Origin of the sequence: Citrifermentans bremense, assembly GCF_014218275.1 — a bacterium.
In the GTDB taxonomy this organism is placed as follows: Bacteria; Desulfobacterota; Desulfuromonadia; order Geobacterales; family Geobacteraceae; genus Geomonas; species Geomonas pelophila.
This window is the reverse complement of the sequence record NZ_AP023213.1, coordinates 57,672-173,014: the sequence shown is the minus strand read 5'-3', so window position 1 is coordinate 173,014 and position 115,343 is coordinate 57,672. Positions and strand designations below refer to the sequence as shown.

Here is a 115,343-nt window from a genome sequence, read left to right as displayed (position 1 = left end):
GCTCCAGGCGAGGCAGAGAAAGCCCCCGCGAAGAAAAAGCGCAGGAGAAGGAGGCGGAGGAAGCCCTCCCCCATGCCCGCGGAATAGTCAGAACTGTCCAAAACGAAGCCCCCTCATGCGCCAGTCGCGAGGGGGCTTTTTGTTGTCAATTGTCCATCGTCAATTGTCAATTGCTTCTCGGGTTTGCGTCAATTGCTTTTCAGGATTTCCTTGACCTCCAGCCGCTTGATCTTGTCCCTCAGCTCCGCCGCACGCTCGAATTCCTGGGCCTTCGCCGCCGCCAGCATCTCCTTTCTCAGCCTCTTCAGCGTCTTCTCCAGCTCCTTGACGCTCACGAACTCCTCGGCCGAGGCCGGCACCGTGACCCAGTCCTTCTCCTCGGGGGCCTGCAGCACGTTCCCGATCAGCCGCCGCACGCTCTCAGGTGTTATGCCGTGCTCCTCGTTGTAGGCGGTCTGGAGCGCTCGCCTTCTCAGGGTCTCGTCGATCGCCGCCTGCATGGAGCCGGTCACCTTGTCCGCGTACATGAGCACGCGCCCCGACACGTTCCTCGCCGCGCGCCCGCAGGTCTGGATCAGCGACCTGGTGGAACGCAGGAAACCTTCCTTGTCCGCATCGAGGATCGCCACCAGCGAGACCTCGGGGAGGTCGAGCCCTTCCCTGAGCAGGTTGATCCCGACCAGGAGGTCGAACTCACCGAGTCTTAAGTCCCTGAGGATCTCCATGCGCTGGAAGGTGTCGATGTCGGAGTGCAGGTAACGGACGCGGATCCCGAGCTCGCGGTAGTAGTCGGTGAGCTCCTCGGCCATGCGCTTGGTGAGGGTGGTGACCAGCACCCTTTCTCCCCTGGCCGCCGTCTCGCGCGCCTCGTGCAGCAGGTCGTCCACCTGCCCTGCGGCAGGGCGCACCTCGATGGCCGGGTCGATGAGGCCGGTGGGGCGGATCAGCTGCTCGACCACCACCCCTTCAGCCTGCTTCAACTCGTAGTCCGCCGGGGTTGCGGAAACGTAGATGGTCTGGTGCAGCTTCTTCTGGAACTCCTGGAAGGTGAGCGGGCGGTTGTCGAGGGCGGAGGGGAGCCTGAAGCCGTAGTTCACCAGGGTCTCCTTGCGGCTGCGGTCGCCGCGGTACATCCCCCCCACCTGGGAAACCGTGATGTGGGACTCGTCGATCACCAGCAGGAAGTCCTTGGGAAAGTAGTCGATCAGCGTGTAGGGGGGCTCTCCAGCGGCACGGCCGTCGAAGTGGCGCGAGTAGTTCTCGATCCCCTGGCAAAATCCCATCTCTTCCATCATCTCGATGTCGAAGAAGGTCCGCTGCTCGATGCGCTGCGCCTCCAGGAGCATGTTCTGCGACTTGAAGTAGCGGATCCGCTCCTCCAGCTCGACCCGGATCTGCTCCACGGCCCGCTCCAGGGTCTGCCGGCTGGCGACGTAGTGGGAGGCGGGGTAGATGGCGCAGCGGGAAAGCTTCTGCAGCTGCACCCCGCGCAGGGGGTCTATCTCGGAGATGGCGTCGACCGTGTCCCCGAAGAATTCGATCCTTAGCGCGCGCTCGTCGTCGTGTGCGGGAAAGACCTCGACCGTGTCCCCCCTGACCCGGAAGGAGCCACGGTGGAAATCGACGTCGTTTCTTTGGTACTGGATCGCCACCAGCCGCTGCAAAAGCTCGTCGCGCCCCACCTCGTCCCCTTCCCGGAAGCGGATCTGCATCTCCTGGTACGATTCAGGCGAGCCTATGCCGTAGATGCAGGAAACCGAGGCGACGATGATTACGTCGCGGCGGGTCAAGAGGCTCCTGGTGGCGGAGTGGCGGAACTTGTCGATCTCGTCGTTGATCGAGGAGTCCTTCTCGATGAAGGTGTCGGAGGAGGGGATATAGGCTTCAGGCTGGTAGTAGTCGTAGTAGGAGACGAAATATTCGACGGCGTTGTTCGGGAAGAGTTCCTTGAACTCGCCGTAGAGCTGGGCGGCCAGCGTCTTGTTGGGCGCAAGCACCAGGGTTGGGCAGTTGCAGCGCGCGATGACCTGGGCCATGGTGAAGGTCTTGCCCGACCCGGTGACACCTAGAAGCACCTGGTGCTGGTCGCCCCTCAGCACCCCGTCGGCCAGTTCTCCAATCGCCCTGGGCTGGTCGCCGCGGGGCTCGAAGTTCGTTACCAGTTCGAATTTGTCCATGCCGGGGATATTAGCAGGCCTCGGCGCGGCTTGGCAACAGGGTGATCAGGCGGTCGCGCAATTTCTCTGGGGCGGGAGCTGGTTGACGCTCAACCAGTAGTTCATCACCTGCTTCATGTTGTCGCAGAACTGGCCGTAGTCGACGGGTTTCCGGATGTAGCTGTTGGCCCCCAGGCGGTAGCTGTCCAGTATGTCCTGTTCCTCGGTGGAGGAGGTGAAGACGATGACGGGGATGGAGCGGGTCCTGCCGTCCTCGCGCATGCGCCTGAGCACCTCCAGGCCGTTCACCTTGGGGAGCTTGAGATCGAGGAGCACGAGGAGCGGGTTTGCCAGGGTATCCCTCTCGGAGTGGCCGCCGGTTGCGAAGAGGTAATCGAGCGCCTCTGCGCCGTCGCGCGCAACCACGATGCCGTGCGGCATGTGCTTTCGCACCGCCCGCAGGGTCAGAGCCTCGTCGTCAGGGTTGTCTTCGACCAGCAGGATCGTCTTATTCATCGGGGTTCTCCTTACTTACAGCATTAACAGCAATAAGCATATAACAAAGTAAATATATTAACGCAATATTTTTAATAATCTTTCTCTAAACTTGATTTTAATCCTGCCTTGATTTTTTGAGGCGCCGATGCCATACTGCAGCATCTTCAGCTATCTGAAAGGGAGGAAGCCTATGTTTGGATTCGGCATGCCGGAGCTCATAATAATATTGGTGATCGTGCTGGTCGTCTTCGGTGCCGGACGTCTCCCGGAAATCGGAGGGGCGCTGGGCAAGAGCATCAGGAACTTCAAGAAGGCTTCAAGTGGCAAGGAAGAGATCGAGATTAAAGCCGGACGCCCCGAGGACGACAAGAAGCCAAACTGACCTCGGAGCCACTGGCGACGATCGAAGGTCCCCGCAGCACAGGGGGACCTTTTTCTATTTTCAGCTGCACGGCAAGCCACACTGCAGCATCGAATAAATCAGCCAAGGGGCGCTCTCAGCGCCGGCTGCGACTGACAGACCGTCGTAGTGCAGGCCAAGGAGGTGCTTGTGAGGGCTGAACGATCTTGGGAAGCTGTTCCTCTTGAAGTGCATGGATGAGGTGTACCGGGAGAAGGGGCTAAAGGGAGCACCAGGCAAGAATGACCGCACTAGCGAAACTGAAGCTCCCCTGCAGATATATGAGCAGCTAAACTTCCTATTGCCTGGGGTTCAGCCCCAGGTCTTCCGATAACCAGAACCTAAGGATATCAGGGTTCAACGGTTTCGGGAGCACCGCCAGCACCCCTAGATTTCTGCACTCCTCCAGATCTTTCGGGTCTTCCGAGGAGGAGAGGGCGAAGACCTTCAGCCTCTTGGTCCGCTCGTCACTACGGATCCTCTGCAGCACGCCGACACCATCGATCTTGGGCAGCTTCATGTCGAGAAGCACGAAATCAGGCTCGTTATGCGTGTTTCCCTCCGTGGCCTCTCCCAACAGGATACCTAGCGCCTCAGCACCGTCGCGCGCGACAGCGACGTTGCTGTACCCCGCTTTCCTCAAGGCACGCAGTGCAAGTTCTTCGCAATTGCTGTTATCCTCTACGAGCAAAATCTCAGCGTCTTGCATAAGGGCCTCCACAAACTGCGGTTCTCGGTCTCACTGTCTGGCTGCACCTGAAGGAACTCTGCCATCCGCTTTGCTGCAAATGTCTGGACGACTCAGCAACCGGGTTGTGTCTGTCATAGCGCTTTTCTTTCTCTCTAAAGGACAGAAGGCTCTGTCACGAATCAGCAGTTACCCGAGTTCTTGGGAGCTGTTTGTCACTGATAGGTAACGATCTCCTGAGTACGCGATAATTTTATAACATACATTAACGTATACACAAGCATTCTTTTTAACTGTCATAAAAAAAGGCGGCAGCGCACCGGAGAGCTTTCCTTCCCGGTGCGCTGCCGCCTCTTTAGCTGTATTTTGTCCCCTACCCCTCTACCGGGGCTCCCCGGGAGGACTTGCGACCCTCCCGCTTGTTTCTTTGGAACTGCAGCGCGATCTCGTGCTGCTGCTCTTTCCCCAGTGCCTTTCTGGCCAGCTTGAACACCTCGCGCTCTTCTTCCTGCATGTGATGCTCGACGATCTCGTTCAGGACCTGCAGCTTCGCCGTCCAGCGCTCGTCATCGACTGCGAGCGCCTGGAAGGTGCCGAGCATGGTCTTTGCGACCTGGTGCTCCTCGAACGCCTGCAGCACCTTGTCGCGCATCTCCTCGTTCTGCTCCAGCACGCTGTAGAAGAAACGCTCCTCGCCTTCCATGTGAATTTCCAGTTCCTCTTCCAACTGGGCGAACAGCTTCTGCAGCGTGGAGATTTCCTTGCGGCCGGCTTTTTGCACCTTGTCGAACAGGTAACGGGCCTTCTCATGATCCTGCTTCAGCACGTCGAAGATGGTAAGTTCCGCCGATTTGCCGTGCGATTCGCTGCTTGATTTGCTAGTTGGCATCTCCTTTCCTCCTGTTTTTGCCTAAGCCGCCCGCTTTCCTCCCGCGCCTGATGGAGCCTCACCTTCCCTGGCGACGGTCCCCGCCGCTCGCGAGGAGGGACGCGAAGCGGGTTCAGGGCATGGCGTCAGGCGCTCCCCCTCGGCTTGGGCTTGTCGGAGCTCGCAAAATCTGCCTTTGCCTCTCCTTCGGAGCCGATGTCGCCTGCGCCGGTCTGCCTGAGGATGTCCATGGCCCGTTTTTTCCAGTCGGCGTTGTCGCAGTGTACCGAGAGGAGGATGCCCCCTTCCTTGACCCGCCCCTCGTAGCGCTTCGCCTCGTACTCGGGGATCCCCATCCCCACGAGCGCACCGGCAATGCCGCCGATCACGCCGCCTGCACCGACGCCGGCGAGCGCTGCCACAATCGGGCCCGCCGCGATGAAGGGGCCTACGCCGGGGATCGCCAAGGCGCCGATGCCGGTGAGCCAGCCGAGAGCGCCGCCGATGACCGCGCCGGTCCCAGCCCCTGCACTCGACCCCTCGGGGACCTTGGTGTGCTTTTCGTGGGCGAAATCCTTGGTGCCGACGTTCTCGGAGAAAAGGACAGAGATGTCGGTGTTGCGGAAATCTGCCGCCCTAAGCGCGTCGACGGCGTTCTCCACGCTCTCCCTGCTGTGATAGATACCGAATACTGCAATGTTTTTTGCCATGACAGCCTCCTTTTTAGCTTTCCTTCCGGTTATGGTGCCTGGCTACTTCTTCTTCGGAGGTTCCGGCACCTTGGCCCCTTTTTCGCGTGCCTCCGACAGGCCAATTGCCACGGCCTGCTTGCGGTCGGTCACCTTCTTGCCGCTGCCGCTTTTCAATTCGCCCTTTTTGTATTTGTCCATCACTTCATGCACCGTTTCTTGTGCTTTCTTCCCGTACTTAGGCATGTGGCCTCCCCGTATCCCGTAGTTCCCGCGCCAGACGGCCGCGGCTAGATCCGCTCCATGAAAACCAGCAGCAGCAGAACCACCAGCACCACTCCGAGGCCGCCGCTCGGGAAGTACCCCCATCCCTCGCTGTAGGGCCAGGCAGGGAGTGCCGCGATGACCAGCAGGATCAGAATCAGCAGCAAGACGTTTCTCATAGCCACCTCCTTTACCTTTGCGGCGTCCTTATCTAGCGCTTTTTACCGAGCGCCGTAACATCCCTCTCGAAGGTGGGGAGGATCGCTTTGAAGAAGGCGTTGCGCACAAGCTGCACCACGATCTGCCAGGTGCTGGTCTGCGGGTTTTTCAGAGGGCCGGAGATGTCGGCCTTGGTCGCCACCTGCTCCCGCGGCTTGTTTTCCAGAAGCTTCGCTATCCCCCCGATCAGGATCTCCTTCACCTGCTTGAAGAACCCCTTGTTCTTGTCCTGGCGCCGGTCGTAGACTTTCATGTCCTTGAAAAAGGGCTTGATGTACCCGTCCACCCTCTCGTTTTTCACATGCAGCTCGGTCACCAGCGAAAAAGTCCCGGCGGTGACGTCGAAATCCCCGTAGCTTCGGAGCAGGTCGTTCAGGGAGGTGAGCTGCGTGTTGGAGATCTTCAAGTAGAGGTCGAAGTCCGGCCCGTTCTTCTCGGGGCGGAAGTCCCCGGAGGCTTCTGTCGCGCCGCTTCCCATGAACTTGCCGGTCAGTTTCGCCTTCGCGGGACCGCGCGAGAACTGGTTGGAGAAGTTGCTCAGGCTGAAATCGGTGTCGGCCACGAAGATCCGGAACTTCTTGCCGCCGGCGTTGTACAACATCCCGAGGTCGGAGCGGACCAGGTCGAACCGGTCGATGCTCAGCACCAGGTTCGGCTTGTTGCTCACCTCCTTGGCCGCCTCTTTCACCTTTTCCGCCCTTCTTTTCTCCACCGCCGCCGTCTCTTCCGAGTGGAGATAGGTCATGGTGACCCCGCTGATCACCAGCTTCTTCAGGCGCGCGGTCTGCACCTTCCGCCCGTACTCGATGTCCCCGTTGCCGCTCAAAACGCCGCCTTTGACCGACATGTTGTAGCGGGCCAGCACCGGCTGAAAGTAGTCGAGGGGCACCTTTTCCAGCTTGAGGTCGGCCTTCACCGCCGGGGTCGGCTCGGCGAGGAAATTCGCCTTCCCGTCGACGGTCCCGTGGCCGGTTTTGAAGATGTCGGTCTCGAGGTGGAAGGATGAGGGGTAGACCTTGTCAGGGAGGTGGATGTTGCGGATGTTGTTCGCCTCAAGGTCCAGGTTGCTCAGCACGAGGGGGTGCTTGGGGTCCTGATCGATATAGGTGATGCTGGCGTCGTTGATCTTCAAGAGGTTGATCTTCAAGGGGTAGATCGCCTCCACCGCCTGCTGCCACCCCTTTTCCTTGATGGGAACCTTGCTCTGTGCCTCGGCTTTCAGCTGGGTCAGGTTGATGTGGATCTTCGGTTCGTCGAGCCTCATCTCGCCGACGAGCTTCCCGGCGAGTATCTCGCGCCAGTGGACGCTGGCCCGCAGGTACGGGAACTCCGCCACCGGCGGCTCAGGGTGCGCCTGCTGAGAAACGGTGAGCCCCTTGAGCGTGATTGAGAGCCCGATCAGGCTGAAATGGAGCTTGGGAAGACGGACAGAATACCCCTTGAGGCTCTGGTTCATCTTCTTCTCGGTGATGCGCCGCAGCGGTTCGTCGATGAAAAAGCTGGCGATGAACACGACGACGATGAGTGCGACGATGACGTCCGCTATCATGAGCAGCGGCTTCGCGCTCAACAGCTTTCTACCGGCGCCGGGCGCTTTGTTCCCGCTTTCTTCAGCCATGTCTATCTCCAGGGCCCGCGCCGCTCCCTGTCACCTCAAGATTAAATGCCGCTAACAAATGTAGGCGGTCGCTTTGCTTTGTCAATGCTCGCGGGCGCTTTTACTGCCGATCCCGACGGCAGAAAAATGTGGCCGGCATTGAACTTTGTGCAATGCCCTTTGCGAATGCTTCATGAATAGCGCTGCCCAGGCAGAAGAGCAGGCAAGCAGAGGGCGAAGCGCCTCATTCATGGTAAAATTCCCCCTGTTTCTGCTAATTCGTCAAATGAGAACCTGCGCCGTCCCCAGGCTGGGAAAGTACGGCGAGGTGAGGAGGTGAAACATGAGGGCGATGTGGTCAGGTTCAATCAGCTTCGGGCTGGTGAACATACCGGTGAAGCTTTACAGCGGCTCCCAGAGCAACACTCTCGATCTGGACATGTTGCGCAAGAGTGATCTCTGCCCCATCAAGTACCTGAGGGTCTGCAAGAACGACAACCAGGAGGTCCCCTACGAGGAGATCGTGAAGGGGTATGAGTACAGCGACGGCGAGTACATCGTCTTGACCGACCAGGACTTCGAGAACGCGAGCCTTGAAAAGACGCACCTCATCGACATCGTCGACTTCATCGACGAGCGGGAGATCGACACCAGGTTCTTCGAGAAGCCGTACTACCTGGAGCCCGAGAAGACCGGTCCCAAGGCGTATGCCCTTTTGAGAGAGGCGCTGAAGCGCTCAGGGAAGGTGGGAGTGGCGCATTACGTGCTGAGGAACAGGGGGAGCATCGGGATTCTGAGGCCCCTGGACAAGGTGCTGGTGCTGAACCAGATCAGGTACGCCGAAGAGGTGCGGGACGCGGCCGACCTGAAACTCCCCGGGGACGAGAACCTGCGCGAGCAGGAGGTGGCGCTGGCGCTTTCCCTCATCGACCAGCTGACGGTGAAATTCGACCCGGAAAAATACAAGGACCAGTACGTGGACGACCTGAAACGTATCATCGAGGAAAAGGCCCAGGGAAGGACGCCCGCGCCCCAGGCGAAACAGCCTCCTCCGCCGAAGGTCGCCGACATGATGGCGCTTTTGAAGGAGAGCATAAAACAGAAAAGGAAGGAGGCGGCCTAGAGCCGCCAAAAGGGGACGGGCCACTCTTCCAGAACCGGCCCGTCCCTTTTGTCACAGCTTCTCCCGCGTCCCGACGATCCCACCCCCATTCTTCCCCGTCCAAAATCCCCCAACTCTATTGCAATCCAAAGTCGCTGTGTTAGCTTATTTGAATTCTTAAAAGCCACTAATAAAAAGCAGCACTACTGCTTCTAAGGAGGATTAGCATGGAAACCAGCACAACTGAGCAAGGCCGCGCTTACCGCGGCCAGGCACACACGAGAGTTAACGTGGGGCCGGCGGAGCGCAAGGCATCGCTTGCAGGAGGCGCGGCCCTGGCGCTCTCCGGACTTTGGAGCGTAGGGAGGAGAAACTACCTCTCCGGCCTGGCCATGATCGCGAGCGGAGGGATGCTCCTTTACCGGGGGCAAACCGGGCACTGCGGCCTGTACGAAGCTATAGGGGTTGACACCGTGCACACACAAGAGTCGGGACTGCGCATAGAGAAGGTGGTGACCATAGGCCTGCCGCCGCACCAGGTCTACGAGTTCTGGCGCCGCCTGGAGAACCTGCCGCGTTTCATGAAGCACCTCGCGTCGGTGCAGGTCACCGGCGAGCGGACCTCACACTGGAAAGCGGTTGGCCCCGGCGGACTCAGCACGGAATGGGACGCGGAGATGATGGAGGACACCCCGGGACAACAGATCAGCTGGCACTCGGTGGGAAGCGCCGACATCCCGAACAAGGGGACGGTGGAGTTCAAGGAGGCCCCCGGCAACCGCGGCACCGAGGTGCGGGTGATCATCGACTACTACCCCCCCGGCGGCACTGCCGGAAGGGCCGCAGCCAGGATCGCCCACGGCCTAAACGCCCAGCAACTGGAGGAGGATCTCAAGCGCCTGAAGCAGATCCTCGAGGTGGGCGAGGAGACTACCGCCAGGCGCACCGTTGAGTAACTCAGGGCCGGGCGCCCCGGAACCTGGGCGCGACAAGGAGGAGATATGAGGGCAGTATGCTGGCATGGCAAGCAGGACGTGCGGGTGGACACGGTGCCAGACCCGGAGATCGTGCAGAAGGGGGACGTCATCGTCAAGGTCGCCCTCACCTGCATCTGCGGTTCCGACCTGCACCTTTACAACGGCTACGTCCCGACCATGAAGAAGGGTGACATCCTGGGGCACGAGTTCGTGGGCGAGATCGTCGCCGCGGGTCCCGCCGTCACCCGCTTCAGGGTCGGCGACCGCGTGATAGTCCCCTTTCCCATCAGCTGCGGCGCGTGCTGGTACTGCAAGCATGAGCTCTGGTCGCTTTGCGACAACTCGAACCCCAATTCCTGGATGATGGAGCATATCTACGGCGACACCGGCGGCGGGATCTTCGGTTACTCCCATCTCTACGGGGGGTACGCGGGCGGCCAGGCCGAGTATGTCCGGGTTCCCTTCGCCGACGTGGGGCTCGAGAAGATACCGGACGGGATACCGTACGAGCAGGTGGTGCTGTTAACGGACATCATGCCCACCGGCTACCAGGCCGCGGTCTACTGCAACATCAATCCGGGCGACACAGTCGCCGTCTGGGGGTGCGGACCGGTTGGGCTTTTGGCCATGAAATCGGCCAAGCTTCTCGGGGCCGAGCGGGTGATCGGCATCGATCGCTTCCCCGACCGCCTGCAGATGGCGCACAGCCAGTGCCAGGCGGAGGTGCTCAACTACGAGGAAGTGGACGTGGCCGAGCAGCTGCAGAACATGACCGGCGGCCGCGGCCCCGACTCCTGCATCGACGCGGTGGGGCTCGAAGCACGCGGCACCGGCATCGAGGACGTCTACGATCTGGTGAAGCAGACGCTGCACCTGGAGACCGACCGGGCCTCGGCGCTGCGCCAGCTGGTGAAGGCTTGCCGCAAGGGGGGGACCCTTTCCATCACCGGGGTCTACAGCGGGTTCATCGACAAGTTCCCGATGGGAGCCATCTTCGCCAAGGGGCTCACGCTCCGGGGAGGGCAGGCCCACGTGCACAAGTACCTCCCGCACCTGGTAAAGCTGGTCGCCGAGCAGCAGATCGATCCCTCATCCATCATCACCCACAGGATGTCGCTCGAGGACGCGCCGGAGGGGTACCGCACCTTCGTGAAGAAGCAGGATTCCTGCATCAAGATCGCGCTTAAACCGGAGCACGCCGCCCAGAAGAGCGAACCGGCCTCCGCGTGACCCGACCGCAGTCCAAAGGAGATACCAGATGCCGACCGAGGAAGAAAAGAAGTTCCCGCCGCAGCGCCAGGCGCAACCGGGAAAAGAAGCCGAGATGACACCCAGGCCGCAAAGCGGCGAGTTCGAATACCGTGGGTCCGGGAAGCTGCAGGGGAAAACCGCCCTCATCACCGGCGGCGACAGCGGCATCGGCCGGGCCGTCGCCATCGCTTTCGCCCGCGAGGGGGCCAACATCGCCTTCTGCTACCTGGAGGAAGACCAGGACGCGAAAGAGACCCGCGACATCGTGGAGCGCGAGGGGGTACGCTGCCTCGCTTTCAGGGGGGACGTGGGGCAGGAGCAGTTCTGCCTCGACATAGTCAACAAAACTGTGGGGGCGTTCGGCAAGCTGGACCTGCTGGTGAACAACGCGGCCGAGCAGCATTACTGCCAGGGGATCGAAGAGATTTCCTCAGAGCAATTGGAGCGGACCTTCAGGACCAATATCTTCGCGCAGTTCTACCTGGTTAAGGCCGCGCTGAAGCACCTGCAGGAGGGCTCCCGGATCATCAACACCACCTCGGTCACCGCCTACAAGGGAAACCCCAACCTTATCGACTACTCCTCCACCAAAGGAGCCATCGTCGCCTTCACCCGCTCGCTCGCCCTGTCGCTCGCCGAAAAGGGGATCCTGGTGAACGCCGTGGCGCCCGGTCCAATCTGGACCCCGCTCATCCCCGGGACCTTCCCGGAGGAGAAGACCGAGCAGTTCGGCGGCAACGTGCTTTTGAAGCGGGCGGGGCAGCCGGTGGAAGTGGCCCACAGCTACGTCTTCCTCGCCTCCGAAGGTGGCTCCTACATGACCGGCCAAGTTTTGCATCCAAACGGCGGGACCATCGTAGGAGGGTAGCTAACCCTTGCCCCGCAAGGTGGCAGGGTGACCTCATCAAGGAGTCGACCATGATCTCACTGCGCAGATACTTCAAGCTGGGCGACACGAGCTACAAGGAATTGGCAAAAAGGGCCTACAAGAAGTTCTCCGAGGAGGACTGCCCCGAGCACGCCGCCGCCATGGCCTACTACTTCCTGTTCGCCTCCTTTCCCTTCCTCCTCTTCCTGACCACGCTGATCGCGTACCTGCCGGTCCCGCACCTGCTGGAGTACGTGCTGGACAACGCGTCCAGGTTCCTTCCCGGCGAAACCTTCGCGCTGATCAAGGACAACATCCAGGCCCTTTTCACCAACAAGAAGCAAGGACTCCTCTCGACCGGGATCGTGCTCGCGCTCTGGGCCTCATCCAACGCCATCGTCTCCGTCATGGACGCCATGAACAACCTCTATGACGTCAAGGAAGGGCGCCCCTTCTGGAAGGTGCGCCTGATCGCCATCGGGCTGGTCGTCGGCCTCTCGTTGCTGTTCCTGCTGGCGATGGCGGCGCTCATGTTCGGCAACCAGATCGGCGACTACGTGGCAGGACTGATCAACTTCGGCGGCGCCTTCAAGGTGGTCTGGTTCGCAGCCCTGGTACCGGTCACCCTGTTCGTCCTCATACTCGCCATCGCCGTCATTTACTATTTCACCCCCGACGTGGAGCACCAGTGGGTCTGGATCAGCCCCGGCGCCGTGATCGCCATCCCGAGCTGGATCGTGATGTCACTCGCTTTCTCCTACTACATCAACAACTTTGGCTCCTACGACAAGACCTACGGCAGCATCGGTGCCGTCATCGTGCTGCTGCTCTGGCTTTACCTGACCGGGCTCATCATCCTGGCCGGCGCGGTGATCAACTCCGTCATCGAGCACAGCTCCGCGGAGGGGAAGAAGCCGGGCGAGAAGGTGGCGGGAGAGGTGAGCGCGCCCCGCGAGGACGTGAACGAGGAGATGAAGGAAGAAAAAGACGAGAAGCGCAGTTAAAAAAGTAAAAAGGGAAGTGGCTTCATCGGCTATGCAGGAGCGGAAAGATCCTGCGTGCACCGGCGGCTAAAGGCTTCCCTCCCCCGGATGGGGAGGGTCAGGGAGGGGGAAGTCCATCGCAGATCGCTCAATCGGTCCGGTCGGAGCTGAGATAGGCCCGGGCCTTGGGTAGGCTCTCCGGGAAGGTGTCCAGCATGAAATGAAGCAGCTTCTCCCGCACCTCACAGCGCAGGTCCCAGACGGAAGGGGCATCGGACGCGCTCATCAGGGCTCGCAGCTCAATGCTCCTCTCCGTAGCGTTCGTCACCTGCAGGCTCCAGACCCGCCCATCCCACTTCTTGGATGCCAACAGTATCTCGTGCAGTTGCTGCCGCACCCGCTCCACCGGAAGCGAGAAGTCCGCCTGGAAGAAGACCGTCCCCAAAAGTTCCGAGGAGCGCCGGGTCCAGTTCTGGAACGGCTTCTCCAGGAAGTAGGTCACCGGAACCAGGAGCCTGCGCTGGTCCCAGATCTTAACCACCACGTAGGTCAGCGTTATCTCCTCGATGTTTCCGTACTCCCCCTCAACCAGCACCACGTCGTTGATCCGGATCGGCTGGGTGACCGCGATCTGCAGCCCCGCGAAAAGGGTCGCGATGCTGCGCTGGGCGGCAAACCCGACCGTGATGCCGACGATTCCCGCCGAGGCCAGGATGCTCATGCCAAGGCTGCGGATGGCGGCGAAGGTCATCAGCATCGCCGCGAGCGCCACCACGACGACGAGTACCACCACGATCCGGACTGCCACGGTGAGCTGGGTTTCCAGGGCGCGGGCCTTGTAATCGTCGCTGCCGTTGTTGCCGTAACGGGTGAGGAGGTAATCCCGAGAGGCCAGGATGACGCCGGTGGCGAGCCAGGCTAGCGCGGCGATGAAGACCAGGGTGAGCAGGTGCTCCGCACTCGCCTGGGCAACAGCCGCGAGATTGAGGGAGGGAAGGACCAGGATGAGCGCCAAAAGTGGAACCAGCAGGCGGGACGGCAGACGCAGGCGATCGACGAGGAAAAGGGCCAGGGGGTGCCCCGTCCTGCGGGCTAAACCGGCGGCCAAGTGGAAAAAGAGCCTGTTCAGCACCACGGCCGTCAAAAGCGTCGCCAGCAGCACCGCGCCTGCTGTGACGACGGCCTCCCACCCGTTCAAATGCGGCAAGGAGAAGCTAGGTTGCATCAACACCCCCGCGCCTCTCCATCATTGCCCCTCCTGCCTCGGAACGCTCTTATCCGACGCCAGCAGGTTCATTATCCCCCGCAGCGGGATCGAGACCCAGTCCGGGCGGTTGTTCAGCTCGTACCCCAGCTCGTAGACCGCCTTGTCCAGCATGAAGCAGCGCAGCATGGTCTCCACGTCCTGCGGGTTATCGGGCATGAAGCAGGATCCTTCCACCCCCTTCTGGTAGGAGGCAAGGAAAATAGAGGAGTTGTACCGGCACCAGGCCTGGATCCACGGCTGCAGGAAGGCCACGTCCTCGTCCCGGACCTGGGGCCTCTGCATGAGCACCGCGTGACCCGCGTATTCGAAGGAGCGGACCATCCCCGCCACGTCCCGAAGCGGCGACTGCTTGATCCTTCGCTCCCCCAGGGATTTCACCGGTTCCCCTTCGAAGTCCATGATCAGGAAGTCGTCCCCGGTGTAGAGGAGCTGCCCCAGGTGGTAGTCGCCGTGCACCCGCGTCTTCATGGCGGAGAACTTGCTGACGGTGAACTTCTGCAGGGCCGCCTGCACCTCCGGCTCCAGCCCCAGGAGCGCCTCGGCCTCCTGCACAAGTTCCTCCGGGATCCGGCCCAGGTTCCGGCGTAAGAGGTCGAAGACCTTCCTGGTGCGGCTGCGCATCGACTGGTACACCGAGCGCTGGTACAGAAACGCAAAGGGCTCCGGCGCGAAGGAGGGGTCGTCGCTGCGGGAGGAAAGGGCCAGGTGCAGTTCCGCCGTGCGTTTCCCGATCAGGGCCACCATCTCCGGGTACAAACCCTGGATCAGGTCGAGGAGCACCGCGGAGAAGCCGGCGGACGCCGTGTCCGGCTGGGTGACTGCGGGACTCCCTGATTCCTTCGCCTCCTCGCGATGGGCCAGCACGCGGTCGACGAACTGCCCCGCCTCCCCGAGAGTGAAAGCCCAGGCGTCCCCCTGGTTGGGGACGAAGGCCTGCAGCATCCCGATGGCAACCGGCTCCTGCCCGGAGCGCCGGTAATCGATGGTCCCGGCCAGGGGCGCCACGTACTGGAAATGGATCCGCTCCGAGAGGAACCTCCCGATCTCGACCTCCGGATGCGCCCCCTCTTCCAGGCGCCGGTACAGCTTCAAGAAGAAGTGCTTGTCGAAGAGCACCGAGGTGTTGCTCTGTTCCGATTTCCCCACCTGGGAGACGAAGGGAGGCTCCTTCCCTTCCATGAGGGCTCCCATCCCGGAGGCGGCTCGCCCGGAGAGCCTGCCGCTGTCGGTGCGGATCGCCTTGCGGCGCCAGATCATCTCGAACAGGGTCCAGCGGAAATGGGAGTTGTAGGTACCGTCGTAGAGGACCCCGACCTTCTCTCCGATGCGCAGCTTGCAGACGGCGGCGGCCGGCGCCTCCGTGAGGATCGTCTCGCCTCCCCCGTCCATGGGGGCGAAGTGCAGCGGCAGCAGGTAGACCTCCGGCGCCCCCTCGCTGTAGCTCACCTCCAAAAGGGTGAGGATCACGGAGGAGCTGTTGACCGGCACTGGAATCTTCTCGATCACGGAGAAGCGGACGATGATCCGGCTCTTCCCCTGGAACCAGCGGGACCGCTTCAGGTAGTCGGGGAGAACCGACTGCTCCAGCTGCCTCAGCCCCGCCGACCTTAGGACGTTCTCCCAGCTGCCGGCAACCGCCACCTCCTCCAGCACTCCCTCTTCCCTGGGCTTTACCTCTTCGCGCCCGTCCTTCATGAGCAGAAGGTGGTAGTCGTAAGGACCGAGGATGACCCCGTAGGGCGAGTCCTTGATCACCGGGAACCGGTTGCGGCTGAACATCTCCTCGGGGTAAAAGCCGACGAATCGCGGCTGGTTCACCTGGACGAACTGGGTGGCGCGGGAGAGGTTGATCAGCACCACAATCGCCTGGTCCTCGTACTTCCTGACCATAGCCAGCACCTTCGAGTTCTCCAGCGGCATGAACTCGACGCTCCCCCAGCCGAAGGCCTTGAAGCGCTTCCTGAGATCGATCATCCGCTTCATCCACCAAAGGAGCGAGGAGGGGTTTTTCGCCTGGTTCTCGACGTTGCGCGCCTCGTAGTGATACTCCGGATCGATGATTGCCGGGAGGTAGAGCTTTTGCGGGTTCACCGCAGAGAAACCGGCGTTTCGGTCCGGGCTCCACTGCATCGGCGTGCGCACGCCGTTCCGGTCGCCGAGATAGTAGTTGTCCCCCATGCCGATCTCGTCGCCGTAGTAGATGATCGGGGTGCCAGGGAGGCAGAAGAGGAGCACGTTCATCAGCTCGATCTTGCGCCGGTCGTCCCCCATGAGCGGCGCCAGCCGGCGCCGGATTCCCAGGTTGATGCGCGCCCTGGGGTCCCGGGCGTAGATGCGGTACATGTAGTCCCGTTCCTCGTCGGTCACCATCTCCAGGGTGAGCTCGTCGTGGTTTCTCAGGAAGAGCGCCCACTGGCACTGCTGCGGGATGACTGGGGTCTGCTGCAGGATGTTGATGATGGGGAAGGAGTCCTCCATCTGCAGCGCCATGAACATGCGGGGCATAAGCGGAAAGTGGAAGCACATCTGGCAGGCTTCGCCCTCCCCGAAATAGGAGGCGGCGTCTTCCGGCCACTGGTTGGCCTCCGCCAGAAGCATCCGGCCAGGATACTTGGCGTCGATGTAGGCGCGCAGCTTCTTCAGGAACTCGTAGGTCTCAGGGAGGTTCTCGCAGTTTGTCCCCTCCCGCTCGTACAGGTAGGGGACGGCGTCGAGCCTCAAGCCGTCCACCCCCATCCCGAGCCAGAAGTCGATGACCCGGAACATAGCCTCGTGCACTCGTGGGTTGTCGTAGTTGAGGTCGGGCTGGTGCGAATAAAACCGGTGCCAGAAGTAGCTCTTGGCGACGGGATCGCGGGTCCAGTTGGAGACCTCGAAATCCTTGAAGATGATGCGGGCGTCCAGATACTTGTCGGGGGTGTCGGACCAGACGTAAAAGTCGCGCCAGGGGGAGCCGGGCTTCGAGGCGCGGGACTTCTGGAACCAGGGATGCTGGTCCGAGGTGTGGTTTAAGACCAGCTCGGTGATGACCCGCATGCCTAGGGCGTGGGCACCCTTGAGGAAATCCTGGAAGTCCCTGAGGGTGCCGTATTCGGGGTGGACGCTGCGGTAGTCGGCTATGTCGTAGCCGTCGTCCTTCAACGGCGAGGGATAGAACGGGAGCACCCAGACCGCCGTGATCCCCAGGTCGCGCAGGTAGGGGAGCTTTTGCAAGAGGCCTCGGAAATCCCCGATGCCGTCCCCGTTGCTGTCGCAAAAACTCCTGATGTGCACCTCGTAGATGATGGCGTCCTTGAACCAGAGCGGGTTTTTGTCGCTGCGGTGTGGCATGGCATACCTCGTTTCTGTTACCAGGAAGGGCGGTGGTGAAGCCGCCCGCCGATGAAATGGCGCCTACCCCCACCCCCCTGCCCCCTCCCGCAGGGGGAGGGGGAATAGTTGTTAAGTCGAAGCAAGGCACCCTCCTTGTCCGACTGCGGGAGACGACGCTGTCGCCGGCTAGAAGTAGTAATCGAAATCGGATTCTCTGCGGAGCCAGGTGCTGAGGCGGAAGATGCAGGCGGGCCCTATTTGCGGGTCTAGGATCACACTGGCCCACTCCCCCTGCCAGATCGACCGCTCCCCCCCCAGCAGATCGTGCAACAGGTAGGACTGCCCAGGGAGGACGCCGAGAAGCCCCAGCGGCATGCGCAGTTTCACGTTGCGGACCCGGAAGGGGTCGAGGTTCACGGCGACGAGGAGCGAGTCCCCCTGCTTCTTTGCTGTCTTCACGAAGAAGAGGACACTGTCGCTGTCGGACTCCAGGAACTGCACGTTGTTCGTCTCCTGCAGCGCCGCATGCTCGCGCCGGATCCGGTTCAGCTTCACGATCAGCTCCCTGATGTTGCCGGCGCCGTTGCGGTCCCAGGGGCGGATCTCGTACTTCTCGGCGTCCTTGTACTCCTCAGATCCGGGGGCTTCTGCCGTCGGGACGCAGAGCTCGTAAGCGGGGCCGTAGATGCCGAAGTTGGAGGAAAGGGTCGCAGCCAGCGTCACCCTGATCATGAAAGCGGCACGACCGCCGTACTGCAGGTACTCGGTAAGGATGTCCGGGGTGTTGGGCCAGAAGTTGGGGCGCATGAATTCTTTCGCGTCGCTTCGGGTCAACTCGGTAAGGTAATCGGTCAGTTCCCGTTTGCTGTTTCGCCAGGCGAAATAGCTGTAGGACTGCGAGAAGCCGAGCTTCGCCAGCCGGTACATGATCTTCTGTCTGGTGAACGCCTCGGCCAGGAAGATGACGTCGGGGTCTTTCTCCCTCGCCTGCGCGATGATCCATTCCCACATGGGAAAGGGCTTCGTGTGCGGGTTGTCCACCCGGAAGATGCGCACCCCGCGGTCTATCCAGAAGAAGAAGATGCTCTTCAGCTCCTCCCAGAGCTCCTGCCACTGCGGGGTCTCAAAGTTGAACGGGACGATGTCCTGGTACTTCTTGGGAGGGTTCTCCGCGTACTGGACCGTGCCGTCCGGCCTCCAAAGGAACCACTCCGGATGCTCCTTCAGGTAGGGGTGGTCCGGCGAGCACTGGAAGGCGATGTCGAGTGCGATCTCGATGCCGTGCCGCTCCGCCTCGCGGACCAGGTCCTCGAAGTCCTCCAGGGTCCCCAGTTCCGGGTGGATCGACTTGTGCCCCCCCTCCGGCGACCCTATGGCCCAAGGGCTCCCCGGATCCCCAGGCTGGGCCTCGACCCGGTTCGCCTTCCCTTTCCTCTTGCTGCTGCCTATGGGGTGTATGGGAGGGAGGTAGAGCACGTCGAAACCGAGTTCAGCAATGTCCGGGAGGATCTCGACACAGTCCTTGAGCGTGCCGTGCCTTCCCTCCGTCCCTCCCAGGGAACGGGGAAAGAGTTCGTACCAGCTGCTGAAGAGCGCCTTCTTCCGGTCCACCCGGACTACGAGGTCCTTGTGGTAGCGGGTGGCGAGGCCGCGGGCGCAGCAGGTGCTGACCAGGTCGCCAAGCCGGGGGTCGAGTCCGAGCGCCACCGCCCCTTCATGCTCCGGTTCCTGGTTGAGCGCCTCCACCGCCTGGCGCAGCTTCGCCGCATCCTCCTCGTTGGCCTCTTTAGCCGCTTTAGCGAGGATGCTGCTGCCGATTTTCAGGTCCACCGAAACGTCCTGCCCCGCCTCGAACCTTTTTTGGAGGTCGCGCTGCCATGTACGGAAATGGTCCACCCAGCCGAGCAGGCTGTACTCGTAGAACCCGGGGTCCCCCAGCCTGAAGCTCCCCTGCCAGCGGTCGTTCTCCAGGCGCTGCATCTGGGTCTCCTGCCAGATTTCATCCCCCTGCCGGCGGTAGAGCAGCACGGCCACCACCTCGTCGTGGCCGTCGCTGAAGATGTCGGCCTGCACCACCATCTCGTCGCCCATCACCCGCTGCACCGCGAACCTGCCGCAGTCGATCTGCGGGTGGACCGCCTCGATAGCTATCCGCGCTCTGCCTTCCATAAGTTCTCCTGATGATGAAGAGGAGGGGTTCCGCCTGTCTCCCCTCGCCCTCTGGGACAGGGGCGGGGATGACGCCTGTCCACCGTAGCTTTACGCGGAGGTGGAGGTGGATTCCAGCAGCGCCACGCTCACCTCTCCGAAGAGCTGCGAAAGCCTGATCACCTTTTCCCCCTCATGCTCCTGCGCTTCCAGTTCCTCGCCATTGATGACGTTCCTGAACCTGCCGCCGCACCCTTCCGGAAGCGCCAGTACCGTGTCCTGCCAGGCCTCCTCCCCCAGCGGCAGGCTTACTTCCGCCGGCACCAGGGTCGCCACCAGGCGCGCCGCAACAGCTATCACGGTCTTGTCCTTTCCCTTCCTGGCAAAGGCGCAAACGTGGCGCTGCCGAGCTCCCTTTGCCTCCAGCGGCAGGTACTCCCCCCCCTCGAAGGGGCCGCGGTTGTTCCTGCGGTAATTCAAGACTCGGTAGATGAGGTAGAGCTTGATCCTCCCGTCCTCAGCCTTTTCCATAAGCTCGCGCCAGAGCGCTTGCGGCCCCACCTCCGCCTCTCGCGCCTTAAGCCCTGCCAGCGCTTCCATTCTCTTTCCGTAGTCGACCTGGCGACGGTTGTCGGGGTCGACCAGGGTGAATTCGAAAAGCTCGGTCCCCTGGTAGAAGTCGGGAACCCCGGGGGAGACCATCTTCAGGAAGGTCTGGGAAAGGGAACTGAAGATGCCGCAGCGCGCCAGCCGCCTTTGCAGCGGCAGGAACTCGCGCAAAAAGACGTTTCCCGGCCCCGGTTCCAGGACCCGGTCCACGAATGAGGTCACCCCCTCCTCGTGGGCGCTGTTCGGGCTCACCCAACTGGTGTTGACCTTCGCCTCCCGGATCGCCTTGACCATGTAGTCCCGGACCCGTCCCTTGAGGCCCTCGTATGCCTCCTGGTCCATCTCGCCAGCCGGCCATACCCCCAAGAGGATCTGGTACAGCAGGTACTCCTCGTTGCGGTCGGGCACCGGCTGATTCTCGATGGTCGTGGTCTTCCCCTTGTTGAACCGGTTCCACCTGACCACGGCCTTCTGCCAGAGCTCCGGGATCTCGGAGAGCGCGTCTATCCTGGTGCGCACGTCCTCGCCGCGTTTGGAATCGTGGGTCGCGGTGGCGATCATGGCGTGGGGGAAGGTCTTGTTGCGGTCGAGGTTCTGCCCGTGGAAGGCTTCCAGGGTGGTGCCGAACTTCCCCGGCATCCCCCCGACGTCGTTCAACGAGACCAGCCGGTTGTAGACGTAGAAGGCCGTGTCTTCGAGCCCCTTGGCCATGACCGGCCCGGTTATCTGCTGGAAGCGCATGGCGAAGTAGAACCAGGCGCGGCGGTCGTCCTCGCTGGCCCGCTCCGGGGATTTCAAGAGCAGCACGTCCCTCACGAAGTCGAACACGGAGCCGCTGATGGCGGGATTGCGCCGCTTGGCCTTGGAGACGGCCGCCTCGATGTACTGCACGTCCTTGTCGCGCACCGAGGCGGAGTTCGCGTAGGTGCGGTACACAGGGAAGCAGGCGATCACCTCGCTGATGGCTCGGGCCAGGCTGTTCAGGGTGAAGTCGCGGGTGAGCCGGTCTTGCTCGGCGATGTTGTTCAACTGGTGCGCCAGCATGTTCCCCTCTCCGGAGAGCGATACCTGCATTACCAGCTTCTTCTTCTCGTAGACCAGGTCCGGGAAATCTCCCCCCCACTTGACGAAGCGGTCGTAGAGCCGGTCCATCTGCTTCGACTTTTCCGTGTCAACAAAGATGCCGTTCACGCTGTTCAAAAAGTCGTACCCCGTGGTCCCGAAGACCGGCCACTGATCAGGGAGGAGCTCCCCCTTCATCAGGATCTTCTCGACCACGGCGTAAAAGGGCTTGTAGCAAGGGTCCGTCTCCAGGATCGCGTTATATTCCTTCTCGAGCGCCTCTTTCTGCTCTTCCCCGTTGTTCGAGGGAATCGGCTCATCTGCCTGACGCAGCTGGAAGTAGCTGCTTTTCTGGAGGTTCTGCAGGTAGGAGACGGGGTCGTAAAGCCCGTCCACGTGGTCGATCCTGACGCCGGTGACCTTCCCCTCCCGGATCAGCCGGAACAAAAGGGTGTGGGTCAGGTCGTACACCGCCTGGTCTTCCATCCTGATGGCGGCAAGGCCGTTGATGTCGAAGAAGCGCCGGTAGTTGATCTCCTCCGTCGCCACCCGCCAGTAAGAGAGGCGGTACACCTGGTCCCGCAGGAGTTTGTCCATGAGGTCGAAGCTGCGCGGGTCGCCCTTACTGCCGTTGAAGCTCTTCACGTTGTCCGCGATGAACGCCGCCACCTCTGGCGACTCCTGGCAGAGCTGCCAAAGCCTCTTCTTGATGATCTCCTTTTCGCGGTGCCGCTCCCCCATCTTCTCCGGGTCCTGCTCGGTCGCAAGCGGCAGGTGCTGCAGCGCCGTCTCGATGCTCAAGAGCTCTTCGAGGGGTGCGGCCTCGGGCGGGAATTTCTCCTTCAGGGCGTCCAGGCGGTGCTGGAGGAGCTGCAGGTAGCTCCCAGGTTCCAGCGGTATCTGCAGCGCGTAAACCTGTACGTAGAAGGCTCCCTCCTTGAAAAAGAGCTGCAGGCCGCCTCCTTCCAGCACCTTGCCGTACTGGTCCCCGAGAAGCGGCAACAGCACCTTCCCGGTCAGTTCCTTTTTCACCGGCTCCCAGTCGATGTCGAAAAACCTCGCGTAGGGGGAGCTCATCCCGTTTTCCAGGACGTCCATCCACCAGAGGTTCTCGCCGCTTTCGATGCACATGTGGTTTGGGACGAAGTCCAGAATGTGCCCCATCCCGTGCCGCTTCAGCTCCTCCACCATGGTGAGGTAGCTCTCTTCGTCCCCCACCTCCCTGTTCAGCACGGTCTGGTTCACCACGTCGTAGCCGTGAACGCTCCCTTCCTTCGCGGCGAGGTACGAGGAGGCGTAGACGTCGCTGATGCCGAGATCGTCCAGGTAGCCGATGATCCTGGTGGCGTCGGCGAAGGTAAAGCCGTAGTTGAACTGCAGCCGGTAGGTCGCTGTCGGGATCCTCGCAGCCGGCTTATGATTCTCTGCCATGCTCCCCCCTGGCTACCCCTGCGGCAGCACCGCGCCGAGATTGAAGCGGAAAGTTTCGCCGAGCTTCTGGAACGCCTCGATCCAGGCGCCCGCCCCCTCCTCCTTGGCCGCCTTTGCGGCGTAGTCGGAGTAGACGCTCTTGGCCAGGATGTAGTAGTCGTTTTGCATCTGCCAGAGCACCAGGTTGATGGGGATCTCGTTCAGGAGGTTCATGTACTTCAGCATCCTCCCCATGAGCTTCACGTCCTCCGGAGTCTCCATAAGTTGCGCCGACATCACCTCCATGTGCCGCCGCATGAAATACTCGGTGTCCCCGCCGTCTATACCCACCTGCCACTTCTTGATCTGGCCGATGATGCGGTGCACCGCCTCGTCGTCGATCTCCTCCTCGCTCATCGCCTTTTTCAGGGCCTGGTTCAGAGCGGGCTCGGCCGCGGCCAGGAAGATGTGCGGCACCGGGACCCGGGTCTCCTTGACGAACTCCATCAGCGGGCGGCTGCGCTCGAACATCTCCTGGTAACTGGAGATGCTCTCCTCCATGTTCTGGTTGATGATGACGTTGATGATCTTGCGCTGCTCGTCGGCGAAGAGGTTCAAAAGCGAGAAGCTGTGGGTGCCGAAGTGCTTGTCCATCAAGGTGACGAGCTCCGTGTAGAGCCCCTTGTCGAAGGTGGCGCTCATCTCCTCGCGCATGGCCACATACGCCTGCGCGTCGCAGCTTTCGATCACCCCCCCCTTGAAGTCGTGGCTCCCAAGGCGCATGACGCAGAAGGTGAGGCAGGCGTTTTCCTCGGTGATCTCGCTGGCGACGTGGATGCGCCCCATGGCGATCACCGCGTCCGGGGTGGAGATCTTGCTGTACTCCTCCTTGGCGATGGCGTAGCAGTAGATCTGGGAATGGTCCTCGTACTCCTCGTAGAGGGAGCTGAAGGCGTAGTGGGCGCCGACCTTCACCAGGTCGAGCCGGATGGAAAGCACGAAGTTCTGGTAGATCCAAAGGCCGTCCTGGTGCGCGGGGATGTTGCTCTTCGCCTCCTTGAGGCGGTCCAGAAACGCCTTTTCCACGCCCTGTTCCACGATCCCGTCGGAAAGCTGCAGAGCGCGGCTCGCGTAATCGATCACCTGCACCGTTTCGAGCCCCGAAAGCTCGTCAAAGAACCAGCCGCAGCTCGTGTACATCAGCATGGCGTGGCGCTGCATCTCCAAAAGCTTAAGCGCGGTGATCTTCCCGGCGGCGTCCAACTCCTTCTTCACATGCTGGGCCAGGAAGCTCTCGGCCCGCTCCATGTCCCGGTTCAGGATGACCTCGATGTACGCGTCCCGCGCCTGCCACGGGTCCTTGAAGAGCTCGGCCCCTTTGCGCGAGAACCCCTGGGCCAGGCGGTCGCGCAGCCAGTCGAGCGAGGCGCGCAGCGGGCGGCGCCATTGCTGGTTCCATCCCGGGACCCCGCCGGAGCAACCGCAGTCGCTGTTCCAGCGCTCGACGCCGTGGGCGCAGCTCCAGGAGGTGCGCTCGTGGATCTTCGCCTCCATGATCGGGGGGCAGAGCTCCAGATACTCGCCGTAATTGGTGAGCCGCGCCAGGTTGTTCTGCTCGATGTGGTTCAGGGCCGCGGCGAGCGCCATGTCGCCGAACTTCTGGTGGTGGCCGTAGGTCTCGCCGTCGGTGGCGATGTGCATCAGCTGCTCCCAGTCGCGGTCCTCGGTGAAACCTCCGACCAGCCGGTTGGCGAGCGCCTCGCCGCTGTCCAGGAGGTTTTCGAAGGCGACGGCGCGGGAGATTGGGCCGTCGTAGAAGAAGAGGCTGATCTCGCGCCCGGATGGAAGCTTGCAAAGGTAGGCGCGGGTGGGGTCGATCTCGGTCTCGGTCCACTCCTCTGCGCCGAGCTCGCGGTACCCCGCCGCCTGGTGCGGCGCGAGGATGGTGTACTTGATCCCGTACTCCGCCAGGAGATCCAGGCTCTCAAGGTCCACGGCGGTCTCGGCGAGCCACATCCCCTCGGGGAAGCGCTGGAACCTCTGCTCGAAGTCCTTGATCCCCCAGACGATCTGGGTCCGCTTGTCACGGGAGTTGGCCAGCGGCATGATCATGTGGTTGAAGACCTGGGCGATGGCCGAGCCGTGCCCGGAGCGCCACTGCATGCTCAGCTTGTCCGCCTCCAGGATCGCCTGATAGATCTTCGGCGCTGCCGCCTCCATCCAGGAGAGGACGGTGGGGCCGAAGTTGAAGTTGATCTTGGCGTAGTTGCTGGTGATGTCCATGACCCGCTGGTCGCCGTCGAGAATACGAGACGCCGAGTTGGAAGCGTAGCACTCGGCGGTGATGCGCTCGTTCCAGTCATGGTAGGGGAAGGCGGAATCCTGGATCTCGACCGCCTCGAGCCAGGGGTTCTCGCGCGGCGGCTGGTAGAAATGGCCGTGAATGCAGACGAACCGGTTAGCTTGCTCCATGTGCTCCTCCTGTCAGGTCGGCGGCGTAAACCACCACGCTGAATGGGTTGATCGACACCGGAATATCCCCCGGCTCTCCTGTCACCTCGATCTTCGTCGGTGATTCGTCCCCCGGGCCGCGCCAGTGCTGGGATGACGAGTCGAGCAGCTTCTCCCACTTCCCTTCCGTAAGCCGCAGGGAGATCTCTTGCTGCATGTTGTTGAAGCTGAACAGGCAAAGGACTGAGTTCTCGCCGGACCACCTCCTGAAGCAGAGGACCCTCTCATGGTTGAGCCCAAAGACCTCCATCTGCTCGCGCTGGAACACCTGCAATGCGGGAAGGGTGCTGCGCAGGGAGAAGAGTTTCTTGTAGAACTCCAGGATGACCGCCTGCTCCCCCACCTTTTCGCTGACGAGATCTATCTTCGACTCAAGGAAAGTCTCCTCCGCCGCCGGGTCGGGAATCTCTCCCTCGCAGATGCCGGATGCGTGTTCCTCGTGCTTCCCCTTCCGGACCAGCTCGATCAGTTCCGGGTCGCTGTGGTCGATGAAGTAGTGGAAGGGGGCCTTCTCTCCGTACTCCTCTCCCATGAACAGCAGCGGGATGTAGGGGGAAAGGATCACCACCCCGGCGACCAGAAGGAGCTGTCCCAACGGGAGGCTTGCGCTCAGCCGGTCCCCGCATTTCCTGTTCCCCACCTGGTCGTGGTTCTGCGAGAAGACCACGAACTGCGAGGTCGGGCGGTCCTTGGCCGATCCCCCCTGGCGGCGCTTGCGGTACGCAGAATATTCGCCGGTGAAGACGAAGGCCTCCTCGAAGCTCTTCACCATCTGGCCGAACTGGCCGTAGTCCTCGTAGTAGCCTGTGGTCTCCCTGGTGAGCATCGTACGCAACGCGTGGTGGAAGTTATCCAGCCATTGTGCATCGAGGCCGAAACCGCAGAGCTCCGGCGGCTTGATCAGCCGGGCGTCGTTGGTGTCGTTCTCGGCGAAAAGGAAGATTTCCCGCCCCAGCCGTTTCCTGTGCAGGTGCACCTCCTCGGCCAGACGCTGCAAGAGGGGCTTCGGGGTCTGATCGAAGATCCAGTCGACCGCATCCAGCCGCAGTCCATCGAAGCGGAACTCGTTGATCCAGTACCCGGCGTTCAGCAGGAAGAACTCGAGCACCGAGTCACTGTAGGCACCGTCCAGGTTCATGGCCCGTCCCCAGGGGGTGCGGTACTTGTCGGTGAAGTAGTGGCCGAAATCCCAGAGGTAGTTCCCTTCGGGACCGAAGTGGTTGTAGACCACGTCCAGGAGCACCGCGAGCCCCTTTTTATGACAGGCGTTCACCAGCCTTTTCAACCCGCCCGGCCCGCCGAAGCTGTTCTGCGGAGCGAAGTGAAAGACGCCGTCGTAACCCCAGTTGCGCTTGCCCGGGCACTGCGATACCGGCATGATTTCGACGGCGGTAATGCCGAGATCCACCAGGTAATCGAGAAAGGGGATCGCCGCCTGGAAGGTCCCTTCCCTGGTGAAGGTCCCCACGTGGATCTCGTAGATCCGGTACTGCTCCAGCGGGATGCCGGCCCACCCTTCGTCCCCCCACTCGAAGAGATCGGGGTCCACCACCTGGGAAGGCTCGTGCACCCCGTCCGGTTGGTAGCGGGATACCGGGTCCGGGAAGGTCTTGCCGTTGTCGAGCTGATAGAGATAGCGGTCCCCGTCGCCCACCCCCGGCACGGTAACCGAGTAGTAGCCCATTTCCTCCTGCTGCATGGGTACCGCTCCGGCCGCCTTGCCGGACAGGATGAGGAGGTTCACCGATTGCGACTTTGGCGCCCAGACACGGAAGCGGGTTCCCCCTTCCTTGAACACGGTCGCCCCCAAGTCGAATTTCCATGCAGCAGCTACCATAGGACATCTCCAGCACGCATTGGTTTAACATTTGATTGCTTAACGGAAAGATTTATTAAAGATACTTTAGACTTTTCTCCTGTCAATGCCCGTAAATGGCGGCAGTGCGTTTGAGTAAAAAAAACCCCGTATGCCACTCATTAACAAAAAGAGCCCGGAATCGTCGCTGATCCGGGCCCTTGGAGGCAGGCGCCAAGCACCTGCCTGTTTCGTCAATCGTCAATTGTCAACTGTCCATCGTCAATTACCTTTCACCTATTTCAGCGTCGATATCGCCTCGCGGATGAAGGAGAGGTGGCGTTGTTCGTCGGCGTAATTGGCGCGGACTATGGCCGAGATGTCCACCGGGAAGTCGAGCTTCGATGCTTCTTCGTAGCGGCTGGTGGTCAGGCGCTCGTTGGTCTCCATCGCCTCCAGCGCGCCTTTCGAGCCGGTGAGGCTGCGCAGGGCGGTGAAGCCCGAGATCAGGAACCCTTTGAAGTCGGAGGTAAGCTCAGGCGGGGTCCCACCCAACTCCAGCATTTTCGCAGAGAGGAGGTCGATGTGCTTTCTGTGGTCGGCCTGCAACTGGATCAGCTTGTCCTTGATGACCACCTCGTTCACGTTCCTGATCGCCTGGTCGTAGGCATGGGTGGCATCCACGTCGAGCTGGATCAGTTTTTCCAAGTGGTCGAGTATGTCGTCTCTGTTCATTCGGTTACCTCCTCCGGATTGTCATGTTCCTGTTGGTCCCGGGCAGCGTGCGCCGGGAGTGTTGATTCACCTTTTAGGCGGCTGCTCCTCTCTCATCTTCTCCAGCACGATCCACTCGTGGCCGGTCTGCCTGCCGTGGTTCTCGCCCACCTCGCGGGCCATTTCCCTGCTGTTCAGCCAGTCGGTGATGGCGCCGCATCCGTCCTTGCACTCGGGAAGGTATTCGTATTCGGTGTAGTCAAAGTCCATCTCGGCGCCTCCTCCATCGACCTCGTGTCATCACTGCCGTCGTCGGGATTTTGCTGCGGCGGTCACCTCAGTTGCAGTCCTCTGCCCACAGGCATTCCCGCTGGCCGCATTTTCCCGACTGCCCGGAATCGAAGCACTCAGAATTCCCCTCGGTTTTTTGTATCACCCTGATCAATTCGCCTTTCTTCAGTTTTGATGTGGGGATAGCCAACATCTGGGCTATCTCCCGAATCTCCTGGACTTTCATGCTTCTTTCTCCTTTCCTGCGCCCTCTCTGGGCTTTCATTTGATTCGGCTTCGAGCCGTGTTCCGTAACCCGGTCCAGCGCCCCTCGACCGCGATGGTCAAAGGGGAAGGACCCAGAATTTACAACGTCTAACAATCTAGCCGCTGTCGACGCGTTGTCAATTAGCAATAGCTAATCTGTCATTGTGATAAACTCATGACCTGGAAAACGGGAGGTTCTCATGGGACTGGAAGAGTATCAGCGCAAACGTGATCTGGGCACGACACCCGAGCCGCCGGCCAGAGCTGGAAAGTCGGCAAAGTCCTTGCGGTTCGTGGTGCACAAGCACTCGGCCTCGCACCTGCATTACGACTTCAGGCTTGAGCTGGATGGCGTTTTGAAGAGCTGGGCCATCCCCAAGGGCCCCTCGCTGGACCCGTCCGTGAAAAGGCTCGCCATGATGGTGGAAGACCACCCGTACGACTACGGCGACTTCGAGGGGGTGATCCCCAAGGGGAACTACGGGGCAGGCGAGGTGATTATCTGGGACGCCGGAACCTATGCGGCAGTCGGAGCGGCCGACCCGGAGCTGGGTGAGCGGCAGCTGAGGGAGGGGCTGAGGAAGGGGGACCTGAAGTTCGTGCTCTCCGGCACGAAGCTCAACGGCGAGTACGCACTGGTGCGCATCAAGGGGGACAAGGACAACACCTGGCTCTTGATCAAGAAAAAGGACCAGTTCTCTTCGGCCGTGGACGTGACGCTGCAGGACCGTTCCGTGGTCAGCAACCTGAGCATCGAAGAGGTGAGGGCGGGACAGATTCCGCGGCTTGCGCCGGCTGCCGCGGCAGAGGCCGCGGAACCTGTCGGACCTGTCGGCCCCGACCCCGACCCGATGCCCCACCGGATCACCCCGATGCTGGCCGGTTCCGTGGCCGAGCCCTTCGACGATCCGGGCTGGCTCTTCGAGATAAAACTCGACGGCTACCGCGCCATCGCCGAGATCGAGAACGGGCAGGTGCAGCTCTACTCCCGCAACAACCTCTCCTTCAACAAGCGCTTTCCCGCCATCGTCAGCTCACTGGCCTCCCTGCCGGTGACGGCGGTTCTCGACGGCGAGGTGGTTGCCCTGGACGAAAAGGGAAGGTCCTACTTCCAGCTCTTGCAGAACAGCCAGCGCACCGGCGAGCCAAACATCTACTACTTCGCCTTCGACCTCCTCTACCTGGACGGCAAGGACCTGCGCGCCGAACCGCTCCTGGCGCGCAAGGAGAGGCTGCGTTCCATGCTTCCCGAAATTCCCTGGGTCCGCTTCAGCGACCATATCACGGAATACGGCAAGCAGTTCTTCGAGCTCGCCCGCGAGAACAACCTGGAGGGGATCCTCGCGAAAAGGGCCGACAGCCTGTATTTCGCGGGGAGAAGAAGCGGCGACTGGCTGAAGATCAAAATCCGGTTGCAACAGGAGGCTGTGATCTGCGGGTTCACCCAGCCCCGGGGGAGCAGGAAAGGTCTGGGCTCTCTGGTGCTGGGGGTCTACGAAAACGAAGAGCTGGTCTACATCGGGCTTGCCGGGGGGGGATTCGACGAAGCCGGGTTGAAGGAGATGTACGCCGCGCTGCAGCCGCTCGTCCAGCCGGAATCACCTTTCCGGCAGCAGGTTAAGACGAGCATGCCGGTCACCTGGGTCAAGCCGGTTTTGGTCTGCGAGGTCGAGTTCGCCGAGTGGACCGACGAGAACGTCATGCGCCAGCCCATCTTCCTGGGGCTGCGAGAGGACAAGGACCCACGGTCGGTTGTGCGGGAGATCTTTCCAGCCGAGGTGCAGTCCCAGGCCCGCCATGAGCAAAGCACGGACCTTGATGCGGATGCTGGCGAGCCGGCTGCAGAGAAGACCGCTGCAGCTGAGACTTCCTCGAAAAAAGGGGGCACGAAAAAAGGTGAGGAGAGCGTCGTCATCGACGGGCAGAAGCTCACCCTGACCAACCTGGACAAGGTCTTCTGGCCGGAGGAGGGGTACACCAAGGGGGACGTCGTCGACTACTACCGCAAGATGGCGCCGGTGATACTCCCCTACCTGGCGGACCGCCCGGAGTCGATGTACCGCACCCCGCACGGCATCACTGAGGGAGGGTTCTACCAGAAGGAGGCCGGCGACCTGCTACCCCCTTGGATCACGGCGAAGGAGATCTACTCCAAGCACGTGGACAAGAACATCAGGTTCCTGGTCTGCCAGGACGAAGCGACGCTCGTCTACATGGCCAACCTTGGCTGCATCGAGATCAACCCCTGGCTGTCGCGGCTGCAGCAGCTCGATTACCCGGATTACCTGGTGATCGACCTGGACCCCGAGGACATCCCCTTCGAGAAGGTGGTCGAGACAGCCATCGCCGTGCGCGAGGTACTGGAGAGCGCGGGGGCGGAAAGCTTCCCGAAGACCTCCGGGGCCACCGGCATCCACATCTACGTCCCCCTGGGAGCCCGCTACGACTACGAAACGGCCGGCGGCTTCGCGAAGCTGGTGGCGACCCTCGCGCACCACAAGGTCCCCGGCTTCACCAGCCTCTTGCGCAGCCCGAAAGAGCGCCAGAAAAAGGTGTACCTCGACTTCCTGCAGAACAAACCGGGCCAGACGCTTGCCGCCCCCTACAGCATCCGCCCCCGCCCCGGGGCCACCGTCTCAACGCCGCTTAAGTGGGAGGAGGTGAAGCCGGGCCTGGACCCGCGCCAGTTCACCATCAGGAGCATCGGAGAGCGGCTGGAGCGGGTCGGCGACCTGTTCCAGGGCGTTCTCGGTCCCGGCATCGACATTGAGCGCTGCCTGGACCGGCTGCAAAATGGTTAGTTTGCCGGGCTCCAGCGCTCATGTGCCCGCCACCTGTCTCTTTCCAACCTTCAAAAATTGGAAAATTACAAGCTTTTAAACCCTTTTTGGCCCATGCTATACTTTGTTTAAGGAAGTTAATGAAAGTGCAGGGAGGTGAGATGTCATGTTACGTTGGGCCCTCATTTTCTTCATTATCGCCATTATCGCCGCGGTATTCGGATTCGGCGGTATCGCCACAGCAGCGGCCGGGATAGCCAAGATCCTGTTCTACCTGTTCCTGGTGGTCGCAGTCGTCATGCTGGTATCGGCTCTTCTCGCGGGCCGGAACATCACACGATAGATACAGTTGCCATGCAACTATCGAATCAGGCGGCGCAAGCCGCCTTTTTCATGTCTGCTCCTTCTCCGGCTTTGCCAGTTCCTTCCGTATCTCCTGCAGTTCCTTGCGTCGCTCCTCGGTGGTCTCGGGATACTCCATCTTCAACTCCTCCAAGAGGTTCAAAAGTACTTGGGCGACGATCAAGCGCGCGTTCTTCTTGTCGTCGGCCGGGACGATGTACCAGGGGGCGTTTTTGCGGCTGGTCGCCCCCAGGCATTCCTGGTACGCCTCCATGTACTGCTTCCAGAGCTTCCGCTCCTCCACGTCCGCCTTGTCGAACTTCCAGTTCTTCTCCGGGTTGTCGATCCGCTCCAGGAAACGCTTGCGCTGCTCCTCCTTGGAGAGGTGCAGGAAGAACTTGACGATGCGGGTACCGTTTCTGTGCAGGTGCTCCTCCAGGTTGACCATCGACTCGAACCGGTCCCGCCAGACATGGCCGTTGACCAGCTGCCCCGGGAGCCCCTCGCCTGCAAGGATCTCCGGGTGCACCCGCACTATCAGCACCTCCTCGTAGTAGGAACGGTTGAAGATCCCGATGCGTCCCCGTTCCGGGAGCCGCCGCACGCTGCGCCACAGGAAATCGTGGTCCAGCTCTTCGGCGCTTGGATGCTTGAAGGAATAGACCTCGCACCCCTGCGGGTTAATCCCGGAAAGCACGTGCTTTATTACTCCGTCCTTCCCGGCGGCATCCATCGCCTGGAAGATCAACAGCACCGCGTAGCTGTTATTGGCATAGAGCAGCCCCTGAAGGGCGCTCAACCTCTCGATCTGCTCGGTGAGACATTCCTGGTACTGTTCCTTCGAGTGGTAAAAGGGGGGGACATCGGTGGGGCGCTTCTTCAGTGACACCTTCTCCTTGGCCTTAACCAAAAACTGCTCCACGTCTATCTTCATTGCCGCCTCCTTTTGACTGACAGAGTTTCAGGCTAACGCAATTTGAGCCTCCGTCAACGCAAGTCGACCTTCTAGTCTCTGTCTTGACAAGTACGCTTAGCCTGTTAAACAATCTTAATGTTTTTTCGCCCGGCCTCTCATTGAAGCCGCTGACCGCCGGGGTCCCGGAACTAACCGAGGTCGAGCTTCTGGATCCTCTCACCACCCGCGTCGAAATGCTGGGGAGGCTCGCTGCCCTGGAAAGTGCCAGCGAGCACCCGCTGGCGCAAGCGGTGATTTCAGCTGCGGCCGCCTGCCGGGTGGCGCCGGGGAGGGCGGCGCAGGTCGAGGTTCGGCTTGGGAGCGGCATCAGCGGCACGGTGACCTGGAAAGGTGCCGCCGCCAAGGTGCGGGCGGGAAACGCCGCATTCGCCGGTGAGCATGAGGGGGGTGAGGATCCGGGGGGAGAGGGTGCGGTGGTCTACGTCGGCTGGGACGGGAGGTTGCGGGGAAAACTTCATTTCGCCGACGCGCTCCGCGGCGATGCCGCATCGTCTCTGGACGCGCTGCACCGTATGGGGCTGTCGAGCGTGCTCCTGTCGGGGGACCGGCTTTCCTCCGCGCAGGCCGCGGCAAGGAGGCTTAAGATGCACCGGGTTGAGGCGCCCTGCGCGCCCGCCCGCAAACTGGAGTTCATCGCCGGCGCCATCGCCCGGGGGAAGAAGGTAGCCATGGTGGGGGACGGGGTGAACGACGCGCCCGCCCTCGCCGCGGCCCATACCGGAATGGCGCTGGGGACCGGGATGGAACTGGCCCGGATGGCGGGAAACGTGGTGATCCTCTCGGGGCGGCTGTCGCAGATCCCCTGGCTCATCGAGCTCAGCCGGCGCGCCGGGAAGATCATCCGCGCGAACCTCGCCTTGAGCTTCGCCTACAACGCGGTAGCGCTCGCGGCCGCGGCTGCGGGCCTGCTCCACCCGCTTCTGGCAGCCGTCGCCATGGCGGTCTCCAGCCTCACCGTGCTGGGGAATTCGCTGCGCATAGGGGCCTTTCCCGACCCGTCACTCCCGTCCCCCGAAGAAGGGGAAACCGGGCCGGCCTAGCCTAAGAAGGTGCCCCCGGCGCTGCCGCTCCACCCCCCGCGGTAGCGTTGCCGTGCTGATGCAGGTGGTTTTCCGGCGTGAAGAACTGCTCGACGGTTTCCGCCGTCACCGGGCGCGACACCAGGAACCCCTGGATCTCGTGGCAACCCTGATCCTTGAGCTTCTCCAGTTGGTCCACCGTCTCCACCCCCTCCGCGACGATCTGCATGTTCAGGCTCTTGGCCATGGCGATGATGGCGGTCACGATCGCCTGGTCCTCGGAGCTCTTCATCATGTTCAGGATGAAGGTCCGGTCTATCTTCAGCGTGTTGATGGGGAACCGGTGCAGGTAGCTAAGCGAGGAGTAGCCGGTACCGAAATCGTCCACCGAGATGGTCATACCCAGTCCCCTCAGCTCCCGCAAAAGCTCGCAGGTGTACTCGTCGTTTTGCATCAGCGCCGATTCCGTGATCTCGATCTCGAGGAGCGCAGGTTCGAGCCCGGTCGCGTCCAGCACCGAGAAAATCGCCTCCTTCACGTCCTGGCGCTGGAAGTGGTAGGGAGAGAGGTTGACCGCCACCCGCACCGAGCCCAGGTTTTGCTCCTGCCACTTCTTGGCCTGGGTGCAGGCGGTACGCAGGACCCAGTCGGTCAAATCCGCGATGAGCCCGCTCTCCTCGCTCAGCCGGATGAACTTGTCCGGCGCCAGCATCCCAAGCCTCGGGTGCATCCAGCGCACCAGGGCCTCCACCGAGGTGACGTTTCCCGTTAGGAGGTCCACCTTGGGCTGGTAGTGGAGCACGAATTCCTCGCGCTCCAGCGCAAGCCTCAGGTCCGACAAAAGCGTCACCCTCTCGTTGGCGTGCTCGTTCATCTTCTTGTCGAAGAGCTTGTAGACGTTCTTGCCGCAGGCTTTCGCGTGGTACATGGCGATGTCGGCATTCATCAGCAGTTCGTCCACCGTCTTGCCGTCGTGCGGGAACAGGGTCACCCCGATGCTCGCCGTGACGTAGATCTCGCTTTCGCCCAGCTGGAAGGGCTTGGCGAAGAGCGCGTTCAGTTTTCCCGCGACGATGGCCGCGTTGTCTGCGTTCATGACATTCTGGGTGAAGATGGTGAACTCGTCCCCCCCAAGCCTGGCCACGGTGTCGCAACTGCGCACCACGGACGAAAGGCGGCTCGCCACGTCGATCAGCAACAGGTCCCCGGTGCGGTGCCCGAGGGTGTCGTTGATGTCCTTGAAGTGGTCCAGGTCGATGAAGATCACGCTCAGCACCTGCCTGCTCCGCTCGGCCTGGTACAGGGCCTGGGCCAGCCGGTCGTAGAACAGGGTCCGGTTGGGGAGCCGGGTGAGGGGATCGTAGTGGGCCAGCTGCTGCAGGTGCGCCTGGCGCTGCCTTAGGATCTGGTTGCGCTCCTCGATCTCGGAGAGCATCTCGTTGAAGCCGTCGTAGAGAAGCCCGATCTCGTCGTCGGAGGGCTTCGCCACGCGGATGGCGAAATTCTTGCTGGCCGAGACGTCCTTCATGGAGGAGAGAAGGTCCAAAAGCGGCCCGGAGATCATCCGCTGCAGCCTCGCGGAGAAGAAATAGGCCGCGATGACAGTAGCCAGCATGAACAACAGGGTCACCATCACGGTCCAGCGCAGGTTCTTCTGGAACTCGGCGGTGTCGGCATGGATGACGACGGTCCCAACGCGCTCATAGTCGAAATAGACCGGCTGCACCAGACAGTCGAATCCGGAGAAAAGCGAGCTCCCCTGGGAGCCTCTTCTTATCTGTTCCACGGCCGCGAGCACGGCGTCCGGCGTGGCGGAGGGACCCAGGCGCTCCAGCGGGAGTTCCGCGTTCCCCGCCTCCGGCGCCACGTGGCGCGCGAAGATCTGCCCCTCGCCGGTCAGGACGTAGACGGCCAGGATGGAGCGTTTGGCCGCAAGGGGAGTGATGGTGCGCTGCGCGGACTCCGGGTCGTCGAAGACGAGCGCCGAGGCTGTGTTGGCGCCGATGATCTCCGCCAGCGAGACCAGGTCTTCACGCTGCGCGCGGTACAACCCCTTGGCCTCCCTGGCGAGGAAGAAAACGGACGCCGCCAGCAAGGTGCCGCAGCAGCTGAGCATGATGATCAGCATCAGCTTGCGCTGCAGCGGCAGGTTCTTCACGAAACAAAATCCCCGGCGGCTCATTGGTCACCCTCTCTTATCACGCGGGCGAGCTTCAGCAGTTGCGAACTGATCCTGACCCTGGACTGCTGGGCCGCTTTCAGGTTGATCTCGAAGCGCACCCTTCCTTCGTTTTCCACCAAGCCGATGATCCCGCCGAAGCGGGCGAAGTCCGGGATGTCGCTCACCGTCAGGACGCCTCGCCGGCGCACCTGCTCCAGGACCCCGGCGACGTACCTCTTCTCTACCCCGCTCAAGACCAGAACGTGACACTCGGAGAGGTCATCTCCAGGCGCCACCCCACGCAGCGACAGCGGGTGCCCCAGCACCGTCTTACCCTCGTACTGCTCCAGGGCCTGAGTGAAGGGTCCGCGCCCCATGCTGCAGAGTTGCAGCGGAGCGCCAGTGCGGGGGAAGGATTCCGCCGGCCACTCGACGTACTTTGCCATGTTGACAACCATGGCCGCCTTCACCTGGTACTCCTGGGCCCCCTCGGCCCTAGTTTCGAGCGAGACGACCAGCAGAAGCGAGAGCATTACCAGGAATAAGCGCAGTCCGGCGGCCGCCGGTATGAGATGTCGGTATGGAAACAGGGCTCTTCTCCTCTTAGAAGCGGCAGGTGGCCTGAACCCTGAAGGTCCTGCCGTCCTGCGCGATCACGCTCTGCCTGTGATCGGTGGTGGCCGGGTCGTCGTAGCGCCGGTCGAAGAGGTTGTAGATGGAAAGAGAGGCGTCCAGCCAGGGGACGAAGCCGGTGGAGAACAAGGTGGCGTTGGCGATAAGATACCCCGGCGCCACGGCCTGGACCCCTTCGTGGGAAAACTCCCGGCGGGCCGTTCCCTGCAGCTCGAGCCCGGCGAACAGCTCCTTGCGGTACAGGGGCGCGGTCAGGTTCAGCTTGGCCAGGTGCCGCGGCGAGTAGTCCAGCCGCTGGTCCTTCCCCTCGTCGCGGGCCGAGACGAAGCTGTAGCTGGTCCTCGCCGCGTAGCCGCTGCTCCACTGCCCCTCCACCTCGAATTCCCCTCCGGTCGCCTTCACCCGGTCGGCGTTTCCGAAGGAGACCTGCCCTGAAGGGAGATCCTGGTAGCTGATCAGGTTGTCGATCTTGTTCTGGAACAGGCTGAGGCTTGTGCGCAGCACGTCCCCGAGGTACTGCTCGTAGATCAGCTCGGAGGTCCTTACCGTCTCGGGCCTAAGCCCCGGGTTGGCGGCGTTGGAATCGAAGACGTCGTTGTAGCGGAGCTCATAGGCGTTGGGGGCACGGAAGGCCTTGCCCTGAATGTACTTGAAGACGCTCCCCTCGACAGGTGTGTAGATGACCGCAACCCGCGGGCTCGTCACGCCGCCGAAGGTCTGGTAGTTGTCGTGGCGCAGCCCCACGTTGACGATGAGCTGTTCGAACAGGCGCAGCTCCCCCTGCCCGAACACCCCCCAGAAAAGGTCGCTGCGGTTGTTATCCAGGCGGCGACCCTGGGGCACAGCGTCGTAGTTCGGGAGCTTTTGGAAGCTGTCCCGGAAACTGGTGCCGGCGGTGAGCTGCAGGCGCGGCAGTATCTGGCGGCTCGCCTGGACCTCCGCCCCCCACCAGCGTGCCAGGTGGTCGTCCCGGTTCACGTAGCTCGCCGGATAAAAGCCGGGATCGTCCGGGCCTTTTTCGTAGGCGAAATCCCCCTTGAAGCGGTACTCGTCGTAGAAGACCCGGGCGGTGACGCCGGTCCCTTCCAGCGCCTTGTCGTACCTGAGGTCCAGATAGCCGCGCCGGTCGATGGAATGGGTCCGGGGATCGTTGAAGATGGTGTCGAACGAGGCGGTGGGGACGCGCTTGTCGCGGGAGACGAGCGCGCCGGTCAGGGTGAAATCCTGCAGGCGCCCGGAAGCGAAGAGGGAATAGTTCCGGTCCCGGTCCATGTCGCTCGCGATGCCATTGTTGGTCGCGGGGTCGTCGAACTGAGGGTAGAAGAGCGAGGCGTTGCCGCGGCTTTTGTAGGTCGATCCGGAGGCCACGAACTCTCCGCCGTCGAAGCTCTTCCCGTAGGTCAGGCGCCCTGCCCCGGTGTGCTGGCTCCCCGCGGAAGCGGCGACCTCCGCCCCCTCGATCTGCCGCGCGCTGCGGGTGATGACGTTGATGACGCCGAAGAACGCCCCCGCCCCGTAGAGCGAGGAGCTCGGCCCGCGGATGATCTCGATCCTGTCGATGAGCGCCAGGTCGAGTATGAACTCGGTCCCGATGGCGGCCGTCTCGTAGATGACGTCGTTGATCCGGTGCCCGTCGACCAAAAGGAGCACGCGTGTGTTGTAGTCCCCCGGACGGTTGAAGCCGCGCATCCCTATGTAGCTGTAATTGCGGTCATAGCTGGTGAAGAAGCCGCGGCTCGACCTCAGGACATCGGCCAGGGTGCGCCACCCGTAGTGCCTGATCTCGTCGGCGGTGATCACGGAGACCGAGGCGGGCGCCTCCGTCACCACCTGTTCGAATTTCGAGACCCCGTACACCTTCTCGACCTTGAGGCTGGTCAGCTGTTCCAGATCCATTTCACCCAGGTCAGGAGCGGGAGATTCCCCCCCCTCCTCCTGCGCGTAGGCAAAGGGCGCGCCCAGCGTGGCAAGAAGAAAGACACCCGTGACTAGGTGGGAGATGCATTTACGCATCCATGTCCTCCTGGCGGAACCGATTTCCGGTGGCTACCCGCCGCAAACTCAAAAGATTCAATCTCAAAGAGGCGCTCACTATCTTAGTTAGACGCCGATTTGTCAATTGTTCACTTGCTGATTGCAACATTTCGTCAGGCAGTATTGGCAATGACAAATTATCAGTTCCGCCGTGTTGTGCCTGCAGCTGTGACAGGTCGCAGATCACGAGGAACTTTTCGGCAAATTCCGGTTGTGAATTAGGGGGATTTTCAGTGAAAGGGAATTTTCGGCAGGAATGCATCCCGAACCGGGAACCGGTGACAGAAAAGGCCACCCAATTGAACCGGGTGGCCTTTTACTTTCCATGAGAAGAACAGCTTCTACTTTAGGCGGGGGTGTACTCGGCGGCCCCGATCTCGGTCAGGTAGAGGCGGACGGCAACGGAGAACTTCTCTCCCGCCAGGGGAAGCACCTTGTCCAGGATGGCGGTCGCCAGCTTGTTCTCGGCCGAGGTCCTGGGCCCTACGCTGCGTGCCAGGACGATGATCCTCAGGTCCGCGCCGACGTCGCGGGTGTTCGCCAGCGAGAACTGCAGCGAGATCTGCTCGGGCTTCAGGATGGCGATCTTCGCGCCGCGCACCTCCAGAAGCTCGGAAATGATGGCAGGGAGGCTCCCCGCCAGGGCGTCGAGCACTTCGTCTGTGACATTGGCCTTGTAGATAACCGACACGTTCATTTTACTTTCCTCCTTTTTTCTTCACGGTCCCTTGCTGCACCGTCAAAGCATAAAGAAAAAGGGACTCACAGCAACCGCTGTAGTCCCTTTCGAGTAAATGGCGCGCCCGGAGCGATTCGAACGCCCGGCCCCAAGATTCGTAGTCTTGTGCTCTATCCAGCTGAGCTACGGGCGCAAACTAAAGATCTGGTAAGGGGCCCTGGGACCCCTCGGTTTTAAATGGCGCGCTCGGAGAGATTCGAACTCCCGACCTACGGATTCGTAGTCCGTTGCTCTATCCAGCTGAGCTACGAGCGCAAACTATGTCAACTGGACGTCAGGTAATCGACCAGTGTGAAGCCATAAAACGGATGCTGGAACGCATGCGTGGTGGGGTAAAGCGAGAAGAGCCAGCCCTTGTAAATTTCCTTCGCGTCCTCGCGGATCACGATCTGCGCCGCCGGATTCACCAGTTCGTTGGACTGGGAAGTGAGGGTGGTCCCCTCCATCACGAAATGCGGCAGGAAATTTTCCACTCTGAGCGTCAGGTTCGACCCGGGGAGCTTCAATTCGCTTCCCACCTTTAGGGTGTACACCTGCCGCTGGTTTTGATGCTTGTCGGAGACGGCTATTTGCACCGCCTTCCATTTCCGTCTGACATCCTCGGGGACAACGACTACAGTAGGAGCCTTTGCCGGTTGGGGCAAAGACGCTGCCGGCTCTTGTTTCTGCTTCTCGTTGCAACCCGTTGTGAGAACAATAGCGACTAGAGATGACAAAACCAGCAGTTTCATCAATCGCTTCACCAAGACCTCCGGGTTTTTTGCTGCGACTGCCTTGCTGCCTGCTGCAAAAAAATGGCGGAGAGCGAGGGATTCGAACCCTCGATACCGGTTTCCCAGTATACACGCTTAGCAGGCGTGCGCCTTCGACCTACTCGGCCAGCTCTCCGTTTCAAACTACTACTGCTTTTTTTGCCGCTATGACTACATTTGACTTACTGCAAAAGCGATGGCGGAGGAAGTAGGATTCGAACCCACGGAACTTTCGTTCAACGGTTTTCAAGACCGCCGCCTTCAACCACTCGGCCATTCCTCCAAAGCCTAGCTGATTCTCTCTGCCCCGCCCATGTAAGGCCTGAGCACCTCGGGGATCAGCACCGAGCCGTCTGCCTGCTGGTAGTTTTCCAAGACCGCCACAAGCGTCCTGCCTACGGCGAGTCCGGAGCCGTTCAGCGTGTGGACGAATTCGGGCTTGGCCTTCTCTTCCGGACGGAACCGGATCCCGGCGCGGCGCGCCTGGAAATCTTCGAAACAGCTGCAGGAGGATATCTCCCGGTAGCAGTTCTGTCCCGGCAGCCAGACCTCGATGTCGAAGGTCTTGGCGGCGGAAAAACCTATGTCGCCGGTGCAAAGCTCCACCACCCGGTAAGGTATCTGCAACCTGCGCAGCACTTCCTCGGCGTGGCCAAGCAGCTTCTGCAATTGCTGGTAGGAATCCTCGGGGGAGGTGAACTTGACCAGTTCCACCTTGTTGAACTGGTGCTGCCTGATCAGCCCGCGCGTGTCCTTGCCGTAGGAACCGGCCTCCTTGCGGAAGCAGGGCGTGTAGGCAACGTAGGAAATCGGGAGATCCGAGCCCTTCAGGATCTCGCCGCGGTGTATGTTGGTTACCGGTACCTCAGCCGTGGGGATGAGAAAAAAATCGACCCCTTCCATGTGGAAGAGATCTTCCTCAAACTTGGGCAACTGCCCGGTCCCGGTCATGCATTCCCTGTTTACCATAAAGGGAGGGAGCATTTCAATATATTTGTGCTCCTCGATATGCAGATCCAGCATGTAGTTAATGAGAGCTCTTTCCAGCCTCGCCCCGGCCCCGCGGTAGAGGGTGAAGCGCGCTCCGGCGAGCTTCGCGCCGCGCTCGAAATCGAGGATGCCTAACCCCTCGCCGATCTCCCAGTGCGGTTTCGGCTCGAAGGGAAGAGTCGGAACCTCGCCCCAAGTGCGCACTACGACGTTGTCCTCTTCGGACTTGCCGATCGGGGTGGTCTCATTGGGGACGTTGGGGACGGTGAGAAGGAAGTTCTGCAGTTCCTCTTCGACGTTTCTAAGCGATTCGTCGATCCCCTTGATCTGCTGCGAGACCTCGCGCATCTCGGCCTTGCGGTCGGCTGCCTGGCTCTTGTCCTGAAGGCGCGCGATCTCTTCGGTCACCTTGTTGCGCAGCGCCTTGAGTGTCTCGCTCTGCTGCAAAAGCTCGCGACGGCGGCCGTCCAGTTCCTTGAAGAGCGCAATATCAACGCCTTCGCCTCTGGTCTTGAGCCGTGCTTCTACAGTTTCCAGGTTTTCGCGTATGTATCTCGCGTCGAGCATGTGTCAGCGCCTTTACATTCAGATCACCAAAGCTATACTGTCTAACACTCAATTTTCAGTTAGTCAACCGTTTTTTGCGCTCCCAGATACTCATCCTGCATTTCCACGAGGAGGTCACCTTGCCAAGGCTCTTCGTCGCCATCGATCTGCCAGAGGAAATAAAAGCCTCTCTGTCACAGCTCTCCTGCGCTGTACCGGGCGCCAGGTGGGTCTCTCCTTCGGAAATCCACCTCACCCTGCGCTTCATAGGGGACGTGGAGCCCCAGACAGTTGCGAAGATCAAGAAGGCCCTGTCCGGGATCCAGTTCACCTCTTTTCACCTGCGGGTCGCCGGGGTCGGCCACTTCCCCCCGCGTGGGCTCCCCCGCGTGCTCTGGCTGGGGCTGGAGCCGCGCCCGGAACTGATGGAGCTGCAGCAGCGGATCGAAAGCGCGCTGCTGCAGGCAGGGGTCCCGCCGGAGGAGCGCCCGTTCTCCCCGCACATAACGCTGGCCCGCCTGAAGGCGACCCCGCCCGCCGCGGTCGCCTCCTTCGAGTCGCTGCACCGCGCGCTCGACTACCCCCCTTTCCCGGTAAGGGAGTACATCCTTTATTCCAGCGTCCTTACACCAAAAGGCGCGATTCACCGCAAGGAAGAGATCTACCGCTGCAGCGGGGAAGCCGCCTCGCCGTCAAGGTGACCCGGGCAGCGCCAAGCAGCAACATATGATTCAGCACTCTCCCAATCGTCCCTCCACTGTATTTAACGCCCCTGTCCATAGCATTGTCGGACTCGACCCCATCAGGAAAGGCTTTCCCTGCGATTAGGCCACCAGTCATCAAGGTATCTCATATTGCCATAAAAATTTTTACTGTTACAGTTCCTATGCTTATGCCTTTATTTGCCATGGCTGTGTCAGACTGGCCGGCCTTATGTAACAGCGGAGTTTTTTATGGAGCATGACAAGTGCGAGGAGTACTACCTCGAAGAGGACATAAGTGTCCACATCTTCACCGCCTCTGCGGCGATGGTCGGTGTTTGTCTCACGGTAATTGGCCTGGTACGCGTATTCATCACTATTAAAGGGGTAAACACTCTCGCGGACGATATTTTGTCCGCTGCATCCCTCGTATTTCTGACCTCATGCAGCCTTTCCTACTGGGCACTAAGAACAAGAAAACGACGGCGCATGCATAAGATAGAGCGGTTAGCCGACGGCGCTTTCATCTTTGGGCTGATCTTGATGGTGTCAGTCTGTGGGATTCTCACCTATGTACTAGAGACAGTTTGACCCCTGGGTCATTCCACCACCATGGGCCCCTTCTGCAGCCGCTTATAGTAGAAATTCTGGCCGTAGAGGACGGCTGCCGGGTTATGGCCGGTGACCCGGTCCTTCACCACAAGCGTCGTGACCGGCGCTTCTGAATGCTTGTTGAACAGCATGTCGTGCCCGACGCAAAGCCCCACGATGACGTTCATGTCGGTCTTCATGTCGTTGCAGATGCGCGCCTGGGCGATCGGGTTGCAGGCGGGCTCGAAGGTCCCGGGCCTAACCTTGTCGCTTTCCGCCAGCCCGAACTCCTTCTTGTCCAGGCTCCCCGCCTTGCAGCAGACGCTCAGCGGCGTGAACCCCTGCGCCTTGAGGATGGCTGCCAGCCGGTCGCTCTCCTCCAGAAGGCCGATGCAGGTGGCTATGCCGATGCGCTGGTATCCCATAAGTTTCGCGAAGGCGATGGTGTCCTCGACGCGGGTCCAGCGGGCGTTGACCGCATCGCTGCCGGGTATGGGCTGGTAGCAGAGCCCTTCCACCCGGGCGGCGACGAAGGCCATCTTCGCGTCGTCGCCCGCTCCCTGCATCATCTCTGCCGATTCCGCCACTATTGCCGGGTAGCTCCCCGCCGGGCAGTTGCCGGGGCGCGGAGGGGCGGTGTTGGGATCGCCGCTCCAGCAGTTGGTGGTACCGCTTTTCTGCCAGACGGCGCTGCAACGTGAACAGGTTACTTCCGCAGCTTGCTCCTTATCCATGAACCCTCCTTTGTCACCCCTTGGCGGGGCGCTCTTCCTGGGCCAGCACGTAGGGGGAGACGATCAGGCAGAGAAAGCTCTTGCCGCTGTTGGCATCCCAGGCCTTTATCTGCTCCGCGGACGGCTTGGAGAGGACTCCCGACAAGAGCCAGCGCTCCACCGTCTTGACCTCGTCGTTCGCCACCGCGGCTGCGACCTCGGCCAGATCCAGCATGTGGTCGACGATGATGACCCCGCCTCTTTCCAGGTGCGCCCTCAGCGACATCCAGTCCGTGGTGTCGATCTTCGTGGCGAGTTCTTCCTTGGTTGCAGACATCTCTAGCTCCTCTACTCGAAAGATTTTCTGAATTCCGCGACGGTCTCCCGCAGGGAAGCCACCTCCGCGCGCAGCTCCGAGAGCTCCTGCTCGAGCCGCGCTATCTTCTCGGCGTCGGCGCCTGCGCCGCGCACGTCGAGCTGCGCCGCAAGCTCCGAGAGGTCAGGCTCGCCGCTGAAGAGCTGGCAGTAGCGCGGCTCCTTGCGCCCTGGCTGCAGCGGCAGCTTCGCCACCAGGGAAGGGGTCCGCTCCGCCAGGTCTTCCAGTACCGATTCCACCTCGGAGAGGTCCGCGAACTTGTGCATCCGCTCCCCCCGCCCCCTGAGCTCGCCCACCGTCTGAGGCCCGCGCAGCAACAGCTCGCAGAGAACGGCCAGCTCTGCCGGGGAGAAGCGGAACTTCTCGACCAGGGCGTGACGGTACTTCGCCACCCGGCCGCCGCTCCCCGAAACCAGCGCGTACTGCTTGAACCGCAGCGTCTCGAGCGCGCGGGTCACCTGGGACTCGTCCAGGCTCAGCACAGGGTCGCGGTTCGACTTCTGGTTGCAGGCGTTCACCAGGGCGTTGAGGGAAAGCGGGTAATACTCGGGAGTGGTGAGTTCCTTCTCGATCAAAGAGCCCAGCACCCGCAGTTCGGTGCCGTCTAGCGTCGCGTCCATGAGCCGTACTCCTTTTTGTTCTGGAATTGATGCCGCCTCGCGCCGGGGCCGCCGCGGCAGCCTTGCCCGGATAGAAGACGAGTGGGAGAGTAAAACGCCCCGGCGCCCGGTGGGCGCAAATGCCCTCCACCGAGAGCTCGTTAAAATTACTCGATTCTTGAAGCCGGATCAACGCTAAAAACGGGAAAAAGAGACGTCTTCCTACCGGGCGAAGGGAAGAAGACCTTTGTGTTGTATAACATCATTATATTTGTTATGGTAGCGCCATCTCGCCCTGCAGCCGGGGACTACCGATCACAGGAGTTTACATGCCCCCCATCATGGACCTGCCGAAAATCAAAAAGACGATCAGGATTTTTGCCGTCGCGCAAGGCGCGCTTATCGCACTGCTCATTTTCATGGCCGTGCTTTTCCAGCAAAGGCTCCAGCTGCTAGGGAGAGGGGAGCAGTTCATGAGCGGCGTCGTGGCGGCGTTCGTCATCGAGCTGCTGCTCTTTTACCCGATCTTCAGGTTCGCCGGCAAGGAAGCGGAGCGTGACTTCTCGCTCATCGGAAGGACGCTGAACCAGGAGGAGCTCAAGTCCTTCACCAAGCAGAAGCGGTGGGCGGACGTCATCAAGATGGCCGTCTTCGGATTCTACTTCATCTTCATCCTGGCGCTGAAACCGACGACCCCGACCCTGGTGCTGAGCGTCATCTACTACAGCTTCGTCCTCACCATCATCACCTACCTGCAGTGCTACAACTTCGCGGCGCGTAAAAGGAGCAAGGGGCTCGGAAACGCCTGACGCGGCGGCTACCGCTACTTCTTCGATTCCGCCGACTTCCTGCGCACCTGGGCGATCCGCTCTTCGGGAAGCCCCAGCCACTCCAGGAAGCTCTGGTGGCCGGTCGGGTTCTCCCGCTCGAAAAGGGTGTGCCAGTGCCCCATCTGTTCGTCGTCGAGCCCTATGGACCTGAACCTCGAGGTCCATTCCTCCACGGTCACTTTCCGCTTCTTTTCATGCTTTTCTTCCATGGCTCTTCCTCCTTTTTCCGACAGGTTGCCCCTCCCATACACCGAGCGCTGCAAAAAAGTGAATTGTAAACACAGATTTTACTGGACTACCGGGCACGGTCACACGTACCATCCCCCGATAGCATTCAAATATCCAAAGAGAAGGAAATAAAAGCAATGGCAACTGCAAAACAGGGCGACAAGGTACTTATCAATTACACCGGCAAGCTGGAGGACGGGTCCGTTTTCGATACCACCATCCAGGAAGCTGGCTGCTGCGAAGACGACAACTGCGGCTGCGACGACGACGGCTGCGGCTGCGGCGAGACCGGCCCGCTGGAAATCACCATCGGCAACGAAGACTTCTTCCCGCAGATCGAAGAGGCGCTGGTAGGGATGGCACCGGGCGAGAAGAAAACCGTGGTGATCCCGGCCGAGGACGCCTTCGGCGAGTACGACGAGGACGAGGTCTTCACCATCAGCCGTGAGCAGCTGACCGGCGAGATCGTGCCGGAAGTCGGCATGGAGCTGGAGCTCACCGGCGACGACGACGAGCCGGTGGAGGTCGTCGTGGTCGAGGTCAACGAAGAAACCATCACCGTCGACGCCAACCATCCGTTGGCCGGCGAAGACATCACCTACGAAATCGAGCTCCTCGAGATCGTGTAAAGCAGCATGTACAATGCCGGGGAGGCGGGCCATCCGCCTCCCCCGTTTTTAAGCCACCGAATCGAAAGCCTGCAATAGATGACCATGGAAAACCCGCGCAACCAAGCCCCCCAGCCGAACCCTGCACCGACTCAGCCCGAAACCTCGAAGCTCCCCTGGCTTCCCGGGGTCAAACCGCTCATGCTCGCCCCCATGCAGGGTCTGACCAACCGTGCTCTCCGCTCGCTGTTCACCAAGTGGGTACGCCCGGACGTGGTCTGGACCGAATTCATGCGGGTGAACCCGGTGTCCGCGAAAAAGCGCCTCATGCCGGGCGACCTGCGGGAGATCAGCGCCAGCGAGGACGGGATTCCGCTTGTGGTGCAGCTTATCGGGCACGGGCGGGAGGCGCTGGTCTCCGCGGCTAAGGCAGCGCAGGACGCGGGCGCCGAGCACCTGAACCTGAACATGGGGTGCCCCTACGGCCGCATGACCAGCGGCCTCACAGGCGGCGGGATGCTGAAGAAGCCAGAACTCCTGGAAGAGATCATCCCCGCGCTGCGCGAGGCGATCCACGGCTCCTTCTCCATCAAGCTGCGCGCCGGTTACGAGGACCCGCAGCAGGTGTTCTCGCTTCTGCCGCTCTTCGAGAGATCCGGCGTCGACTTCCTGGTGCTCCATCCGCGCACCGTGCGCCAGGCCTACAACGGCTGGGCCGACCACGACGTGACTGCGGAGGTGGTATGCCAAACCTCGATCCCGGTCATCGCCAACGGCGACATCAGGAGTGCCGGGGCCGGGCTGCGCCTTTTGGAGCAGAGCGGGGCCGCCGGCCTCATGCTTGGCAGGGGGGGGATCGGCGAGCCGATGCTCTTCGAGCGGCTGCGTGGGCGCGCCTGTGCCACCCCGGATCTCGCCGAAAGAAAGACTATGCTCCACCGCTACCTTAGCGACCTGCTCCCCCTTTACTGCGCCCTTTTCTGCGGCGACGCCCAGGTACTTGGAAAGATCAAGGGGGTGGTCTCCAACGTCGAGGACGCAGAGCTGGAGCGGGAGCTGAAAAAGCTCACCAGGTCGAAGACCCTGCAAGCCTTCCGCGCCGCGCTCGAAGACCTCGCCCCGTAGTCACGTAGCCCCCCAGTCCCCAGCACCTAGCCCCCAGTCCCTGCCTTTCCCCCTGCCTCTACTTTTCCCAGTAATCCTTGGCGAAGAAGAACATGGCCACGGCGAACGCCAGTGCTCCGATGGGAAGCTGGAACGCCGAGTGGTAGGCCTGCGCCGTCGCCTCCGGGGTCGTCTTGGCGACCGCGCCGATCACGATCCCCATCCCCTGCTGCACCGACGCGGCACCCAACAGCACGAAGAAGTTCAATGAAGTGAGAGCCGTCCCCACTATGGTTACCGGGAACATCGAGCGGATGATCGGGTAGATCATCACACCGCTGGAGACGCAGAGCCCCAGGGCGAAGAACAGCGCCGAAAGCGCTCCCGTGGGCATACTGTCGGCGAGTCCCAGAAAGCTCGTCATGAGCAATAGCAGCATCACTTGCCCGACAAGCAGGGTCCTCTTGTAGGAGTGGAGAATCCTGCGCGCAACCTGGTCTATAACGAGGCTCCCCGTGATGAACCCAAGAGAGGTGAACATCAGCATCCTTCCCGTCTCCTCCCGGGAGAGCCGCGCAACTTCCATCAGGTAGGGGCCGCCCCAAAGCCCCTGCACCGCCAGGTAATTCCCGTACCAGGAAAAAGCCACGGCAGCCAGAAGCCAGAAGTCCCAGTTGGAGACTATCTTTTTCCATGCTTCCAGCATCCCCAGCCGGACCGGCACTTCCTCCTCCTGTCGGTCGGCGACCGGGGGGCGGTCGCGCACCAGCCCGAAGACCAGCACCGTGACCACCGCCTGCAGAACCCCCGCCGCGAGAAACGAGTTGCGCCAGCCGACCGCTGCGACCGCCAGTGCCAAGGGAGCCGTTCCCGCCAGGTTCCCGAGGTTCCCCGTCGCGACCATCATGCCGGAGACCTTCCCGAATTCCTGCTTGGTGAACCAGTGGCTGAAAATGGTGAAGGTCGCCATCAGCACCGACGCGGTCCCTATCCCGATGAGAACGCGGCCGGCCATCGCCTGCCCTATGCTGGCCGCCTGGGAAAACAGTATGCCGCCGACAGCGGTAAGAACGCCCGAGCCGCTGATGACCACCCGGCTCCCGAGCCGGTCGATCATCGGGCCCAGCGGGATCTGCGCGGCGGCGTAGACGTAGAAGAGGATGCTGGAAAGAGACCCAAGTTGGGCGGGGGTGAGGTGGAGGTCGCGCGAGACGTCCTTGGCGACCACCGCGAGCGATACGCGGTAGAAGTACACCATTATGTAGACCAGGGCCAGGATAAAGAAGATAAACCAGCGCTGCCTGCGCAGCCGCTCCTGTTGATGCATTGTCAGTACCCCCGGCGGCACTCTAACATAGGGCTATCTGCATCGCAACAGCCTCAACTGCACTCGATGTTGTGCTGGCGAAGATTTCCGATACTCTCTTTACTTGCTGATCCAGTGCCGTCCAGCGCTGAGGAAAGCATCCCTTGCGCTGACTTAGTGCTTCGAAGGAAATCCTCGTCAACAATAGCTGCGCCCGACAGTTCAAAGGAGATAAGAGATGTTCCTGGAAAGCGACGTGAAGCTAGGTTTCAGCGACGTGCTCATCAGGCCCAAAAGGTCCAACCTCAAGAGCCGCTCACAGGTGGATCTGCAGCGACACTTCAAGTTCCTGCACAGCAAGCACGAGTGGACCGGGGTGCCGGTAATCGCCGCCAACATGGACACAACCGGCACCTTTGAGGTCGCGGACCGGCTCGCCGCCCACGGCATGCTCACAGCAGTCCACAAGCACTATTCCATCGCCGAATGGGACGCCTACCTCGCCAACCACGACGATGACATCTACCCCCGCATCATGGTTAGCACCGGCTCCTCCGAAGCCGACTTCGAAAAGGTTTCGGCCATCCTGGGCAAGCACCCCAAGCTCGAATTCATCTGCATCGACGTCGCCAACGGCTACGCCGAGAGCTTCGTCGAGTTCGTGGCTAAGATGCGTGAGGCGTTCGCTGAAAAAACCATCGTGGCGGGAAACGTCGTTACCGGAGAGATGGTCGAGGAACTCCTTCTTTCCGGCGCCGACATCGTCAAGGTCGGCATCGGGCCAGGCTCGGTCTGCACCACCCGGGTCAAGGCGGGGGTGGGGTATCCGCAGCTCTCCGCGGTGATAGAATGCGCCGATGCGGCGCACGGGCTAGGGGGCAGAATCATCTCGGACGGAGGCTGCACCTGCCCGGGAGACGTCGCCAAGGCGTTCGGCGGCGGGGCCGATTTCGTCATGCTGGGGGGGATGTTCGCAGGCCACGACGAATGCGGTGGGCAGCTCCTCGAAAGGGGTGGAAGGCAGTTCAAGCTCTTCTACGGCATGAGCTCCACCACCGCCATGGACAAGCATGCAGGCGGGGTCGCCTCCTACCGCGCCTCTGAAGGAAAGACGGTGGAGGTCCCGTACCGGGGGCCCATCGACGAGACGGTGCGCGACATTCTTGGAGGTGTCCGCTCCGCCTGCACCTACGTAGGCGCCTCGGCTCTCAAGGAGCTCACCAAGCGGACCACCTTCATTAGGGTGCAGGAGCAGGAGAACAGAATCTTCGGGTAAGAAAAGAAAACCCCCTTCCTGGGAAGCGGGGTCGGTGCTGCAGTAAAAAAAAGGGCCTCCCATGCGGGAGGCCCTTTTAGTTGTTGGTTCAGCAGCCGCTTAGTGGTGCGGATGCATGAAGGCGTAGACCATCAGCATCAGCAGCGTGATGCCGATGAAGAGCGCCGTGAAGCCGAAGGCTTTCAGGCAGAAGTCGTAGAAGATGCCGGAAGACTTCTTGGCTGCGAACTTCTCGGTGATCCCTTCCTTCTCGTAACGTGCCCACTGATCGCCACGCTCTTCGACGAACTCGTGCTTGGACATCTGGCCGTTGAAGATGACGAAGTCCATCGGGAACTTCTCCGGACGCCCGTGGGTGTTGAAGAAGTGGACCGAGAAGATGAAGCCGGTCGCCAGGAGCGCCTCATCGGAGTGGATGATGGTCGCTACGTTGAAGGCCCAACCCGGCAGGAACATGCCGAAGAACTCGGGGAACCAGAGCATGAGGCCGGAGCCGCCGATGGCGAACATACCCCAGAAGACCGCGATGAAGTCGAATTTCTCCCAGTAGGTCCACCTTTCGAAGGCCGGTTTCGGCCCTTTGAAGAAGAACCAGCGGACCATGCCGACGACGTCGCTTATGTCGCGCAGGTTCGGGCAGAGGGAGTCAGGTCCGAAGAGCCTCTGGATCGGGTTGCCTTTGATGTCCTTCCTGATGAAGAGGAAGTGGATGCTCATGGCCAGCGCCATGGAGAAGTACACGAAGGTGATGCCCGCGCAAATCCTGTGGATGGCCGCCGCGTTGGGCGCCCCGCCGTAGAGGTCCATCAGGAACTTAGCCCATACCTGGTCGCTGAACTTGAGCGGCAGACCGGTCAGCGACAGGCCCAGGAAGGAGATGATGACCAGGAGGTGCATGAAGACATGGACTCTCCTGAAGCGGCGGTACTGCTTGTGCCCTTCGGGTACGTGGTGCAGGATGACCCCTTCTTCAAGTGCTGCAGCCTTCTCGCGGTTCTCGACGAAGCCGCGGATCATCCAGAGCAGGGTGTGAACCCAGAACACGGCGAAGGTGCCTACCAGCAGGCCGGTCATGGCGATGAAGGTGTAGAAGAGGATCGGGTACTTCTCACGGTCGTTGTGCTCGCCGTGTGCGTAGAACTTGGTGAACGGAGTCTTCGCCTTGTCGTGGCACTTGGAGCAGGTCTTGACCAGGTTGTTCTCGTTGACAGAGGAGTTGGGATCCTTGGAGGGGAGGATGCCGTGCGCCGTGTGGCAGTCGGCGCAGCCCGCTACCTTCTCCGGGTAGCCGAGGCGGTAGTTCTTGCCGTGGTAGCTCTCCATGTAGCTCTTCACGGCAACTTCGGAGATATGGTTGCGCTCGACCAGCTTCTCGTCAGCATGGCAGCGGAGGCAGACCTTGGTGTGGAATTCGCGGTTGGTGTGGGAGTTCGGGTCGCCCAGCGCCTTGATCTCATGCAGGTTGTGGCAGTCGTTGCAAGCGGCGGAGTCCTGGTTCCCGGCGAGCACCCCTTTGCCGTGGACCGAGGTGAGGAAGCCCTTCTCGTCGGAATGGCACTGCACGCACTTGGCGAGCACACGGCGCTTGTCCTTGTTCCAGGAGGTGTGGCTGTGCATGTCGGTGTGGCAACCGGCGCACTGGACACCCTTCTCGGCGTGCACGCTGAGGGCGTGCTCGGCAGCTTCCTTCTTGTGGCAGCGTACGCACTGGACTTTGCCGACCTTGATCTCGCCCTTCATGTGCTTGGCGAGCTCGACGATCTCGACGTGACAGCTGGTGCAGCCGTTTTTGCCGTGCACCGAGACAGCCATCTTCTCGGCGGAGATCTTATCTCCATGGCAGCCGAGGCAGGTAGCCGGGTCGATCGCCAGCCCTTGGGCGGCGAACGCCGGCTGGGTTAGCAGTAGGAGCAGCAGCAGCGGGATGAGGCGTGTGAAGACGTGGACCATTGTAATCTCCTGTATTTAGCATCGTTTTAGAACGCTTTAATGTAGGTCGGCGCTCGCAACGGCGGCTAATGTAATACTGTTAGGCGGATAAATCAACTGAAAAAGCGTCAATTAATAAGGAGGATACAACTTTCCCTCCTTCTTTATCTGCCCCGCTCCTGCTAGTCCGAGCTTTCCAACTGTCGACAGAGAGATGAAATGAATAAATTCAAAGCTACAGAGAGATAAGTTCCCACAAAAACTATGTGGAAATAAGGAGTTGTGAGAAGGTTAATTGGAGTTGGCAATAAATCCAGGACGGGATACTGGAGAGCGTTCGTCAATGAGCTGAATTGCCCGGGACATGAGACATGAGGAGAGGGAAGAGTGATTCTGTTGCTGAAATAAGATTAGCTGCCGGACATGAGAGGGTTCGCAAAGGTGGCGATCCCCTCGGTGACCAAGAACTCCAGGAAAGGAAGTGCGTCCGAGAGGGGGAGCCCCAGCTTCTTGCAGATCTCGCCAGCGCTCCGTTTGCCGTTCAAAGAGCGCAACAGTTCGAAGTATTCCGGCGACACCGACTCGGTCGCCACTTCACCCTGGGCAGGGTAGACGATCGCGCAGGAGCCAGCCGCCTCGAAGCACTCCGCGAACTCGCGCAGGTCGAACTCGCCCGCCTCAAGGAGGTCCAGGATCTCGTAATTGAAGCGCGCGATGGTGGCGGCCGCGGAAAGCGTGAGCGGTTTCTGCAAAAGGTCGGAGCTGCGCGGCTTGCGGGCAGGCGCAAGGGGCGCCGCGAGGAGCGCCTCCCCGTAGTAGTGGTGGTAGTCGGCGAGGTCGAGCGCCACCGGGAGCAGGCGTCCCTTTTTCTTCTGCTGGAAGAGGAGGGTCAAGAAATCACGCTGCAGCCCCCAGATCTCACCTTCCGCGATCTCCTTTTCCCCCTTCTCCCCCCGTTCCCCCAGAAGGCGCGCAAAACAGGAGAGGAAGGCGCTCGGTGAGAGCTTCACCGCCGAGGCGACCGCGTTGAACCAGGCCACCGCCTTGCCGCGGCTGTAGAAGACGTCGCAGGCGGCCGCGAGGCTTGAGGCCTCTTTCAGCTCTTGCGCCGAAAAGGTCGGGGTGGAGAGGACCGTGTAGGGGGGGACCTCAAGGTGCTTGAGCCCCAGCGCCTCCGCCTTGCCGTTGAGCCGGGTGCCGGGGAGCACGGCGAGCGGGAAGATGTCCAGGTGGTTCGGGTAGAGCGAGAGGGCGAAGTCCAGCGAGGAGCGGAAGAGCTTCAAGCTGTCGCCGGGAAGGCCGTAGATGAGGTCGAAGCCGAAGATGGCGCCGGTGCGGTTCAAAAGCGAGGCGCGCATGACGAAGTCGTCGCGGTCAAAGCCGCGCCCTACCCCGCGCAGCACCGCCGGATCCGCGCTTTGCAGGCCGATCTGCAGCGAGCAGGTGATGGAGGCGAAGAGTTCCGCCATCTCGGCGTCGATGAACTCGCTGCGCACCTCGAAGTGGAAGTGCACCCTGGGCGCCAGTTTCCTGATCAGGCGCAGGATCTCTTTCGCTCGTTGCGGGACCTTGTTGAAGGTGGAGTCCAGCACGAAAACCTGGGGGACCTGGAGTCGGGCGAAAAGCCTGAGCTCCGCCTCGATCCGCTGGAGCGGAAAGCGCCGCACCCCGCCGTTTCCCTTGTGGTCGTAGCAGAAGGCGCAGGCGAAGTCGCACCCGCGAGAGAGCTGCCAGAGGGCGCCGCCAGGGACGGTCGGGTCGAGTTGTCCGGAAAGGTACGGGGAGGGGATCTGTTCCAGATCGAGCGGAGCGGGGAGCGCTCCTGGCGCCTCCCCGGGCAGGACCACGCCCGGCACCCCCTTCGGCATCGCTCCTTCAGCGACGAGCTTGACCGCCTGCAGGAAGGGACCCTCCCCCTCGCCGCGGACGAGGAAGTCGAAGAGACCGGTCTCCAAGATGCCCGCCGGGTTGGCCGTAGGCTCGGCACCACCGGCGCAGATGACCACACCCGGCACCCGGGCGCGGAGCTCGCGCGCCGTCTCGATGGCGCTCTCCCGGCTCCAGACGTAGACCGAGAAGGCGACCAGCTGCGGCTGGCTAAAAGCGATGCTCTCGGCGCAGCGCGCCGGGTCGTCCCCCAGGAAGAACTCAAGGACCTCGACCTCGAGGCTCCCGCGCAAAGCTGCGTCGGCAAGGAGCGCCTCCTTGAGAAAGGCGCAGGCGAGCGGCACTGCCTGCGGCGAGCGCTCGGGATGTATGGCTACCAGCGTTATTTTCATGAATTTTTCGGGCGGGCCTTGAGCGAGGGTTTTCCCCCCTCGATCACTACGACGAAGTCGACGTCCTTGCAGCGGTACTTTTCCATGAGGGCGGGTTTCTGCCTTTTGATCGCCTCGGCGACCTTTTCTCGGGTGACGTTCTCGACCGGGAGGTTGCAGGCCCGGCGGGCATCTATGTACTGCTGGTAGACCGTTTCCAGATGCGGGTCGTGGGTCGGCTGCGAGGGGACTGCCGCCTGCTCCTTGGGACTTGCCTTCTGGTGCAGCGACATCCTGAAGCGGTCACGCTGGAACTTCCCTTCCTCGATGAGGCGGTTGGTGCGGGTCCACTTCTGCTTGTGGACGCTCAGGGTGGAGACCAGCGACTCGTACTTGAACCTCTGGCTGGTGTTGGGGATGCTCACGTTCTGGTAGCGCCTCACCGCGCGCTCCACCGTATCGAGCAGTCTGAGCGGTTCCCTCTTCTCGATGCCGAAGAAGTACTGCTCGTACTTGATGATGAGCTCGCGCAGATCGATTTCCAGCCGCGCAATGTCCTCTGGAATCCCCATGAAACCTCCAAAGGGGACTATAACGGTAAGTTACGGCCGTGTAAATGAGAAAAGCTGGTTATCGACGCCTGGAAACCAAGGGAAACAACTTGACGGGGTGGGGCAATATTGTTAAAAAAGAGCAATTTGCTGGCGGAGGAAACCTCATATGGGTAACAAGATAGCAGCGATTGTACTGGCAGCCGGCATGGGAACCAGGATGAAGTCCGACCTGGTCAAAGTGATGCATCCGGTGGCCGGCGTGCCGATGATCGAATGGCCCGTAGCCGCGGCCTTTGCCTCCGGCGTGGAGCGCTGCGTGCTGGTGGTCGGCCATCAGCAGGAGAAGGTGCGCGAACTTTTCGCCGGCCGGGGCGAGGTCGGTTTCGCCCTGCAGTCCGAGCAGCTCGGCACCGGGCACGCGGTCCGCTGCGCCATGCCGGAACTCGATTCAGACGCCGACACGGTGCTGATCCTCTGCGGCGACACCCCGCTTCTTGAAGCGGGAAGCCTCGCGGGGATGCTCAAGGCGCACAGGGAGACGAAAGCCTGCATCACCGTGATGACCGCGACTCTCGCCAACCCCTTCGGCTACGGCAGGATCGTCAAGGATGCAAGCGGAAAGGTCACCGCCATCACCGAGGAAAAGGACGCAAGCGAAACGGAGCGCCTGATCGACGAGGTGAACGCAGGCGTCTACTGCATAGCGCGCTCCTTCCTGGAAAAGGCGATCGCCTCCATCAACAACGACAACGCCCAGGGCGAATACTACCTCACCGACGTGGTGCGGCAGGCGGCGCAGCAGGGGCTTGCCTGCCTGAGCTTCAAGGTCGCCGACCCGCGGGAGATCAGCGGGGTCAACGACCGGGCCCAGATGGCCGAGGCGGCGCGCGTGCTTAGGGGAAGGATCAACCGCGAGCTGATGCTCTCCGGCGTCACCATGATCGACCCCGACACCGTCTACATCGACCGCGGCGTCCGCATCGGGCGCGACAGCGTAATCTACCCTGGAGCAGCCATCGAGGGGAACACCGTGATCGGCGAGCGCTGCGTGATCGGCCAAGGGTCCCTGATCCAGAACTGCAGCATAGCCGACGGCGTCGTGGTCAAGGCGGGAAGCGTGCTGGAGGAGTCCAAGGTCGGGCCGCAGGCGGCCATTGGCCCCATGGCGCACCTGCGCGCGGGAACCGAGCTCTCCGCCCAGGTGAAGATCGGCAACTTCGTCGAGACCAAGAAGGCGTTCATGGGAGAGGGGTCCAAGGCCTCACACCTCACCTACCTGGGCGACGCCACCATCGGCCGGGACGTCAACATCGGCTGCGGCACCATCACCTGCAACTACGACGGCGTCAAAAAGCACAAGACCGTGATCGAGGACGGTGTCTTCGTGGGGAGCGACGTGCAGCTGGTGGCGCCGGTCACCGTGGGGAGGAACTCCCTTATCGCGGCGGGTACTACCGTCACCAAGGACGTCCCCGCGGATTCTTTGGCCATCGCCCGCTCTCCGCAGGTGAACAAGGAAGGTTGGACGCTCAGAAAAAAATAAAACTGTAACTGTCCGATCCAAGATGGTAATCTGTAACGTCTTTGGCAGCTGGGCTGCAACCAATAAAGCGGTTTCACGGAGTAAAAATGTGCGGCATCGTAGGATTCACGGGGAGGCAGGAAGCCACCTCGATCATCATTGAAGGGCTGAGAAGGCTCGAGTACCGCGGCTACGATTCCGCCGGTATCTGCACCATAAGCGGCGGCAAGGCGAGCATCAGGCGCAGCGAAGGTAAGCTCACCAACCTGGAGAAGCTCCTGGCGACGAACCCTGTCAGCGGCACGGTCGGCATCGGCCACACCCGCTGGGCCACCCACGGCCGCCCCTCCGAAATCAACGCCCACCCGCACCAGGCGGGCCCCATCGTGGTGGTGCACAACGGCATCATCGAGAACTACCTGCAGCTGCGCGAGGAGCTGAAGGGTCAGGGGCACATCTTCAAGAGCGAGACCGACACCGAGGTCATCTCCCACCTGATCGACCAGCACTTGAAAGGTTGCGGCAGTTTCGAGCAGGCGGTGCGCGAGGCTCTGGCCGTCCTCAAAGGCGCCTACGCCATCTGCATCGTGAGCGAGAACGACCCGGACGAGATGATCGCGGCGAAGCTCGGCTCGCCGATGGTGGTCGGCATCGGCGACGGCGAGTTCTACGTCGCCTCCGACATCCCTGCCATCCTTTCCCACACCCGCTCCATGGTCTTCATGGAGGACGGCGAGATGGTCGTCTTCAAGGGCGGAAAGGCCACATTCAGCAATGTCGCGGGCGGCGTCCTCGAAAAGGTGCCGCGCCACATCGACTGGTCCGCGCACATGGCCGAGAAGGGTGGCTACAAGCATTTCATGCTCAAGGAGATCTTCGAGCAGCCCCGCGCCGTAAGGGACACCATCGCCGGCAGACTGCGTGAAGAGCAGGGGGACGTCTATCTCGAAGACCTCTCCCTCGACGACGCGGCGCTCAGGGGGATCAACCGTATCTGCATCATCGCCTGCGGCACCTCGTGGCATGCGGCCTTGGTCGGGAAATTCCTGATCGAGGAGCACTGCCGGGTCCCGGTCGAGGTGGACATCGCCTCCGAGTTCCGCTACAGGAACCCCGTGGTCGACGAGAAGACCCTGGTGATGCTGATCTCCCAGTCCGGCGAGACCGCAGACACCCTCGCCGCCATGCGCGAGTCTAAGCGCCGCGGCGGCAAGTGCGTCGCCATCTGCAACGTGGTCGACTCCTCGATCGCCCGCGAGGCCGACGGCGTCATCTACACCCACGCCGGACCCGAGATCGGGGTCGCCTCCACCAAGGCATTCGTCACCCAGCTGATCGCCCTCTACCTCTTCACCATCCGTCTCGGGCGCTCACGCGAAGTGATGAGCCTGGAGCAGGGGAGGGACCTCATCGCCGCCGTGGTCCGGGTCCCGGCCCTCATGGAAGAGGCGCTGAAGCTGAACGAGCAGGTCGAGAAGGTGGCCAGGAACTACCTGCAGGCGCGCGACTTCCTCTACCTCGGGCGCGGCATGAACTACCCGATAGCCCTCGAAGGCGCCTTGAAGCTGAAGGAGATCTCCTACATCCACGCCGAGGGGTATGCTGCGGGCGAGATGAAGCACGGCCCCATCGCCCTCATCGACGAGCACATGCCCGTCGTGGTGCTGGTCCCCAAAGGGCCCAACTACGACAAGGTCTTTTCCAACATGGAAGAAGTCATCGCCCGCGGCGGCCGCGTCATAGCCGTCTGCAGCGAAGGGGACCAGGAAGTGAAAGATAAGGTCGAAGTCGCGCTGGAGATTCCCGAAGACGGCTGCGACGTCAATCCGTTGATCCTCTCCATCCCGATGCAGCTTCTGGCCTACCACGTCGCCGTCCTCAAGGGGACCGACGTCGACCAGCCGAGGAACCTGGCGAAGAGCGTCACCGTCGAATAGTCAGCCCAGTGACATAAGAAGTGATGAAAACAGAAGTGCCAGTTGCGTTTGCCGCAGCTGGCACTTTTTCTTTCAGCAAAATCACTAGAGTCCATTTTATTGATGCAGGTCAAGGTAAAGTGATGCACCCGTGCTATTCCTATTAGCATGAGCGTACTTCGTATGACCATACGGAACCTTGCCATCATCATGCTGATGGTTGTTCTGACTATGCCCGCCGCGGTGCATGCCTACACCCTGGAAGTGCTGGCAGCAGAGACTACGCATGAGCTCGGTGGCGGTTGTCATGATACGGATGGCGAAGCCGGTCACGGCCCGGCCGGTAATCATCACTCCGACGTCCGCTGCTGCGAGCTCGATACCCCTTACGTAATCCCATCTTCCCTATATCTTTCGGCTCCTGCCGTGACCGGCCTACTTACCGGCGCTTTCAGCGGCAGGCAACTTGACGGCTTTGCCAGAAGGGTATACAAGCCTCCCAGAAAATCATCTCCGGTTGTTAGCAGTGTCAATTCCTAAACAGACAGGCTTACTTTAACTACAGGAGATATTGATATGAAAACGAAACATATGTTGAGAACCACATTGGCAGGGATCGCCGCAGTTATGGCGCTAACCTTCGGGATGGCTCAGAATGCTGCAGCCCATTGCGACACGCTCGATGGCCCCGTCGTCCAGGATGCACACAAAGCGCTGGAGGCGAAGGACATCACCCCCGTTCTCAAGTGGGTCAAAGCAAAAGATGAAAAAGCTGTCAAAGCGGCGTTCAGCAAGGCACTGGCAGCTAAGGGGGCAAATGCTGAAACTGCCCACCACCAATTTTTCGCTACCCTGGTGAAGATCCATCGTGCAGGCGAGGGTGCTCCTTTCACGGGGCTGAAACCCGCAGGAGCGGTGGAACCTGCAGTAGCCGAAGCAGACAAGGCCCTTGCCAGCGGTTCAGCTGATGCACTGGTGAAACTGGTTACCGATGACGTTACAGCAGGGATTAAGCACCGTTACGAGCGTGCCGCTGCCGCCTATAAACACAAGGACGAAAGTGTTGCCCAGGGGCGCGAGTTCGTTGAGGCATACGTTGAGTACACGCACTACGTCGAAAAGCTCCACATGGATGCTACAGGCAAAGCTGCTCACGGCGAACATAAGGAAGCGGGCAAGCAGCACGGCGGCCATGCCGGGCACGGCGCCGAAAAGCACTAAACGGTTCAACGAAAGAAGCTGAGGTGAAACATAAGTGCCAGTTGCGATTGCCGCAACTGGCACTTTTTCTTTTCCCCCTCTCTGATTGTCTCCCTGTCTCCATGGCAGATGGTTTAGCAGGTATGGCTGATTCACTCTGAGACAATTCGATCGTCAACTGGCACATGGCTGACATACCATGGTCGTCGATATCCCTCTCTTACTCATCTACTCCACCTCATTCCTCACCTGATCCAGCAGCATTAGCACATTTCCTGAAAAATTACTGGAATGTGGTAGTATTCCAGCACCTTAATTCAATATTTGTTGTTCACGCGTAACGGCAAAAGCTGCAACCTCTGATACTGTCAGTCACTACCAAATGACACACCTTGCTGGGGGCCATTTCATGACTGAATCACTCGTTCAGTACACCTTGGAAGCCTACCTGAAATCCCTTTTCGATACGGACAAGGCCACAGCCTTGCGGATCGTCCAAGAGGCTTTGGATAATGGCCTGACCCCGGAGAGTGTCATCTTCGACGTGGTGGTCCCGGGCATGGAACAGATGATCGGAGGGATGATTTCCGATAACCTGGTCACGCTCTCGCAGCATTTTCTAGCTTCCCAGATTGCCGAGGAAGTGACCGACCGCCTTATCCCTCTTTTTGCCTCGGCCCCCGCAATTCAAGGTACCGTCGTCATCGGGACCAGTTTTGGTGATTTTCACGGCTTGGGCAAGAAAATCGTGACCGGTTGCCTGCGCGCCAGGATGTTTAAGATCACCGACCTGGGGATCAACGTTGCACCCGAACGCTTCGTTGAGGCAGCTCTTGAAACAGGGGCGGAGGTCATCGGCGTTTCCTCGATGATGGTTCATACAGCCACCAGCGACAGGGGCCCTAAAAAGGTCCGGCAACTGTTGAGGGATCAGGGGCTGGAGCAAAAGATTCGGCTTATCGTGGGAGGCGCTCCCTACCGGTTCCACGAAAACCTTTACCGGGAGGTGGGGGCGGACGCTTGGGCCGACACAGCGGCCAACGCGCCTGCAGCAATTGCCGCTCTGGTCAAGGAGGTGCGGCAATGACCACGGGGATGGATCGTTTTGCTGCTCTGCTGACCGGCAAAACACCTGACAGGGTCCCAATCGTCTGCAATCTCCTCGACCAGGGGGCAAAGGAGATGGGAGTCTCACTTAAGGAGTACTACTCCCGCGGTGATCTGGTGGCTGAAGGCCAACTTCGGATGCGCGAGAAATATGGTTACGATACCTTGCTCGGGATGTTTTACTCAGCGCTTGAAGCCGAGGCGCTTGGCTGCCGGAACATCATATACGCCGACGATGGCCCTCCCAATGTAGGTCATCTGGTCATAGGTTCGACTGGGGACATAAAAAAACTTTGTCTGCCCGAGGACCTCGGCGACAACCCGCGTTTCCGCGAGATGACCGCGTGCATCGGCCTACTGAAAAGGGAGTCTGCCGGCCGCTGGCCCGTTCTCGGTGTGGTGACCGCATCCTTTTCACTTCCTGCCATGCTGATGGGCATAGGCCCCTATATGGATCTCTTCCTCAACGGCGACACCAAGCTTCTCGATCATCTGCTTACATTGTGCTCGCAGTTTTGTTCTCGACAGATCATTGCACTTCGCGAGGCCGGAGCCGATCTGATCGTCTACGTCAACCCGGTAGCTTCGGCGACGTTCATCACGACGTCCAAATTCCGGGAACTTGCCCTTCCCTGGGTCATCAGGGATTTGGAGCACCCCGGCCCGGCCGGTGTCATCTTCTTCAACGGCGGGGGGAAGATAAACCCTATCCTCGCCGACCTTAAACGGCACACGGGCTTAGGCGCCTTCTACCTGAATCCTTTCGACGACATTGCGGAAGCCAGGAGTACGTTGGGACCCGATGCCTTGATAGCGGGTGCGATCAATGACATCAGGCTGATCGACTGGTCACCTCCGGAAATCGATCGAGAGGTAGAGAGGCTTATGCAGATCGGCAAGCAAGCCGGCGGGTTTATTTTCGGCACCCTGTTGATGCCGTTCAGCATTCCGGAGTCAAACATCCGGGCCATGATGTCCGCCGCTGTCAGGTACGGCAATTACGGTTCGGAGGGTTCATGTGCGAACCAAAACTAATCATCGGCTGCGGCATCTTGCAGAAGGAAATTCAGTTTCTGATCGTGAAAAATGGCTGGCAGCTGGCAACCGCATTCATCCCCTCCGGGCTCCACGTGGATTTCGACAAACTCGAAAACAGCCTGAGCAAGGCACTGCGAATGCACAAAGACGAGCCGGCCGTTGTCTTTTACGGTGCCTGCCATCCCTGCATGGATGAGATCCTGGGCGAGGCCAACACTATCAGAACCCCAGGGCAGAACTGCGTCGACATCTACCTTGGGCATGAGATGTTCTGCCGGGAATTGGAGCAGGGGGCCTTCTTCCTGTTCGAGGATTGGGCTCTCAACTGGAAGAATATTGTGGGCAGCGTCATGCCGGGCGACCCTGAAATCATGCGCAGCATCTTTCGCAGCGCGCACAAATATCTTCTTGCCGTTCGCACTCCCTGTTCGGGCGATTTCCGCGCCGAGGCCGAGGCGATAAGCTTGATGACTTCGCTGGAACTGCGCTGGGTGGATGTGGGATTGGAACAGCTGGAAGCGAACCTTGCAAAGACCCTTGATAGGGTGAGGGCCTTGAAACAATGAACTACGAGCTTCAGGTGGCACTTTCGCGGTTGGAAGAGTCTGAGCGGCGCTTGTCTGAACTGGCAAGGCATAAGTCGCGCCTTGAACTGGTCAACAATCTGCTCGGCAGTCTCAGTTCCGTTGTCGGCCTGGACAACATGGTGCAGCGCATCATCAACATCCTGATGCAGACCATAGGCGCTGCCAACATTTCCGTCACCTACAACTTAGGCCAATTCTGGCAGATGCGGGACGTGTACGGCGCTTTCCACGAATCTAAAGATCCCGGCGACTCGCATGTCATCAGCGCACTTTCCACCGGGAAGCCCCTTCGCATCACCAATACCGAAGTGCAGGTTCCCTACCCGGGTGAAGCCGGAACGGTCACAGCGCAGGACTGGATCTTTCCCTTGCTGTCGCAAGGCCGAAAAATCGGCGCTGTGCGCATGGAGGGGATGCAACTTAACGACTTGAGCATTTTCGAAGAGCTGCAACCCTTCTTCGTCTATGCCGGCCTGATGCTGGACAATGAAATATCCAACTTCTCGCTTTTGGCAGAAGCCCATCGCCGGCTGCAGGAGTCTGAGAACCTCTATCGAGCCCTGTTCGAGCAATCACCGGACGGCATCGTCCTGTGGGGCGTGCCATCTCTAAGGCCTATGCAGTTCAATACCACTGCCCATACCCTGCTGGGCTACAGCCGCGATGAATTCGCCCTTCTCACCGTGAACGATATCCATCTCAGTGAAGATCCCAAGCAGATCGACAGTTATATTGGAACCTTGACCAAGGAGGGTAGTGCCACTTTTACCGCCGTGCACCGCGCCAAAGACGGCAAACACCTGAACATGACGGTATCGCTTAGATTGTTCGAACAAGCAGGCCGAAAAATGGTCTTGGCGATTCATCATGACATCACCGAACTCAAGGAGTCGAACCGAACCCTGGAACTGTACCGTTATTCGCTTGATAACGCCCGTGACTCCATATTTTTGTTGCAGAAAGACGCCCGTTTTTGCTTTGTCAATCTGGCGGCCTGTGCAGCGCTCGGTTATACACCGCAGGAATTGGCTGGCATGCACGTGTACGATATCGACCCCGATCTTCCCCGTAAGGCTTGGAAGAAGCATTGGGAGACAGTTAAGGTGCACGGAACGTTCAGTATAGAAAGCCGCCACAGGACCAAAGACGGCGAGTTGATCCCAGTGGAAATCGGAATCAGGATGTTTGAGTTCGAAGGAGTGGAATACCTTCTGGCAGTGGCTCGCGACCTAAGGGAACGCTTGCGCCTGGAGGAGGAAAGGCGCAGCCTTGAACAGAAATTGCTGCAAACACAAAAACTGGAGAGTCTTGGGGTTTTGGCTGGAGGCATCGCTCATGATTTCAACAACATATTGATGGCCATCCTTGGCAACGCCGACCTTGCCCTTATGAGGCTCAGCAACGAATCTCCCGCTTTAGAGAACCTTAAGAATATCGAAAAGGCGGCTGCGCGGGCCGCCGATTTGGCGAAGCAGATGTTGGCCTACTCCGGGAAAGGGAAGTTTGTGGTCGAGACTATAGACCTCAACAATTTACTCGAAGAGATGATGCATATGCTTCAGGTCTCCATTTCCAAAAAAGCGGTGTTGCGCCTCAATCTGGCCAACCCTCTCCCGTCGGTGGAGGTCGACGCCACACAGATTCGTCAGATCATCATGAATCTGGTTATTAACGCTTCGGAAGCCATCGGGGACAAAAGCGGCGTGATCGCAATAACAACCGGCTGCATGGACTGCGACAGGAGTTACTTGAAAGATGTCTGGCTCATCGAGAACATCAGTGAGGGACTCTACGTTTATCTGGAAATAGCCGACACTGGCTGCGGGATGGACAAGGACACCCGTTCCAGAATCTTCGAGCCGTTTTTCACTACCAAATTTACCGGTCGCGGGCTGGGTATGGCTGCAGTACTTGGTATTGTCAAGGGGCACAAGGGCGCAATCAAGGTCTACAGTGAGCTCGGGAAGGGGACGAGTTTCAAGATTCTGCTCCCATCCAGTGATCGGCCTGCCAGCTTCTTCAATGGCAAGGACAGCACGGTTGACTGGCACGGGAGCGGAACCGTGTTGCTGGTGGACGACGAGGAGACCGTCCGTGGTATCGGCGCCGCCATGCTGAAAGAGCTTGGTTTCGACCCGCTTACTGCAGTCGACGGGCGTGCAGCTATCGACATCTTCAAGGATAGGCCCGACATCGGTCTCGTGATCCTGGATCTGACCATGCCGCACATGGACGGCGAGCAGTGCTTCCGGGAATTGCGCCAGTTGAAGCCGGACCTGAAAGTTATTATGACCAGCGGATACAACGAGAATGAGGTCACCCCCAAATTTGTGGGCAAGGGGCTTGCGGGTTTTATCCAGAAACCCTACAAGCTCTCCGTGCTCAAGGAGGTAATCAAAAGGACTGTCGGGGCCGGTTGATAGCTCATTCCCGACAGCAACAAGAGGCGGAGTGAACAATCGCCGTGTCATATGCAACTTCACCTGTAACAACCACCAGCAACCGTACTTGGTAAGTAGACGGCATACGCCCTTTTGGATTTTTCCGAAGGACGTTGTGTCTAAGCTTGGGCGTTCCATGACGTCGGAATTTCACTCGTGAAAGGAGAACGGAAATGTCAAAGAGGCTTGGTGCAGAGTTCATCGGTACTTTCTGGTTGGTCCTCGGCGGTTGTGGGAGTGCGGTACTCGCGGCAGCATTTCCGAATGTCGGCATCGGGCTGCACGGAGTCGCTCTGGCTTTTGGCTTGACCGTTCTCACTATGGCCTATGCTATCGGGCATATATCAGGATGCCATCTTAACCCGGCTGTTTCCATTGGACTCGTGGCTGGCGGACGTTTCCCCGCAAAGGAGCTCGCACCGTATATCTTGGTACAGGTGCTTGGAGGGCTCGCTGGTGCTGCCGTGCTTTACATGATAGCGAGCGGGAAGCCGGGCTTCGATGTTGCCGCAGGCTTCGCCTCGAATGGCTATGGTGATCACTCTCCAGGGGGATACTCCCTTGCCGCGGCACTTGTCACTGAAATCGTCATGACCATGATGTTTCTGTTCATAATCATGGGGGCAACCGACAAACGTGCGCCGCAAGGATTCGCGCCAATCGCCATTGGCCTGGGGCTCACCTTAATCCACCTCATCAGTATTCCGGTGACCAACACCTCTGTAAATCCTGCCCGCAGCACAGGAGTGGCCGTCTTTGTCGGAGGATGGGCTCTTTCGCAACTCTGGCTGTTTTGGGTGGCTCCGATTATTGGGGCAGTGGCAGGTGGATCGATTTACCGGTTGCTCGGATCGAAAGACGATTGACCCTGCCCCGCGCAGCGGCCATAGCGTGCACGGCGCCGGAAGCACCTACTAATTCCACGAAAGATGCCTGTGCTCGAAATGAAAAGTGCCAGCTGCGATTACCGCAGCCGGCACTTTTTTTTTGCCCCTCTCCGTTCCTTTCAAATGGAACGTCCAAACCATTGACTCGGCATTACGACTGAAGATGCTGATGTTCCGGTCAACTTTGATGGCATGCCGTTTAAAAAAGCTGAAGCTCAGGTTTAACAGGTATAGTGGTCCGTTGAGGATAAGTGGTGCTCGCATGAACTGTAACGTAGCACCGTTTTCTCATACCTGGCAGGCCGCTGCGCGGTAACAGAGGGCCGTTTTGCAGAGATAGTGGACGGGATTGCGAAAGAAGAGCGCCCTTTTCCGGCATTGGTAGCGGAGGACAAACGAGCTAGCGCAGTGAATTGTCGATGTGGTGGTCCGGTTAGCTTACACGGTAGCTCACCCAACCAGGAACGTGATCCCGAATAGTAAAATTGGAGCGCCATTTCGCAACTTCGGCATGCCAGTTATGTTGAATGGAGCTCCATCAAAAAGCTAGCGGGGTTCCACCCAAACCAAAGTGGATATCCATCTTATTTGAGACGGCATTCCAATTTACTGGAACGGCACTCCATGTAACTCATATGGTACTCCAGGCAAGTTAGGGGGCGCTCCGTGTTAGTAAGACCAGCACTCCATCTTCTTTTAATGGCTCTCCATTTACACTAAACCGATATCCACTCGGCGTATTCGGTTCATAACAACTGCTGCACACCAGCCCAAAACACCGCAGCCTGCCATGGTAGCGGCCATTGGCACCGCCGTGCCATTATGAAGCACTCCCACTAGCGCCCCTGCTGTTGCACCCAGCGTGTACTGGATCGTGCCTAGAAGCGCCGAAGCGCTGCCAGCAGACTTGTCAAATGGAGCCAGGGCGAGGGCGGTTACATTGGGATAGAGTAACCCCGTCATGCACAAACCGACGAACAAGAGCGCAACCTGAAGGTAAAAGCCGCCGACACCGGTTATCAAGGCTGCTGCGAAGAGCAAGCCGGCTGTTGCACTCGTGGCGAATGCCACATTCAGTATCTGCTGGGGACTGTAGCGGCGTAGAAGCCTGCGGTTAAGTTGAGATCCGCCGATAAGGCCACATGCATTGGCGCCGAAAAACAGCCCGAAGTGCTGGGGTGAAATGCCGTGCAGTTCAATCAGGAAAAAAGGCACCCCAGCAATATAAGAGAAATTGACCCCAGCAACACACCCCAATGCGATGGAATAACGCAGATAATGGCGATTGAGAAGAAGGTGACCATAGATAGCTGCCATTTTGGTGATGTTACGTCGGATACGCCGCTCCGACGGCAGCGACTCGGGAAGATAGAGCGCGGCAGCAACGAGTGTTGCTACCCCGAAGGCCCCCAGAAAGCCAAAGATACCACGCCAGCCCGTCACCAGCAGGAGTTGTCCCCCCGCTATCGGTGCCAGAATAGGTGCCACCCCCATCAACAGCATGAGTAGCGAAAACATCTTTGCAGCCTCAGCGGTGTCGTACAGATCGCGGACCACGGCACGAGAGATCACCATGCCGGCTCCGCCCCCGACCGCCATAACCACACGCCAGAACAACAACCCCTCGCCCGTACGGACGCAAGCACACCCGATTGCCGAGGCGACATACAGCGTCAGGCCAATGAGGAGAGGTGGACGCCTCCCCCACCGGTCGGACATAGGGCCATAAAAGAGCTGCCCTCCGGCCGATCCAAATAGGAAAGCCGAGATTGAGAGTTGCACAGTAGAAAGTGGTATGCCCAAATCTCTAGCGATTTGCGGGAAAGCCGGCAAGTACATGTCGATAGACATGGCACTGAAGGCTGTCAACGCTCCCAAGATCATCACCATGAGTGCCAGTTGGCGGCCGGACAAGTCCTCGGGCCTGGTCTCCGGGACGGTAGTAGTCATCTCCATAAATAACCCCTGGATTATAGTTGCATCATACAACTATACAGTCAAAAAAATTATTTCTGCAAGTTATCGCAGGCGCGGCGGAGAACATCCCGACACACCTCTAAATGTGCTTCATCTATGCCGTTTTGAGCTTCAGCCAAAATATCCTTGACCAATGCCGTAGCCTCAACCATGAGTTCCTTACCTTTATCCGTGAGAAACACGAGCCGTTCTCGAGCATCGTCAGGACTGGGCAGACGAACGATCAACTCGCGAGATTCCAGTCCTGAGGCGAGGCGAGCCATAGTTGTTTTATCCCTTGCGGTATTGACTGCGAGGACACCCTGCGAAAGGCCATCGCGAACCCATAACTGGATAAGAAAGGTGTACTGTTCGGCAGTTATGGGCAGGTCGCGCTGAGAAAGCACTGAGTTGATCCGTCGTTGTAAGATCCGTGTGAAGCGGGCTGACAAGTGCCCAAGAGATTTGTGTAGACGGTAACTTTGAGGAGAGGTTTTCATTGGTTGCACTATACAACTTGTTTAAGCGCCAGGTCAAATCAAATCAACTCGCTTTTGTCGCTCGTTCTAGTGCGAAAATAGTCAATACTAAACTTACCTTACGTGCCTCTCGCAGTTAATCTGCTGTATCCGCGGCAGCTGCCACCGGGACGCTCTTTCTACTCCTTGCCGTCTTGAGCAGCCGGTCCATGTAGTAATAGACGACGGGGGTGATGTAGAGGGTCAACAACTGGGAGGTGAGCAAGCCGCCGACTACGGCGAGACCTAACGGTTGACGCGCTTCTCCACCCGCCCCTAACCCCAAGGCTATCGGCAGGGTCCCCATGAGGGCGGCCATGGTGGTCATCATGATCGGCCTGAACCTCACCAGCGCGCCTTCATAAATTGCGTCGACCGGCGTTTTCCCCTCTGTCCTTTCGGCTTCCAGCGCGAAGTCGATCATCATTATGGCGTTCTTCTTCACGATGCCGATCAGCATGATGATCCCAACGAATCCGTAGATGTTGAGCTCGCTGCCGAAGAGCATCAGCGTGACCAGCGCGCCGAACCCGGCGGAGGGAAGCCCGGACAGGATGGTGATCGGGTGTATGTAGCTCTCGTAAAGGATGCCGAGCACGAGGTAGATGACGAATATGGCGAGCGCCAAGAGGATCAGCAACCCGCTGAAGGAGGATTGGAAAGCCTGGGCCGTCCCCTGGAACTGCTTGGTCACGCCGGGGGGGAGGATGCTCGGAGCCAGTTGGTCGACTATGGCTATGGCGTCCCCAAGGGAGACATCCGGGCGGAGGTTGAAGCTGATATTGACCGCCGGGAGCTGCTGCAGATGGTTGACGGTCAAGGGGCCTATGGTCTTGCTGATGGTGGCGATGGTGTCGAGCGGCACCAGGCCGCCGGAGCTGCTGTGGATGTAGAGCATGCCGAGCGCCGCCGGGTCCCCCTGGTAAATCGGGTCGAGTTCGAGGATGACCTGGTACTGGTTGCTCGGGGCGAGTATGGAAGAGACCTGCCTGGTGCTGTAGGCGTAGGAAAGGGCATCTTCCACCTGCAGCACAGATAAGCCCAGGGCGGCGGCCTTGTCCCGGTTTATCTCCACGCGCACCTGGGGGTTGCTGATCTGCAGGTCGCTCGCGACATCCAAGAGTTCGGGCACCGAGCGCAGCCTGGTCTCGAAGTCGGCGGCGGCCTTGTAGAGCTCGTCCGTGTCCTGCCCCTGCAGGGTGAACTGGTACAGGCTCTTCGACGCGGTGCCCCCTATCTGGATGGAGGGGACGTTTCTCAGGTAGACCTTTATCCCCCGCAGCTTGGCGAGCTTGGGACGCAGGTCCTGGATGATCTCGTCGGCGGAAAGCTTCCGCTCGCTTCTGGGTTTCAGCCGCATGAAGAGGCGGCCGGTGTTGCTCGCCCCGCCGCCGCTGCCGATAGAGGACATGAACCCCTCGATGTTGGGATCCTTGGCGATGATCTGCGCCACCGACTCCTGGAGCTGCTTCATCTCGGCGAACGAGGTTCCCTGGGCGGCCTCGGTATCGGCGTTCAGCCTCCCAGTGTCCTCGCTGGGGAGAAAACCTGTGGGGATCCTGACGAAGAGCCAGACGGTCAAAACGGTGATGACGAGTGTAACCACCATCGTAGCCCGGCGATGCAAAAGGACCTGGCTCAGGGTGCGCCCGTACAGGTCGCGCACCCTGTCGAAGAAGCGCTCCATGACCATGTAGAAGCGGCCGTGGTGCAACGAGGCCTGCGGCTTGAGAAACCGGCTGCAGAGCATGGGGGTCAGGGTCAGTGAGACGAACCCGGAGACGAGGATGGCCGCGCTGATGGTGACAGCGAACTCGTGCAGCAGCCGTCCCAGTATTCCCCTCATGAAGAGCACGGGGATGAAGACGGCGACGAGCGAAATGGTCATGGAAACGATTGTGAAACCGATCTCCTTGGATCCCTTGAGGGCGGCCTCCATGGCGCCCTCTCCTTTTTCCATGTGCCGGACGATGTTCTCCAGCATCACGATGGCGTCGTCGACCACGAAGCCGACGGCCAGGGTAATCGCCATCATGGAGATGTTGTTGACCGAGAACCCGCACAGGTACATCGCCGAGAAGGTCCCGACGATGGACATCGGCACGGCGAGGGAAGGGATGACGGTGGCGGAGAAGTTGCGCAGGAACAGGAAGACCACCATGATCACCAGGCAGATGGTGAGGCAGAGGGTGTACTTCACGTCGGTCATCGAGTCGCGGATCATGGTTGAGCGGTCGTAAAGGACGTTCAGCTCCACCGAGGCGGGCATCTGTCCGCGGAAGGCCGGCAGCAGCTTCTTGACGCTGTCGACGACTTCGATGGTGTTGGTCCCGGGCTGGCGCTGGACAGAGAGGATGATGGCCCGGGTGTTGTTGTACCAGCTGGCCGTCCTCGTGTTCTCGACGCTGTCTATGACTTTGCCGATTTCCTCAAGCCTGATCGGTGAGCCGTCCCGGTAGGCGACCGCGATGGGGCGGTAGGCCTCGGCCTTGTAGAGCTGGCCGTTGGTGTCGATGGTGTGCGCCTGTTTCGCCCCGTCCAGTACTCCCGTAGGCATGTTGACGTTTGCCGCACCGATGGCGGCCGCGACCTCGTCGATGCCGATTCCCCGAGACGCCATGATCCTCGGATCGAGCTGGGCGCGCACCGCGTATTTCTGAGCCCCCCAGACGTTCACCTGGGCCACGCCGCTGATGGTGGAGAGCCTGCGCGCGATGATGGTCTGGGCGTACTCGTCGACGGCGGAAAGCGGCAGGGTGGGGGAGGAAAGCGCCAGGTAGAGGACCGGCTGGTCGGCCGGGTTCACCTTGCGAAACGATGGCGGGGTCGGCATGTTCTTCGGCAGGTCGCGGATGGCGAGCGAGAGTGCGGCCTGCACGTCCTGCGCTGCGGCGTCGATGTCGCGGTCCAGGGTGAACTGGATGGTGATCCTGGTGGAGCCGATGCCGTTGGTGGAGGTCATCGAGTCCACGCCTGCGATGGTGGAGAGCTGGTTCTCCAGCGGGGTGGCCACCGCCGACGCCATGGTGTCCGGGTTGGCGCCGGGCAGGCTGGCGCTCACCTGGATGGTGGGGAAGTCCACGTTCGGCAGGTCGTTCACCGGCAAAAGCCGGTAAGCGGCGATCCCGAAGACCAGGATGGCGATCATGACCAGCGACGTCATGATCGGTCGACGGATGAAGATCTCCGCTATGTTCATGGCCTTTTTTCCGTGCCCTTTTGGCTTGAAGGGAGCTCCACCTTCGCCCCCGGCGTCAGTCGCAGCTGGCCGCTGACCACCACGGTTTCCCCGGGTGCGACACCCTTCTCGATGATGCTTTCCCCACCCTGCTCGGCTGCGACGGTGACCGGTCTCATCTCAGCGGTCTTGTCGGGCTTCACGACGTAGACGTACTGTCCCTGCTGGCCGACCTGGACCGCCTGGGTCGGGACCACCACCGCGTCGCGCCTTAAGCCAAGCGTCATCACCACATCGACGAACTGTCCCGGCCAGAGCTTCCGGTCGGCATTGGCGAAGACCCCTTTGAGCCGGATAGTCCCGGTGGCGGCGTTGACGGCGTTGTCCAGGAAGCTGATGGTGCCGGTCTCCTTGCCGTTCGGGTCGTTGGGTACGATGGCCTCTATCTTAAGGGCGCGCTCAGCCATCGCTTTTTTCACCTCGGGGAGGCTCCTTTCGGGGATGGAGAAGGTCGCGTAGATGGGGCTTATCTGGTTGACCGTGACGAGCGTCAGGTCGTTCGCCTTGACGAGGTTGCCGAGCTGCAGGGAGAGGTTACCGGTCCTGCCGGAGATGGGCGAGCGGATGTAGCAATAGTTGAGCTGGATCCGGGCGTTGGCTATCGCGGCACGGTCCGCGGCTACGGCCGCGGCGGCGGACTCGGCGTTGGTCCTGAGCTGGTCGTACTGGTCCTTGGTGACGATCCCTTCCGCGACCAGCTGCCGGTAGCGCTCTGCCTGCTCCCTGGCGAACCGCGCCTGGGCCAGGTCCCGGGCGAGAGCCGCCTCGCTTTGGTTCAAGGCCGCCTGGAACGACTCTGGCTGCAGGGTGACGAGCAAGGCACCCTGCTGCACGTCGCTGCCGTCCTTGAAGTGGACCTTGGCAATCTGGCCGTTCACCTGCGACTTGATGGCTACGGAGTTGAATGGCTCGATGTTCCCGATTGCCTTCAGTTGCACCGGGACGTCTTTTCTTGCCGCCGTGGCGACGGCGACCGGCACCGCCGGCTTGGCCTTGGGTTTCTCTTTTTTGGTGGAGCATGCGGACAAGGAAAGCAGAACTGTTACGAGGCCGACTGCTTGTACGAACCTGCGGCTTGTTGCTGGAAACATTATCCCCCACCTTACTTCCGCACTGGACGGACATGGCTTTAATTAAACGAGAACGACTGAAATTTTCGCCAAGTATACGACTAAATTCCACGGTGAAAGAAGGAAAAAAAGCGCAAATTGCGATTATCCGCAACTGTGCTTTATCACGTCACTACTGCCCCTCTCCGCTAGGGCGAGCGGCATCAGCAAAGGCAAATCCCCCCTGCGCTCCTAAACGCATCGCACGCGGATGACACGGAAAATGCGGATACCCGCGGATTAATCTCTAATAAGTTTTTCAGACGTGTGAGGTCTTTGGTGTAGAGCCGTGAAGTTTTACAGGGTTTGGTTGATCTGCGGCCATCGTCTTTGTATCCACGTCATACGCGTGCGATGGTCCATTTGGCAATCAGCTCCTGGAGCTGTTCGAGGTTGAAGGGCTTGCTTAGGTAGTCATCCATTCCTGCGCTGAGGCAGTATTCCCTGGCTCCCTCCATGGCGTGGGCCGTGAGTGCGATCACAGTGGTGTGCCTGCCGGAACCGAGCTCCTGCTGTCTGATGGCGCGGGTGGCCTGGCAGCCGTCCATTTCCGGCATCTGGCAATCCATGAATATCAGGTCGTAGGGCTGCTGCTTAACCGCCTCGACCGCCTGTTTCCCGTTTTGGGCCACATCCACCTGACATCCAAGGGCGGCGATCATGGCGAACGCCACCTCGCAGTTTACCGGGTTGTCCTCGGCCAGAAGCACACGGGCCTTGAACTTCCGCACCTCACCGGCAGCCACCATTGGGTTATCCAGCTCGACAGGGGTATCAACCTCCTCGCCGCTGGGAGCCTCGTCAGCGTACTGCAGGAACACGATGAAGGTGAAGGTGGAGCCCTGGCCCGGCTCGCTTTCGACCCCGATTTCGCCCCCCATAAGCTCCACCAGTTGCTTCGCTATGGCGAGCCCCAGTCCGGTTCCGCCGTACTTCCGGGTGGTCGAGCCGTCGACCTGGGCGAACAAGTCGAAGATGGTGCCGATGCTCTCGGCCGGTATACCTATGCCGGTGTCCTTCACTTCGAACCCGACGTACTGGCCGTTCCGGTTCTGCTCCACAAGGGTGACCCGAACCTGCACCGATCCCTTTTCTGTGAATTTCAAGCCGTTGTTGACCACGTTGATCAGGACCTGGCGCAGGCGGTTCGGGTCGCCGGCCACGCAGCGGGGAACATCTTCCTCGATCTGCAGTTCCACCGCGACACCTTTGCGCCGGCCGACCTCCCGGTAGAGCTCCACCGCACCGCGTGCCGTTTCATGCAGGTCGAAAGGAATCTTCTCTATCTCCAGCCTTCCTGCCTCTATCTTCGAGATGTTGAGGATGTCGTTGATGATGCCTAGGAGCGACTCTCCGGAGCGGTGCAGCATCTTGACGTAGCTTATCTGCTTTTCGTCGAGCTCTGTGTGCAGCAGGAGTTCCGCCATGCCAAGGACGCCGTTCATCGGGGTGCGGATTTCGTGGCTCATGTTGGCGAGGAACTGCGACTTGGCCCGGTTGGCTGCCTCCGCGGCTTCCTTCGCTTCGCGCATCTCGGCGATGATCGCCTTTTGCTGCAGGTTAGCCTTGGAGAGCTCCGCGGTCCGCTGCGCCACCTTTTCCTCGAGGCTGCTGTTGACCCGGCGGCATTCGGCGAGGATGCGGCCGTTCTCCATGGCCAGGTCGGCCAGGGTACGCACCAGCTTGTCGCGCTCCTCGACCAGGCGGCGGCGTTCCAGCACCTTGTTCACCGTGGCAATCACCATCTCCAGGTCGTCGAAGGGCTTGAATAGATAATCCTGCGCCCCCAGGCGCAGGGCCTGGACCGCCGTCTCCAGCGAGACATGGCTGGTCATGATGATCACTTCAATCCCGGGATGATCCCGCCGGATGGCTTCGAGGACCTCTATGCCGCTGATCCCGGGGAGGCGCACGTCCAGCATCACCAGTTTGCAGGAGGCCCGGTTCAGTTCCTCGAGGCACTCTTCGCCGGTGGCCACGCCCCAGCTGTCGAACCCCTCGTTGCGGAAAAGTTGAGCCAGAACGTCGCACACCACTTCGTTGTCGTCGACGATCAGAATGTCCCGTTCTTTTCCCATGAAAGCCTCCCCGCCGGAAACAACATTGGGAAATACTAACAAACACGAAGGTGATAACAACCTGTTGGCGGTGTCCGCTGCTTGGAAGTGGAGATGAAACTGAAGCGACCTCTGTTCTCATGTTGCGGGGAATGGCGACGTTCTGAGGCGCGAAGTAGGGGCCTCGAAGGAATGCAAGAAAAAGGGGGCCGTCATGTTGATGACGGCCCCCTTTCTTTTCAACTAAGGTCGGCTTTCCCGCTAGCTCCCGAAGAAGCCCCTTTTCGACTTGGTCTTGACGATATAGCCGGCGGTGACTTCCGCCGCAAGATCCTCGGGGAGTTTCACGAAGCTTTGATCGTCGCCGATTCCCGTCTCGTTGATCTGCACCTCGGCCAGGTCCTGCAGGGTGACTGACTCGACCTTCTTGATCCTGTCGAAGGACTTGATGAACTTCGCCAACGTCACACGGTCACCGGGCTTCACGCCGTCGTTTCTCCCCAGTGTGATCTGCGCGACCCGATCTTTAGGATCTTTCGGGTTGGTCATGGTCTTGGCAACATATCCGTAATTGGGGAAGGCGTCGATGAAGCTGTTACGCCCGTTCTCGATTGCCTTGGCGGTCGCACCCGAGGCGAGCTGGTAGGGGTCACCCACACGACAGTCGTAGCTGCTCCTGATCTCGCTACTACCGGAAACACTACCCTTGAAGGGGGTGAATACCTTGTAGATGCTGCCGGTCACAGTGCTGACCGCTCTCACGTTGACGGTGGCTTCACCGGAAACCGAACAAGAGGCTGCGGTGTGGTGGGTCCTCCCCTTCTTGTCGACGTAGCTGCTAGCTTCGGTGAACTTGGCGCCGGTGTTGACGCTCGATACCGATCCCATGATCACGTAATCGATGTCCTTTGCAAGGTGGGTCAACGCCTCAGTGTCCAGGTCGCCGCTTACGCTCTCCTTGAACTTCGCCTCCTCGAACAACTTCTCCATTTGGGCCCGCTCGACCACCTCGAGCCCGGTTCCGCCGGTGATGATCTGGGTCAGCGTCTCCTGAGCGGGTTTCGAGAGCTTGCCGGCAAAGTCGGTGACATCGGCTATGGGCAGGATAGCGACCTTCGGCTTCTTCTTATTTACGATGTACTCAGGAGGCGAGATCTCGCAATCCTTCTTGTCGCACTCAAGCTCACCATAGTTGGCCATATTGATCGTGCTCGCACACCCGGAAGTTAACGCCAGCGTGAGCGCCAGCACACCCGCCTTCTTTAACATGACTCCTCCAGTATCTTTTGTTTTGATTGCTTCTAATTACTTTCGCATAACCGTTCCCGACACTCGTATACGACAACGCGACGATTTTTTCAACAAATTTTTATCTTACAGTGATTTTATTTCTTTATTTTTATTTCTCAGCAATTATACTGTGTCTATGGCTGTACACTTAGGTGTATAAAGAGACAAAAGCAATGTCCGTCATGACCGGTATCGGTGTTGCAACAAGAAACATCGAATTAGTTGTCCCACATTGACCATATTTTATCTTGACTGAAGAAGTCATTTGCCGGAGAATTAATGACTTGCAAACGCTAAACAGTGACAGAAAGCCACGTAAACAGCGGGCTCAAGAGGAAGGGAAATGAGAATGAGATTGCTGCGCACAATCACTCTTTGCTTCGCGTTGTTGGTTCCGGTGCTGGCACAGGGAGAACTTTCCAACGTGCACCAGAGCACGACCACGCCATCGGAAGCCCGCTACGAGATCATTCAGTCGCAGCTTGCGGCGCGCTGGACCTTCAGACTTGACCGGTACAACGGCGAGGTGATGCAGCTGTTGCTCAACAAGGAGAAGGAGAACGTCTGGGAAAAGGTGATGGTGGTCGATCTTCCGCGCATCAAGGCCCCGATCCGGCCCAGGTTCCAGATCTTCACCTCCGGGCTTGCGGCACGGCACACCTTCCTGCTGGACACGGTTACCGGGAAGACCTGGACCCTCATCTTCGATTCCGTTCCTACCAGGGAGGGAGAAGCCGAGGCCCCGGTCTTCAAGCCCTTCATGTAGTTCGGCCATTGGCCCATTTCACCCGGCAGCGCCTTTGGCGCCCGCGGCTCGACAAGGAAGACGCCCTTGAACCACACCATCCTTCTGGTAGACGATTTGCAGATGTTCCTGGAGATCGAAAAGGATTTTTTCAAGTATGCACAGGTGAACCTTTTGACTGCGCGCGACGGCGCCGAGGCGCTCGATCTCGCGAAGAGTCACAAGCCGGACCTGATCTTCATGGACCTGCAGATGCCCAGGATGGACGGCGCGCAATGCTGCCGGGCCATCAGGTCCGTCCCCGAGATCTCCGGCACCCCCGTGGTCATCATCTCTTCCAGTTCCGACGCAAACGACAAGGAGATCAGCGTTGAAGCCGGCTGCAACTACTTCCTCACCAAGCCCGCCGGCAGAGACCGCTTCCTCGAGATCGCCCGGGAGTTCATCCCCGGGATCAACCGGCGCGAGCGGCGCATCCCCTGCAACGTGGGCGCCGTGTTGAACGTGAACGGAAAAGCCATCGCCTGCTCCCTGCACGATGTCGGGTCGGACGGCGCCTTCGTCGTCACCGATTTTCCCGGCGAGCCCGGCAACGTGGTCAACCTCTCCTTCACCCTTCCCGACGGGACCGTCATCGATTCCCCCTGCAAGATCGTCTGGACCAGCGAAAGCATAGTGGTCCGTCCCAAAGGGCTCGGCGTCAAGTTCGCGCTCATGCCCAAAGAAGTCAGGTCCTCCCTGACTAGGTTCCTGGAAGGAAACTCCAAGCGCTAGGAGATAAAACCAAACCTTCACCACAGAGGGCACGGAGGACACAGAGGCAGCACAGAGGAAAGCTTTGCAAGCCTGACTTTGAGTTTCCTCTGTGTGCCCCAGTGGTGAGTGACTCTGCTTTGCTTTGGTTTTCCCCTGCTTAAGCTCTGTGACCTCCGTGAACCTCCGGGTCCTCTGTGTTCCACCTTTGAGTTCCGCCTTTCTTTTTTGACCAACCACCCCCGAAGTGCTATAAAAGATCGGCTCCAGCACTAGGCCCCTTCAGCGCCCCCGGCTTCAAGGAACGACATGAAACTGCTCCACAATCTGAACCCTCCCCAGAAGGAGGCCGTGCTCCACGGAGAAGGACCGCTGCTGGTCCTCGCCGGGGCCGGCTCCGGAAAGACCCGCGTCATCGTGCACCGCATCGCCTACCTGATCCACGAGCGCGGTGTCCCCGCATGGCAGATCCTGGGCGTCACCTTCACCAACAAGGCTGCAGGCGAGATGCGCGAGCGCCTGGCGCAGATGCTGGGGGATGGGGAACTTCCCCTCATCTCCACCTTCCATTCCACCTGCGCCAGGATCCTCAGAAGCGAGATCCGCCACCTGGGGTACGACAGCAACTTCGCCATCTACGACGACAAGGACTGCGAAAAGCTCCTGAAGGACTGCGCCGTCGAGCTGAACCTGGACGAGAAGAGATACCCCGCCAAGGCTCTCGCCGGCGCCATCGACGAGTTCAAGAACCAGGGACTCGCACCGGACCAGGTCCCGACGGACTCCCCCTACCAGGCGACGCTCGCCCGGGTCTACCGCTGCTACCAGGAGCGCCTCAAGCGCTGCAACGCGGCCGACTTCGGCGACCTGCTGCTCCTTGCCGTGCAGCTCCTCGAACAGCATCCCGAGGTGCGGCAGAAGTACCTGGAGCGCTACCGCTGGATCATGGTCGACGAATACCAGGACACGAACCCGGTGCAGTACCGCCTGGTGCAGCTACTGGCCGGGGAGCGGAAGAACCTCTGCGTAGTTGGTGACGACGACCAGTCCATCTACGGCTGGCGCGGCGCGGACATACGGAACATCCTCGAGTTCGAGAGGGATTTCCCCGGGGTCAAGGTGGTGAAGCTGGAGCAGAACTACCGCTCCACCAAGACCATCCTGGACGGTGCCTGGAACGTGGTGCAGAAAAACCGCGGCAGAAAGCCCAAGCGCCTTTGGACCGACAACCCGGAGGGGGAGCGCATCGTCTACCGCACGCTTCCCAACGAATGGGAGGAGGCCCGGACGGTCTGTCGCGAGACGGAGCGCTTCCTCGACGAAGGGGGAGACCTCTCGGAGGTTGCTGTCTTCTACCGCACCAACGCGCAGTCCCGGGCCATCGAGGACGCCATGGTGTCGGCGGGTATCGCCTACCACATGGTGGGGGGGGTCCGCTTCTACGCGAGGCTCGAGGTGAAGGACATCCTCGCTTACCTGAAGGTGCTGGACAACCCCTCCGACGACGTGGCCCTGAAGCGGATCATCAACACGCCGCCGCGCGGCATCGGCAACACCACCGTGCAGCGCCTCTCCGAGTTCGCCGCTGAGAAGGGGATACCGCTTTACGACGCCATGCTGGAGGGTGCCTACGGGCCGCTTTTATCCGCCGCCGCCAAGGGGAAGGTCGCCGCTTTCGCCGCCGAGATCGAGGGCTACAAGGAAAAGGCGGAGCAGATGCCCCTGTCCGAGCTCACCTCCACCATCATCTACGAGTCCGGGTACTTCGCCAGGCTGAAGGCCTTGGGAAGCGACGAGGCCCAGGAGCGGATCGAGAACCTCCAGGAGCTCGTGACCGCGATGCAGGCCTACGAGAGCGCCCCGGGCGAGAAGGGGCTCGCCGACTTCCTGGAGCAGGTGGCGCTGGTAAGCGACCTGGAGCAGGAAGGGGAGGGGAAGAAGGCCTCGGCGACGCTGATGACCCTGCACTCCGCGAAGGGGCTGGAGTTCCCGCTGGTGTTCCTCATCGGCATGGAGGAGCGTCTTTTCCCGCACGTGAGGGCCCTGGAAGATCCCGCCCAGATGGAGGAGGAGCGCAGGCTCTGCTATGTGGGGATGACCCGCGCCAAGAAGCGCCTCTTCCTGCTGAACGTGCGCCGGCGCCACATCTTCGGGCAGGAGCAGATGAACCCGCCGGCGCGGTTCATAGCCGACATCCCGCGAGAGCTCCTCGACACCGGGGACAGCTGGCAGGAGCCTTCGCGGCAGCGCGAGTTCCCCTCCCATAACCTCGCCTCGCTCTTCGAGGAGGAGATGGAGCCCGAAGACGACAACGAAGTGCGCATGGTGCCGGAGGACGATCAGGGGATCTACCTCGGCATGAAGGTGCGCCACGCCCAGTTCGGCCCCGGAACCATCCGCAAGATCGAAGGGGAGGGGGACAACCAGAAGGTGATCGTCTGGTTCAACTCCCTGGGAGGGCCGAAGAAGCTCCTGGTCCGCTTCGCGGGCCTTGAGCGGGCGTGAGATAGGTAGTATAGTAGATGCGTCATTATAATGAGATTCTCCAAGGAGGCCTTCCCATGAAAAAGCTTTGCACCCTCATGATCGCCATGCTCCTCTTCTCGGCATGCACCTCATACAAGAGCCAGTACGTCTCCTTCCGTCCCCCCGAGGCCTACTCCAACTACCGCGAGGTGAACGGTGTGTCGATGGGGGGCGAGGCGTACCCGGACGCCGACTCCGCGGAGAACGCCTTCGGTTTCGACATCAAGGGAGCGGGTCTCCTCCCGGTCATGCTGGTTTTCGACAACAAAAGCGGCAACAACCTGGAGCTCATCTCCGGCCAGACATTCCTCGTGGACGAGGGGGGTAACTACTGGCCCGTGGTCCCCAACAACGTCGCCTTCGACCGGCTGGAAAGCTCGACCCAGTTCGCCTCCTTCTTCGGCAAGGGCGCCGGCAAGGGCGCGGTTTTGGGCGCTGCCGCGGGCGGCATCCTGGCGACCGCCATCGGCATCGCCTCCGGCAAGAGCGTAGGCGAGGCGGTGGGCAAGGGGGTCGCGCTCGGGGCAGCCGGCGGCGCGCTGATCGGCGGGGCGCAGGAAGGGACCTCCGGCGAGCGCGAGCAGCGCATCTCCAGCGACCTGAGGAGCAAGGGGCTGGAAGGAAAGCCCATTCCCGCCGGGTCTCTCGCCAACGGTTTCCTCTTCTTCCCGGGCGAGGCGACCAGCGCGAAGGAGCTTAAGCTGCAGGTGCGCGAACGTGAATCGGGACAGGTGCACAAGGTGAGCCTCCCCCTGAACACGGCAAAGAAATAGGCGTCCCAGCGACTGCCGGTACCAGTGCAATAGGGGCCCAACGGCCCCTATTCGTTTGTTCGGGACTTTCAGCTTCATCTACAGTAGGAAACCTCCCTCACCCCGCCCCGCTCCCAGAGGAAGAGGGGGTATGGACGGGAACTCCGAAGAAAAGACAGGAGAGAATGTTGAATAAACCAGTCATAGCGGTCACCATGGGGGACCCCTGCGGCATCGGGCCGGAGATCATCGCGGCGGCGCTAGCCGACCCGGCCATCACGGCGCTCTGCCGTCCGCTGGTCCTCGGAGACCGCAGCGCCATGGAGCGCGGCATAGCGGTCGCGGGGGCCAAGCTCGATATAGCGTCCGCGCCCGACCTGCTCCCTCCCCTGGACCCGCCCCCCGGCACGCTGTATCTGCGCGAGTTCTCAAAGCTGAAGCTGGACGAGATCCCCTACGGCGCCCCGACCGTCGCCGGGGGGGACGCCTGCTACCGCTACATCTGCGAGGCGGCGAGGCTCTGCCTGGACGGGACGGTGCAGGCGATGGCCACCGCCCCCATCAACAAGGAGTCGATGAACAGCGCCGGGCACGATTACCCCGGCCACACCGAGCTCCTGGCCGAGCTGACCGGGACCCCGGAGGTGGTGATGATGCTCGCCGGCGAGCGGCTGAAGGTGACGCTGGTGACCATCCACGAGCCGCTGGCCAGGGTGCCGGAACTGGTCACCTTCGACCGCGTCCTCTCCACCATCAGGATCACCCACGACGCCCTGAGCCGCTGGTTCTGCCCCGCGCCGCGCCTGGCAGTCCTCGCCCTCAACCCGCACTGCGGCGAGGGCGGGATGTTCGGGGACGAGGAGTCACGGATCATAGCGCCTGCGGTCGCGGCCGCCAGAGATATGGGAATCGACGCCGCCGGCCCCGTTTCCGCAGACACCCTGTTCCACTTCGCCGCGAAGGGAGGGTACGACGCGGTGGTCTGCATGTACCACGACCAGGGGTTGATCCCCTTGAAGCTCTTGCATTTCGATGACGGGGTCAACGTGACCCTGGGGCTTCCCATCATCCGTACCTCGGTCGATCACGGCACCGCCTATGACCTCGCGGGGACAGGAAAAGCGAGCGCGGAAAGCATGAAGGCCGCGCTGATCATGGCGGCACGGATGGCGCAACAACAGGTTTGCCGATAGCTGCAAAGAGAGGCGGGATTATCCGATGAAGATGAAAAAGTACCTTACCTGGGGCGTGATCGCCTTCGCAGTTTACCTGGTGTACGTGGTGGTTTCCCTGGCGCTGATGCCGCCGGTTACGGAACTCAAAGACAAGAAGTTCAACATGACCATCCAGGTGAAGGACTGGCAGGGGAACTACCATCCGCTGGTGGTGGGACCCAAGAACCGTTACTGGACCCCGCTGTCGCAGATCCCCTCCGAGATGAAATGGGCGGTGATACTCGCCGAGGACGCCTCCTTCTACAAGCACGAGGGGATCGACGTCAAGGCGATCAAAGAGGCGATCAAGTACGATCTGGAGAAGCAGAGCTTCGCCCGCGGCGCCTCGACCATCACCCAGCAGGTGGCGAAGAACCTGTTCCTGTCCCGCGAGAAGACACTGACCAGGAAGGCCAAGGAGCTGTACCTCGCGAAGAGGATGGAGCAGGAACTCACCAAGGGAAGGATCATCGAGCTCTACCTGAACGTGATCGAGCTCGGCCCCCTGGTGCACGGCATCGGCCACGGCGCGCGCTACTACTTCGGCAAATCGCCGGCCAACCTCACCCCGCGCGAGTGCGCCTTCCTGGCCGCGATGCTCCCGGGCCCCCGGGTCGCCTACAACCCGTACAAGAACCTGGGAAAGGTGCTGAAACGCTCCAACATGATCCTGGGGCTTCTCGCCAAGAAAGGGGTCTTAAGCGAGGGTGAATATCGCACAGCGCTGGCGCAGTCGCCGAACATAGGACGGATGCAGCACAAGGTCGACATGAGCATCAAACAGGTCGAGGTGATGGCGAACCACACCTCGGCCACCGTTCCGGTAGAGCCCCTGACGCAGGAAGAGATGAACGCACAGCAGCCGGAGACCGCCGCGCCGGAAGGAGCGGTACCACAGCCCGCCACGGAGCCGACGCAGGAGCCGGCGGCGCCTGCGCCGGCCTCCACTCCGCCCCCGGCGCAGGAAGAAAAGCAGTAAGGCCATCTTCCACCCTCCCCGGCTTGGGGAGGGAGGAGATGGTGCAGCACTGAAGCAAATCCCCCCTGTCCCCCCTTCGCAAAGGGGGGAACGTCAGTCTGGTGCAGCGCTTCGTGGGCAAATTCCCCCTGTCCACCCTGTCCACCCTGTCCACCCTGTCCACCCTGTCCACCCTGTCCACCCTGTCCACCCTGTCCACCCTGTCCACCCTCCACCCTCCCGCCTTCGCGGTCCGAAGCCATACGGTGCGCAGGCCCGGGGCTCTTTCCATCCCCCCGTCCCTCCTCCGAAAGCTCCTGATTTCCCTGCTTTCTTAGCCCTCCCTCAGCATTCTGTCCCTCAAGTTCCCATTAGAAATGCCGAAACAGGTGAAAGCACCGGATTCACCGGGCTGGCTTCAGGAGAAAATGCAATGGAAAACGTAAAATCAGGGCGTGTCCTCCTGGTGGACGACGACCCATACGTGCTGGAGAGCGTGGCGCTGCTCCTGTCGGTCAGCGGGTTCGAGGTGAACCAGTTTTCCAACGGACATGAGGCGCTGCACCTTTTGCGCCACTCTCCTCCGGATGTGGTGCTCACCGACGTCAACATGCCGCAGATGTCCGGCATCGAACTCCTGGAGCAGGTCCACGAGATCGACCGCGACATCCCGGTCATCCTCATGACCGCGTACGCCGAGCTGGAGATGGCGGTTTCGGCCATCAAGAAGGGTGCGTTCGACTTCATTATCAAGCCTTTCAAGACCCCCTACCTGATCTACGCCGTGGAAAAGGGGATCAACTACCAGCGTTTGGTCCTGGTGGAGAAAAACTACAAGGCGGAGCTGGAGCAAAAGGTCCAGGACCGCACCCGCGAGCTGGGAGAGGCGCTGGTGCAGATGCGGAGCATGAGCCGTGAGACCATCGAGAGGCTGACCGCCGCGGCGGAACTCAGGGACGAGGACACGGGGAAGCATATCGCTCGCATCGGCCTGTACGCGAAGAGGCTTGCCGAGCAGCTGCGGCTCCCCACGGATTTCGTGGACGGGATCGCCATGGCGTCGCCCATGCACGACGTCGGCAAGATCGGGATACCCGACGCGATCCTGCTGAAGGCGGGGCCGCTTACCGGGGAGGAATTCGGCGTCATGAAGAGCCATACCGAGATCGGCGGCAGAATCCTCGCCGGCTCGAGCCACCTCGTGCTGCAGATGGCAGCCTCCATCGCCCTTACCCACCACGAGCGGTGGGACGGCAGCGGCTACCCCCACGGCCTCACCGGGCAACGGATCCCCATGGAGGGGCGCATCGTCATGCTGGTGGACCAGTACGACGCCCTGAGAAGCAAGCGGGTCTACAAACCCCCCTTCGACCACAGCAAGACGGTCCGGATCATCACCGAGGGGGACGGCAGGACCATGCCGGAACACTTCGATCCCGAGATACTGCACGCTTTCTCGGCGGTTGCCCACGACTTCGAAGCCATCTACGAAAACCACAGCGATTAGCGGAGAAACACGCGAAACATGCCCAGGTGCAGCCTGAAAATAAAGATGAGCTTGGTCGTCTTCCTGCTCATCGGTACCGTGAGCTCGTCCGTTGCCGGCCTGGGACTGCTGTTTTTCATGCGGGAGTTCAAGGAGAGCATCGCCTCGCGCCAATTCTCGGTCGTCGGCGCCATGGCCGGCGAACTGGACGAAAAGATTCTGGCGGCGCAGCGCGAGCTGGTCGCCGTGGCGATGAGCATTCCGGCCGCCACGGCCAAAGACGCTGCTGCCATGCAGAACTTCCTCGACGAGCGTCTCGACCTGCACCAGGTGTTCAGCGACGGCACCGCCTTTTTCAGCCCCAAGGGGAGGCTCCTTGCCTTCTCGCCGGGGCAGAGCGTCAACATCGGCGGCGATTTCTCGAAAAAGGAGTACCTGGTCCGCGCGCTCCAGTCCGGCAAGGCCCTGATCTCCGACCCGTTCCCGTCACAGCGGAGCAAGGGTCACCAGGTGGTGATGTTCACCGTCCCGGTGCTGGGAGAGGGGGGTAGGATCATCGGAGTCCTGGGGGGGCGCGTGGACCTGATGGAGGAGAACTTCCTGAGCCGCGTGGCGCACCGCAATCTCGGAGACGCCGGGGAGTTCTTCCTCTTCAACCAGCAAAGGCAGATGATCGCGCACCGCAAGCACGACAGGATCAGCAAACCTATCTCGGCAAAGGGACAGCGGGAGCTGCTGGACCGGGCGATCGAGGGTTTCGAGGGAAGCGGCGAGATGCCTAACCCCTCCGGTTCGCTGTCGATCTACTCCTTCAAGAGGCTTCCCAGCCGGGGGTGGATCCTCGCGGCGGAGCGCCCCCTGTCCGAGGCGTACGCGCCGATCTACCGGGCGCAGAAACTTGTGGCATGGAGCCTGTCGCTGCTGCTCCCTCTGGCCCTGATCACCGTCTGGCTCTTCGTCGGCCGCCTCACCGCTCCGCTGCAGGTATTCGCCGGTCGCGTGCGGGAGACAGGGGGGGATGCCGGGAAGTACCTGCCGGTACCGGTGCAGGGCCGCGACGAGATCGGCGACCTGGCCCAGGCGTTCAACGCCATGATGCAGGAACTGGTCATCAACAGGCGGGCGCTGGAAGCGGAAAAGGGATTCGCCGTGCAGCTTTTGCAGCACTCGGCCGTACCCTGCTTCGTCATCGACGCAGAGCACCGGGTGATCATCTGGAACAGGGCGATGGAGGAGCTGACGGGCTTCACCGCGAAGGCACAGGTGGGGCTTACCGAACCGTGGCGGGCCTTCTACGACGCGCCGCGCCGCGTGCTCGCCGACATCGTCATCGAGGGGACCCTGTACGAGATGGCGGATCTCTACTCCTGCTACGCCGATTCCCCGCTCATCCCCGAAGGGCTGCGGGCCGAGGGGTGGTACCGGCTCAAGGGAAAGCAGAAATACCTCGCCTTCGAGGCGGCTTCCATCCGGGATGTCGAGGGGAAGCTGATCGCCGCCATCCAGACCATGCAGGACATGACGCTTCGCGCCAACACCGAGGAGCAGCTGAGGGGGATGGTGGCGGCGATAGGGGAGAGCGAGGAGCGGTTCCGGCGCCTGGTGGAGCTCTCGCTGGACGGGATCGCCATCCTGGTGGAGCGCCGCTTCGTGTTCGTCAACCCCGCGGGTTGCGAGATGCTCGGCTTCCACTCGGGCGACGAGCTGGTGGGGAAGGAGATGCGCGAGTTCATACAACGGGATTCGGAACAGCTGTTCCTGGAGCAGGTGGTTTGCGCCGAGGAAACCGGGACTACTGCGCCGTGGATTGAGGAGAGGCTGTTGCGCCAGGACCGGACCGCGGTGGAGGTGGAGCTGGGGGTGGGACCGTTCGTTTTCCGCGGCGAGAAGGCGCTGCAGGTCATCTTCCGCGACATCACCGAGCGCAAGCTCGCCAAGGCGAGGCTGGAAACCCTCGCCCACTACGACTCGCTGACCTCGCTACCGAACCGGGTGCTCTTCTTCGACCGGCTGCGCCACGCGGTGTGCGAGGCCAAGCGCTACAAGCACGCGCTGGCGCTCATGTTCCTGGACCTGGACAGCTTCAAGCAGATCAACGACCGTCTGGGGCATGCGGCCGGCGACGCGGTGCTGGTGGAGGCAGGGTACCGGCTGCGGGAGTGCGTGCGGGCCTGTGACATGGTGGCCCGCATGGGGGGGGACGAGTTCACCATCATCCTGACCAAGATGGCGGACCAACGGGACGCGGCCCTGGTGGCCGAGAGGGTGCTGGAATCATTCGCCCTCCCCTTCCTGGTGGAAGGGGAAAGCGCACAGGTGGGGGTGAGCATCGGGATCTGCGTCTATCCCGACTGCGATACGGATCTGGACGGGATGGTGCGCTACGCGGACTACGCCATGTACCGGGCCAAGCAGGAAGGGAAGAACGTCTACCGCTTCCACTGCAACTAGCCGGGCTTCGGGCGCCTGCGGCGGGAGCGGCTAGCGCCTGAGCGCCTCCACGGCCGCCTCGTCGAGGAGGTTAACGGTCTTAAGCTCGGTCTCGCTGCCGTCGCGCAGAACGCTCAGGGTGGCGGCGGCACCCGGCTCCGCCTTGGTGTAGCGCAGAAGTATCTGCCCCGCCTTTTCCAAAAGGAGGTCGGTCGTCTCGCCCATGACCGCCGCCAGCGGGCTCTTCCCCTCGACCCAGCGCAGGGTCGCCTCGCCGGGCTGTACGGCGCGCTCCAAGAGCTCGTTCTCCCCCTCGTTGCGGCCGAGGATCACCTTGGTCCGGGGGCCGATCCTGAAGTGCCGCCCGAGCTTCAAGAGCCGGAAATCCCTCATGTTGAGCTCGTCGGAGTGGTCGAAGACGTCGCGGATCTTGCCGACGAAGGAGAGCTCGGTCAAAAGGCAGCCGCCGGCCGGGCAGGGGTAGTTCTTCACGTCCAGCTCGGCCGCGAGCTCGAACTGCTCCTTCCTGGACCTCCCCTGGATGGCGAGGAGCTTCTCGCGGTCGACCCACCCTTCCTGTTCCGGGATGGTCGGCTGGAAGTGCTTAGCCGAAAGGGGGCGCAAGAGGAGCCCCTCGAGGCCGCTCTCCTTCTCGATGATGCGCAGGGTGTCGCGGCGCTGGCTCATGGGGCGCTGCCCGAGGACCTCTCCGGTGAAGACGAAGTCGGCGCCGGACTCGATCATGTACTCCTTGGCCTTTTTCAGGAGGAAGATGCGGCAGTCGATGCAGGGGTTCATACCCTTGCCGTGACCGTGCTTGGGGTTTCTGACCACCTCGAGGTAGTCCGCCCCCTTGTGCATCACCTTGATGGGGATCTTGAATTCTTCCGCGACGCGGACCGCCTCGGACTTGCAGCCGGCGTTCTTACCGGTGCAGGTGCAAAAAGGAGAGGTGAAGTTGAGTGCCTCGACGGCGATCCCCTGGTCCAGGAGCACCTTGACGGCCAGGGTGGAATCGAGCCCGCCGGAAAGAAGGGCTATGGCTTTTCTCTGCATGTAAACTCCTGTGAAAACCAATTGACAATTGACGATGGACAATTGACAACTCTTTGGCCGGCTCGCGAAAGCTGCGGCTTTAAATATGTTTTCCGACAACGCTGCCTGAAAACCTAATGGACAATTGACGATTGACAACGGTAGGCCGCTAGCAGTAGTGGCGCCTCGCGGAAGCTGCATGCATAGTCATTTGTCCATTGTCAATTGACGTACGGGGTTTGCTAAGGCAGTTACCTGGGGATGAGGGGAAAAAGGTCTGCTTCTGGATCCGCTTCGTCGATGCGAGTTACTGCGCATCGCAGAATGCCATTGTCAATTGTCCATTGTCAATCCTCAATTGGTTTTCGTTGTTTTAGATTGTGTTTTCGGGTACATTTCCCAGGCACCGCCATCCGCAGCACCTGGAGGTAGGCAATGAACGGGCTTGTCAAGGAAGGATCCATCGGAGAGATCCTTTTCAAATCGCAGATCATCACCGAGCAGGAGCTGAAGGCGGCCCTCGAGGCGCAGAAGGTGTCGGGCTGCCGGGTGGGCGAGGCGCTGGTCCGCCTGGGGGTGGTGACCCAGGAGGATATCGACTGGGCGCTCGCGAACCAGCTGAACATCCCCTACGTGCGGCTCAAGAAGGAAAACATCGACGACGCCGCGGTGGCTAAGGTCCCGGGACAGCTGGCCCGGCGCTACAGCCTCTGCCCCATCTTCCTCTCCGGCAACGAGCTCTCCGTCGCCATGGCTGACCCCCTGAACAAGGAGGCCCTCGAGGAGATCACCCGGGTGACCGGCTGCCAGATCAGCATCTCGGTCGGCCTCATCCGCGAGATCCGCGAGATGCACGACGCCATGTACGGCCCGGACCAGAACCTCCCGCAACTCGGGTTCAGCTCAGGCCACTTCCCCGCCAAGGTCCTTTCCGCCATCAACGCCGACCTCTCCGGCGCCATGCTCCTGAACCACCTTTTATTGCGCGTTGTACAGCAGAAGTATGCCTCGGTCGCGCTGCAGCCTTTGGGGGACCAGGTGCGGGTCCTGGCGCGCGGCGAGGGGAGGACCGCGGAGTTCGGCAAGCTCTCGGCGACCCACTACGGACGGCTCACCGAACGCGTCCGCCGGCTCTCCGGCATAGACGCCGCCGAGGAGAACCCCACCAGCGGCGTTTTGACCTTCATCTGGCAGGGGAAAAGGATCCCGTTCAAGACTCTGGCCATGCGGGGCAACGGCGGTGATTACCTTACCTTGAAGCTGCACGTCGGCGCGCCCAAGATCTCCGGGCTGGACGACCTCGGCGTCTCGGCGGAGAAGCGGGCCGACCTCAAGGCGCTTTGCGGCGAAAAGGAAGGGCTGATCCTCTTCACCGGGCGCGACCCGGAGGAGCGGAGCCGGCTCATCGACCTGTTCCTGGACGCCTGCGATCACGCGGACCGCACCGTGCTCCTCGTGGGGGAAAGGCTTGGGCGCGGCCGGGACCGCTGGCCCAGGCTCCCGGTGGGGAGATGCGGCGCGGAGGATACGGCAAAGGTGGTTTCGGCGGCCCTAGAGCACGACCCGGACACGCTGGCGATCGAGGACGTCACCGAGCTTTCCGCCTTCATAGAGGCGAGCAAGTCCGTCATGCGTGGGAAGCTGGTGGTGGCGGGGATGTCCCAGGGGAACAAGGGGGCGGTGCTGAAGCAGCTCCTCTACCTCTGCCAGAAGAACTTCCTGATACCGACCCACCTGAAGGGGGTCGTTTCCCTGAAGAGCGTGCTGCTCCTTTGCCCGGAGTGCAAGAAAAGCTACGCTCCTGCCGCCGACGAGCTGGCGGCCCTGCGGCTGAAGGCGACCGCGCCCGAGTACTATCGTCCGGCCGGCTGCCCCTCCTGCGACCAGACGGGCTACAGCGGCAAGAAGTACCTCCTGGACGTGATCCGTTTCGACCAGGGGCTTTTGGAGGCGTTCGAGCTGATTCGGGACGCCGACGAGATCATCCGCCACCTCAAAGACACCGGCTACCGCGGCATCGGGGAGGAGGGGGCCGAGCTCCTGGAGCGGGGGGAGATATCCCCGGGCGAGTACGTCGCCTCCATACTACTGTAACGGAGAAGAGACATGGCAAGGATAGACGCGCTGTTCAAGCTGTTGCACGACGCCGGGGCATCCGACCTGCACCTTTCGGCCGGGTCCCCGCCGATCTTCCGTCTGCGCGGCGAGATGGAGCGGCAGAACTTCAAATCGCTCGGGCACGAGGAGCTGAAGACGCTCCTTTACGAGATCCTGACACCTAAGCAGCGCGAGACCTTCGAGGAGAAGCACGACCTCGACTTCGCCTACTCGGTCCCGGGGCTGGCACGCTTTCGCGGCAACTACATGATGCAGCACCGCGGCATCGCTGCGGTGTTCCGCATCATCCCGAGCAAGATTCTCTCCGCCGACGAGCTGGGGCTTCCCGAAGGGATACGCAACCTGACCAAGCTCAGGAAGGGTCTGGTGCTGGTCACCGGTCCCACGGGGAGCGGCAAGTCGACGACCCTCGCCGCCATGATCGACCTGATCAACAACACCAGGCGCGAGCACATCCTCACCCTCGAAGACCCGCTGGAATTCATCCACGAGAACAAGATGTCCCTTTTCAACCAGCGCCAGATAGGCGAGCACTCCGACAGCTTCGCCAGCGCCTTGAGGGCGGCCCTCAGGGAAGACCCGGACGTGATCCTGGTAGGCGAGATGCGCGACCTGGAGACCATCTCCCTCGCCATGAGCGCCGCGGAGACCGGTCACCTTGTTTTCGGCACCCTGCACACCAGTTCCGCCGCAAAGACCGTGGACAGGATCATCGACGTCTTCCCCAAGGACGGCCAGGAGCAGGTGCGCGCCATCCTTTCCGAATCGCTCAAGGGGGTGGTCTGCCAGCAGCTCCTCAAGACCGCCGACGGCAAGGGGAGGGCGGCCGCACAGGAGATCATGGTCTGGAACAACGCCATCGGGAACCTGATCCGGGAAGGAAAGACCTTCCAGATCCCCTCCATCATGCAGACCGGCAGAAAAGACGGGATGCAGCTCATGGACCAGCACATCCTCGACCTCCTGAAGACCAGGAAGGTAACGGCTGAGGAGGCCTACCGCTGCTGCCAGGACAAGAGGCAGTTCGAGCAGTACCTCCCGGCCCAGGCGGAGCATTAGCCGATGCGGTTCCCCGCTTCACCTCTCATCGCCGGCGTGCACCCCCCTCCCATCTCGGAGGTCAAGGGGTGGCTCGCCGGGGCCCCCGAGGGGCTTCCCCTCATCGACCTCTGCCAGGCAATCCCCGACTACCCGCCGCCGCGGGAGCTCACCGACCACCTATCCCAGGTGATGCTCGACCCGCACACCTCGCGCTACAGTATCGACGAGGGACTCCCCGAGGTGCGGGAGGCGGTCTGCACCGGGTACCGCGAGCTCTACGGCGCCTGCATCGACCCCGCCCAGCTCATCCTCACCATCGGCGCGAGCCAGGCGTTCTGGCTCGCCATGGTGACGCTCTGCCGCGCCGGCGACGAGGTCATCGTCCAGCTTCCGGCCTACTTCGACCACCCGATGGCACTGGAGATGCTCGGCATCCGCTGCGTCTACGCCCCCTTCGAGGAGGAAAACGCCGGGCTCCCGGACCCGGCCGCCATCGCCGCGCTGATCACGGATAAGACCCGCGCCATACTGCTCGTCACCCCCAGTAACCCCACCGGGGCCGTGATCCCCCCGGATACCGTGCGCGAACTGCACCGCCTCGCGGTCTCCCGCGACATCGCCCTGGTGCTGGACGAGACCTACAACAGCTTCATCACCGGGGGAGCCCGCCCCCACGACCTGTTCCAGGATCCCGACTGGGGGGACCACTTCGTCCACATCGCCTCCTTCGGCAAGACCTTCGCGCTCACCGGCTACCGCGCCGGGATGCTGGCCGCGTCCCGGGAGTTCATAAGCCACGCGCTGAAGGCGCAGGACACCATGGCGGTATGCCAGCCGCGGCTCGCGCAGCACGCGGTGAAGTACGGCTTCGAGCACCTGGGGGGATGGGTCACCGCGAACCGTGTCATGATGGAGAGAAGGCACGAGGTCTTCCGTGCCGAGTTCACGAAGCCGGGGAACGCCTTCAAGCTCGCGGCTAGCGGCCCGTTCTTCGGCTGGGTGCGGCACCCGCTGCCGAAAGCAACCGGGAGAGAGGTCGCGAAGCGCATGGTTGAGGAGGCGGGGATGCTGCTTTTGCCCGGCGAGGTGTTCGGACCGGGGCTGGAGGGTTACCTGAGGCTTGCCTTCGGCAACATCAGGGAGGAGACCATACCCGAGGCCGTGGCACGGTTCAGGGACTTCAACCTTTAAACCCTTAAACCAGTGGCAAGAGAAGTCTGAGGAGTCCTGGGAAAACTCGACCTGAGAGAAGCGGGAACTCTTGTAACGCCTTACAAACCGAAACCGTCAGTCACGGAAATGAGCTGGAGTCAAGCATCTCTCAGATTTCCTCCGTGGCTGACGGTTTTTTGTTTTCGTTTAGATCGTTTCCTGCAGGAAGTCGATCAGCCCGTCGTTCACTTCCTCGGCATGGGTCCAGTTGAGACCGTGGGGGGCGCCGGCCACGACTATCAGGCGGCTCCCCTCCACTGCCTCGTGGGTCCTGCTCCCGGTCGCTGCAAAGGGAAGGATCCGGTCGTCGTCGCCGTGCAGCACGAGAGTCGGGATGCGGATCCGCACCAGGTCGTCCCTGAAGTCGGTGAGCCAGGAGTCGACGCAGGCAAGCGTCCCGATCGGGGAGGCGGTCGCGGCTATGCTGAAGGAAAGCCTAAGCAGCTCCTCGCTCACCTTCTTGCCGCCGAAGGCGTGCACGTTGTAGAAGTTGGAGAGGAAAGTGGTCAGAAACGAGGGGCGGTCGGCCCTGATGGCCTGCTTGATCCCCTCGAAGATGTTGGCGTCGAGCCCCGCCGCGTTGTCCGGACCCTTCTTCAGGAAGGGGGTGACCGCGGCCATGAAGACGGCCTTTTGCACCCGCTCGGTCCCGTACCTTCCCAGGTAACGCGCCACCTCCCCCCCACCCATCGAGAACCCCACCAGCACCGCCTGCCTCAGGTCGAGCCGGGTCAAAAGCGCATGCAGGTCATCGGCCAGGGTGTCGTAGTCATAGCCCGTGCCGGGCCGGCTCGACTGCCCGAACCCGCGCCGGTCGTAGGCGATGACCCGGTACCCCGCCTTGAGCAGCGCGGGGACCTGCCTCTCCCACGACCTGCTGCTGAGCGGCCAGCCGTGGATCAGCACCACGGGCTGCCCCTCCCCCATGTCCTCGTAGTAGAGGTCGATGTTGCAGGAATTTTCCTTACCCACCGTGATGTAGTTCATTCGAGAACCTCCATTTTTTGATAGGCAATGCGCAAGTAGTTCAGATACAGCATTTCCGTGGCAAGTCAAAGTCTGCCCCCGCCTCATGTGGGATTCAGCAGCGGCGGCGGCGTAAAGTATTATCAGGAAAGGGTTAGACAGTTCCGATAAATGAAAAAGCATTTGTGCGAAAGGCCCAGATAGAGTATTTTCACGTCGTTTGTGGGTAAAAAGCCACACCCGCTCACCCCGCAGGTGGTGCGTGAATACCGCCAAAGCCCCTGTATGAACACGGAGTGCCGATGGAAAAGCTAGCGTCGATCGTGAGGCGGCCGATCATCATCCTGCTGCTGATACTGCTGGTCCCCCGGCTGGGCGCAGGTTCAGCCGGCGCGAAGGAGTCCCCGGACCGGCCGGCAAAGGGGGGGCAAAAGCGCGTGATAACGGTGGTGTACTTCCCGATGGCGGTACCGGTCGCGGTGCTGGGAGAGGTGCTCAAGCGGGACAGGGTGCTTATGAAGACCCTCGGCCGCGCCGGCGTCCGTGCCGAATTCCGCACCCTGACCAAGGGGTCGGATGCCCTCCCCTACATCAGGAAGGGGAAGGTGGACGCCGCCCTGATCTCAGACATGCCCGCCATCGAGGCCGCGAGCACCGGGGAGATGCTGATCGCAGGGACCATCAAGCGAAGCTACGCTTCCGTCGTCGCGCGAAGCGGGCTGGTCCTGGAGCAGTTGCGCAGGAAGAAGGTGGGGAACGCCTTCGGCTCGACCTCTCACTACGCCCTGTTGCAGGCCCTGAGGTCCGCCAGGCTGACCGAAAGCGACGTGAACATCGTGCTGATGGACACGGCGCTCATGCCTGACGCGCTCGCCAGAGGGGAGATCGACGCCTTCGCCGCATGGGAGCCGATCCCGACGGCCGCCATGAAGAAGTACCCGGGACAGTTCACCCCGATTTACCGCCAGGTGAGTGCCTCTTATTTCCTGCTCTCCCGCAGGCTCGTGGAAAGCGATCCCGCGGCGGCGGATGCGCTCTCCGCGGCGCTGATCCGCTCGACCCGCTGGATGAAGAAGGGGGACAACCTTGCCTTGGCCAGCAGGTGGGCGCTAAACGGCATGACCGCCTTCTCCGGCAAGCAGTCCGGGCTCTCGGCGCAGGACATCGCCGAGATCACCCGCACCGACCTCCTCGATGTGCCGGGCGCGCCGCTTGTATCCGCGGCGGAGAAGGAGCCGCGCTCGGCCCTGGCGCGCGAGTTCGACTTCCTCATGTCCATCGGCAAGCTCCCCCAGAAGGTTTCGCGAGAAAGGTTCGAGGGTAGCATCAGCCCCGAGCTTTTACCGCGCCTGCTGGCAAGGCACAAGCGCCACCAACTGGACACCTTCGACTACGCCTTCTGAGGAGAACCCCGATGCCCACAATCCCCATGCTCCCACGCTTCGCAGTCATCCTCCTGATCCTGCTGGCGCTGGTACTGCCGCACCCTTCCCGCTGCGACGCGAAAGGCAACGCCAAACCCGAGACGGTGGTCTTCACCTACCAGCCCCTCGCTTCTCCGGGCGGGGCGCTGGCCGCTGCTCTGAAACACGACCGGGTGCTGCGCGAGGAGCTCACGCGCTTGGGCGTGTCGCTGCAGATGGTGCCGGTGCGCGACGGCTGCGAAGCGGCGAGCTACCTCTCCTCCGGGAAGGCACAGGTTGCCACTTTAGGGGACATGCCTTTCCTCAAGGCCGTTTCCTCCGGCGTTCCCCTCTACGCCATTGCCCTGATAAAGCAGAACTACGGCGCGGTGGTGGGGCCGATGGGACTTTTGCCCAGCGACCTAAAGGGAAAGAGGATAGCCAACACCTTCGGGAGCACCGGCCACTACGTCTTGCTGAAGACCCTTTCCAACTCGGGGCTCACCGAGTCCGACGTCACCATGGTGCCACTGGAGGTGACCGAGATGGAGGAGGCGCTCCTCAAGGGAAAGGTCGACGCCTATGCGGCGTGGGCGCCCACCCCGGAGCTGACCCTGGCGCGCTACCCCGACCGCTTCGCCGCCATCGGCAAGCATCGCAGCCTATCCTTCGCGGCCTTTTCCAAGAACCTCGCCGACAGGCGCCCGGAGCTGCCACGCCAGATGGCTGCTGCCCTGGTGCGCTGCATGAAATGGCTGGCCAAGGAGAACAGGGCGCTTGAGCGGGTGGCGGGATGGAACCTCCAGGACGTCAAGTCGCTCCAGCCCAGGCAGGCCTCACGGGAGCGGCGCTCGCAGGCCGAGGACCTGCGCCGCGAACTCTCAGCCATCGCCTTCACCCCCCGCATGCCCAAAGGTATAGACGCGGAGGGGGGGTCGATGGCCGAAGAATTCCGCTTCCTCAAGAAGGTCGGGAAAATCCCCCCCACGGTCCCCTGGCAGATGTGCCAGGGGGCGTTCAGGCTCGACTACGTGGACCAGGTCCTGCGCAACGCGGCGAAGTACCGTATCGCCAGGTTCGACTATGACCAAAACTGACCCCAGGGGAAAGGAACGCCGGCCCATGCCGTGGCATTCCGGGATAAGCGGCAGGATCATCATCACCTTCTGCACCCTCTCCCTGCTCGTTTTCATGTCCATCCAGCTAAGCGAGCTGTACGGCCTGCCGTTCGGGTTGGTGCGGGGCAAGATCGCGGACAGCACCGCCAAAGAGCTCACCATCCTCTCCAGCGTCGCCGACGTGAACAAGAAGCTGATCACGGTGTGGCTCGAGGAAAGGCGCGGCGACGCGCGCGTTGCCGCCGAGAGCCCCTACGTCAGGGAGCTCGCGGCCTGCAGGATTACTAAACCCGCGAGCCCGCACCCGCACGCCGAACTGGACGCATGGCTGGAATTGATCCGCACCACCTACCGCTACGACGCGGTCCGCATCATCGACCCCAAAAGCGGCAAAGTAATCGCCGCCAGCGACAACGGCGCACCCGATCCCTCGGCCACGCAGTCGCTTGTCGCTGAGGCGACGGCCACCGGGATGAACGAGACCATCAGCCTGACGGCGGAGGAAAGGGGCCGCGCGGCACGGCTGCACATCGTCAGGCAGATCGGGCAGGACTTGACGCCGGACGAGAAGCCGCTTTTGCTGCTCGACTTCTCCGTGGACCTCGACCAGGTGATGAAGCCTGTGCTCGAGGGTTCCATAGCCGGCGTGCTGGGTAGGTCGGGGGAGGTGGTCCTCGTCGACGACAAGCTCCGCTTTCTCATGAGCACGAAGCACCCCCTGAAGGACGGTTCCCCGACCTCCCCCTTGCGCAGCGTCAACGGGGCCAAGACGGCCAGGCTTGCCACAGAGGGGGGCGAGGGGGCGATGAAGACCGCCGACTACCGCGGGGTGCCGGTGCTTACCGCTTACCGGCACATCCCTCTCGACCCCGAGCGGGCCTGGGGGATGGAGGTCAAGATCGACGAGGCCGAGGCGCTCGCCCCCATCCGCAGGCAGCTGCAGCGGGCCCTTCTCTTCAGCCTTTGCGGCATCGCCCTCACCTTCGCCTGCTCCCTCTTCATCGCCCGCTACCTAGGCCGTCCGCTGCAGAACATGGCGCGCGTCGCAGGCGAGATCGAGGAAGGCGACCTGGGGCAGCGGGTCCCGCTGGAAGGTAGCAGGGAGACCATCGAGCTCGGCTGCTCCTTCAACTCGATGGTGGACCGGCTCAGGCAGTCCCAGGAGGGGCTGGAGCAGAGGGTGGCCGAGCGCACCATGCAGCTCGAGGTGCTGAACCGGGAACTCCAGGCGGAGGTAAGGGAAAGATGGAAAATGGAGGAGCGGTTGCGCGACAGCAACGAGAAGTTCTCCGCCGCCTACAACAGCGCCCCGGTCATGATCACCATCTTCTCCCTCGAGGACGGCCGCTATCTGGACGTCAACAACAAGTTCTGCTCCGTTTCCGGCTTCAGCCGCGAGGAGAGCATCGGCAAGAGTGCGGTGGAACTTGGGTGGATAACGCCGCCGGACGACGAGCTGGCAAGGGGGAGGATAGAGCGCGACGGCAGGATCCAGGACCTGGAGGTCTCCTGCACCACCAAGTCAGGCGAGAAGATCCTCTGCAAGAACTGGGGAGAGATCATCAACGTGGCCGGGAAGAAGGCGCTACTCTCCATCGCCATGGACATCACCCAGTACCGCAAGGTGGAGGAGCAGTTCCACCAGGCCCAGAAGATGGAGTCGGTGGGAAGGCTTGCGGGCGGGGTGGCGCACGATTTCAACAACATGCTCAGCGTGATCCTCGGGCATGCCGAGCTTTGCCTGATGGACAAAGACAACCCGCAGCGCATGCACCTGGAGGCGATCCTCGATGCCGGCAAGCGCTCTGCCGACATGACCAGGCAGCTCCTGGCCTTTGCCAGGAGGCAGACGGTCGAGCCGAAAGTACTAGACCTGAACGAGACCGTGTCCGGGATGCTGCGCATGCTCGAGCGGCTGATCGGGGAGGGGATAGAGCTGGTCTGGGCGCCGGGGCCCAAGCTGGAACAGGTCAAGATCGACCCGGCGCAGGTAGACCAGATGCTGGCAAACCTCTGCGTCAACGCCCGGGACGCCATATCCGGGATCGGCAGGCTAACCATCCTCACCGCAAACGTCACCCTGTCCGAGAGGGAGTGCCGCGGCAACAGCGACCTCTCCCCCGGCAGCTACGTGATGCTGACGGTCAGCGACACAGGTCAGGGTATCCCGCCCGAGGCGCAGGAGCACATCTTCGAGCCGTTCTTCACCACCAAGGAGATCGGCAAGGGTACGGGTCTGGGCCTAGCCACCGTGTACGGGATCGTGAAGCAGAACCAGGGGGGGATCAAGGTGGAGAGCAAGCCGGGATCCGGCACGACCTTCAGCATCTTCCTCCCCTGCATCTCCAGGGGCGCGCAGATCGAAGGGGTGGACGCCGAGCCGGAGCCGATCCTAGGTGGGAAGGAGACCATCCTACTAGTCGAGGACGAGCCGAGCGTGACGGAGATGAGCCGGAACATCCTGGAGAGCCTGGGGTACCGGATCATGGTCGCCGCTGGGCCCGAAGACGCGCTCAGACAGGTCACCTCCGGCACCGAGATGATAGACCTGCTCCTGACCGACGTGGTAATGCCGGGGATGAACGGCAGGGACCTCGCCAGGGAGCTCAGGTCGGTGCATCCCGGGCTCAAATGCCTGTTCATGTCCGGCTACACGGCGGACATCATCGCCGACCACGGCGTGCTGCACGACAGCGTAAATTTCCTGCAGAAACCATTCGACGTCAGGTCCCTGGCCGCCAAGGTGCGTTCGGCTCTCGGGGAGAAGGCGCATACCCTTTCCCCCGACGCCTGACCCCCGTCCCCTGTCATTTCCTTCGGTTTTCCTCTCCCCCTTCTGCGAAAGGGTGCGAAAAAAGTTTCAGCTGCGAAAAAAAGACTGCGTGACGCAACACCCCGCCAATAGGATCAGCATGGTCCTGTTGGCGGGGTGCCCCTGCTCAAAAGGGGCAGGCCTCCCTTTTCCCGCCCGACCCGTACCCACCTTCTAAGCTCCAGTAATCACATGCGAAAATCGTCACAATGAGGGGCTGGCATGGTCCCTGTAATATCAACGACAACGCAACCAGGAAGAGGCTCCAGCCAAGGGGGTTGCTTCACTGGTTGCACCAGACTCCAACAATCAAGGAGGTAACTGTTATGAAGCGGATCATCACGATGGCAGCAGGGCTTTTCGTGGCGCTATCCCTGACAGCAACGGCGTACGCCGCTCCCAAGGGAGCGAACCTGCGCAAGAGCTCGCCCGGTATAGAGAACTCGAAGAAGGTGATGCAGTACAGGATGCAGCGAGACAAGAAGATGCAGGATGTGAGGAAGAAAGGGCAATTGAAGAGGCAGCAGGCCCAGGCCGGGAAATAAAGCCCGCCTTGTAGAGGCAGCCGACACCTGATGTTATTTCGCAAGGCATTGGAGGAGACTATGAACAGGCTGACTAAAATGGTGATGACAGGCCTGGCTATGCTGGTCATGACGTTGGGGATTTACCCGCAGACCGCACAGGCAATCGACGAAACGAAGGTCCCTCACTACTACGGGCCTTATCCTAACTGGGCGCTCAGCCCGCTTCCTTCCAAGGACCTCTCTACCGGCGTCGTCACCGGCGGCATCAAGAAATTCGTGAACCGCCTGCCGGGGCTGGGCGAAGCCAACGCCAACGATCTGGGGAACTTCCTCCCGGTGGCGGTCCCGGACACGACCACCTACGCCGATGCGGACTACTACGAGATCGGCCTGGTGCAGTACCGGCAGAAGATGCACTCCGACCTACCGCCGACGCTTCTGCGCGGCTACGTGCAGCTCTCCACGACGGTCGTCCCCGGCGCACAGGTCCCCCTGGCCAACGCCACGGTTGACGGCACCCCCGACGTACCCATCGTCGGCTACGCCGGCGTCACCAAGCCGAGCTACCTGGGCCCTGTCATCGTAGCCAAGAAAGACCGCCCGGTACGCATCGTGTTCAGGAACCTGCTTCCGACCGGCTCCGGCGGCGACCTTTTCCTCCCGGTCGACTCCACCATGATGGGCTCCGGGATGGGGCCGATGGGGATGACGGACCCGATGGACGGAAAGAGCGTGACCGACATGGTGCGTAACCCGATGTGCACCGAAAACCCGAAATCCGACATGTGCTTCAAGGACAACAGGAGCACCCTGCACCTGCACGGCGGCATCACCCCGTGGATCAGCGATGGCACCCCGCACCAGTGGATCACCCCGAAGGACGAGATGACCCCCTGGCCCAAAGGGGTGAGCGTGAGCAACGTCCCCGACATGCCGGATCCGGGCCCCGGCGCCATGACCTTCTTCTACACCAACCAGCAGAGCGCAAGGCTCATGTTCTACCACGACCACTCCTGGGGGATCACCCGCCTGAACGTGTACGCAGGCCAGGCTGCCGGCTACATCATCCAGGACGACACCGAGCAGGCGCTTTTGGATAAGGGGCTCATCCCGGGCGCCGCAGACACCATCCCGCTCATCATCCAGGACCGCACCTTCGTCCCCCCCGGCGACAAGGCGACCCGCACCGGACAGCTCTACGAATCGGACCCGACCTGGGACGAGGCCCGCTGGGGCGGCTACGGCAACCTCTGGTACCACCACGTCTACATGCCGGCGCAAAACCCCTCGGATCCCTCCGGGATGAGCGCGTACGGCCGCTGGATGTACGGCCCCTGGTTCTGGCCCCCGGCAACACCCAAATATCCGCCGATCCCGAACCCGCGCTACAACATGGACCCGGCGACCGCCTTCACCACGCCTTTGGCTAAGGCCTGCAACCTGGACGACCCGACCTCCTGGCAGTACCAGACCGACCCGTTCTGCGAGCCCGAGCTGATCCCGGGAACCCCGAACATCTCGGTGGGCATGGAGCAGTTCAACGACACGCCGATAGTCAACGGCACCGCTTACCCCTACACCACGGTGGATCCGAAGGCGTACCGCCTGCGCATCCTGAACGCGGCGAACGACCGCTTCTTCAACCTGCAGCTCTACGTCGCCGACTCGACCGGCACCGAGGTGGCGCTGAACGCAGCGGAAATTGCAGCCGCGCAGCTCGACCCGGTGGTCTTCCCGACCCCGGACACCACCCTCTCGCCGAAAGGGCCGGACTGGATCCAGATAGGGAGCGAGGGCGGCTTCCTGCCGACCCCGGCGGTGATCCCGCCGCAGCCGATCACCTGGATCACCGACCCGACCCGCTTCGACGTGGGTAACGTGGACCAGCACTCCCTCGCCCTGGCACCTGCCGAGCGTGCCGACGTCATCGTCGACTTCTCGAAATACGCCGGGCAGACGCTGATCCTCTACAACGACGCCCCGGCGGCGTACCCGGCCAGGGTGCCCAGCTACGACTACTACACCGGCGCCCCCGACCTCTCCCCCAACGGCGCCCCCGGCGTCCTCCCGGGATACGGCCCGAACACGAGGACCGTGATGCAGATCAAGGTCAACGCCCTTGCCGACCCGACCGTCCCTGCGGCTCCCTTCAACCTGCCGGCACTGCAGCAGGCGTTCACCCACCAGCCTGACGGCACACCGAGCGTCTTCGAGACCGGGCAGCACCCGATCATCGTAGGACAGGCGGCGTACAACTCAGCCTACGGCACCAACTTCGCGGCCAAGAGCTGGTGCAACGCACCGGGAAGCAGCAACCAGACATGCGACGGCTTCGCCCGCATCTCCGACCAGGGTGGCGATCTCTTCGGCTTCAACACCCTGCTGAACCAGACGGCCAAATTCCAGATCCCGCTGGAGCCCAAGGCGGTCCATGACGAGATGAACGCGGTTGCCTTCGACGAGTTCGGCAGGATGACCGCCAACATCGGCGTCGAGGCCGTGCCGGCCAAACCAGGCCTGCAGAACGTCGTCCTCTACCCGTACGTGAACCCGCCGACCGAGCTGATCGACGGCACCAACCTCCCGAAAGGAGACCTGAACATAACCCCGATCTCGACTGCCGACGGGACCCAGATCTGGAAAATCACCCATAACGGCGTAGACACGCACCCGATCCACTTCCACCTCTACGACGTGCAGGTACTTAACCGCGTGACCTGGGACAACATCATCATCCCGCCGGATGCAAACGAACTGGGATGGAAGGACACCGTGCGGGTCAGCCCGCTCGAGGACACCATCGTGGCGCTAAGGCCTGTGGTCCCGAGCCTCCCGTTCGAGATCCCGAACAGCATCAGGCTGCTCAACCCGATGATGCCCGCAGGGGACACCTCGATGTTCGAGCCGACAGACGTCTCCGGCAACCCGACCGATCCCATCATCAACCAGCTGGTCAACTTCGGTTGGGAGTACGTCTACCATTGCCACATCCTGAGCCACGAAGAGATGGACATGATGCGGCCGGTATTGCTCGCCTTGCCGCCGAAACCTGCCGACGGGCTCAGCTTCGCCATCAACGGCAACGGGAACAAGGCAAGACTGACCCTTAACTGGAACGACAACTCCATCAGCGAGACCGGGTTCCTGGTGCAAAAGACCACCGACGGCGCTACCTGGACCAACGTAGGCAGCGTGGCTTCTCCGCTTAGCGCGGTCAACACCACCGGACAAAAGAGCATCGTCGACCCGGCAAACTACAATCCGAACCTGGTAGCCAAATACCAGGTAGTGGCGCAGAACACCGTGGGTTACGGCGGCCAGATGCCGAGCCTGACCGTCAGCTCGGTATCCGCTCCGCTTCTGACCGGCACCGTGCCGGCGACACCGACCGCGCTCACCGCCACCCTGCAGGCAGGACCGCAGGTAACCCTCAGCTTCACCGACACCGCCCTGACCGAAATCGGCTTCGTGGTTGAGCGCTCCGACAACGGCGGCGCCTTCGTCCAGGTAGCCAAACTCGGGGCACGCAGCAACACCGGCGCCGTGAGCTACATCGACAAGACGGTGGCAGCCGGGGCAACCGACACCACCTACGTCTACCGCGTGGCGGCCATCAACGCCGCAGGGCTCTCCGGATACGCGGTGGCAGCACCGCTGCTCCTTCCGGCCCTCCCTGCAGCGCCGGCCGGCGTCACCGCCGTCAACGGCCCGAACGGCAACGGCAACAGCAGGACCGTGATCCTGAATTGGCAGGATCTCTCCAACAACGAGACCGGCTTCACAGTGCAGCGCGCCACCAACGCCACCTTCACCACCGGCGTTAGCAACGCCAACGTTGGGGCAGGGGTGACCACGCTGACCCAGACCGGCCTGGCACGGAACACCAACTACTACTACCGGGTCCGCGCCAACAACGGGAACATCGTCTCCTCCGCATGGGTAGCCGCTACTCCTTCGCCCATACGGACCAACCCGTAACCTCAACCGTGGCCCGGGAGGAGAGCACCTCCTTCCGGGCCACTTCCACCCAGTAAAAGAAGAGGCCCCCCGGCTGCAGCCGGAGGGCCTTTTCTTGTTGCCGACGCTTGGATAGATATTCCGGCGGGCCGGGATTGTTTCCCTCGAAGGATGGCGAGCGATGCCCCCCCTTGGCGGAAGGTTCATAGGGGAGTCACGTGTAACCTGGGGCACATCTCCCCAAAGCGCTGCATAAGCCCCAACGTCCCCCCCTTTGCGAAGGGGGGACAGGGGGGATTTTGGATTGCGACCTTTATCTCGCCGTCGCGACCGCCGGGTTCAGGTCGCAGCCGGTTTCGATGGGAAGGCTCGCGTCCTTGGACCAGCCGATCCAGGAGCTGTCATAGTTGTGCAGCTTGTTCAGCGGGTAGCCCATCAGGTAGAAGGTGAACATCGCCTGGGTGGAGCGTACCCCTGATTGGCAGAAGAAATACTGGTCCTTCTTGCCGTCCACGCCCAGCTTCTTCAAGATCGCCTGCGCTTCGGCGGCGCTGACCCACTCGCCGGCGTTCTCCTTCTTCTTGAAGATCGCCCAGTCGCTGTGCTTGCCCCAGGGGATGCGCCCTTTACGGTAAGCCCCCTTCTTCAGCTCCTCGCCGCAGTACTCCTTGCGGTCCCGGTTGTCCCAGAGCTGCCCCCTGGCCGGATCTTTCAGCGCCAGGATTTCCGGGGTCTCGACCCTGCTGCGCGGCAGGGCGACCCTGGCGACGAACGACCCGCGCTTTGCTGCGTCCGGCGCGAGGATCGCCGTGTCGTACCCTGCGTCCTTCCATGCCTTGATCCCGCCGTCCAAGACCCTCACGTCCCCCTTGCCGTAGTACAGGAAGGCCCACCAAAGACGCGTCGCGTCGTACTTCGTGTCGTAGACTACGACCTTGGAATCCTTGTTGACGCCTAGCTCCTGTGCGAGCCTGGTGAAGCCTGCCGCGTCGATCAGGTTGCCGGTCACCCCGTTCTGCGTGGCAGCCGGTGCCTCGTACGCAGGGCGGTCCACCTGGAAGGAACCCGGAATGTGGCCCAGGCGGTACTCGACGTCGTTCTCCGCCGCGATGATGACCAGCTTCTTGTCCTTCGCGTCGATGAGCTGCTTCAGCTCCTTCGCCGTGATCAGGGCGGAGCCGCGTGCATATCCCTTGTACCCTTGCGCCTGCGGTTTTGCCCAGGACGTTCCCGCCAGGGCCGTTATCAGCGCCAGAACGGAAAGGAGCCGCACCAGATGTTTTACTGCCATTGCCTACCTCCGGAGTAAGGTTTTGATAAAAAGGTAGACAGTACATACTACTAAATCAGTCAAGTTTGCAACTGTTTTTTTAACCGGATAAGTAGGGTAAGCTGATTATATTTATTGAGCGATTAACTGTAGCTTGTCGCAAAGCGTTTCAATTCAGCGAAATCACAGTGAAAAGCGCAAAACCGTCGCGAACGTGAACAGGCTGTTTCTTGGATTCGCAAAAGCAATACCCCCACTTCCGGTAAACAATTCCGCAAAATAAAAAGGGCAGATCAAGCAGCTCGCTGGCGGTTTGCTTCCCCCCATACTCTGCTTGATCTGCCCTTCGTTTTCTTGGTCGATCTCCCGGAAGCCGGGATGCGATCAGATACCTGCCCGCGTCTCCAGCGCGACCCGCATGCGCCGCAGCGCCTCGGCCAGGAGCTCCCGGCGGCAGCCGAAATTGAGCCTCACGTACCCCGGCAGCCCGAAATCGTTCCCTCCGGAAAGGCCTACGCCCGCCTCCTCGAAGAAGCGGACCGGATCCTCGATCCCCGTTTCGCGCACATCGATCCAGGAAAGGTAGGTCGCCTCCACCGGCGCCACCTCGAGCCCCGGCATGCGCGCCACCTCCCGCGCGACCAGGTCGCGGTTGCCGCGCAGGTAGGCTATCAGCTCCTGGCGCCATTCCTCCCCGTACCGGTAGGCCGCCTCGGCAGCCGTGTACCCCAGGAGGTTCACATGGGGGACGATCCTCCCCATCGCCTTTTTGAAGGCGCGGCGCAGCGCGTCGTCAGAGATGACGGCGAAGGAGCAGCCGAGCCCCGGAACGTTGTAGGTCTTGCTGGGGGCGAAAAGCGTGATGGTGCGGGCGCCTGTCTCCGGAGAGAGGGTCGCGATCGGGATGTGCCGCACCCCTTCCTCCAGCACCAGCCCCGCGTGGATCTCGTCGCTACAGATGATGAGATCGTGCCTTTGCGCGAACTGCGCCAGCAGCTCCAGCTCTTCGCGGCTCCAGACGCGCCCGACCGGGTTGTGCGGGGAGCAGAGCAAAAGGAGCCTGGTGGCCGGGGTCACCGCGCGCTCCAGATCCTCCAGGTTAAAACCCCAGCGCCCCTTTTCGCAGACAAGCGGCACGTTGATCGCGTTGCGCCCGGAAAGGGGCGGGGCCGACATGAAGGGGGGATAGACCGGGGTGAAGGTGATCACGTCGTCTCCCGCAGCACCCACCGACCGGCAGGCGACGTTCAAGCCGGTGACGAGACCGGGGAGCCAGACGATCCACTCCTTTGCCACCTGCCAGCCGAACTCGTCCCCAAGCGACTTGAGCACCGCCTCGACGAGGCTCTCCGAAGGGGCGGTGTAGCCGAAAACCCCGTGGCTCACCCGCTCGTGCAGCGCCTCGATGACGGCGGGGGGTGAGCGGAAATCCATGTCCGCCACCCAAAGCGGTATTATGTCGCGGTCGCGGTACTTGTCCCATTTCTCGCTGGAGGTGCCCCGCCGGTCGATGATCTCGTCGAAGTCGAACTTCTTGGTCATTTAAGCTCCCATACGGTCAATTGTGCGATGCTGTGCTGGAACTTGCGGCGCGTCTCCCTGATCACGAAGGGGACATCGCGCGGCTCGCCGAGCGGGTTGAAGTATGGCAAAAGTTCCCGCGATAGTCCATCTATACTCCACACCGGCTCGCCCGCTTCCCGGTACCCCCCCAGCCACTGGTCCTTTGCGGTGTACTCCTCGTCCCAGCTGTAGGGGGAAGCGATCACCAGGAGCCCGCCGGGGTTGAGCCTTTCCCGTATCGCGTTCAGGAAGCGGCGGGGCGAATAGAGGCGGTCGATCAGGTTCGCGGCAAGGACCAGGTCGTAACCGGTGAACTTCTCCGGGAGGTTGCAGGCGTCGGCCTGGAAAAAGCTGACCCGTTCCCTGACCTCCGCAAGCCCCAGGACCGCAAGGTCCAGCTCGTGGTAGGAAACCACCTCCCCTTCCTCCGGCAGCGCATAGCGGAGCCCCCCCTCTTCCTGCATCCTGGCGGCGAGCCGGAAGAAGCGGCTCGAAAAGTCGAGTCCCGTCACCCGCTCGAAACCGCGCGCCAGCTCGAAGCTCGCGCGCCCCACGGCGCATCCGAGGTCGAGCGCGTGCCCCCGTGTACGTCCGCGGGTCAGTTCCAGGCAGATCTCCGCGCAAGCCTTGGGGAAGTTAGGGACGCCGAAATGCCCGGGGCCGTAGTGCGCGTCGCAGTACTGCGCGGCAAGCGCGTCCGTCTCGTACGGGTCGTCGTGGATTTCCACCGGCCGGCTGCTTTCGACGTAGCGCAAACCTGCGTGCTGGAAGAAGTGCCTCCTGAAGGCGTACCGGGAATCGCGGGTGGCCTCGTTACCGGTGGAGATCCAGGAGCCCCCCTTGATCAGGTTGTGGCGCGTATCGAAGGTGGGGGTCGAGAAGTCGTCGTACCAGGGATGGACCCGGAACCCGTGGAACGGGTAGATGGGGGTCTCGGTCCACTGCCAGACGTTGCCTACAAGATCGAAGAATTCGCCGAAGGGGAAGCGGTCCACCGGGCAGGAGGAGGCCCAGTATTCGAGGTTTATGTTCCCCGGCGCCCGGTTCCAGCAAGGCTGGTCCGGCACCTCCGCCAGATCGCGCATGCGGTACCACTCGTCCTCCGTCGGCAGCCTGAGCGACTTGCCGTTTTTTGCCGAGAGCCAGTTGCAGAACGCCTTCGCCTCCAGGTAGTTCACCTCCACCGGCCAGTTCCAGGGAAGGTCGATCACCTCCAGCATGGTCCTAAGCCCCCACCCCTCCTCGCGCTCCACCCAGAAAAGCGGGTGCTCGGCCTCTTTGAAGCTGCGCCAGTTCCACCCCTCCTCCGTCCACCACTCCCGCTCCCGGTACCCCCCAGCCTGGACGAAAGAGAGGTACTCCCGGTTCGAGACCAGGAACTTAGAGGCGGAGAACGCCTCCACCTGGGCCTCGTGCTTTCCGTACTCGTTGTCCCAGCCGTAGAGCGGATGCTCCTGCTCCTTGCCGAGCCGCACCATGCCGGCGGCGACCGGCAGCAGCTCGTTTGCCGCAGGCTCTCCGGACTCGCGGCAGACCTCCCAGAAGTCGTGGCGCCGCACCCGGTCCAGGGGAAGCTGTCGGATCAGCACCGACGAGGTCTCCAGGTGGATCCTTTCGTGCTCGATCCCCATCACGATGGCCCAGAAGGGGTGCTCCCAGGTGATGGGAAGGGTAAGCGGCAGGGTCTTGATCAGCCCATCCACCAGGTCGCGCACCTGATCCCGATAGCTCTTCACCTCGGCGGGGGTGGGCCAGTCGTAATGCGACTCGTTCAGGTCGTCCCAGGACATCTCGTCGACACCGACGGCGAAAAGCGATTCGAAGCGCGGGTTGATGCGCCGGTCTATGACCCGGGCGATGACGAGCTTGTTGACGAAAAAGGCTGCCGTGTGGCCGAAGTAGAAGATGAGCGGATGCCGGAGCCTGTCCGCCCTCATGTAGAAGGCCTCCTCGTCCTTCAGGGTCTCATAGAGTCGCTCGTCAACGGTGAAGGTGGCATGGAAATACTCCAGGATCTCCGCCCTTTTCTGTTCAGGTTCCCCTTCTGTCAGTATTACCGAATGCGTTTTTCTCAGATCCATGGCGTCACTCACTATTTCGTGTTTTTAATTTATGGCAAAAAAGTTGAATTACTGGCTGTAGAACTCGTTGTTCCTGGTGCGATCTTTACATGATGTGACTATACCAGAAAAAGTCGATGCTGCTGCCTGAGCTCCTGCGATCTCGCCAGTTTGACGCACGCAGTTGACAAACCGCCCCTGGATTTTATGTTTACCTGGTCTGCGCGACGTGCACGCGGGCGAGGGAGGGAACATGGCATACGGAAAATCACCGGCCCTTTTCGCCGGGAGCTGCGCGCTGCTTTTGGCAATCATCGCGACAGCCGGAGGTTCCATGATCGTCCTGCCTGGGAAGTCCTACCGGGGAGCGCTTCCCCCTTTGCAGCGGGAGGAGCTGCTGCTTAGCGAGCGGCTGCAGCAGCACGTAGGTTTTTTGGCCGGAACCGTCGGAGAGCGCAACATGGCACATTACCGCTCCCTGGTCCGCGCCTCCGACTACGTCAGGGCCGAACTCGGCAAAGCTGGGCTCTCGGTAAGCGAGCAATCCTATTCGGTGGACGGGAAGGTGGTAGCGAATCTGGAGGGAGAGGTGAAGGGGACCACGGCGCCGCAGGAGATCGTGGTCATCGGTGCGCACTACGACTCGGCCCCGGGGACTCCCGGCGCCAACGACAACGCTTCGGGGGTCGCCGCGCTGATCGAGCTCGCCAGGCGTAGCGCCGGCTTGCATCCGGCCCGCACCCTCCGTTTCGTCGCCTTCGTCAACGAGGAGGCCCCCTTTTTCCATGGCGAGGAGATGGGAAGCGTGGTGTACGCCCGCAGGTCCAAGGAGAGGCGGGAGAAGATCGTGGCGATGGTGTCGCTGGAGACCATCGGCTACTACTCGGACCAGCCTGAAAGCCAGCTCTACCCGGCCCCGCTTGGCCGTTTCTATCCGGACACCGGCAACTTCATCGGCTTCGTCAGCAACTGGAGTTCGCAGTCGCTGCTCCGCAAGGCGATCGGCTCTTTCCGGGGCTCTACCCGGTTCCCTTCCGAAGGGGTGGCGGCACCGGCCCTGATCCCCGGGATCGGGTGGTCCGATCAGTGGGCTTTCTGGCAGCAAGGGTACCCGGCGCTGATGGTCACCGACACCGCCCTTTACCGCTACCCCCACTACCACCAACCCACCGACACTTATGAGAAGATAGATTACGACCGACTGGCGCGGGTGGTGCCGGGACTCGGGAAGGTGGTCGAGGAACTGGCAGGGAAGTAAGGCTCGACGAAAAAGGCGCCCCTCGAAATTCGAGGGGCGCCTTTTCCTTTTCAGACCAGCTCAGGCTCTTTTAGTCGCAGCGGAAGTTAGACTCGATGCGGCGGTTCTTCTGCTTTCCTGCCGCGGTCTTGTTGTCGGCTACCGGCTTGGTCGGGCCATAGCCCACTGCCTTGACCCGCTCCGGCGCGATGCCGAACTTGTCGACCAGGTACTTCCTGACGCTGTCGGCCCGACGCTGGGAGAGCTTCATGTTGGCGGCCTTGTCGCCGACGCTGTCGGTGTGCCCCTCGATGGTCCCGGTGGCGTTCGGGAACTCCTTCAGGAAGTCGGCCAGCACCTTCAGCTCGTCATGGTACTTGGGCTTGATGTCTGACTTGTTGGTGTCGAACTGGATGTTGATCACCGCCGGCTGGCACAGCTTGACCGGGGCCGCCTCGGGCTGCACCACCGCCGGAACCGGGACCGGCGCAGGGGCGGTCACCGCCACTTTGGCCTCGCTTTTTGCAATGCCGCCGGGGCCCGTGCAGGTCAGGGTGTAGAGCGCATCGTCGTTAGGCGTGATGGTGAGGGTCCCGGCCGTCGGCACCGGCCCGACACCCGGCTCGATGATGCAGTTGCTCGCGTTGGCCGAAGTCCAGCTGAGGGTTGCAGCCTCACCCTTCACCACGGATCCGGGGTTTATCAGCAGCGTGTCCGTGGGAGCCTCGGGGGCGGGCGCAGGCGGCGGGGGCGGCGGAGCGACCACCGGCTTGGGAGCGGGCTGGGCCGGTCTCGGCGGGCAGAGTGCCTTGGCCTTCGCCGTCGCCTGTTTGGCCAGAGCTGCCCCCTCTTCGGTATGGCAGGCCCGGAAGACGTCGTAGGCGTTGTTCTTCGCCGCCTCGGCTTCCTTGAACTCGTCCGGGCAAAGCGCCGCTTTCCCGTCGGCGCGCGCAGCCTCGATGGCGCGGTCGGCCTCCTGCATCTCGTAGCGGATCCAGTACCCCGGAATGTTTCCGCGGCCGTTGTTCACTTCGTAACTTGCACACCCAGACAAGGTTCCCGCCGCGCCCAGCGCTACCAGCAGAAAGGCTTTCCCAATCAGCTTCTCCCGTTTCATAATCCTCTCCTTGTGCAATAAATTCAGTGCCGGCATGACATAGAGCCGGCAGCGCCTGGACAATAATCGCGGTTGTGGCGTATGACTTTGCGAAGTCCAGATGCAAAAAAAGTTACACCAGCGACTGTGCATGTCTACAACAAGGCGGAATTAATTATGTTTAAGAATTAATTATTGGGGAGAGAGGAAGTTTTTAGGGGGTGCCTGGAACAGATCCTTTGGCGTCGTTTTTTATGAGTGTCCAGTCCTGTGGAGTAAAGCAAAAGACTGCATGAGCTTCAGGAGATTGCCTTTTCTATGACTGCGATGAACTGCTCCGAGGTGAACGGCTTGGGGAGGAAGCTCACCTGCTTGTGCTGCCTTGGGTTATGCACCTTGACGTCGAAGGTATAGCCGGAGATGTAGAGGACCGGCAGCCCCGGCTGGAGGAGGGCAAGGCGCTCGTACAGCTCCGGCCCGCTCATCTCGGGCATCACCACGTCGGTCACCAGCAGGTCCAGCGGGAGATCGCGCTCCTCGACCAGCTTCAGGGCGAGAGCCGGGGTTTCCGCGATCAGGACATGGTGCCCCGAGGACTGGAGCAGCTCCAGCGCCATCTCCCTGATGCTCTCGTTGTCGTCGACCACGAGGATGGTGGCGCAGCTGTCCCTTTGCTCGATTTTCGCCGCCGGCTCCGGCTGAGCCGGCTCCTGCTTCGCCTTTGCCGCCTGTCTCGGGAAGTAAAGGAGGAAGCTGGTCCCCTGGCCCACCTGGCTCACCACCTTGACCCAGCCGTTATGCTGCTTCACGATCCCGTACACCGTAGCGAGACCGAGCCCGGTTCCCTGCCCCACCGGTTTCGTGGTGAAGAAGGGCTCGAAGATGTGTCCCAGCACCCCCTCGCTCATGCCGCAGCCGTCGTCGGTGAAGGAGAGCAGCACGTGCGGCCCGGGCTTGGTGCCGGGGTTCATCCGGGCGAACTCGTCGTCGATGGTCACGTTGCCGGTCTCGATCACGATGCTGCCGTTTCCCTTGATGGCGTCCTGGGCGTTGACGGCGAAGTTGATCAGGATCTGCTCGATCTGGCCGCGGTCGGCGAAGATCGGGGCGCCATAGCCGGTCAGGTTGGTCCTGATCTCGATGTTGCCCCGGATGGTCCGCTGCATCAGGTCCAGAAGCGAGCTGATGACGTCGTTCAGCTCCAGCACCTCCATATTGAGCACCTGCTTGCGCCCGAAGGAAAGGAGCTTCTTGGTGAGGTCCGCCGCCTTATGGGCGGAGACGAGGATGCCGTCGAGCTTCTTCCAGTTGGGGTCGTCGGGGGTGAAGCTCCGCTTGGCGATGTCGGCGTAGACGAAGATGGGGGTCAAGAGGTTGTTGAAGTCGTGGGCAAGCCCCCCCGCCAGCTGCCCAATCGCCTCGATCTTCTGCATCTGGCGCATCTGCTCCTCGAGCTTTTGCCGGCTCTCCTCGCTGCGCATGCGGCCGATGGCGATGCTGGCCATGTGGGCGGCCGATTCGATCAGGGCGATCTCGCCTTCCCTGGGGCTGCGGCAACTGCGGTAATAGATGGCGAAGGTCCCCAGAACGTCACCCTCGCGCGAGAGAACCGGCTCCGACCAGCAGGCGCGCAGGCCGGCGTCCCGCGCCGGCTTGAAATTCCTCCAGTAGGGATGGTTCTCTATGTCCTCGACCACCACGCGCTGTTTGGTGAAGGCGGCGGTGCCGCACGAGCCCATCCCCTGTTCGATCCTCAAGCCGGCCACGGCCTGGTTGTAGAAGTCAGGAAGGCTCGGTGCCGCGCCATGGGTCAGGCGGGTGCCGGAGTCGTCCACCAGGAGCACCGAGCAGAGCGCGCCGGGGCTTTCCTGCTCCACGAAGCGGACGATCTCCCCCAAAAGCTCCTGCAGATTCGAGCTCGTCGCCATTCTTTCCAGTATTTTCAGCCGCGCCTTCTCCCGCCGCTCTATGCGCTTGCGCCGGGAGATGTCCCGCACCACGCTGAGGATGGCGGGGCGCTCGCCGAAATCGATGACGCGGCTGGTCACCTCTATCGGTATCGGCTCTCCCCCCTGGGTCAGGTGCTCCGATTCGTACAGTGCGCGCCCGTCTTTTTTCACCGTAGCCAGCCGTTCGGGTAGCCTTTCCCGCTGGTTGGGGTGATTGATCTCGTACAGGCTCAACTGAAGCAACTCGTCGTGGCTGTACCCCATCTTGTCGCAGGCCGACTGGTTCGCCTCCAGGATCTTGAACTGGAAGTCGTGAATGTAGATGGCGTCACCGGCGTTGTCGAAGAGCTGCCGGAACCGCGCCTCCGACAGCTGCAGCCCTTTTTCCAGGCGCTTTCTGCGTTCGATGCTGAAATAGAGGGTGAAAAGGGCTGTCAGCATCGCTGCGGCAACGGCCAGAGCAGTCCAGAAGGCAGTCTTGTTCACTGCATAAACCGAGACCGGCTTGTTGATGATCCTTGCCCCGGCGGGGATCTTCCCCGGGTCGATGCCAAACCTGCGCACCACCGCGTCGTCGACCATGGCCTGGGAGAGGTTCTGGTCGATGACGGGGATGCTCTGCGCCTTTTCCCCCGAGATGATCCTAAGTGCAAGTTCCGCTGCCTTTACCCCCTGGATCCTCCCCTCCATCATCCGCCCGCCGACCACCCCTTTCCCGAGCTGGGCTGCGTGAACGGCATATACGGGGACGGAACTGGCTGAGGACACCACCTGTGCGACCTGGGCCTGGGTGAAGGAGCGTCCCCCTTTTTCCACCGAGTAGGATAGAAGCAGCACCAGGGCGTCCTTGGGAAGCGACTTCAACTGCTGCACCGACTGCTCGAGCGGAAGGTCGGGGAGGTAACGGAGCTTTACCCCGCCGAAATGCTCCTGGTACCGGGAGAGTTCCCGGGCCATGGCAAGCCCGGTGTCGGTATAGTCGTGGACAACCACCACCTGCCGGGTCCCCGGGTGCAGGGAGAGGGCCATGTCCAGGGTGCCGACCATGTCGTGGTGCTCGGCCACGCCTGTCAAGTTGTTGCGCCCGACGATCATGCCGGGGCTATAGTCGTTGATGCCGCAGAAAACCAGCGGCGTGCCAGGGAAGAGGCGGTCACGGTAGCGCAGGGCGAATTCTAACGCCGCGTTGTCCAGTGCGATCACCACCTGGAACCGGTCCTTGCGGTATTTGGCCGCGAGCAGGTCGGCCTGCTGGGGGAAATGCTTTTTGTTGGGGAATTTCTTGGTGTCGAGGTGCTCGATCAAGAGCTCGAGCTGGGGGAACCCGCGGGTCAAGGTCTCCCGCAACCCGTGCATCTCGTCGTCGGACCATTCATAACCGTCGTTGTACGAGTTGAGAGCCAGGACGTGGGGCCGGTCTGCCGCCTGAACTTCCAGGGGGCCGAGAAGAAGAAGCCACAAAGCCAGTGACAGTAAGGTCACAGCGACGCTGATTTTTCGGGGAACAGTAAGCATCTACTACCTCGGAACCTATCCGGCAAACTATGCACGCCTTCCATGGACGGTCCTCGAATTATCGGCTCTGCGGGTTAATTGCTTGAATTATTAATTATGTGAGCTACTTAACGTCCGTAGCGAAAAAGGGACGGGCCACTTTCGGAAATTTGAGCAGCCCATCCCCGTTTACCGCTACAGCGGCCGCGGCGTGCAGAGGTACCCTTCTTCGTCCGCCTTGGCCTGGCACCGGTTGCAGATGAACTTCGGCTTCGAGGAGTGCCGGTCGATCTCCTCGATCCGCCCTTCGCGCTTCAACTGGCACATGTGCGCCTTATGTTCTGTCGGCTTCGGACACTCTTTCAGCTCACTCATTGGGACCTCCTTGTCTCTAATTGGGTACCGCTATCTTAGCACATGTCGCGACCCCGCACCCAGCAGGCCTTGCGCCGTTTCCTTCCTTTACATGAACCGTTCCCCTGATAACATTAACGTAAAGTTACGGCACCCACATGAGAGGAGCGAGCCATGCGGAAGACCATGCAGGCGCTAGTGAAAAAATACCCGAAGCCGGGGCTTTGGCTCGACGAGGTCCCCGTCCCGGAGGTAGGGATCAACGACGTGCTGATCAAGGTGCACAAGACCGCCGTCTGCGGCACCGACCTGCACATCTGGGACTGGAACGACTGGGCCCAGAAGACCATTCCCGTCCCCATGGTGGTGGGCCACGAGTTCGTGGGACGGGTGGTGGCCATGGGGAGCAACGTCGCCGACCTGAACATCGGTGACATAGTCTCAGGAGAGGGGCACATCGTCTGCGGCAGGTGCCGCAACTGCCTGGCCGGCAGGCGCCATCTCTGCAAGGACACCAAGGGGGTCGGCGTCAACCGCGCCGGCGCCTTCGCCGAGTACATCTGCATCCCGGTCACCAACGTCTGGCACGCAGACCCCACCATCCCCATGGAGATCCTGGGGATCTTCGACCCCTTCGGCAACGCGACCCACACCACGCTCGCCTTCCCGATCCTGGGGGAGGACGTGCTCATAACCGGCGCCGGCCCCATCGGGATCATGGCTACGGCCATAGCGCGCCACGCAGGCGCCCGCTACATCGTGATCACCGACCTGAACCAGTACCGGCTCGACCTGGCGAAAAAGATGGGGGCCACCGTGGCGCTTAACGTCAGGGAGGGGACCCTGGCCCAGGTGCGGCAACAGCTCGGGATGAAAGAGGGTTTCGACGTCGGGCTGGAGATGTCGGGAAACGGCGACGCCTTCAAGGAGATGCTGGCGAACATGTGCCACGGCGGCAAGATCGCGATGCTCGGGCTCCCCTCGGGGGATCTCGCCATCGACTGGAACCAGGTGATCTTCAACATGCTGACCATCAAGGGGATTTACGGCCGGGAGATGTACGAGACCTGGTACCTGATGCAGTCCCTGATCAAGATCGGACTCGATCTCACGCCGGTGATCACGCACCGGATGCACTACACGCAGTTCGAGGAGGCGTTCCAGGTGATGAGCACCGGCAATGCCGGGAAGGTGATGCTCAACTGGGTCGAGGAGTGAAAATTACGCCTCACGCCCAGCCTTGACGCCGCCAGGGGAGGCTCCCTCGCGGCATCAAGGCTTCGCGTGAGCCAGGAGGCAAAGGATGCCCGAGAAGTTCGAGTGGATCAAAGAGGAGATGGAGGCCCTGAAGCAGCAGGGGCTGAGGACGCATATCCGCACCATAGGTTCGGCCTGCGGCCCCTGGATGGTGGTGGATGGCAAGAAGGTGCTGAACTTCTGCAGCAACAACTACCTGGGGCTCGCCAACCACCCCAGGCTGAAGGAAGCTGCCAGGGCCGCGGTTCAGATCTGGGGGGTGGGGCCGGCGGCGGTAAGAAGCATCGCCGGGACCCTGGAGCTGCACCGCACACTGGAGGAGCGGCTGGCCGCCTTCAAAGGGGTCGAGGACGCCCTCTACGTCCAGTCCGGGTTCTGCGCCAACCAGGCGGCGATCCCCCCAATGGTCGGGAAGGGTGACGTCATCTTCACCGACCGGCTGAACCATGCCAGCATCATCGACGGCTGCCGGCTCTCCTCGGCCAGGGTCGTGGTGTACGAGCACTGCGATGTGGAGGACTGCGAGCGCGCGATCAAGGAGAACCTTGGCCAGTACCGGCGCGCCCTCTTGATCACCGACGGGGTCTTCTCCATGGACGGCGACATAGCGCCCCTGGACCGGCTCTTCGAGCTCTGCCAGCGCCACGACATCATCACCATGGTGGACGACGCCCACGGCGAAGGGGTGCTTGGGCGCGGCGGGCGCGGTATCGTGGACCACTTCCGGTTGAACGGGAAGTTCGACCTGGAGATAGGGACCCTCTCCAAGGCCTTCGGGGTCATGGGCGGGGTCATCGCCGGGAGCAGCACGGTCATCGACTGGATCCGGCAGAAGGCCCGCCCCTTCCTCTTTTCCAGCGCCGTCACCGCGGCAGACACGGCGGCCTGTCTCGCGGCGGTAGACCTCCTCGAGGAGAGCACCGACCTGGTGGAGCTTCTGTGGGAAAACACGCGTTACTTCAAGGATGGAATGAGGAGTGCCGGCTTCGACATCGGCGCGAGCGTCACCCCCATCACGCCGGTGATGATCGGCGACGCGACGCTCGCCCAGCATTTCTCGCGCATGCTGTTCGATTGCGACCCCGGCATCTTCGCCATGCCGATCGGCTACCCGACCGTCCCCCAGGGGAAGGCGCGCATCAGGGTCATGATCAGCGCCTCCCACTCCCGCGAC

At 61.3% G+C, this 115,343-nt stretch carries 90 protein-coding genes and 4 tRNA genes (2 of these 94 cut by a window edge); 44 read left to right on the top strand and 50 right to left on the bottom strand.

Translation table 11 applies throughout. The features are described from left to right. Nucleotides 1-87, top strand: the 3' end of a protein-coding gene (gene pcnB, locus GEOBRER4_RS00705) for a polynucleotide adenylyltransferase PcnB (RefSeq protein ID WP_185243810.1). 1,365 nt of this gene lie to the left of the window's left edge; the window shows 87 of its 1,452 coding nt (coding positions 1,366-1,452); the start codon falls outside the window, past its left edge; it ends in the stop codon at nt 85-87. A 101-nt stretch (nt 88-188) separates the two neighbouring features. Here pcnB and uvrB read toward each other — a convergent pair whose 3' ends face one another. Both uvrB and GEOBRER4_RS00695 read right to left on the bottom strand, forming a co-directional pair. Beyond that, nucleotides 189-2,177, bottom strand: coding sequence for an excinuclease ABC subunit UvrB (uvrB, locus tag GEOBRER4_RS00700; protein WP_185243809.1), 1,989 nt, complete (start codon nt 2,175-2,177; stop codon nt 189-191). 45 nt (nt 2,178-2,222) lie between these two features. After that, nucleotides 2,223-2,672, bottom strand: coding sequence for a response regulator (locus tag GEOBRER4_RS00695; RefSeq protein WP_085814338.1), 450 nt, complete (start codon nt 2,670-2,672; stop codon nt 2,223-2,225). A gap of 172 nt (nt 2,673-2,844) precedes the next feature. Between GEOBRER4_RS00695 and GEOBRER4_RS00690 the strand changes: the two genes are divergently transcribed. Next, nucleotides 2,845-3,036 carry a twin-arginine translocase TatA/TatE family subunit gene (locus GEOBRER4_RS00690; protein WP_085814339.1) on the top strand — a complete coding sequence of 64 codons (192 nt, stop codon included), beginning with the start codon at nt 2,845-2,847 and terminating at the stop codon, nt 3,034-3,036. 316 nt (nt 3,037-3,352) lie between these two features. Here the strand turns inward: GEOBRER4_RS00690 and GEOBRER4_RS00685 are convergent, their stop codons facing one another. From GEOBRER4_RS00685 to GEOBRER4_RS00660, 6 genes are all read right to left on the bottom strand, one after another. After that, nucleotides 3,353-3,763, bottom strand: coding sequence for a response regulator (locus GEOBRER4_RS00685; protein ID WP_085814340.1), 411 nt, complete (start codon nt 3,761-3,763; stop codon nt 3,353-3,355). A 352-nt stretch (nt 3,764-4,115) separates the two neighbouring features. Continuing rightward, the gene (locus tag GEOBRER4_RS00680; RefSeq protein ID WP_185243808.1) at nt 4,116-4,631 is read right to left on the bottom strand and encodes a hemerythrin domain-containing protein; all 516 of its coding nucleotides are present in this window, start codon (nt 4,629-4,631) and stop codon (nt 4,116-4,118) included. 125 nt (nt 4,632-4,756) lie between these two features. Beyond that, a complete protein-coding gene (locus GEOBRER4_RS00675; RefSeq protein WP_185243807.1) occupies nt 4,757-5,320 on the bottom strand; it encodes a quinol:electron acceptor oxidoreductase subunit ActD in 564 nt (187 codons plus the stop codon). 42 nt (nt 5,321-5,362) lie between these two features. Beyond that, nucleotides 5,363-5,545 (bottom strand): DUF6496 domain-containing protein, encoded by a 183-nt coding sequence (locus tag GEOBRER4_RS00670; RefSeq protein ID WP_012773841.1) that lies wholly within the window; start codon nt 5,543-5,545, stop codon nt 5,363-5,365. Between the two features lie 44 nt (nt 5,546-5,589). Next, a complete protein-coding gene (locus GEOBRER4_RS00665; RefSeq protein ID WP_085814343.1) occupies nt 5,590-5,742 on the bottom strand; it encodes a DUF3309 family protein in 153 nt (50 codons plus the stop codon). 32 nt (nt 5,743-5,774) lie between these two features. Beyond that, entirely contained in the window at nt 5,775-7,400 is a 1,626-nt protein-coding gene (locus tag GEOBRER4_RS00660) for a DUF748 domain-containing protein (RefSeq protein ID WP_185243806.1), read from the bottom strand. A gap of 322 nt (nt 7,401-7,722) precedes the next feature. On the opposite strand from GEOBRER4_RS00660, the gene ku reads away from it, so the two are divergent. The 5 genes from ku (at nt 7,723) to GEOBRER4_RS00635 (ending at nt 12,581) form a co-directional block, all read left to right on the top strand. Then, nucleotides 7,723-8,502 carry a non-homologous end joining protein Ku gene (gene ku / locus GEOBRER4_RS00655; protein WP_185243805.1) on the top strand — a complete coding sequence of 260 codons (780 nt, stop codon included), beginning with the start codon at nt 7,723-7,725 and terminating at the stop codon, nt 8,500-8,502. A 206-nt stretch (nt 8,503-8,708) separates the two neighbouring features. After that, nucleotides 8,709-9,437, top strand: a complete 729-nt coding sequence (locus GEOBRER4_RS00650; RefSeq protein WP_185243804.1) for an SRPBCC family protein — start codon at nt 8,709-8,711, stop codon at nt 9,435-9,437. A gap of 45 nt (nt 9,438-9,482) precedes the next feature. Next, nucleotides 9,483-10,688 (top strand): zinc-dependent alcohol dehydrogenase, encoded by a 1,206-nt coding sequence (locus GEOBRER4_RS00645; RefSeq protein WP_185243803.1) that lies wholly within the window; start codon nt 9,483-9,485, stop codon nt 10,686-10,688. A 28-nt stretch (nt 10,689-10,716) separates the two neighbouring features. Next, nucleotides 10,717-11,577 (top strand): SDR family oxidoreductase, encoded by an 861-nt coding sequence (locus GEOBRER4_RS00640; RefSeq protein WP_185243802.1) that lies wholly within the window; start codon nt 10,717-10,719, stop codon nt 11,575-11,577. Nucleotides 11,578-11,627: 50 nt separating this feature from the next. Beyond that, the gene (locus GEOBRER4_RS00635; protein ID WP_185243801.1) at nt 11,628-12,581 is read left to right on the top strand and encodes a YihY/virulence factor BrkB family protein; all 954 of its coding nucleotides are present in this window, start codon (nt 11,628-11,630) and stop codon (nt 12,579-12,581) included. Between the two features lie 127 nt (nt 12,582-12,708). On the opposite strand, the gene GEOBRER4_RS00630 is transcribed toward GEOBRER4_RS00635, so the two are convergent. The 9 genes from GEOBRER4_RS00630 to GEOBRER4_RS00590 form a co-directional block, all read right to left on the bottom strand. Then, nucleotides 12,709-13,785, bottom strand: coding sequence for a mechanosensitive ion channel family protein (locus GEOBRER4_RS00630; RefSeq protein ID WP_185243800.1), 1,077 nt, complete (start codon nt 13,783-13,785; stop codon nt 12,709-12,711). Nucleotides 13,786-13,806: 21 nt separating this feature from the next. After that, entirely contained in the window at nt 13,807-17,157 is a 3,351-nt protein-coding gene (gene treS, locus GEOBRER4_RS00625) for a maltose alpha-D-glucosyltransferase (protein WP_185243799.1), read from the bottom strand. Nucleotides 17,158-17,325: 168 nt separating this feature from the next. Continuing rightward, the gene (locus tag GEOBRER4_RS00620) at nt 17,326-19,308 is read right to left on the bottom strand and encodes an alpha-1,4-glucan--maltose-1-phosphate maltosyltransferase (protein WP_185243798.1); all 1,983 of its coding nucleotides are present in this window, start codon (nt 19,306-19,308) and stop codon (nt 17,326-17,328) included. A gap of 90 nt (nt 19,309-19,398) precedes the next feature. Beyond that, on the bottom strand, nt 19,399-22,389 hold the full coding sequence (locus GEOBRER4_RS00615) for a malto-oligosyltrehalose synthase (RefSeq protein WP_185243797.1): 2,991 nt from the start codon (nt 22,387-22,389) through the stop codon (nt 19,399-19,401). 12 nt (nt 22,390-22,401) lie between these two features. Continuing rightward, the gene (locus GEOBRER4_RS00610; protein ID WP_185243796.1) at nt 22,402-24,840 is read right to left on the bottom strand and encodes a DUF3536 domain-containing protein; all 2,439 of its coding nucleotides are present in this window, start codon (nt 24,838-24,840) and stop codon (nt 22,402-22,404) included. Then, on the bottom strand, nt 24,827-26,716 hold the full coding sequence (treZ, locus tag GEOBRER4_RS00605; RefSeq protein ID WP_185243795.1) for a malto-oligosyltrehalose trehalohydrolase: 1,890 nt from the start codon (nt 26,714-26,716) through the stop codon (nt 24,827-24,829). The genes GEOBRER4_RS00610 and treZ overlap by 14 nt, the downstream gene beginning before the upstream one ends. 255 nt (nt 26,717-26,971) lie before the next feature. Next, nucleotides 26,972-27,409: a ferritin-like domain-containing protein gene (locus GEOBRER4_RS00600; protein ID WP_185243794.1), complete on the bottom strand. Its 438-nt coding sequence runs from the start codon at nt 27,407-27,409 to the stop codon at nt 26,972-26,974. A gap of 66 nt (nt 27,410-27,475) precedes the next feature. Continuing rightward, on the bottom strand, nt 27,476-27,658 hold the full coding sequence (locus GEOBRER4_RS00595; RefSeq protein WP_085814356.1) for a hypothetical protein: 183 nt from the start codon (nt 27,656-27,658) through the stop codon (nt 27,476-27,478). A gap of 67 nt (nt 27,659-27,725) precedes the next feature. Next, on the bottom strand, nt 27,726-27,905 hold the full coding sequence (locus GEOBRER4_RS00590) for an SAP domain-containing protein (protein ID WP_185243793.1): 180 nt from the start codon (nt 27,903-27,905) through the stop codon (nt 27,726-27,728). A 220-nt stretch (nt 27,906-28,125) separates the two neighbouring features. Between GEOBRER4_RS00590 and ligD the strand changes: the two genes are divergently transcribed. Together ligD and GEOBRER4_RS00580 are read left to right on the top strand one after the other, a co-directional pair. Next, nucleotides 28,126-30,726, top strand: coding sequence for a DNA ligase D (gene ligD, locus GEOBRER4_RS00585; protein ID WP_185243792.1), 2,601 nt, complete (start codon nt 28,126-28,128; stop codon nt 30,724-30,726). Between the two features lie 145 nt (nt 30,727-30,871). After that, nucleotides 30,872-31,048: a DUF1328 family protein gene (locus GEOBRER4_RS00580; RefSeq protein ID WP_012528566.1), complete on the top strand. Its 177-nt coding sequence runs from the start codon at nt 30,872-30,874 to the stop codon at nt 31,046-31,048. 48 nt (nt 31,049-31,096) lie between these two features. Here GEOBRER4_RS00580 and GEOBRER4_RS00575 read toward each other — a convergent pair whose 3' ends face one another. Beyond that, entirely contained in the window at nt 31,097-31,981 is an 885-nt protein-coding gene (locus GEOBRER4_RS00575) for an ADP-polyphosphate phosphotransferase (protein WP_185243791.1), read from the bottom strand. A 140-nt stretch (nt 31,982-32,121) separates the two neighbouring features. Between GEOBRER4_RS00575 and GEOBRER4_RS00570 the strand changes: the two genes are divergently transcribed. Continuing rightward, entirely contained in the window at nt 32,122-33,063 is a 942-nt protein-coding gene (locus tag GEOBRER4_RS00570) for an HAD-IC family P-type ATPase (RefSeq protein ID WP_226377849.1), read from the top strand. Nucleotide 33,064: 1 nt separating this feature from the next. Here the strand turns inward: GEOBRER4_RS00570 and GEOBRER4_RS00565 are convergent, their stop codons facing one another. From GEOBRER4_RS00565 to serS, 10 genes are all read right to left on the bottom strand, one after another. Continuing rightward, complete coding sequence (locus GEOBRER4_RS00565; RefSeq protein WP_226377848.1) at nt 33,065-35,200, bottom strand: putative bifunctional diguanylate cyclase/phosphodiesterase; 2,136 nt, start codon at nt 35,198-35,200, stop codon at nt 33,065-33,067. A 20-nt stretch (nt 35,201-35,220) separates the two neighbouring features. Further along, nucleotides 35,221-35,736: a YfiR family protein gene (locus GEOBRER4_RS00560; RefSeq protein ID WP_185243789.1), complete on the bottom strand. Its 516-nt coding sequence runs from the start codon at nt 35,734-35,736 to the stop codon at nt 35,221-35,223. Nucleotides 35,737-35,806: 70 nt separating this feature from the next. Then, complete coding sequence (locus tag GEOBRER4_RS00555; RefSeq protein ID WP_185243788.1) at nt 35,807-37,849, bottom strand: TonB-dependent receptor plug domain-containing protein; 2,043 nt, start codon at nt 37,847-37,849, stop codon at nt 35,807-35,809. 367 nt (nt 37,850-38,216) lie between these two features. After that, on the bottom strand, nt 38,217-38,567 hold the full coding sequence (locus GEOBRER4_RS00550; protein ID WP_085814375.1) for a hypothetical protein: 351 nt from the start codon (nt 38,565-38,567) through the stop codon (nt 38,217-38,219). A gap of 98 nt (nt 38,568-38,665) precedes the next feature. Continuing rightward, nucleotides 38,666-38,742 (bottom strand) — tRNA-Arg (locus GEOBRER4_RS00545). A gap of 45 nt (nt 38,743-38,787) precedes the next feature. After that, nucleotides 38,788-38,864 (bottom strand) — tRNA-Arg (locus tag GEOBRER4_RS00540). Nucleotides 38,865-38,872: 8 nt separating this feature from the next. Beyond that, nucleotides 38,873-39,352: a DUF2155 domain-containing protein gene (locus tag GEOBRER4_RS00535; RefSeq protein ID WP_185243787.1), complete on the bottom strand. Its 480-nt coding sequence runs from the start codon at nt 39,350-39,352 to the stop codon at nt 38,873-38,875. Nucleotides 39,353-39,404: 52 nt separating this feature from the next. Beyond that, nucleotides 39,405-39,497: transfer RNA gene (locus GEOBRER4_RS00530), tRNA-Ser, on the bottom strand. 61 nt (nt 39,498-39,558) lie between these two features. Further along, nucleotides 39,559-39,644: transfer RNA gene (locus GEOBRER4_RS00525), tRNA-Ser, on the bottom strand. Nucleotides 39,645-39,649: 5 nt separating this feature from the next. Further along, on the bottom strand, nt 39,650-40,918 hold the full coding sequence (serS, locus tag GEOBRER4_RS00520) for a serine--tRNA ligase (protein ID WP_185243786.1): 1,269 nt from the start codon (nt 40,916-40,918) through the stop codon (nt 39,650-39,652). 119 nt (nt 40,919-41,037) lie between these two features. Here serS and thpR point away from each other — a divergent pair, with 119 nt between their 5' ends. Further along, nucleotides 41,038-41,598 carry an RNA 2',3'-cyclic phosphodiesterase gene (gene thpR / locus GEOBRER4_RS00515; RefSeq protein WP_185243785.1) on the top strand — a complete coding sequence of 187 codons (561 nt, stop codon included), beginning with the start codon at nt 41,038-41,040 and terminating at the stop codon, nt 41,596-41,598. A gap of 252 nt (nt 41,599-41,850) precedes the next feature. Further along, a complete protein-coding gene (locus GEOBRER4_RS00510; protein ID WP_085814378.1) occupies nt 41,851-42,189 on the top strand; it encodes a hypothetical protein in 339 nt (112 codons plus the stop codon). Nucleotides 42,190-42,197: 8 nt separating this feature from the next. Here the strand turns inward: GEOBRER4_RS00510 and GEOBRER4_RS00505 are convergent, their stop codons facing one another. Genes GEOBRER4_RS00505 through GEOBRER4_RS00495 form a run of 3 tightly spaced genes read right to left on the bottom strand, consistent with a single transcriptional unit; the run spans nt 42,198 to nt 43,898 of the window. After that, entirely contained in the window at nt 42,198-42,923 is a 726-nt protein-coding gene (locus tag GEOBRER4_RS00505) for a DUF1847 domain-containing protein (protein WP_085814379.1), read from the bottom strand. 13 nt (nt 42,924-42,936) lie between these two features. Beyond that, nucleotides 42,937-43,239 (bottom strand): DUF2288 domain-containing protein, encoded by a 303-nt coding sequence (locus GEOBRER4_RS00500; RefSeq protein ID WP_185243784.1) that lies wholly within the window; start codon nt 43,237-43,239, stop codon nt 42,937-42,939. Between the two features lie 11 nt (nt 43,240-43,250). Next, nucleotides 43,251-43,898: a YceH family protein gene (locus tag GEOBRER4_RS00495; RefSeq protein ID WP_185243783.1), complete on the bottom strand. Its 648-nt coding sequence runs from the start codon at nt 43,896-43,898 to the stop codon at nt 43,251-43,253. A gap of 308 nt (nt 43,899-44,206) precedes the next feature. Between GEOBRER4_RS00495 and GEOBRER4_RS00490 the strand changes: the two genes are divergently transcribed. After that, entirely contained in the window at nt 44,207-44,686 is a 480-nt protein-coding gene (locus GEOBRER4_RS00490; RefSeq protein ID WP_085814382.1) for a hypothetical protein, read from the top strand. Nucleotides 44,687-44,700: 14 nt separating this feature from the next. On the opposite strand, the gene GEOBRER4_RS00485 is transcribed toward GEOBRER4_RS00490, so the two are convergent. Then, nucleotides 44,701-44,916, bottom strand: coding sequence for a MerR family transcriptional regulator (locus GEOBRER4_RS00485; protein WP_085814383.1), 216 nt, complete (start codon nt 44,914-44,916; stop codon nt 44,701-44,703). A 156-nt stretch (nt 44,917-45,072) separates the two neighbouring features. Between GEOBRER4_RS00485 and GEOBRER4_RS00480 the strand changes: the two genes are divergently transcribed. Both GEOBRER4_RS00480 and GEOBRER4_RS00475 read left to right on the top strand, forming a co-directional pair. Continuing rightward, a complete protein-coding gene (locus GEOBRER4_RS00480; protein WP_185243782.1) occupies nt 45,073-45,564 on the top strand; it encodes an FKBP-type peptidyl-prolyl cis-trans isomerase in 492 nt (163 codons plus the stop codon). 78 nt (nt 45,565-45,642) lie between these two features. Further along, the gene (locus GEOBRER4_RS00475; RefSeq protein ID WP_185243781.1) at nt 45,643-46,668 is read left to right on the top strand and encodes a tRNA dihydrouridine synthase; all 1,026 of its coding nucleotides are present in this window, start codon (nt 45,643-45,645) and stop codon (nt 46,666-46,668) included. A gap of 58 nt (nt 46,669-46,726) precedes the next feature. Here GEOBRER4_RS00475 and GEOBRER4_RS00470 read toward each other — a convergent pair whose 3' ends face one another. After that, nucleotides 46,727-47,974 carry an MFS transporter gene (locus tag GEOBRER4_RS00470; RefSeq protein ID WP_185243780.1) on the bottom strand — a complete coding sequence of 416 codons (1,248 nt, stop codon included), beginning with the start codon at nt 47,972-47,974 and terminating at the stop codon, nt 46,727-46,729. 217 nt (nt 47,975-48,191) lie between these two features. Between GEOBRER4_RS00470 and GEOBRER4_RS00465 the strand changes: the two genes are divergently transcribed. After that, nucleotides 48,192-49,229 carry a GMP reductase gene (locus GEOBRER4_RS00465; protein ID WP_185243779.1) on the top strand — a complete coding sequence of 346 codons (1,038 nt, stop codon included), beginning with the start codon at nt 48,192-48,194 and terminating at the stop codon, nt 49,227-49,229. A gap of 99 nt (nt 49,230-49,328) precedes the next feature. On the opposite strand, the gene GEOBRER4_RS00460 is transcribed toward GEOBRER4_RS00465, so the two are convergent. The 3 genes from GEOBRER4_RS00460 to GEOBRER4_RS00450 all read right to left on the bottom strand — a co-directional run bounded on the left by GEOBRER4_RS00460 (nt 49,329) and on the right by GEOBRER4_RS00450 (nt 53,988). Beyond that, a complete protein-coding gene (locus tag GEOBRER4_RS00460; RefSeq protein ID WP_185243778.1) occupies nt 49,329-51,179 on the bottom strand; it encodes a cytochrome c3 family protein in 1,851 nt (616 codons plus the stop codon). 389 nt (nt 51,180-51,568) lie between these two features. After that, complete coding sequence (locus GEOBRER4_RS00455; protein ID WP_185243777.1) at nt 51,569-53,437, bottom strand: B12-binding domain-containing radical SAM protein; 1,869 nt, start codon at nt 53,435-53,437, stop codon at nt 51,569-51,571. Next, entirely contained in the window at nt 53,434-53,988 is a 555-nt protein-coding gene (locus GEOBRER4_RS00450; protein ID WP_185243776.1) for an MXAN_5187 C-terminal domain-containing protein, read from the bottom strand. The genes GEOBRER4_RS00455 and GEOBRER4_RS00450 overlap by 4 nt, the downstream gene beginning before the upstream one ends. 148 nt (nt 53,989-54,136) lie before the next feature. Here GEOBRER4_RS00450 and glmU point away from each other — a divergent pair, with 148 nt between their 5' ends. From glmU to aqpZ, 9 genes are all read left to right on the top strand, one after another. Continuing rightward, the gene (gene glmU, locus GEOBRER4_RS00445) at nt 54,137-55,513 is read left to right on the top strand and encodes a bifunctional UDP-N-acetylglucosamine diphosphorylase/glucosamine-1-phosphate N-acetyltransferase GlmU (RefSeq protein ID WP_185243775.1); all 1,377 of its coding nucleotides are present in this window, start codon (nt 54,137-54,139) and stop codon (nt 55,511-55,513) included. A gap of 86 nt (nt 55,514-55,599) precedes the next feature. After that, nucleotides 55,600-57,429: a glutamine--fructose-6-phosphate transaminase (isomerizing) gene (gene glmS / locus GEOBRER4_RS00440; RefSeq protein ID WP_185243774.1), complete on the top strand. Its 1,830-nt coding sequence runs from the start codon at nt 55,600-55,602 to the stop codon at nt 57,427-57,429. Between the two features lie 162 nt (nt 57,430-57,591). Continuing rightward, nucleotides 57,592-57,948, top strand: a complete 357-nt coding sequence (locus GEOBRER4_RS00435) for a hypothetical protein (protein ID WP_185243773.1) — start codon at nt 57,592-57,594, stop codon at nt 57,946-57,948. Between the two features lie 36 nt (nt 57,949-57,984). Beyond that, nucleotides 57,985-58,629, top strand: a complete 645-nt coding sequence (locus GEOBRER4_RS00430) for a DUF6448 family protein (RefSeq protein WP_185243772.1) — start codon at nt 57,985-57,987, stop codon at nt 58,627-58,629. Nucleotides 58,630-59,044: 415 nt separating this feature from the next. Continuing rightward, the gene (locus GEOBRER4_RS00425; RefSeq protein WP_226377847.1) at nt 59,045-59,695 is read left to right on the top strand and encodes a cobalamin B12-binding domain-containing protein; all 651 of its coding nucleotides are present in this window, start codon (nt 59,045-59,047) and stop codon (nt 59,693-59,695) included. Then, nucleotides 59,692-60,750: a uroporphyrinogen decarboxylase family protein gene (locus GEOBRER4_RS00420; protein ID WP_185243770.1), complete on the top strand. Its 1,059-nt coding sequence runs from the start codon at nt 59,692-59,694 to the stop codon at nt 60,748-60,750. The genes GEOBRER4_RS00425 and GEOBRER4_RS00420 overlap by 4 nt, the downstream gene beginning before the upstream one ends. Further along, the gene (locus GEOBRER4_RS00415; protein WP_185243769.1) at nt 60,732-61,319 is read left to right on the top strand and encodes a DUF1638 domain-containing protein; all 588 of its coding nucleotides are present in this window, start codon (nt 60,732-60,734) and stop codon (nt 61,317-61,319) included. Before GEOBRER4_RS00420 ends, GEOBRER4_RS00415 begins: the two co-directional genes overlap by 19 nt. Then, the gene (locus GEOBRER4_RS00410; RefSeq protein WP_185243768.1) at nt 61,316-63,760 is read left to right on the top strand and encodes a PAS domain-containing hybrid sensor histidine kinase/response regulator; all 2,445 of its coding nucleotides are present in this window, start codon (nt 61,316-61,318) and stop codon (nt 63,758-63,760) included. Before GEOBRER4_RS00415 ends, GEOBRER4_RS00410 begins: the two co-directional genes overlap by 4 nt. A 194-nt stretch (nt 63,761-63,954) precedes the next feature. Next, a complete protein-coding gene (gene aqpZ / locus GEOBRER4_RS00405; protein WP_185243767.1) occupies nt 63,955-64,647 on the top strand; it encodes an aquaporin Z in 693 nt (230 codons plus the stop codon). A 732-nt stretch (nt 64,648-65,379) separates the two neighbouring features. Here the strand turns inward: aqpZ and GEOBRER4_RS00400 are convergent. The 6 genes from GEOBRER4_RS00400 to GEOBRER4_RS00375 all read right to left on the bottom strand — a co-directional run bounded on the left by GEOBRER4_RS00400 (nt 65,380) and on the right by GEOBRER4_RS00375 (nt 74,815). Next, nucleotides 65,380-66,624 carry a multidrug effflux MFS transporter gene (locus tag GEOBRER4_RS00400; protein ID WP_185243766.1) on the bottom strand — a complete coding sequence of 415 codons (1,245 nt, stop codon included), beginning with the start codon at nt 66,622-66,624 and terminating at the stop codon, nt 65,380-65,382. A 50-nt stretch (nt 66,625-66,674) separates the two neighbouring features. Next, entirely contained in the window at nt 66,675-67,031 is a 357-nt protein-coding gene (locus GEOBRER4_RS00395; protein ID WP_185243765.1) for a MarR family winged helix-turn-helix transcriptional regulator, read from the bottom strand. A gap of 208 nt (nt 67,032-67,239) precedes the next feature. Further along, on the bottom strand, nt 67,240-70,341 hold the full coding sequence (locus GEOBRER4_RS00390; protein ID WP_185243764.1) for an efflux RND transporter permease subunit: 3,102 nt from the start codon (nt 70,339-70,341) through the stop codon (nt 67,240-67,242). Next, the gene (locus tag GEOBRER4_RS00385; RefSeq protein ID WP_185243763.1) at nt 70,338-71,471 is read right to left on the bottom strand and encodes an efflux RND transporter periplasmic adaptor subunit; all 1,134 of its coding nucleotides are present in this window, start codon (nt 71,469-71,471) and stop codon (nt 70,338-70,340) included. Before GEOBRER4_RS00385 ends, GEOBRER4_RS00390 begins: the two co-directional genes overlap by 4 nt. Before the next feature lie 359 nt (nt 71,472-71,830). Beyond that, nucleotides 71,831-73,567 (bottom strand): response regulator, encoded by a 1,737-nt coding sequence (locus GEOBRER4_RS00380; protein WP_185243762.1) that lies wholly within the window; start codon nt 73,565-73,567, stop codon nt 71,831-71,833. A 240-nt stretch (nt 73,568-73,807) separates the two neighbouring features. Further along, on the bottom strand, nt 73,808-74,815 hold the full coding sequence (locus tag GEOBRER4_RS00375) for a CsgG/HfaB family protein (protein ID WP_185243761.1): 1,008 nt from the start codon (nt 74,813-74,815) through the stop codon (nt 73,808-73,810). Nucleotides 74,816-75,179: 364 nt separating this feature from the next. Here GEOBRER4_RS00375 and GEOBRER4_RS00370 point away from each other — a divergent pair, with 364 nt between their 5' ends. From GEOBRER4_RS00370 to GEOBRER4_RS00335, 8 genes are all read left to right on the top strand, one after another. Further along, nucleotides 75,180-75,602: a hypothetical protein gene (locus GEOBRER4_RS00370; protein ID WP_185243760.1), complete on the top strand. Its 423-nt coding sequence runs from the start codon at nt 75,180-75,182 to the stop codon at nt 75,600-75,602. Between the two features lie 66 nt (nt 75,603-75,668). Continuing rightward, complete coding sequence (locus GEOBRER4_RS00365; protein WP_085814407.1) at nt 75,669-76,355, top strand: response regulator; 687 nt, start codon at nt 75,669-75,671, stop codon at nt 76,353-76,355. A gap of 288 nt (nt 76,356-76,643) precedes the next feature. Continuing rightward, nucleotides 76,644-78,839, top strand: coding sequence for an ATP-dependent helicase (locus GEOBRER4_RS00360; RefSeq protein WP_185243759.1), 2,196 nt, complete (start codon nt 76,644-76,646; stop codon nt 78,837-78,839). 56 nt (nt 78,840-78,895) lie between these two features. Further along, nucleotides 78,896-79,633, top strand: coding sequence for a glycine zipper family protein (locus GEOBRER4_RS00355; protein WP_085814409.1), 738 nt, complete (start codon nt 78,896-78,898; stop codon nt 79,631-79,633). Nucleotides 79,634-79,797: 164 nt separating this feature from the next. After that, nucleotides 79,798-80,805, top strand: a complete 1,008-nt coding sequence (gene pdxA / locus GEOBRER4_RS00350; RefSeq protein ID WP_185243758.1) for a 4-hydroxythreonine-4-phosphate dehydrogenase PdxA — start codon at nt 79,798-79,800, stop codon at nt 80,803-80,805. Nucleotides 80,806-80,830: 25 nt separating this feature from the next. Then, nucleotides 80,831-81,805 carry a transglycosylase domain-containing protein gene (locus GEOBRER4_RS00345; protein WP_185243757.1) on the top strand — a complete coding sequence of 325 codons (975 nt, stop codon included), beginning with the start codon at nt 80,831-80,833 and terminating at the stop codon, nt 81,803-81,805. Between the two features lie 412 nt (nt 81,806-82,217). Then, nucleotides 82,218-83,291 carry a response regulator gene (locus tag GEOBRER4_RS00340; protein WP_185243756.1) on the top strand — a complete coding sequence of 358 codons (1,074 nt, stop codon included), beginning with the start codon at nt 82,218-82,220 and terminating at the stop codon, nt 83,289-83,291. Nucleotides 83,292-83,309: 18 nt separating this feature from the next. Then, nucleotides 83,310-85,721: a sensor domain-containing diguanylate cyclase gene (locus tag GEOBRER4_RS00335; RefSeq protein WP_185243755.1), complete on the top strand. Its 2,412-nt coding sequence runs from the start codon at nt 83,310-83,312 to the stop codon at nt 85,719-85,721. A gap of 30 nt (nt 85,722-85,751) precedes the next feature. Here GEOBRER4_RS00335 and GEOBRER4_RS00330 read toward each other — a convergent pair whose 3' ends face one another. After that, on the bottom strand, nt 85,752-86,756 hold the full coding sequence (locus GEOBRER4_RS00330) for a hypothetical protein (RefSeq protein ID WP_085814414.1): 1,005 nt from the start codon (nt 86,754-86,756) through the stop codon (nt 85,752-85,754). A gap of 414 nt (nt 86,757-87,170) precedes the next feature. Between GEOBRER4_RS00330 and GEOBRER4_RS00325 the strand changes: the two genes are divergently transcribed. The 3 genes from GEOBRER4_RS00325 to GEOBRER4_RS00315 are packed head-to-tail and all read left to right on the top strand — an operon-like array spanning nt 87,171 to nt 91,085. Then, complete coding sequence (locus GEOBRER4_RS00325; protein ID WP_185243754.1) at nt 87,171-88,829, top strand: ATPase, T2SS/T4P/T4SS family; 1,659 nt, start codon at nt 87,171-87,173, stop codon at nt 88,827-88,829. Nucleotides 88,830-88,841: 12 nt separating this feature from the next. Next, nucleotides 88,842-89,912, top strand: a complete 1,071-nt coding sequence (locus GEOBRER4_RS00320) for a type IV pilus twitching motility protein PilT (protein ID WP_185243753.1) — start codon at nt 88,842-88,844, stop codon at nt 89,910-89,912. A gap of 3 nt (nt 89,913-89,915) precedes the next feature. Further along, entirely contained in the window at nt 89,916-91,085 is a 1,170-nt protein-coding gene (locus tag GEOBRER4_RS00315; protein WP_185243752.1) for an aminotransferase, read from the top strand. A 168-nt stretch (nt 91,086-91,253) separates the two neighbouring features. Here the strand turns inward: GEOBRER4_RS00315 and GEOBRER4_RS00310 are convergent, their stop codons facing one another. Then, nucleotides 91,254-92,093 carry an alpha/beta fold hydrolase gene (locus tag GEOBRER4_RS00310; protein WP_185243751.1) on the bottom strand — a complete coding sequence of 280 codons (840 nt, stop codon included), beginning with the start codon at nt 92,091-92,093 and terminating at the stop codon, nt 91,254-91,256. A 281-nt stretch (nt 92,094-92,374) separates the two neighbouring features. Between GEOBRER4_RS00310 and GEOBRER4_RS00305 the strand changes: the two genes are divergently transcribed. The 5 genes from GEOBRER4_RS00305 to GEOBRER4_RS00285 all read left to right on the top strand — a co-directional run bounded on the left by GEOBRER4_RS00305 (nt 92,375) and on the right by GEOBRER4_RS00285 (nt 101,910). Continuing rightward, nucleotides 92,375-93,475, top strand: coding sequence for an ABC transporter substrate-binding protein (locus GEOBRER4_RS00305; RefSeq protein WP_185243750.1), 1,101 nt, complete (start codon nt 92,375-92,377; stop codon nt 93,473-93,475). Between the two features lie 11 nt (nt 93,476-93,486). Then, nucleotides 93,487-94,572 (top strand): ABC transporter substrate-binding protein, encoded by a 1,086-nt coding sequence (locus tag GEOBRER4_RS00300; RefSeq protein ID WP_185243749.1) that lies wholly within the window; start codon nt 93,487-93,489, stop codon nt 94,570-94,572. Between the two features lie 25 nt (nt 94,573-94,597). Further along, on the top strand, nt 94,598-97,387 hold the full coding sequence (locus tag GEOBRER4_RS00295; protein ID WP_185243748.1) for an ATP-binding protein: 2,790 nt from the start codon (nt 94,598-94,600) through the stop codon (nt 97,385-97,387). A 344-nt stretch (nt 97,388-97,731) separates the two neighbouring features. After that, entirely contained in the window at nt 97,732-97,950 is a 219-nt protein-coding gene (locus tag GEOBRER4_RS00290; RefSeq protein ID WP_085814422.1) for a hypothetical protein, read from the top strand. A gap of 60 nt (nt 97,951-98,010) precedes the next feature. Next, on the top strand, nt 98,011-101,910 hold the full coding sequence (locus tag GEOBRER4_RS00285; protein WP_185243747.1) for a multicopper oxidase domain-containing protein: 3,900 nt from the start codon (nt 98,011-98,013) through the stop codon (nt 101,908-101,910). Between the two features lie 292 nt (nt 101,911-102,202). Here the strand turns inward: GEOBRER4_RS00285 and GEOBRER4_RS00280 are convergent, their stop codons facing one another. The 3 genes from GEOBRER4_RS00280 to ovoA form a co-directional block, all read right to left on the bottom strand. After that, a complete protein-coding gene (locus GEOBRER4_RS00280) occupies nt 102,203-103,180 on the bottom strand; it encodes a sulfurtransferase (RefSeq protein ID WP_185243746.1) in 978 nt (325 codons plus the stop codon). Between the two features lie 363 nt (nt 103,181-103,543). Continuing rightward, nucleotides 103,544-104,701 (bottom strand): MalY/PatB family protein, encoded by a 1,158-nt coding sequence (locus tag GEOBRER4_RS00275; protein ID WP_185243745.1) that lies wholly within the window; start codon nt 104,699-104,701, stop codon nt 103,544-103,546. After that, nucleotides 104,698-106,803: a 5-histidylcysteine sulfoxide synthase gene (gene ovoA / locus GEOBRER4_RS00270; RefSeq protein ID WP_185243744.1), complete on the bottom strand. Its 2,106-nt coding sequence runs from the start codon at nt 106,801-106,803 to the stop codon at nt 104,698-104,700. Before ovoA ends, GEOBRER4_RS00275 begins: the two co-directional genes overlap by 4 nt. Nucleotides 106,804-107,035: 232 nt before the next feature. Between ovoA and GEOBRER4_RS00265 the strand changes: the two genes are divergently transcribed. Further along, nucleotides 107,036-108,040, top strand: coding sequence for a M28 family peptidase (locus GEOBRER4_RS00265; protein WP_185243743.1), 1,005 nt, complete (start codon nt 107,036-107,038; stop codon nt 108,038-108,040). A gap of 70 nt (nt 108,041-108,110) precedes the next feature. Here the strand turns inward: GEOBRER4_RS00265 and GEOBRER4_RS00260 are convergent, their stop codons facing one another. From GEOBRER4_RS00260 to GEOBRER4_RS00250, 3 genes are all read right to left on the bottom strand, one after another. After that, complete coding sequence (locus GEOBRER4_RS00260) at nt 108,111-109,136, bottom strand: OmpA family protein (RefSeq protein ID WP_185243742.1); 1,026 nt, start codon at nt 109,134-109,136, stop codon at nt 108,111-108,113. Nucleotides 109,137-109,414: 278 nt separating this feature from the next. Continuing rightward, nucleotides 109,415-112,579 carry a PAS domain S-box protein gene (locus tag GEOBRER4_RS00255; protein WP_185243741.1) on the bottom strand — a complete coding sequence of 1,055 codons (3,165 nt, stop codon included), beginning with the start codon at nt 112,577-112,579 and terminating at the stop codon, nt 109,415-109,417. Nucleotides 112,580-112,753: 174 nt separating this feature from the next. Then, nucleotides 112,754-112,933 carry a hypothetical protein gene (locus tag GEOBRER4_RS00250; RefSeq protein ID WP_185243740.1) on the bottom strand — a complete coding sequence of 60 codons (180 nt, stop codon included), beginning with the start codon at nt 112,931-112,933 and terminating at the stop codon, nt 112,754-112,756. A 153-nt stretch (nt 112,934-113,086) separates the two neighbouring features. Here GEOBRER4_RS00250 and tdh point away from each other — a divergent pair, with 153 nt between their 5' ends. Together tdh and GEOBRER4_RS00240 are read left to right on the top strand one after the other, a co-directional pair. Further along, complete coding sequence (tdh, locus tag GEOBRER4_RS00245; RefSeq protein ID WP_085814431.1) at nt 113,087-114,130, top strand: L-threonine 3-dehydrogenase; 1,044 nt, start codon at nt 113,087-113,089, stop codon at nt 114,128-114,130. Between the two features lie 85 nt (nt 114,131-114,215). Continuing rightward, on the top strand, nt 114,216-115,343 hold the 5' portion of the coding sequence (locus GEOBRER4_RS00240; RefSeq protein WP_185243739.1) for a glycine C-acetyltransferase. 60 nt of this gene lie beyond the right edge of the window; the window shows 1,128 of its 1,188 coding nt (coding positions 1-1,128); it begins with the start codon at nt 114,216-114,218; the stop codon falls past the right edge of the window.

Excerpts from the sequence above, each read along its gene's own strand:
- uvrB (WP_185243809.1), bottom strand. The coding sequence starts at position 2,177 with ATGGACAAATTCGAACTGGTAACGAACTTCGAGCCCCGCGGCGACCAG.
- GEOBRER4_RS00695 (WP_085814338.1), bottom strand. The coding sequence starts at position 2,672 with ATGAATAAGACGATCCTGCTGGTCGAAGACAACCCTGACGACGAGGCT.
- GEOBRER4_RS00690 (WP_085814339.1), top strand. The coding sequence starts at position 2,845 with ATGTTTGGATTCGGCATGCCGGAGCTCATAATAATATTGGTGATCGTG.
- GEOBRER4_RS00685 (WP_085814340.1), bottom strand. The coding sequence starts at position 3,763 with ATGCAAGACGCTGAGATTTTGCTCGTAGAGGATAACAGCAATTGCGAA.
- GEOBRER4_RS00680 (WP_185243808.1), bottom strand. The coding sequence starts at position 4,631 with ATGCCAACTAGCAAATCAAGCAGCGAATCGCACGGCAAATCGGCGGAA.
- GEOBRER4_RS00675 (WP_185243807.1), bottom strand. The coding sequence starts at position 5,320 with ATGGCAAAAAACATTGCAGTATTCGGTATCTATCACAGCAGGGAGAGC.
- GEOBRER4_RS00670 (WP_012773841.1), bottom strand. The coding sequence starts at position 5,545 with ATGCCTAAGTACGGGAAGAAAGCACAAGAAACGGTGCATGAAGTGATG.
- GEOBRER4_RS00665 (WP_085814343.1), bottom strand. The coding sequence starts at position 5,742 with ATGAGAAACGTCTTGCTGCTGATTCTGATCCTGCTGGTCATCGCGGCA.
- GEOBRER4_RS00660 (WP_185243806.1), bottom strand. The coding sequence starts at position 7,400 with ATGGCTGAAGAAAGCGGGAACAAAGCGCCCGGCGCCGGTAGAAAGCTG.
- ku (WP_185243805.1), top strand. The coding sequence starts at position 7,723 with ATGAGGGCGATGTGGTCAGGTTCAATCAGCTTCGGGCTGGTGAACATA.
- GEOBRER4_RS00650 (WP_185243804.1), top strand. The coding sequence starts at position 8,709 with ATGGAAACCAGCACAACTGAGCAAGGCCGCGCTTACCGCGGCCAGGCA.
- GEOBRER4_RS00645 (WP_185243803.1), top strand. The coding sequence starts at position 9,483 with ATGAGGGCAGTATGCTGGCATGGCAAGCAGGACGTGCGGGTGGACACG.
- GEOBRER4_RS00640 (WP_185243802.1), top strand. The coding sequence starts at position 10,717 with ATGCCGACCGAGGAAGAAAAGAAGTTCCCGCCGCAGCGCCAGGCGCAA.
- GEOBRER4_RS00635 (WP_185243801.1), top strand. The coding sequence starts at position 11,628 with ATGATCTCACTGCGCAGATACTTCAAGCTGGGCGACACGAGCTACAAG.
- GEOBRER4_RS00630 (WP_185243800.1), bottom strand. The coding sequence starts at position 13,785 with ATGCAACCTAGCTTCTCCTTGCCGCATTTGAACGGGTGGGAGGCCGTC.
- treS (WP_185243799.1), bottom strand. The coding sequence starts at position 17,157 with ATGCCACACCGCAGCGACAAAAACCCGCTCTGGTTCAAGGACGCCATC.
- GEOBRER4_RS00620 (WP_185243798.1), bottom strand. The coding sequence starts at position 19,308 with ATGGAAGGCAGAGCGCGGATAGCTATCGAGGCGGTCCACCCGCAGATC.
- GEOBRER4_RS00615 (WP_185243797.1), bottom strand. The coding sequence starts at position 22,389 with ATGGCAGAGAATCATAAGCCGGCTGCGAGGATCCCGACAGCGACCTAC.
- GEOBRER4_RS00610 (WP_185243796.1), bottom strand. The coding sequence starts at position 24,840 with ATGGAGCAAGCTAACCGGTTCGTCTGCATTCACGGCCATTTCTACCAG.
- treZ (WP_185243795.1), bottom strand. The coding sequence starts at position 26,716 with ATGGTAGCTGCTGCATGGAAATTCGACTTGGGGGCGACCGTGTTCAAG.
- GEOBRER4_RS00600 (WP_185243794.1), bottom strand. The coding sequence starts at position 27,409 with ATGAACAGAGACGACATACTCGACCACTTGGAAAAACTGATCCAGCTC.
- GEOBRER4_RS00595 (WP_085814356.1), bottom strand. The coding sequence starts at position 27,658 with ATGGACTTTGACTACACCGAATACGAATACCTTCCCGAGTGCAAGGAC.
- GEOBRER4_RS00590 (WP_185243793.1), bottom strand. The coding sequence starts at position 27,905 with ATGAAAGTCCAGGAGATTCGGGAGATAGCCCAGATGTTGGCTATCCCC.
- ligD (WP_185243792.1), top strand. The coding sequence starts at position 28,126 with ATGGGACTGGAAGAGTATCAGCGCAAACGTGATCTGGGCACGACACCC.
- GEOBRER4_RS00580 (WP_012528566.1), top strand. The coding sequence starts at position 30,872 with ATGTTACGTTGGGCCCTCATTTTCTTCATTATCGCCATTATCGCCGCG.
- GEOBRER4_RS00575 (WP_185243791.1), bottom strand. The coding sequence starts at position 31,981 with ATGAAGATAGACGTGGAGCAGTTTTTGGTTAAGGCCAAGGAGAAGGTG.
- GEOBRER4_RS00560 (WP_185243789.1), bottom strand. The coding sequence starts at position 35,736 with ATGCTCTCGCTTCTGCTGGTCGTCTCGCTCGAAACTAGGGCCGAGGGG.
- GEOBRER4_RS00555 (WP_185243788.1), bottom strand. The coding sequence starts at position 37,849 with ATGCGTAAATGCATCTCCCACCTAGTCACGGGTGTCTTTCTTCTTGCC.
- GEOBRER4_RS00550 (WP_085814375.1), bottom strand. The coding sequence starts at position 38,567 with ATGAACGTGTCGGTTATCTACAAGGCCAATGTCACAGACGAAGTGCTC.
- serS (WP_185243786.1), bottom strand. The coding sequence starts at position 40,918 with ATGCTCGACGCGAGATACATACGCGAAAACCTGGAAACTGTAGAAGCA.
- GEOBRER4_RS00510 (WP_085814378.1), top strand. The coding sequence starts at position 41,851 with ATGGAGCATGACAAGTGCGAGGAGTACTACCTCGAAGAGGACATAAGT.
- GEOBRER4_RS00505 (WP_085814379.1), bottom strand. The coding sequence starts at position 42,923 with ATGGATAAGGAGCAAGCTGCGGAAGTAACCTGTTCACGTTGCAGCGCC.
- GEOBRER4_RS00500 (WP_185243784.1), bottom strand. The coding sequence starts at position 43,239 with ATGTCTGCAACCAAGGAAGAACTCGCCACGAAGATCGACACCACGGAC.
- GEOBRER4_RS00495 (WP_185243783.1), bottom strand. The coding sequence starts at position 43,898 with ATGGACGCGACGCTAGACGGCACCGAACTGCGGGTGCTGGGCTCTTTG.
- GEOBRER4_RS00490 (WP_085814382.1), top strand. The coding sequence starts at position 44,207 with ATGCCCCCCATCATGGACCTGCCGAAAATCAAAAAGACGATCAGGATT.
- GEOBRER4_RS00485 (WP_085814383.1), bottom strand. The coding sequence starts at position 44,916 with ATGGAAGAAAAGCATGAAAAGAAGCGGAAAGTGACCGTGGAGGAATGG.
- GEOBRER4_RS00480 (WP_185243782.1), top strand. The coding sequence starts at position 45,073 with ATGGCAACTGCAAAACAGGGCGACAAGGTACTTATCAATTACACCGGC.
- GEOBRER4_RS00475 (WP_185243781.1), top strand. The coding sequence starts at position 45,643 with ATGACCATGGAAAACCCGCGCAACCAAGCCCCCCAGCCGAACCCTGCA.
- GEOBRER4_RS00470 (WP_185243780.1), bottom strand. The coding sequence starts at position 47,974 with ATGCATCAACAGGAGCGGCTGCGCAGGCAGCGCTGGTTTATCTTCTTT.
- GEOBRER4_RS00465 (WP_185243779.1), top strand. The coding sequence starts at position 48,192 with ATGTTCCTGGAAAGCGACGTGAAGCTAGGTTTCAGCGACGTGCTCATC.
- GEOBRER4_RS00460 (WP_185243778.1), bottom strand. The coding sequence starts at position 51,179 with ATGGTCCACGTCTTCACACGCCTCATCCCGCTGCTGCTGCTCCTACTG.
- GEOBRER4_RS00455 (WP_185243777.1), bottom strand. The coding sequence starts at position 53,437 with ATGAAAATAACGCTGGTAGCCATACATCCCGAGCGCTCGCCGCAGGCA.
- GEOBRER4_RS00450 (WP_185243776.1), bottom strand. The coding sequence starts at position 53,988 with ATGGGGATTCCAGAGGACATTGCGCGGCTGGAAATCGATCTGCGCGAG.
- glmU (WP_185243775.1), top strand. The coding sequence starts at position 54,137 with ATGGGTAACAAGATAGCAGCGATTGTACTGGCAGCCGGCATGGGAACC.
- glmS (WP_185243774.1), top strand. The coding sequence starts at position 55,600 with ATGTGCGGCATCGTAGGATTCACGGGGAGGCAGGAAGCCACCTCGATC.
- GEOBRER4_RS00435 (WP_185243773.1), top strand. The coding sequence starts at position 57,592 with ATGACCATACGGAACCTTGCCATCATCATGCTGATGGTTGTTCTGACT.
- GEOBRER4_RS00430 (WP_185243772.1), top strand. The coding sequence starts at position 57,985 with ATGAAAACGAAACATATGTTGAGAACCACATTGGCAGGGATCGCCGCA.
- GEOBRER4_RS00420 (WP_185243770.1), top strand. The coding sequence starts at position 59,692 with ATGACCACGGGGATGGATCGTTTTGCTGCTCTGCTGACCGGCAAAACA.
- GEOBRER4_RS00415 (WP_185243769.1), top strand. The coding sequence starts at position 60,732 with ATGTGCGAACCAAAACTAATCATCGGCTGCGGCATCTTGCAGAAGGAA.
- GEOBRER4_RS00410 (WP_185243768.1), top strand. The coding sequence starts at position 61,316 with ATGAACTACGAGCTTCAGGTGGCACTTTCGCGGTTGGAAGAGTCTGAG.
- aqpZ (WP_185243767.1), top strand. The coding sequence starts at position 63,955 with ATGTCAAAGAGGCTTGGTGCAGAGTTCATCGGTACTTTCTGGTTGGTC.
- GEOBRER4_RS00400 (WP_185243766.1), bottom strand. The coding sequence starts at position 66,624 with ATGGAGATGACTACTACCGTCCCGGAGACCAGGCCCGAGGACTTGTCC.
- GEOBRER4_RS00390 (WP_185243764.1), bottom strand. The coding sequence starts at position 70,341 with ATGAACATAGCGGAGATCTTCATCCGTCGACCGATCATGACGTCGCTG.
- GEOBRER4_RS00385 (WP_185243763.1), bottom strand. The coding sequence starts at position 71,471 with ATGTTTCCAGCAACAAGCCGCAGGTTCGTACAAGCAGTCGGCCTCGTA.
- GEOBRER4_RS00380 (WP_185243762.1), bottom strand. The coding sequence starts at position 73,567 with ATGGGAAAAGAACGGGACATTCTGATCGTCGACGACAACGAAGTGGTG.
- GEOBRER4_RS00375 (WP_185243761.1), bottom strand. The coding sequence starts at position 74,815 with ATGTTAAAGAAGGCGGGTGTGCTGGCGCTCACGCTGGCGTTAACTTCC.
- GEOBRER4_RS00370 (WP_185243760.1), top strand. The coding sequence starts at position 75,180 with ATGAGAATGAGATTGCTGCGCACAATCACTCTTTGCTTCGCGTTGTTG.
- GEOBRER4_RS00360 (WP_185243759.1), top strand. The coding sequence starts at position 76,644 with ATGAAACTGCTCCACAATCTGAACCCTCCCCAGAAGGAGGCCGTGCTC.
- GEOBRER4_RS00355 (WP_085814409.1), top strand. The coding sequence starts at position 78,896 with ATGAAAAAGCTTTGCACCCTCATGATCGCCATGCTCCTCTTCTCGGCA.
- pdxA (WP_185243758.1), top strand. The coding sequence starts at position 79,798 with ATGTTGAATAAACCAGTCATAGCGGTCACCATGGGGGACCCCTGCGGC.
- GEOBRER4_RS00345 (WP_185243757.1), top strand. The coding sequence starts at position 80,831 with ATGAAGATGAAAAAGTACCTTACCTGGGGCGTGATCGCCTTCGCAGTT.
- GEOBRER4_RS00340 (WP_185243756.1), top strand. The coding sequence starts at position 82,218 with ATGGAAAACGTAAAATCAGGGCGTGTCCTCCTGGTGGACGACGACCCA.
- GEOBRER4_RS00335 (WP_185243755.1), top strand. The coding sequence starts at position 83,310 with ATGCCCAGGTGCAGCCTGAAAATAAAGATGAGCTTGGTCGTCTTCCTG.
- GEOBRER4_RS00330 (WP_085814414.1), bottom strand. The coding sequence starts at position 86,756 with ATGCAGAGAAAAGCCATAGCCCTTCTTTCCGGCGGGCTCGATTCCACC.
- GEOBRER4_RS00325 (WP_185243754.1), top strand. The coding sequence starts at position 87,171 with ATGAACGGGCTTGTCAAGGAAGGATCCATCGGAGAGATCCTTTTCAAA.
- GEOBRER4_RS00320 (WP_185243753.1), top strand. The coding sequence starts at position 88,842 with ATGGCAAGGATAGACGCGCTGTTCAAGCTGTTGCACGACGCCGGGGCA.
- GEOBRER4_RS00315 (WP_185243752.1), top strand. The coding sequence starts at position 89,916 with ATGCGGTTCCCCGCTTCACCTCTCATCGCCGGCGTGCACCCCCCTCCC.
- GEOBRER4_RS00310 (WP_185243751.1), bottom strand. The coding sequence starts at position 92,093 with ATGAACTACATCACGGTGGGTAAGGAAAATTCCTGCAACATCGACCTC.
- GEOBRER4_RS00305 (WP_185243750.1), top strand. The coding sequence starts at position 92,375 with ATGGAAAAGCTAGCGTCGATCGTGAGGCGGCCGATCATCATCCTGCTG.
- GEOBRER4_RS00300 (WP_185243749.1), top strand. The coding sequence starts at position 93,487 with ATGCCCACAATCCCCATGCTCCCACGCTTCGCAGTCATCCTCCTGATC.
- GEOBRER4_RS00295 (WP_185243748.1), top strand. The coding sequence starts at position 94,598 with ATGCCGTGGCATTCCGGGATAAGCGGCAGGATCATCATCACCTTCTGC.
- GEOBRER4_RS00290 (WP_085814422.1), top strand. The coding sequence starts at position 97,732 with ATGAAGCGGATCATCACGATGGCAGCAGGGCTTTTCGTGGCGCTATCC.
- GEOBRER4_RS00285 (WP_185243747.1), top strand. The coding sequence starts at position 98,011 with ATGAACAGGCTGACTAAAATGGTGATGACAGGCCTGGCTATGCTGGTC.
- GEOBRER4_RS00280 (WP_185243746.1), bottom strand. The coding sequence starts at position 103,180 with ATGGCAGTAAAACATCTGGTGCGGCTCCTTTCCGTTCTGGCGCTGATA.
- GEOBRER4_RS00275 (WP_185243745.1), bottom strand. The coding sequence starts at position 104,701 with ATGACCAAGAAGTTCGACTTCGACGAGATCATCGACCGGCGGGGCACC.
- ovoA (WP_185243744.1), bottom strand. The coding sequence starts at position 106,803 with ATGGATCTGAGAAAAACGCATTCGGTAATACTGACAGAAGGGGAACCT.
- GEOBRER4_RS00265 (WP_185243743.1), top strand. The coding sequence starts at position 107,036 with ATGGCATACGGAAAATCACCGGCCCTTTTCGCCGGGAGCTGCGCGCTG.
- GEOBRER4_RS00260 (WP_185243742.1), bottom strand. The coding sequence starts at position 109,136 with ATGAAACGGGAGAAGCTGATTGGGAAAGCCTTTCTGCTGGTAGCGCTG.
- GEOBRER4_RS00255 (WP_185243741.1), bottom strand. The coding sequence starts at position 112,579 with ATGCTTACTGTTCCCCGAAAAATCAGCGTCGCTGTGACCTTACTGTCA.
- GEOBRER4_RS00250 (WP_185243740.1), bottom strand. The coding sequence starts at position 112,933 with ATGAGTGAGCTGAAAGAGTGTCCGAAGCCGACAGAACATAAGGCGCAC.
- tdh (WP_085814431.1), top strand. The coding sequence starts at position 113,087 with ATGCGGAAGACCATGCAGGCGCTAGTGAAAAAATACCCGAAGCCGGGG.